The sequence below is a fragment of the Vulcanococcus limneticus LL genome, assembly GCF_943369875.1.
Lineage (GTDB): Bacteria > Cyanobacteriota > Cyanobacteriia > PCC-6307 > Cyanobiaceae > Vulcanococcus > Vulcanococcus limneticus_A.
The window spans coordinates 166,396-270,750 of record NZ_CALROT020000003.1 but is presented as its reverse complement, the minus strand read 5'-3'; the positions used below and the strand labels follow the sequence as shown (position 1 = coordinate 270,750).

Genomic DNA, 104,355 nt, shown 5'->3' with positions numbered 1-104,355 from the left:
AGCACCCGGATCAGGGCCCGGCCCAGGCTGCCGTTGGCGCCGGTGATGGCGATGCGTCGCCCCTGCCAGGGACCGGCCGGCGAACCTGGGAGCGGAGCCACGGATCTGCTGCGGGGGGGTGGTCTTGTGGCCAGCATGCGCCATCCTTGGTCCATGCGTGCTGGGCTGAATGGCAGCGGGCCTCGGTGAACAGCTGGGTCAGGACCAGCCCCAGGATCTGAATCAGGAGCTGGGCGGCCTGGCGGCCCTGGTGGCCCTGTATGCCCCCTACTGCGACGGCGTCAACCGGGCGGCGCGGCTGGAGCAGGCCCTTGAGCTGATGGCCCGCGGCAGGACCAGTGGCCGCCGGGCCCTGCGACCCGGCGGCGGCCACGACTTCGACTTCAGCTGGTCGGCGGCGGGCTCGCCCCAGGAGCTCAGCAGCTGCATCCTGCGCTTCCCGGCCCTGCCGGAGGTGAGCTACACCTTCAGCCTGCCCACCTACCTGCTGGTGCTCTGGCTGATGGATCTGCTGGAGGCCCCGCAGGGTCCCGGCACCCCGCCAGACCTGCCCGAGAGCTTCTGGCGCTGGCTGCTGGTGGGCGCCTTGCCGCCTGCGGCGGCCACCTAGATTCCCTCGACCCGCACCTCCGGCATGGGCCAGGCCAGCCCCTCCGCTCCCGGCGCCGCCCTCCTGGTGGGCTCCTGCGAGCCCTTCAGCGGCAAGTCGGCCCTGGTGCTGGGCCTGGCCCGGCAACTGCTGCAGCGGGGCCTGCCCGTGCGCTTCGGCAAGCCCCTGGCCACCAGCCTTGATGCGGAGGCACCCGCCGCCGGGCCAGATGGCCCCGAGCTGATCGACGACGACGTGCGCTTCGTGGGCCAGATCCTTGGCCTCGCCGACGACCAGCTGCTGCCCTCCGCCCACCTGCTGGAGCCCGCCGCCGCCCAGGCACGGCTGCTGGCCGGTGACCTCGATGCCGGTGCCGGCCTCGACCGCTTCAAGGCCCGCCTGGCCGCCGCCGGCGAGGGCCTCACCCTGCTGGAGGCCGCCGGCAGCCTCTGCGAGGGGCTGCTCTACGGCCTCAGCCTGCCCCAGCTGGCCCGCGACCTGCAGGCCCCCGTGGTGCTGGTGCACCCCTGGAACGACGCCAGCAGCGCCGATGCCCTGCTCCAGGCCCATGGGCTGCTGGGCAGCCTGCTGGCCGGCGTGGTGCTCAATGCCGTGACCCCCGAGGCCGTGCCCCAGCTGCGGGCCGAGGTGGCGCCGGCCCTGGAGCGCCTGGGCATCCCCGTGCTGGGGGTGATGCCCCGCAGCCCGCTGCTGCGCAGCGTGACCGTGGAGGAGCTGGCCCGCCGCCTCGATGCCCGCGTGCTCTGCTGCCGCGAGCGGCTCGACCTGCTGGTGGAGACCCTCTCGATCGGCGCCATGAACGTGAACTCCGCCATGGAGTTCTTCCGCCGCCGCCGCAACATGGCCGTGGTGACCGGCGCCGATCGCACCGACATCCAGCTGGCGGCCCTGGAGGCCTCCACCCAGTGCCTGATCCTCACCGGCGCCGGTGAGCCCCTGTCCCAGCTGATCTCCCGGGCCGAGGAGCTGGAGGTGCCCCTGCTCAAGGTGGAGCACGACACCCTCACCACCGTGGAGGTGATCGAGCGCACCTTCGGCCATGTGCGGCTGCATGAGTCGGTGAAGGCCAGCTACGCCTTCCGCCTGGTGGAGGAACACTGCGATTTCGAGCGCCTCTACCGCCAGCTGCGCCTGCCGGTGGCGGCCTGAGCCGGATGGCGGATCCGGGGTGCCATCAGGGGCGCCGGCAGAGCGATTTCCCTTGCGGCACTGCTAGTTTCGAGCCAACGGTTTTCGGCGTGCAGTGACCCGGTCCCTCGATCTACCGGCACTGGACCGGATTGACACCCTCGCCCAGGAGCTGGCCATGCTCCAGGACCGCAGCAAGCGGCGCATCGCCATCCTCGGCAGCCGCCACGTGCCGGTGGTGTCGGTGCATCTGGTGGAGCTGGTGGCCCGCTCCCTGGCCCAGGAGGGCCACAGCCTGATCACCTCCGGCGCCCAGGGGGTCAACTCCGCCGTGATCCGCAGCGTGCTGGAGGTGGAGCCCTCACGGCTCACGGTGCTGCTGCCCCAGAGCCTGGACCGCCAGCCGCGCGAATCCCGCGACCAGCTGGAGCAGGTGCTGCACCTGGTGGAGAAGCCAGAGCACGACGAGCTGCCGCTGCCGATGGCCAGCAGCCTCTGCAACCAGGAGATCATCAGCCGCTGCGATCAGCTGATCTGCTACGCCTTCCACGACAGCGAGACGCTGCTGGCCAGCTGCCGCAGCGCCGAGGACATGGGCAAGGTGGTCAGCCTGATGTTCTTCGACTGAGCGGGGGGCCATCCAGGGAGGCCTGGGGCAGCACCTGCAGGCGCGTGCCCTCGCGGCCCAGCACCCTGACCAGGCTGCCGGCCGGCAAGGCCCGCTCGGGATCCAGGTTCTGGGCGGCCCAGCTCTGGCCCTGCCAGCGCACCCGGCCCAGGCTGCCGTCGCCCGGGCGCGGGCCGCTGGCCTCGGCGCCGAACCCCTCGATCACCTCCGCCAGCTCCGCCTGGGCGCTCTCCAGCTCGCGGCCGGCGCCGCGCCGCTGGGACCAGCGCCAGATCACGGCGGTGCCCGCCACCGTGAGGCCCACGAACAGGGCCCACTGCAGGCCGGGTGCCAGGGCCAGGCCCGCCAGGCTGGCGAGGATCAGGGCGGCCACCGCCCCCATCAGGAAGCCGCCGAAGCCCGGGGCCGCCAGTTCGATCAGCAGCAGCACGCCGGCGAGGGCCAGCCAGAGCAGGGAGGACATGGCCTGATTCTGGTCCGTCCTGGCGGATCTTCCTAGCCTGAAGGCACCTCCGGGCCGCTATGCCGGCTCAACCCCCGGCGCTCTGGGCGCCCCTGACCCCGGCCCCACCTGTCTCCGATCGCGATGGAAACCCTGTTCTCCCTGCCGGCCCTGGCCCTGCTGGCCTTCCTGGGCTTCGGCAGCGTGCGCGTCACCAGCGGCGGCCAGTCGCGCCTGGTGGAGCGGCTCGGCAAGTACGACCGCCAGCTCAAGCCCGGCCTCTCCTTCGTGCTGCCGGTGGTGGAGAAGGTGGTGAGCCACGAATCGCTCAAGGAGCGGGTGCTCGACATCCCGCCCCAGCAGTGCATCACCCGCGACAACGTGTCGATCGAGGTGGATGCGGTGGTCTATTGGCAGCTGCTGGAGCACGCCCGCGCCTACTACGCCGTCGACAACCTGCAGGCGGCGATGGTGAACCTGGTGCTCACCCAGATCCGCGCCGAGATGGGGAAGCTCGACCTCGACCAGACCTTCACCACCCGCAGCGAGGTGAATGAGGCCCTGCTGCGGGACTTGGACCAGGCCACGGACCCCTGGGGTGTGAAGGTCACCCGGGTGGAGATGCGCGACATCGTGCCCTCCCAGGGGGTGCAGCAGGCGATGGAGCAGCAGATGACCGCCGAGCGCGAGAAGCGCGCCGCGATTCTGCGCTCGGAGGGGGAGCGCGAGTCCCAGGTGAATGCGGCCCGCGGTCGGGCCGAATCACTGCTGCTCGATGCCGAGGCCAAGGCCAAGCAGCAGGCCCTGATGGCCAAGGCCCGGGCCGAGGCGGCCGCCGAGCTGGCCAAGGTGATCGAAGCCCATCCGGCGGCGGCCGAGAGCCTGCGGCTGCTGCTCGCCAAGGACTGGATGGCCATGGGCGAGGAGCTGGCCAAGGCCCCGGGCGGCAGCGTGCTGCTGGTGGATCCCCAGAGCCCCGCCTCGCTGCTCACGGCCCTGCGCAATCTGCAGGAGAAGGGCTGAGGCTCCGCGCTGCGGTGTTCAGCCCGGGCCCCTCAGCCCGCCGCCAGCACCGCCTTGAGCCCCTCCAGATAGAGGAGGCCAGTGCAGGTCAGACCCAGGGCCCAGCACAGGGCCCGCAGCGGCGGCACGTTGGCCACGTAGGCCGGGATGTAGAGCAGGCGCAGCAGCGGGTGCAGCCAGGCCGCGGCGATCGCCAGCGGTGCATCCACGCCGGCCAGCAGGCAGAGCAGGACAGCCGGAGCGTGCAGTGTGAACGCCTCGAAGCTGTTCTGGTGCGCCCAGCTGGCCCGCTTGCCCCAGTCCGGCAGCCGCTCGAACATGGCTCGGGGCGCCGCCAGGTCGGCCACCTCGAAGTTGGCCTGGGAGCGGGCGGCGCCGAGGGGCACCACGCTGGCGATCACCGTGGCGCTGGCCAGCAGCAGTGACCAGGCGAACGGCGCCCCGGCTGCGCTCACCAGGTGGCGCGGCAGGGCGAGGGCGAGGACAGGCAGGGCGGAGGCGCCGCTCAGGGACATCATGGGCATCGTGACCAGGCCTGCGAGGGGAAGCTGGGCCTTGGAACTACCCTTTTCTAGGCTGTGGAGGAGCTGCTCCCCTGTCTCTCACCCCATGGCCGATTCCTACTCCTTCGACGTCGTTTCAGATTTCGACCGCCAGGAGCTCGTGAACGCGGTGGATCAGGTGCGCCGCGACGTGGCCACCCGCTACGACCTCAAGGACTCCAAGACCGAGATCGACCTGGAGGACACCAGCCTCACGATCACCACCGCCAGCGACCTGACCCTGCAGGCCGTGGAGGATGTGCTGCGCCAGAAGGCCACCAAGCGCAACCTCTCGCTCAAGATCTTCGACTTCCAGACCCCCGAACCCGTGGGCGGCAACCGGGTGCAGCAGGTGGTGAAGCTGCGCAAGGGCCTGAGCAAGGAGCTGGCCAAGGACCTCAGCAAGACCGTGCGCGACAACCTCAAGAAGGTGACGGTGGCGATCCAGGGCGAGAGCCTGCGCATCACCGGCAAGAGCAAGGACGACCTGCAGCAGGCCATCCAGCTGCTCAAGGCCCAGGACGTGGAGGTGCCGCTGCAGTTTGAGAACTATCGCTGAGCCTCTGGTTCCCGTAAAAAATCTTGCTCGGTTTGGTTTCTCGCTGATGACAGGTTGGGTAGTTGGTGCCCTTAGCCAGGGTCCAGTGTGAGCTCAACAACCTGCTGAGACGGACTGGTGAGACGGAAAACCTAGTAGCCTTCCAGTGGCTGAGCCGTCGGTGCGCAACGCTCAGAATCTCTGCAAATTGTCGCAATGCTTTTGAAGAGATTGCTTGACGGATGTGGGAGACATGCCTCATTGTCAGGGAAGGCGCGTTTTTGCGATGAGCTTCGGTATTGACGACGAGAGCGGCCGTCTCGGCATTTTCTCTGACAGCAGCGACGACAGCAGCGACGACAGCAGCGACGACAGCAGCGATGATGACTACGTTCTGATCAATGGGGTTCTTGTCAAGGTTCGTGGTGACGGAAGTGTTGATGACGATTCGGCGGATGGCACAAATGACGATGACGACATTCAAGGCAGTATTTTCTCTGAGACCCTGAGGGGGCTCTTTGGGGATGATGTGATCCGCGGGAGATTGGGAGGTGACGATTTATTCGGGAACGAGGGGGATGATGACATTAATGGCGGCGGCGGTGCAGACGACCTTGATGGGGGATCGGGAGACGACGACCTTTACGGAGGCCTCGGTGATGACAATATCTATGGCCGAGAAGGTAGCGATGACATGTTTGGCGATGACGGCGACGACAGTCTCCTCGGTGGCGCCGGTGGGGATAATGCCCATGGGGGCCTAGGCGACGATCGTGTCATCGGGGGCCTCGGCAGCGACAATCTCTATGGAGACGAAAGCGACGATGTTTTGATCGGCGGCGCTGGCAGGGATTACCTGCATGGTGGTGTTGGCAGCGATGAGCTTCGTGGCGGATTCGGCAGTAACACCTTCGTTGGGAGTCGCGACGGTTCTGCTGACATTCTGATCCTCAAAAGTGATCAGTTTCTGGTCAACCCTGGGACGGGTACAAGCGGTAACAACGCTGATGGTCAGCGGACCGACATCATTACAGACCTTGACCAAAGCGATAGGGTGCAGATTGAGGGAGTGACAACAGCGAGCCTCACCTTCCAGCAAACGACAGTGACGATCCAGGGAGTGTCGTACAGCGGTATCGGTATTTTCTCCGGCGGTGTGCTTGAGGCTGTCTACACCGGTGATGACTTGGGCATCCAGGGTATTTCAGCCATTACATCGGGAATCCTGGGGTGACTCATGGATTGATCCAGGAGTTGGAACTTCACTCCGGATTCACTGCCGCTGGGCCTGTTGGTGGGGATTGCTCGAGGAGCGTCGTCATTTGAGGCTGCCGTTGTCCTGCAGGTTTTTGGTCCTGCTCGCAATCTCAGGCCTGTCCTGGCTTGCGCGACGGTGAACCCAGGCCTGCGGGGCAGCCATCGGCCCTGCGCGTCAGCGTTCGTGTTGTCCTTGCTATAGGCCTATCCCCATCGGTGGATCTGGATGTAGGCGAGGTCTGTCTGAGGCCATCTCTCTTGGCCTAGTCGTTGGTTCTGGATGTGAAGCGCCTGGTGCGGATGTGCTCGAGTCCCGGGGTTCCTTAGAACTTGGCGAATCTTTTGGAGATGCGGGTGAGTCTGTTTTGTTCATCACCCTGCGGCACTCGATTCTCTGGGCGTTGAGCAAGGCGACGGCCCGACTCAAGACCCCAATCGCCATTGGCATCTGCTCGTCCATTAGCGCCTCAAAGGCTCAGCAAGCGCACCCTGGGGTATGAAGGTCAGCCATGTGGTGTCGGAGACGGCGACGTGGAGCTGGTCAGCAGGTCTCTCCTGCTTGGACCAATGCAGCGGAGGCAGGGTCTCCAGATTCCGCAGCCCCCCCTGGCCGCGGTGGCATCGCGCGTAGCACCAGGCCAGGGCCGCGGCCTGTGAGTGACCCGATTTGACCCGTGTGAACAGTTTCTGCAGGTCCGCTGTCCGGCTAACACGGGGCGAATCGGTCAGGTCACAGGCCTCTTCAGATCCCTAGCGGCGCAGTGGTCTCGACAGAGCTCCTTGGTTTGAGAACTAGCGCTGAGGCCTGACGACGTTCGCGTTGGTGCTGAGCTCTCGGCTGCCGCCGTTGGCGTTCGCCTCCTGGGTGGCGCCGACCACGCCGGCCACCAGCAGCACGGAGAGCAGCACGAGCCGGCAGAGCCGCTCCAGCAGGGTGTTGGCCATGGGATGTCACAAGGGGCCGGGGTCCAGAGCCTGCCCGCACTGTCCCGGCGGCGGGTGACTCGCCTGCAACCGCTCCGCCCCCAGTTGTGACCGGATGCAACTGGGGCGGCCCAGCTTGAATGGGGCCCTCGTCTCCCTGCGCCGATGCCTGCTGCTCCGCCCGTTGATCGCAGCGGCTGGCGCTTCTGGATCGACCGCGGCGGCACCTTCACCGACCTGGTGGGCTGCGCCCCCACGGGCGAGCTGGTGGTGCGCAAGGTGCTCTCGGTGCAGCCGGATCGCCCCGACGATCCGGCGGTGCGGGCCATCCGTGAGGTGCTGGGGCTGCCGGCGGCCGCTGCCGGCGGCGATCCACTGCCGCCGGGCCTGGTGCAGGAGGTGCGGCTGGGCACCACGGTGGCCACCAATGCGCTGCTGGAGCGCCGCGGCGTGCCCACGCTGCTGCTGGTGAACCGGGGCTTCGCCGATCTGCTGCGCATCGGCGACCAGCACCGGCCCGATCTCTTCGCCCTGCGCATCGAGCGGCCCGATCCCCTGGAGGGCCGGGTGCTGGAGGTGCCCGGCCGGCTGGCGGCCGATGGCCAGGAGCTGGAGCCCCTCGATCTGGCTGGCCTTGCTGGCAAAGACCTGGAGGTGGCGTTGCGCCAAGCCCAGGAGGATGGCTACCGGAGCGTTGCGGTGGCGCTGCTGCATGCCTACCGCCATCCCCGCCACGAGCTGCAGCTGGGGGCCTGGCTCGAGCGGCTGGGGTTCGCTTCAGTGGCGCTGTCCCACCGGGTGAGCCCCCTGCCGCGGCTGGTACCCCGCGCCCAGACCACCGTGCTGGAGGCCTACCTGGGGCCGGTGCTGGACGACTACCTCCGGCAGGTGCGCACCGCCCTCGGGGAGGGGGTGGCGCTGCGGGTGATGCAGTCGAGCGGCGGGCTGATCGGCCCCGAGCAGCTGCGGGCCAAGGACACGATCCTCTCCGGACCCGCCGGGGGGCTGGTGGGGGCGGTGCGCACCTCGGCGGCCGCTGGCTTCAGCACGGTCGTCGGCTTCGACATGGGGGGCACCTCCACCGACGTCTGCTATGCCGATGGCGTGTGGGAGCGGCGGGAGCAGGCCCAGGTGGCCGGCTTCACCCTGCAGGCTCCGATGCTGGAGATCCACACGGTGGCCGCCGGTGGCGGTTCGGTGATCAGCGCCGATGGCCAGCGGCTGCGGGTGGGCCCCGCCTCCGCCGGGGCCGATCCGGGCCCCGCCTGCTACCGCCGCGGTGGGCCGCTGACCCTCACCGACGCCAACCTGCTGCTGGGCCGGCTGCAGCCCGAGGCGTTCCCGGCCCTGTTCGGGCCCGAGGGCGACCAGCCCCTCGACGCGGCGGTGGTGGGCCTGAAATTTGAGGCTCTGGGCCAGGAGCTGGCGGCGGCCACGCAGGTGCCGCCACGCTTGCCCGAGTCGCTGGCGGAGGGTGCCCTGGCGATCGCCGTGGAGCGGATGGCCGAGGCGATCCGACGTATCTCGATCCAGCAGGGGCACGACGTGCGCCACGCCGCCCTCTGCTGCTTCGGCGGCGCCGGCGGTCAGCATGCCTGCGCCCTGGCCGAGGCCCTGGGCATCCGCCAGGTGCTGCTGCACCCCCTGGCCGGGGTGCTCTCCGCCTACGGCATCGGCCTGGCGGAGGAGCGTCGCCTGCTGGAGCGCACGGTGCGCCGACCCCTGACCCCGGAGCTGCTGGAGGAGCTCACGGCGCTGAGGGAGGAGTTGATGGAGTCCCTGGCGGGCGCTCCAGTTCGGGATGGTGTGCAGCGGGATGGTGACCAGCTGGACGCTGAGAAGCAGGACGGTGAGCGCTCGGACCGTGAGCACCCGGACCGTGAGCGTCCGGCCCTTGAGTGCTACGACGTTCAGCTGCAGCTGCGCACCCCCGGCAGCGACAGCGTCATCCCCCTCCCCTGGTCCCCTCTGGATGCGTTGCTGGAGGGCTTTGCCAGTCGCTACGAGCAGCGCTTCGGCTACCGGCCCATGGACCGGGAGGGTCAGCCGCTGCGGCCGGTGGTGGAACGGCTCAGCGTGGAGCGCATTCGCGCGGGTCAGCCCCTGCAGCGCGGTACGGCGGCGGGGCCCGGCTCAAGGCCCGACGACGAAGTAGCGATCCCACCGGACAGGGGTGCTGCACCGAGGGCGGAAACCCGGCAGATCCGGCTCTACGTCGCCGGGGGCTGGTGCGAGGCCCCGTTGCTCCAGCGGGGGGCGCTGGGCGGGGCGGGCCCCTTGCCGGGACCGGCCCTGATCGTGGATCCCACCGGCACGAACCTGCTGCTGCCGGGCTGGAGCGCCGAGCTGCTCGCAGGTGGGGAACTGCTGTTCCGCCACGAGGCTGCACCTTCCGCCGACCTGTCCTCCGTCGAAGGCTCCTCCGTTCCTGGGGCTGCTGAGGTAACCGGGTTGCGTCGCCAGGACGCAGACGGCCCAGAGCTGCGCTGCCAGGAGCCGGACGTGCCCGTGTTGCCCTGCCAGCACCCTGGGGCTCCGGAGGACCCGCCCGCCCCCGACCCCGTGCTGCTGGAGCTGTTCCACAACCGCTTTGCCGCCATCGCCGAGCAGATGGGCACGCGGCTGCAGCTCACCAGTTCGTCGGTGAACATCCGCGAACGGCTCGATTTCTCCTGTGCCGTGTTCGATGGGGCGGGGGCGCTGGTGGCCAATGCGCCCCACATCCCCGTGCACCTGGGCTCGATGGGCGAGAGCGTGGTGGCTCTGCTGGCCGCCGTCCGCCGCGGCGAGCATCCGCCGCTGTCCCCCGGCGATGCGGTGGTGACCAACAACCCCTTCAACGGCGGCACCCACCTGCCGGACATCACCGTGATCACGCCGGTGTTCGCTGAGCTGCCGGATTCACGGGACGTGGCCGGGTTCCCGGCTGCCCCCGTGCTGTTCGTGGCCTCCCGCGGTCACCACGCCGATGTGGGGGGCATCACGCCGGGCTCGATGCCGTCCCACAGCCGCCGCATCGACGAGGAGGGCCTGCTGCTCGACAACGTGCCGCTGCTGCGGGACGGCGTCTTCCAGGAGGGGATCTGGCGAGAACGGCTCGAGGCGGGACCCTGGCCCGTGCGCAATCCCGACCAGCTGCTGGCCGATCTGCAGGCCCAGGTGGCCGCCAACCGCCTGGGGGTGGAGCGGCTCCAGGCGCTGATCCGGCGCGAGGGGTTGCCGCTGGTGCAGACCTATCTGGGCCACGTGCAGCGCCACGCCGCCGAAGCCGTGCGCTGTGTGATTGATCGGCTCCACGACGGAGCCTTCCGCCTGCCCCTCGACGACGGCCTGGAGGTGGCGGTGGCGATCACGGTGGACCGGGCGGCCCGCCGCGCCCGCATCGACTTCAGCGGCACCTCCCCGCAGCAGACGGACGGCAACCTCAATGCCCCCCTGGCCATCACCAAGGCCGTGGTGCTCTACGTGTTCCGCTGCCTGGTGGATCGGCCGATCCCGCTCAACGCCGGCTGTTTCGAGCCCCTGGAGCTGGTGGTGCCGGAGGGTTGCCTGCTGCATCCACGCCCGCCCGCCGCGGTGGTGGCCGGCAACGTGGAGACCTCCCAGGCCGTGGCCAACGCCCTGTTCGGCGCCCTGGGGGTGATGGCCGCCGCCCAGGGCACGATGAACAACCTCAGCTTCGGCAACGCCCGCTGCCAGTACTACGAGACGATCTGCGGCGGCACGGGCGCCGGGCTGGACGCCGCCGGCCGGGGCTTTGCCGGCGCCGATGCGGTGCAGAGCCACATGACCAACTCGCGCCTCACCGATCCCGAGATCCTTGAGGAGCGCTTCCCCGTGCGGCTGGAGCAGTTCGCCATCCGCCGCGGCAGCGGCGGCGGAGGCCACTGGCGCGGCGGCGACGGGGTGGTGCGGCAGCTGCGCTTCCTGGAGCCGATGACGGTGTCGCTGCTGAGTGGCTCGCGCCGGGTGGCGCCCTTCGGCCTGGCCGGCGGCGGCGCGGCGGCCCTGGGCCGTAACCGGCTCCAGCGTGCCGATGGCGCCTGGGAGGAGCTGGGCGGGCGGGCTGAACGGGCGGTGGACCCCGGCGATCGGCTGCGGATCGAGACCCCGGGTGGGGGCGGCTATGGCACCTAGATTCGCGTCCCTCTGCTGGAGGTGCATGGCGCTGCCGCGACTGCGACGCCCCCTGCGTCGTGCCTCCCGACGCCCCTGGATCCGCTCAGGCCTGGCTCTGCCCGTGCTGGCGCTGCTCACGGCCGCTCCGCTGGCCAGCTGCGGCGGTTCCGCTGGTGAGGCTGGGGGCGACCAGCTGCAGAGCGAGCGCCTGCGCCAGGCGCGCCAGCGCGGAACCCTGGTGTGCGGGATCAACGGCCAGCTGCCTGGCTTCAGCAGCCTCGGCGCCGACGGCCGCTACACGGGCTTCGACGTGGAGTTCTGCCGCGCGGTGGCCGCCGCGGTGCTGGGGGATCCCGCCCGCGTGGAGCTGCGCCTGCTCTCCAGCAACGACCGCTTCACCGCCGTGGCCAGCGGCGATGTGGACCTGCTCTCGCGCAACACCACCGTGAACCTGAGCCGGGATGCCCCCGGCGGCAACGGCCTGGCCTTTGCGCCGATCCTCTTCTTCGACGGTGGCGCCGTGCTCGTGCCGGTCGCCAGCGGCATCCGTCGCCTGGCCGATCTGGCCGGCCGGCCTGTGTGTGTGGTGAGCGGTTCCACCAACGAGGGCGTGCTGGCGGATCGCATGGGCAGCCTGGGCCTGCGCTATGTGCCGCTGCGCTACCGCAACGCCGATGAGACATTCGCCGCCTACCTCTCCGGCCGCTGCACCGCCGTGACCAGTGATCGCTCCGGCCTGGCGGCCCGCCGCACCCTGTTCCCCGACCCGGCCGCCCACCGGCTGCTGCCGGAGGCCCTGAGCAAGGAGCCGATGGCGGCCGCCAGCCGCCAGGACGATCCCGTGTGGGCCGATGCGGTGCGCTGGATCGCCTACGCCCTGATCGAGGCGGAGGAGCAGGGGGTGACGCGCGCCAACCTGGCGGCGCTCACGGCCCGGGCCCGCTCCGATCCGCGCCAGGCGCGGCTGCGGCGGTTCCTGGGCCTCGAGGGCGAGCTGGGCCGCTCCCTGGGCCTCCCGGCCGACTTCGCCGCCAGGGCGGTGGCGGCTGTGGGGAACTACGGCGAGCTGTTCGAGCGCAACCTGGGCCAGGGGTCATCCCTGGGGCTGGAGCGTGGCGCCAACCAGCTCTGGAACCGCGGCGGCCTGCTGATCGCGCCGCCCTTCCGCTAGGGCGCCAGGCCATCGCTCAGTCCCTTGGCCCGTGGCCCTCAGCCCCCCAGGTAGGCGGCCTGCAGGGTGGGATCGGCCAGCAGCTCGGCCGCCGGGCCCGCCAGGGTGAGGCGGCCCGCCTCCAGCACCACGCCCCGGTCGGCGATGCCCAGGGCGGCCTGGGCGTTCTGCTCCACCAGCAGGATCGTGAGCCCCTCGCAGTGCAGCTGGGCCAGGGCCGCCATCACCTCGCCCACCAGCTTTGGGGCCAGGCCCAGGCTGGGCTCATCCAGCAGCAGCAGCTCCGGCCGGCCCATCAGCGACCGGGCAATGGCCAGCATCTGCTGCTCGCCGCCCGAGAGGCCCCCGGCCAGCTGGTGGCGCCGCTCCGCCAGGCGGGGGAACAGCCCGTAGCAGCGCTCCAGGTCGGCGTGGATGGCGGCGGTGTCGCGGCGCAGGTAGGCGCCCAGCATCAGGTTGTCGACCACGCTCTGGCGGCTGAGCACCCGCCGGCCCTCGGGGCAGTGGCCGATGCCCAGCTTCAGGAGGCGATGGGCCGGCACCCCCGCCAGGCTGCCGCCGCGCCAGAGGATCTGCCCCGCGGCGGCGGGCACCAGGGCCGAGATGGCCCGCAGGGTGGTGCTCTTGCCGGCGCCGTTGGAGCCCAGCAGCGTCACCAGTTCGCCGGGGTGCACCAGCAGGTCGATACCGGCCAGGGCCTGCACGCTGCCGTAGTGCACGCTCAGCCCCTGGAGCTCGAGCAGGGGGGTGGTCATGACGCAGGGCCTCCGGTGCCGAGGTAGGCCTCGATCACCTGCGGGTCGTGGCGCACCTCCTCGGGCGTGCCCAGGGCGATGCGCACGCCGAAATCCAGCACGGCCATGCGGTCGCACAGGCGCATCAGCAGTGGCACGTGGTGCTCAATGATGACCACCGTGAGCTGGTGGCGCTGGCGCAGCGCGCTGATCAGCTGGCAGAGCTGGTCTTTTTCGGCGGGGTTGAGGCCGGCGGCGGGTTCATCCAGCAGCAGCAGGGAGGGGCCGGTGGCCAGGGCCCGGGCCATTTCCAGCCGGCGCCGATCGCCGTAGGCCAGGGTGCCGGCCTGCCGCTCGGCCAGGGCCGTGAGCCCCAGCTCCTCCAGCAGCTGCCAGGCCGCCTCCAGCCGCTGGCGCTCGGCGCGCCGGTGGCCGGCGCTGTTGAGCAGACCGCCGGCGGCGCTGCTGCGGGGGCGGCGCTGCAGGGCCACCAGCACGTTGTCCAGCACCGAGAGACCCTCGAACAGGCGCAGGTTCTGGAAGGTGCGGGCCAGGCCCAGGCGGTTGAGCCGATGCGGCGGCTGGCCGGTGATCGGCTCGCCGCGCCAGAGCACCGCGCCGCTGCTCGGCGGCGTCACGCCGGAGATCAGGTTGAACAGGGTGGTTTTGCCGGCGCCGTTGGGGCCGATCAGGCCGAAGATCTCGCCGGGCTGCACGGCGAAGCTCACCCGATCCACGGCCAGCAGCCCCCCGAAGCGGCGGCTGAGATCCCGCACCTCCAGCAGGGGCGCGCTCCTGGCTGGGCCTTGGCTCATGGCTGGGCCTCCTCGGCTTTGCGTCTGGCGCCGCTGGCGCTGCCCAGGCCCCAGGCCCCCAGGCGCTCCAGCAGGGCCGGGGTGATCAGCCCCTGGGGCGCCAGTACCGGCCCTAGCAGGATCACCAGGCCGAACAGCACCAGGCGCACATCGCCCACCGGCCGCAGCAGCTCCGGCAGGGCCGTGAGCAGCAGGCCCCCCACCACCGGCCCCAGCCAGGTGCGCGAGCCCCCCAGGATCACGAAGGCCAGGGTGGTGATGCTGGCGTCGAAGGAGCCCTGGCGGGCGTTCCAGGTGTTGAGGAAGTGGGCGGCCAGGGCGCCGGTGCTGCCGGCCAGCACGGCGCTGAGCACGAAGGCGCTCAGCTTCACCCGGGTGGTGTCGATGCCCATGCAGCGGGCGGCCAGGTCGTCGTCGCGGATGGCGGCCATGGCGCGGCCCAGGGGCATCCGCTCCAGCCGCTGGCAGAGCCAGCCGGTCAGGGCCAGCAGCCCCAGGGCCGGCAGCAGGTAGCCGGCGGCGGTGGCGAAGGGCTGGGGGATGGCGAAGATCCCCACCGCTCCGCCGGTGAAGGGCAGATTCAGGATCGCCACCCGCACGATCTCCACCAACGCGATGGTGGCGATGGCCAGGTAGATCCCCTGCAGCCGCAGCACCAGCCGTCCCACCAGCAGGGCCAGCAGCCCGGCCAGCAGACCCCCCAGGGCCATCTCCAGCAGCAGCGAGGGCACGGGGAACCCGCCATCGGCCGTGGCCCCGAGGGCGCTCCAGCGGGTGGAGAGCAGGGCCGCCAGGGTGCCGCCCACCGCGTAGAAGGCCGGCGTGGCCAGCGACAGCTGCCCCGCCGCCAGCGGTAGGTATACCGACAGACCCAGCAGGGCGCCGAGCAGCATCTGCACCAGCAGGCCGTTGTCGATCACGGGGCCACCTCGCCGCGGGGGATGCTCATGGCCTCACACCTTCTCCACCGTGCGCCGGCCCAGCAGGCCCCGGGGGCGCAGCAGCAGCACCACGAACAGGATCGCGAAGGCCAGGGCATCGCGCCAACCGGAGGCCTCGCTGGGCACCAGGGCTTCGGCCAGGCCCATCAGCAGCCCGCCGGCGATGGCGCCGGGCACGCTGCCCAGGCCGCCCAGCACCAGCACCGCCAGCCCCTTGAGGCCGTAGCCGATGCCGAAGTAGGGGCCCGGCAGGCTCACGCTCACGCCGATCAGGCCGCCGCCCAGGCCCGCCAGGGCTCCGCTGAGGAAGAACGCCAGCCGCACCATGGCCTCGCTGTGGATGCCGAGCAGCTGGGCGGTGGTGGCGTCTTCCGCCACGGCCCGCAGGGCCCGGCCGCCCTTGCTGCGCTCCAGCCAGAGGCTGAGGGCGACCACGGCGGCGGCGGAGATCAGCAGCAGCAGCAGCTGGATCGTGCGGATGCGGGCGCCGGCGATCACCAGGGCATCGGGCAGCCCCCCCAGGGCATCGGTGCCGTGGGGGAAGGCGTAGCCCTCAGCCCCCATCAGCAGCTGCAGCAGGTTCACCAGCACCACGCCGGCACCGAGGCTGGTGATCAGGGCCAGCAGCGGCTCGGCGTTGCGGCGCCGCAGCGGCGCGAAGGCCACCCGCTCCACCAGCAGTCCCACCAGGCCGGAGCCGGCCGCCGCCAGCAGCAGGGCCAGCCAGAAGGGCAGCCCGCCCGGCAGCCCCCAGCCCGGCAGGGCGCCGTTGACGCCGATCCTGCCGCCCATCAATAGAAAGGTGAGGTAGCCGCCCACGGAAAAGAGCGCGCCCTGGGCGAAGTTGATCACCCCGAGCACCGAGAACACCAGCGTGTAGCCCAGGGCCACCAGGGCATACACGCCGCCGCTGGCGGCGCCGTTGAGCAGGGTCTGCAGCAGGGTTTCGATCACGGCTTGGCCTCCTGCAGCCGGCGCTCGCGCACCAGGGCGAAGCGTCCGTCGCGGCCGCCGGGGGCCATGCGCACCTCGGCCACGTAGAAGCGATCCTGCAGCACCTCACCCTCGGGGCTGAAGCCGATCGGGCCCAGGGGGGTGTCGTAGGTGCCGCGGAGCAGCTCGGCCATCAGGTTGGCGCGGGCCTGGCCGAGGGTCACACCCGTGAGGCCCCCCTGGCGCTGCAGCCGCTGGATGGCTTCGAACAGCACCTGGTAGGCGGTGAAGGCCTGGGCGGTGATCTGCGGCGGCGGCCGATCGCCGTGGGCCTGGCGGAACAGCTGCTGGAAGCGGCGGTTGATGGGGGTGTCGAGTTCGGGGCTGTAGGCCTGGGCGATCAGGATGCCGTCGCACCAGCGCTGGCAGATCGGATAGATGTTCGGCGTGTTGAGGCCGTTGCCCACCACGATCTGACCGCGGTAGCCCAGCTCACGCAGCTGGCGGATCAGGTTGCCGCCGGCCACCGCCTGCACCGAGAGCACCACCAGCTGGGGCTGGAGCTGCAGGGCGGAGGTGATCGGCGTCTGGAAGTCGTTGTCGGCCAGCTGGGTGCGCTGCACCGTGACGGGGGTGAGCCCGCGGGCGGCGAGGGCCTTCTGGAAGATGGCCACCTCGGCGGTGCTGTAGGCGTCGTCCTGGGCGTAGAACACGGCCACGCGCCGGATCGAGGGATCGCGCTGCAGGGCCTCCGCGATCGAGAGCGGGGCGATCACCGAGCTCTGGGCCGACACGCGGCTGATGAAGTGGCCGATCTCGGGGATGCCCTTGGCCGTGTTGGAGGGGGCCACCACGGGCACCCCCTGGCGCTGGGCGATCGGATCGGCGGCGAAGGCCTGCTGGGAAAGGGTGGGGCCGATCAGGGCGATCACCCCCTGGCGGATCAGCAGGTTGAAGGCGGCGATGGCGCTGGGCTCATCGGAGGCGCCGTCCTCCAGTTGCAGGCGCACCGGCCGGGCAGGGGCTCCCGCTTGCTGGGCCCAGCGTTCGGCCAGGGTCAGGCCCATGCGCTGGTCCTGGCCGTAGAGGTTGGCGTTGCCGGTAAAGGCGATGGCGGCCCCGAGGGTGAGGGGGCCGCTTGCGAGCGGCTTGGCGGCGGGATCACTGCTGCGGCCCAGCCAGGCCAGGGCGCCGATGCCGGCCGCCAGTAGGGCCGCCAGCCTCAGGGCGCCGCGCTGGCGGCGCTCGATCGGGGTGGAGCTCCCCGACCTGTCGTGGCTCACGGCCGTCGCTGGCGGCGGTGCGCTCGTCATCGGCACGGCATCCGCTGGCCGTTCGACTGCTCGCTCCAGGCCCTCAGGCCACCTGGGCGAAGGCGTCGCGGAAGGCCGCGATCGTGGCGTCGATGTCGGCGTCCGAGTGGGCCAGGGAGGTGAAGCCGGCCTCGAAGGCGCTGGGGGCCAGGTAGACGCCGCGCTCGAGCATGGTGCGGTGCAGCTTGCCGAAGCGCACCGTGTCGGCCGCCTTGGCCTCCTCGAAGTTGCGCACCGGGCCCTCGCAGAGGAAGAAGCCGAACATGGCGCTGATCGAGCCGCCGGTGATCGGCAGTCCGGCGCTGCGGGCGGCGTCCTGGATGCCGGCGCTGAGGCGCTTGGTGATGGCGTCGAGGCGCTCGTAGGTGCCGGGCTGCTTGAGCAGCTCCAGGGTCTTGATGCCGGCGGTCATCGCCAGGGGATTGCCGCTGAGGGTGCCCGCCTGATACATCGGGCCCGCCGGGGCCACCAGGCCCATGATGTCGGCCCGGCCGCCGTAGGCGCCCACGGGCAGGCCGCCGCCGATCACCTTGCCCATGGTGGTCAGGTCGGGGGTGACACCGAACTTGGCCTGGGCGCCGCCGTAGCTGATGCGGAAGCCGGTCATCACCTCGTCGAACACCAGCAGGGCGTCGTTCTCCTTGGTGAGTTCGCGGATGCCCTCCAGGAAGCCGGGCTCGGGGGTGATGAAGCCGGCGTTGCCCACCACGGGCTCGAGGATCACGCCGGCGATCTCCCCTGGGTTCTCGGCGAACAGCTGTTTCACCGCCTCCAGGTCGTTGTAGGGGGCGGTGAGGGTGCTGGCGGCGGTGGTGCGCGGCACGCCCGGCGAGTCGGGCAGGCCCAGGGTGGCCACGCCGGAGCCGGCCTTCACCAGGAACATGTCCGCGTGGCCGTGGTAGCAGCCCTCGAACTTGATGATCTTCTCGCGGCCGGTGAAGGCCCGCACCAGGCGCAGCACCGACATGCAGGCCTCGGTGCCGCTGTTGACGAAGCGCACCATCTCCACGCTGGGCACCGCCTCGATCACCAGCTCGGCCAGCTGGTTCTCCAGTTCGCAGGGGGCGCCGAAGCTGGTGCCCTTATCGAGGGCGGCGTGCAGGGCGGCGATCACCTCGGGGTGGGCGTGGCCGCAGATGGCGGGGCCCCAGCTGCCGATGTAATCGATGTAGCGGTTGCCGTCCACGTCCCAGGCGTAGGCCCCCTTGACGCGGTCGAACACGATGGGCTGGCCCCCCACCGAGCGGAAGGCGCGCACCGGTGAACTCACGCCACCGGGCATGAGCTTCTGGGCGGCGGTGAAGATCTCCTGGGACCGGGTGGTGTTGAGCACAGGAGTCGAAACGGGCGCTGTGGGAGAAGCCGACAAGACGGGATCCGCGGACGGGTGGCTGGGACGCACCTTCCATCCTGACCCAGAGCCCCACAGCTGTGGGAGCCAGGTCAGATTTCGTGGAGGAAGCGGCCGGCCGTCGCCGGGGCCGATGGCGGGCGCCTCCTCGTCCTCGTCAGGCCGTGGGCTGACGACCGGACACCTGGTGGGACGATCCAGGCCGGGGAGCCAGGTCGCTGGCGGTGATTAGCCTTGGCCCGGCAGTAGTCCGACGCCCGTACCCCCTGTGACGCCCTCCGCGAGCCCCTCGGCCAGCTCCCCGGACCTTCCGGTCGGGACGAGGGGCAGCGGTGGGGCCTCCCGCGGGCGATCCAGCGCCGACTGGGGCGCGATCGAGCGCCGCCTGCGCGCCCTGCTGCCCGCCAAGGCCGTGGTGGCCAAGCGCCAGGAGCTGCTGGCCTACGACTGCGATGGCCTCACCCTGCACCGCCACCAGCCGCCCCTGGTGGTGCTGCCCGAGACCACCGAGCAGGTGGCCGCGGTGGTGCGCCTCTGCGCCGAGCTGGAGGTGCCCTTCGTGGCCCGCGGCAACGGCACCGGCCTCTCCGGCGGCGCCGTGGCCGAAAGCGAGGCCCTGGTGATCGTCACCAGCCGCATGCGCCGCGTGCTGGCGGTGGACCTCGCCAACCAGCGGGTGACCGTGCAGCCCGGCGTGATCAACAGCTGGGTGACGCGGGCCGTGGCCGGCGACGGCTTCTACTACGCCCCCGATCCCTCCAGCCAGCAGGTGTGCTCGATCGGCGGCAACGTGGCCGAGAACTCCGGCGGCGTGCACTGCCTCAAGTACGGCGTCACCAGCAACCACGTGCTGGAGCTGGAGGTGGTGCTGCCCGACGGCACGGTCACCACCCTCGGGGGAGCGCTGCCCGAGCAGCCGGAGCTGGACCTGCGCGGCCTGTTCATCGGCAGTGAGGGCACCCTCGGCATCGCCACCGCCATTACCCTGCGGTTGCTGCGGGCCCCCGAGAGCGTGGCGGTGCTGCTGGCTGACTTCGCCAGCATGGAGGCCGCCGGCGAGGCGGTGCGGGCCGTGACGGCCGCCGGCGTGCTGCCGGCCGGCATGGAGATCATGGACAACTTCACGGTCAATGCCGTGGACGACCTGTTCGGCCACGACGAGTACCCGCGCGATGCGGCGGCGGTGCTGCTGATCGAGCTCGATGGCCAGGAGCGGGAGGTGGCGGCGGCCGTGGACCTGGCCGGCCAGCTCTGCCGCACCGCCGGCGCCCGCAGCGTCCGCCAGGCCAGCGACGCGGCCGATCGCGCCCTGCTCTGGAAGGGTCGCAAGAGCGCCTTCGCGGCGGTGGGCCGCATCACCCCCACCTATTACGTGCAGGACGGCGTGGTGCCCCGCACCGCCCTGCCGCGGGTGCTGGCGGCGATCGAGCGCCTCAGCCGCCGCTACGGCCTGCCGGTGGCCAACGTGTTCCACGCCGGCGACGGCAACCTGCATCCCCTGATCCTCTACCGGGCCGACGAGCCGGGGGTGGAGCAGCGGGTGAGCGAGCTGGGGGCCGAGATCCTGCGCCTCTGCATCGAGGCCGGCGGCAGCATCACCGGCGAGCACGGCGTGGGCAGCGACAAGCGCTGCTACATGGACTGGATGTTCGCCCCCGAAGACCTGGCCACCATGCAGCTGGTGCGCCGCGCCTTCGATCCCGACGGCCTGGCCAACCCCGGCAAGATCTTCCCCACGCCCCGCAGCTGCGGCGAGTCGGCGCGGCGGGTGGCGGTGCTGCGGGAGCAGGGGGTGGAGCTGCCCGAGCCGGTGGTGGCCTTCTGAGCGGCGGGGCGCCGATGACCGGCCCGCCGGAGCCGGCCCCGAGGGGCGGCCTGCTGCACATCCTGGGGCTGGGCTTTGGCCTGGCCGGGGCGGTGGGGGGCTCGATCGGTGCCGGCATCCTGCGCACCCCCGGCCTGGTGGCGGCCCAGCTGGGCAGTCCGGTGCTGATCCTGGCGGCCTGGCTGGTGGGCGGCCTCTATGCCCTGCTGGGGGCGGTGTGCGTGGCGGAGTTGGGGGCGAGCCTGCCCCGGGCCGGCGGCTGGTACGTGTATGCCCAACGGGCCTTCGGGCCCTGGGCGGGCTTCAGCGTGGGCTGGACCGACTGGTTAGGCCACGTGGTGGGCCTGGCCTGGGTGGCGATCACGGTGGGCGAGTACGTGGAGGCGCTGCTGCCGGCCTTCCCCCTGGGCCCCAGGGCCACGGCCTGCCTGGTGCTGGCCGTGTTCTCGCTGATCCAGCTGCTGGGGGTGCGGGCCGGCAGCGCCAGCCAGCAGCTGCTGAGCCTGGTGAAGGCCGCGGCCTTCCTGGCGCTGGTGCTGGCCTGCTTCCTGCTGGGCGATCCGGCCGGGGGCCAGGCCGCTGGCGCCCTGGGGGCGGCGGCTGAGGCCAGCGCAGGCCCGCTCACCGGCACCGGCCTGAGCACCGGCCTGGTCAGCGGCTCCGGCTTCGCGCTCGCGGCGGTGCTGGCCCTCCAGGCCGTGATCACCACCTACGACGGCTGGGCCAGCCCCATCTACTTCTCCGAGGAGTTCAGCGAGCCCGCCCGCGACCTGCCCCGCTCCCTGCTGGGCGGGGTGGGGGCGGTGCTGGTGATCTACCTGCTGGTGAACGGGGCCCTGCTGCGGGTGCTGCCGCTGGAGCAGCTGGCGGCCTCGGCCCTGCCGGCCGCCGATGCGGCCCGCCGGCTGGTGGGGCCCCTGGGGGGGCACCTGATCTCAGGCCTGGCGCTGCTGTCGCTGCTGGGGCTGGTGAACACCGTGGTGATGGCCGCGCCGCGGATTCTCTTCGGCCTCAGCCGCGATGGTCTGGTGCCGGCCTTCGCCCAGCAGGTGACGGCCGGCGGTACGCCGCTGGCGGCCCTGGCGATCACCAGCGGCGGAGCGGCGGCCCTGGTGCTGAGCGGTTCCTTCGCGCGGCTGCTGGGGATGGCCTCGTTTCTCTACGTGGCCATCTATCTGGCCGGCATCGTGGCGCTGCTGGTGCTGCGCTGGCGGGAGCCGGAGCTGGAGCGGCCCTTCCGGGCCTGGGGCTATCCGGTCACGCCGCTGCTGATCGCGGCCGGCTCCCTGGCCTTCCTGGTGGCCGCCCTCTGGAGCGACACGGCCAACAGCCTGGCGGCCCTGGCCCTCATCGCCCTGGGCTATCCGCTCTACGCCGCCTCGCGCCGCCTGGGCTGGGGCGAGGCCTGAGGCGAAGCGCCCCTCAGCCCCAGTCCCCGTCGTCGTCCTCCGCGTCGTCCGGGGGCGGCCAGGCCAGGTTGATCACCACCGGGGCGTGGTCGCTGGGCTTCTCGAGGCCGCGCTGGTCGCGGTGGATCACGCAGCCGGTGGCCAGCTCCACCAGCTCCTCCGACAGATAGATGTGGTCGATGCGCCAGCCCCGATCCCGGTCCCAGGCGCCGCTGCGGTAATCCCACCAGCTCCAGTGGCCGCTGGCCGGCTCGAACAGGCGGAAGCCATCCTGCAGCCGCTCGCCCAGGCAGGCCGCCAGGGCCGTCCGCTCGGCGTCGCTGGCCATGATGCCGCCGCTCTGGCGCTCGGGATCGGGCAGGTCGCGGGCCTCCGGGCCGATGTTGAAGTCGCCCACCATGCAGAGCGGATCGCCCTGCTGCTCCTGCACCGCCAGGTAGCGCTGCAGGCAGGCCAGCCACTCCAGCTTGTAGGCGTACTTCTCGCTGGTGAGCGAACTGCCGTTGGGCACGTAGAGGTTGAGCACCCGCACCCCCTCGATCAGGGCACTGATCACCCGCTTCTGCTCGCTCAGTCCCGGGGACTCGGGGTCGTCCGGCAGCAGGGCGTCAAAGCCGATCTGCACATCCTCGAGCGGCAGCAGGCTCAGGATCGCCACGCCGTTGTAGGCCTTCTGGCCGCTGATCACCACCTGATAGCCCAGGTCGGTGAAGGCGCTTGTGGGGAACAGGCCGTCCTCCACCTTGGTTTCCTGCAGGCACACCACATCGGGCCGCTCCCGCTCCAGCCAGGCCACCACCTGCTCCAGCCGGGTGCGCACCGAGTTCACGTTCCAGGTGGCGATGCGCATGGGGGCCGGGTCGGGGCGTGGCGGTGGGCCGATGCTTCTAGCATCCCCTTACGACCATTGCGCTGCGAAGGCCATGGGTAGCCGCCTCGCTTCCCCCATCCCAGCCCTGCTGCTCACCACCGGCCTGCTGTCCGCGGGTCTGCTGGCCGCCGCCGCTCCGGCCCGCGCCGACTACGCCGCCGGCCTGTCCAAGCAGGAGCGGGACGTCTACGACTACGGCCCCGGCGGGCCCGGCACCAGCAAGGGGGGCTCGATCCTCGACTCCACCAACCCCCTGGAGCTGATGAACAAGCTCCGCAAGGGCATGGCCCTCGACAACGCCACCAACCCCGGCGACGCGATCGATGCGGCCCTCAAGGACCTGGAGGCCCAGTCGGGGCCGGCGCAGCCTGGGGTTTCGCCGCCGCTGAAGGGGCCCTGAGTTTCGCCAGGCCCCAGCTGGCGGCCACCTCATCCAGGCGCTGGCTGGCCTTCTCGGGCTGGCGTTCGCGGGCCTTGGCCAGGGCCGCCTGGGCCGCTGCGGTGTCGCCCTGCTCCTGCTTGAGCAGGGCCAGGGCCAGCAGCGGCCGGGGATCCTTGGCGAACTCCTGGGCCTGCTGCAGGTAGAGGGCCTCGGCGGCGCCCTTCTGGCCCTGGCGCTGCAGCAGGTCGCCGAGCAGCAGGCCCAGCGGCAGGGCCTGGGGCTGCAGGGTCGGCTTGCTGGCCTTGGCCAGCAGGGCCCGCAGCTGGCGCTCCGCCTCCTGGCCGCGCCCCTGTTCCACCTGCAGCAGCGTCATCAGCTGCAGGGCCTCGATCCGATCGGGGCTGAGGTTGAGCAGCTGGCGCAGCTCCCGCTCGGCCCCGGCCCGGTCGTCGCCGTTGCGGCGCAGTTCGGCCAGCAGCAGCCGCAGCTGCCAGCGCTCCGGCTGCCGGTCGGCCAGGGTCTCCAGCAGCTGGGTGGCCTGCCGCTGCTGGTCGAGGGCCAGCAGCAGCTGCACCAACCGCTCCTGCTCCGCGTCGCTGGCGGAGCCCTGATCCACCTTGCTGCGCAGCTGATCGGCCTGGCGCTCCAGGGCCAGCCGCGAGCGATCGCCGCCGCCGCCCCGCTGGCCGAGCCACCAGCCGCCGGCGCCGGCCAGGCCCATCAGGGCCAGGGCCGCCAGGGCCAGCAGCAGGCCGGAGCGGGAACCAGGACTGGGTCGGGGCGGCATGGCACAGGCGGGGAGTGGCGCCAGTCTGCCGCCGCGGCCTGGCTACATTGGCCTTCGGGCCCTGCTGGTCCCGCGCGCCCAGAGGGTTCCAGCCACAATGCGTCACCATCCCATTTCCCCGGTCACCGAGCCGCTGCAGTACCGGGCCATCGGCGTGGTGCGGGGTGTTTACGAGCCCAGCGATCCGGAGCAGCTCACCCGCGGCCTGATCCGCACCGCCGACGGCAGCGAGCTGGAGGCCGTGGTGCTGGGCCGGGTGCTCACCCTGATGCGCCGCCACCTCGACCTCAGCCAGCCCCACCTGTGGGTGGCCTACCCCCGCTACCGCGAGGCCGACAAGCTGCACCTGCAGCTGGTGGGGGTGTGGGAGCCGAGCACGCTGGCGGCGGCCCAGGCCGCGCTGGAGCGCCCGGAGGGCGAGCCCGCAGCGGAGCCAGCGGTATCCGCCGATGCCACGCTTCAGGACACCCCTGCTGCCGACGAGCCGGCTGTCGAGGCCCCAACAGCCGAGGCCCCAGCCGCTGCGCCCGCGGCCGCCCTCCCCGACGACGCGCTGCCCGAGGGCGACGACTACTTCTCGGTGCGCGGCGAGCTCATCTACACCCGGCCCGAGAGCGGCGAGGTGGTGGTCAAGATCCGCCAGCAGCCCCGCTCCGACGGCAGCCGGCCCACCCCCTTCAAGCTGCAGCTCCAGGGTCAGATCCCCCTGGAGCACCTGCGCCACTTCGTCTCCCTCGACCTGCGCCGCCAGGGGCAGGCCCTGACCCTGGAGGCCTTTGAGGTGATCGCGCCGATTCCCCAGCGCGGCAACCGCGGCGGCAAGGCCAAGGGACGTGGTGGTCGTCCGGGCGGCCCCGGCGGTGCCCCGGGCCGCGGCGGCCGTCCGGCGGCAGCGGTGACGCGGCGCTGATCCGCCATGCCTGCACCCCCTCCCCCCGAGGGACCGTCTGACCAGCCGGGCTCTACCCAGCCCTCACCGCCCCAGCCCGCCCGCCCGCCTTTGCGGCGCCCGGAGGACTCGGCCGGCTCCAGCGAGGCCCTGCGGGTGGGGCTCGCCGTGGCGGCGGTCACCCTGGTGGCCGTGCTCGGGCCGCCGCTGGGCCTCTCGGCCGCCGTCATCGCCCTGGCCGCCGGCGGCGCCCTGGTGGCCCTCAGTGTGGATGCGGCCCGCTTTGGGGGCCGCGGCGGTCACCTGCTGGCCGAGGCCCTGCCCGGCGGGCGGGCCCGGCTGCGGCGCATCGCCATCCATGAGGCCGGCCACGTGCTGGTGGCGGCGGAGGAGACCATGGCCGTGAAGCAGGTGCTGGTGGGCAGCCTGGCCTGCCTGCGCCAGGGCCTGGCCGCCAGCGGCAGCACCGAGCTCGAGCCACCGGCCCACGCCAAGCTGCCGGCCGAGGAGCTGCGCCGCTGGAGCCGGGTGCTGCAGGCCGGCATGGTGGCCGAGACCCTAATCTACGGCAGCTCCCGTGGCGGCGTCGACGACCGGGCCCTGCTGGGCCGGCTCTGGGGCCTCTCCGGCTTTGACGTGGCCACGGCCCAGCGGGAGCAGCGCCGCGCCCGCCGCGAGGTGGACCAGCTGCTGCGCGCCCGCCGCGACCAGCTGGAGCAGCAGGCGGAACAGCTGCTGGACGCGGCACCGCGGCTGTTGAACCCGTCACCCCGGCTGTCTGCCCCGGCTGAGCCGCCGCAGGCCCCGGCAGCACTGCCCCTCGCCCCGCACCCGCTCACCCCGGTGCCACCCGCCGCTGCCCCGAGCCAGCCATGACCACCCCCCTGGCGGTCGTGGACTGCCCCACGGGTCTAGCCGGCAACATGCTGCTGGCCGCCCTGTTCGACCTGGGCCTGCCCCACGCCGCCGTGGATGCGCCCCTGGCGGCCCTGGGTCTGGAGGGCCGCTACCGGCTGGCGCTCGAGGAGCGCCGCAGCGGTGGCCTGCGGGGCCTGCACCTGGCGGTCGAGAGCCTGGAGGCGGAGCCGCCCCATCGCCACTGGAGCGAGCTGCGCGCCCGGATCGCCGCGGCGCCGCTGCAGCCGCCGCTGCGCGAGCGGATCCTGGCGGTGTTCACGGGCCTGGCGGAGGCGGAGGCGGCCGTGCACGGCCACGCGCCCGAGCAGGTGCACTTCCATGAGGTGGGGGCCCTCGATGCCCTGGTGGACGTGGTGGGGGTCTGCGCGGGGCTGGCCCACTTCGGGGTGGAGCGGCTGATCTGCGCCGTGCCGCCCGCCGGCCACGGCACGGTGCGCACCGCCCATGGGGTGCTGCCCCTGCCGGCCCCGGCGGTGCTGGAGCTGGCCCGCCGCGGCGCCATTCCCCTGGCCTCCAGCGCCGGCTTTCCCGCCGGCGAGCTCACCACCCCCACGGGTCTGGCCCTGATGGCGGCCCTGGCCGATGGCTTCGGGCCGGCGCCGGCCCTGGTGCCGCGGGCCGTGGGGGTGGGGCTGGGCAGCCGCAGCCTGGATCGGCCGAACCTGCTGCGGCTGGTGCTGGGGGAGGCCGCCCACGCTGGGTTCGGCGCGTCGGCCGAGGGCCTGGGCGGAGCCGCGCCGGGGACGGATGCGGGCCTGGGCGCCGCGGCCCCCCGGCTGGAGACGGTGCTGGAGCAGCAGGCCCAGATCGATGACGCCAGCCCCGAGGACCTCGCCTTCCTGGCCGACGCCCTGCGGGAGGCCGGCGCCCTGGAGGTGTTCAGCCAGCCGATCCTGATGAAGAAGGGCCGCCCCGGCCTGCTGCTCAGCGTGATCGCCTGGCCGGAGCAGGCCGAGGCCCTGCGGGCGGTGTGGTGGCGCCACGGCAGCAGCCTGGGGGTGCGGGAGCAGTGGCTGCGGCGCTGGGCCCTGCCCCGGTCCAGCCACACCGTTTCCACCGCCTGGGGACCGGTGCGCATCAAGACGGCCCGCCGGCCCGATGGGGGCCTGACCCACAAGCCCGAATATGGGGATCTGGCGGACCTGGCCCGCCGCCACGGCCTGCCCCTGGCCCAGCTGCGCCAGGCGGCGCTGGCGGCCCTGGCGGCCAGCCCTCCCCCCGACCCCAACGCCGACCCCACCCCCTTCTCTCCGTGCCCCACCGAGCCGTGCTGACGCTGCGCCGCTGCCTCGCTGCCGGCGGCGCCCTGGCGGCCCGCCTGGGGGGCTGGCTGCAGCCCGTGGCTGCCCGGTTGGGGGCCCTCGCCGGCCAGCTGCCCGGTGGCGCCCGCCTGTGGGTGGGCCTGGCCAGCTTCGGCTTCGTGCTGGCGGCCCTGGCCGCCAACCTGCGCTCCCTGCTGCAGCTCAGCCTCGATGGCCAGGGCTGGTGGTGGCTGCTGCTGGGGGTGGGGGTGAGTCTGCTCAGCCTGGTGGTCAATGGCCTGGCCTGGGGCGTGGGCCTGCGCTGGCTCGGGCTGCGGCCCCGCTGGGGCGCCACGGTGCTGCTGTTCCTGGGCTCGAACCTGCGCAAGTACCTGCCCGGTGGCGTCTGGCACCTGGTGGCCCGGCTGCGGGTGTTGCAGCGCTCCGGACTGGCCCCGGGCGATGGGGTCAGCGGGCCCGGCCGATCCGCCGCCGATCCCCTGCCGGCCCCCCTGGCCACGGCCCAGGCCCTGGTGGCGGTGCTGCTCGATCCCCTGCTGATGGCGGCCGCGGCCCTGGCCCTGCTGCCCCTGGGCGGCTGGCAGGCGGGCCTGGGACCCCTTGGGCTGCTGCCGCTGCTGGCCCTGGCCCCGCGCTGGCTGGCGCCGCTGCTGGAGCGGCTGGAGCGGCGCCGGGCCGCCCAGCTGCAGCGCCGCGGCCTGCTGGAGCCGAACGAGATCCCCGCCCCCCAGCTGCGGCTGCCCGGCTACCCGCTGCTGCCGCTGCTGGCGGAGCTGGCCTTCGTGCTGCTGCGCTTCGCCGGCTTCGCCTGCTGCGTGCAGGCCTTCGATGTGGCCTTCGCCATCCCCTGGGGCAGCTGGCTGGCCGGCTTCGCCCTCGCCTGGACCGCCGGCCTGGTGGTGCCGGGCGCCCCAGGGGGGCTGGGGGTGTTCGAAGCGGTGCTGCTGCTGCGGCTGGGGGTGTCGGTGCCGGAGGCGCCCCTGCTGGCGGTGGCCCTCAGCTACCGCCTGGTGACCTCCCTGGCCGATCTGATCGCCGCCGGCACTGCCCGGCTGGATGGCGGCCTGCTGGCCCTGGCGGCCGCCACCCCCGACCCGCAGGTTCAGGCCGCGGCCGACGAGCGGGCGTAGTCCTGCAGGTGTGCCGCCAGGGTCTGCACCAGGCGGGCCCGGGCCTGGCGTGAGGTCCAGCCCATGTGGGGCGTGAGGATCAGGTTGGGCACCGCCAGCAGCGGCTCCAGCTCCGGCCCGGGGGGCTCCTGGCTGAGCACATCCAGGGCGGCCCCGGCCAGCCGGCCCTGGCGCAGGGCCTCCACCAGGGCGCCGGTGTCCACCAGGCCGCCGCGGCCCAGGTTCACCAGCAGGGCCGTGGGCTTCATCCAGCCCAGCCGCTCCGCGTTGATCAATCCGGCGCTGGCGGGCGTGAGCGGCGCGTGCAGGCTCACCACGTCGGCGCTGCGCAGGGCGGCCTCCAGCTCGGCGGCGCTGGAGCGGCTGGTGAGGCCCACGGTGTCCATGCCGAAGGCCGCGCCGATGGCCAGCACGCCCCGGCCGATGTCGCCGGCCCCCACCACCACCAGGCGCTGGCCCTGCAGTTCGTCGAATTCCGGCTCCACCAGGGCGAACACCGGGCTGCGCTGCCAGTCGCCGGCGCGTACCCGCTCCCGGCGGGCCTGCAGGCGGGTGGCCAGCTCCAGGATCAGGGTCCAGGTCACCTGCACCACCGAGGCGCGGCTATAGGCGCCGGCATTGCGCACCGCGATGCCCAGCTCCTGGCAGGCGGCCAGGTCGACCTGGTCGGTGCCGGTGCTGGCGGTGCAGATCAGCCGCAGGGCCGGCAGCTGGCGCAGCAGCGCCCCATCCAGGGGGATCTTGTTGGTGATCGCGATCGTCGCGCCGGCCAGCCGCTCCAGCCGCTGCTCCGGGGCCGTCACGGGCCAGGCCTCCAGCTCCGCCCATGGCTCCAGCGGGCTCAGGTCCACCGGCCCCAGGCTGAGGGCATCGAGGAACACGGCCCGGGGCCGCGTGGGGGTTGGGGGCATGGGCGGCGCCGGCGCTGGGGGTGCCGAGCAGTCTGGCAGCCCTTCGCAACAGGCATTACTGTTGAGAAGCACTGCGTGGGTTCCCGGCGCGCCGGCCCCTGCCAGTCCCCTCGCGTCGTCCCCATGGCCGCGGCCCTGCCCCCAGCCCCGGCTCCCCACCCCCAGGCCGACCAACTGCGCACCACGCTGCACGGCCGCGGCCAGCGGCTCACCCCCCAGCGGCAGCGGGTGCTGGCCCTGTTCGAGCGCATCGGCGAGGGCAGCCACCTCAGCGCCGAGGAGGTGCACCAGCGGCTGCTGCGGGCCGAGGAGCGGGTGTCGCTGGCCACCGTGTACCGCACCCTGCGGCTGCTGAGCTCGATGGAACTGCTGCGGGAGCTGGAGCTGCCGGAGGGCGGCCGCCGCTTCGAGCTGGCCACCGGCGACGACCACCGCGACCACCACCACCTCGTGTGTGTGCGCTGCGGCCACACCGAGGAGTTCGAGAGCCAGGCGGTGCTGCAGGCGGGCGAGCAGGCCGCCGAGCTGCACGGCTTCCGGCTGCTGGAGTGCGTGCTGAATGTGCGGGCCCTCTGCCCCCGCTGCGCCGCCGCCGAGCAGGGCTGAGGGCCAGGCCATGGCCCCATCCGCTGCCCCTGGGTCCGCCAGCCCGGACGGCCCCTCCCCCGGGGCCCGCAGCGTGCAGGCCTGGATCGAGGACCTCCCCGCCTGGGACAGCCAGCCGCTCTTCGCCGCTCCGCCCCTCACCGCCACCCAGTGGCAGGTGTGGGCGATGGCCAGCGCCGGCAAGTTCTTCGAGGGGCTGGTGGTGTTCATGGGCGGCATCGCCCTGCCGCTGCAGGCGGCCCAGTTCGGTCTGGGCCCTGCCGCCATGGGCCTGGTGACGGCCGCGGGCCTGCTGGGGATCCTGCTGGGGGCCCTGCTGCTGGGCGGTCTGGCGGATCGCTTCGGCCGCCGGCCCGTGTTCATCGGCGAGATGGCGCTGCTGCTGCTGGCCCTGCTGGCCGCGGCCGCCAGCCCTAGCCCGGCCTGGCTGGTGGCGGCCCTGTTCGCCATGGGTCTGGCCCTCGGCGCCGACTACCCCACCGCCCACCTGGTGATCTCCGAGAGCATCCCGGCGGCGGCCCGGGGCCGGCTGGTGCTGGCGGCCTTCAGCTTCCAGGCCCTCGGCGCCGTGCTGGGAACGGCCGTGGCGGCCCTGCTGCTGGACGCCAGGCCGGAGCTCGACACCTGGCGGCTGTTCTATCTGCTGCCGGCCCTGCCGGTGGCCGCCGTGCTCGCGGGCCGGCTGCTGCTGCCGGAGAGCAGCCACTGGTTGATCAGCCGCGGGCGGCGGCAGCAGGCCGAGGCCGCCCTGGCCCGGCTGCTGCACCGGCCAGGGCTGAACCTGCTGCAGCCCCATGAGGCCCACCCCCACCTGGAGCCCCACCACCTGGCCGACTGGCGCCACCTGTTCCGCCCGCGCCACCAGCGGGCCCTGGTGCTGGCCTGCCTGCCCTGGTTCCTGCAGGACCTGGGCACCTACGGCATCGGCCTGTTCACGCCGCTGATCGTGGCCACGGCCTTCGGCAGCCCAGCGGCCAGCGCGGCGGAGCTGGCCGCGGCCCCGGGGCAGGCGGCCGCCGGTCTGGCCGCCCTGATCGAGGGCGTGATCGTGGGGGCCCGGGGCACGGCCCTGATCGACGTGGGCTTCCTGGTGGGCATCGGCGTGGCGATCCTGCTGGCGGATCGCTGGGGCCGGATCCCCCTGCAGATCCTGGGCTTTCTGGGCTGCGCCGCCGGGCTGCTGATCGCCATGGCCGGCAGCGGGGTCGCGGCCGCCGGCCTGGGCGCCGTCGGCCCCGGGCAGCCGGCTCACCTGGCCCTGATCGTGCTGGGCTTCGTGGTCTTCCAGTTCATGACCAACCTGGGCCCCAACGCCCAGACCTATCTGATCGCCGGCGAGGTGTTCCCGACCCCCCTGCGGGGCCTGGGCTCGGGCCTGGCGGCGGCGGCGGGCAAGGTGGGGGCCGTGCTCACGGCCTTCCTGTTCCCGGCGCTGCTGCAGCACTTCGGCAGCGGGCCGCTGCTGGCGGGCCTGGCGGCCAGTTCGCTGCTGGGGGCCGCCGTCACCTGGTGGTTCCGCATCGAGACCCGCGGCCTCAACCTGGAGCGCCTCTAGCCCGACGGGCCGCGGCGCTCCAGGTTCGGCACCAGGGCCAGGGAGGCCGCCAGCCCCAGCAGCAGGATCAGCAGCGCCGGCACCAGGGCCGCCCCCAGCCGCTCGTCGCTGGCGTACTGGTAGACGCGCACCGAGAGGGTGTCGAAGTCGAAGGGACGCAGGGCGAAGGTGAGCGGCAGCTCCTTCACGGTGTCCACGAACACGAGCAGGGCGCCCACCAGCAACGGCCCCCGCAGCAGCGGCAGGTGCACCCGCTGCAGCACCTCCGGCCAGCGGCAGCCCAGGCCCGTGGCCGCCTCGTCGACGCTGGGGGGGATCCGCTCCAGGGCCGCATCGAGGCCGCCCTTGGCCACCGCCAGGAAGCGGTCGCCATAGCCCCACACCAGCAGCAGCAGCGGCGCCAGGCCCAGGGGACCGCCCACCAGCATCAGGGCCAGGGCCAGCACGGTGCCGGGCACGGCGTAGCCCAGGCCCGCCACGAAGCTGAGGCGCTGCAGCAGCGGCTGGGCGATCCAGCGCCGGGCGATCGCCAGCAGCAGGCCGCAGGCCACGGTGAGGACCGCGGCCACCAGGGCGAGCACGAGGCTGCGGCCGGCCAGGGCCAGCAGGTCCCCCAGGGGCTGGCTCACCAGCTGATCCAGGCTCGTGGTCGCCCACAGCAGCGGCACCCCCAGGCTGAGCAGGGGCGGCAGCAGGCAGCAGAGCTGGGCCGCCAGGGCCCGCGGGCCCGCCAGGGGCCAGGAGTGCTCGGCCTCCCCGCCGTGGCCCAGGTTCCAGCAGCGGCTGCGGCTGCGCAGCTGGCGCTCGGCCGCCACCAGCAGGCCCACGATCACCAGGGCCACCAGGGCCAGGCCCACGGCCCCCTGGGGGTCCCCTTCCGCCTGCCAGCGCTGCAGGATTCCGGCGGAGAGGGTGGGCACCCCGAGCAGCTCCACCGCCCCGAGCTCGTTCACCACTTCCATGCCCGCCAGGGCGATGCCGGCGCCGATGGCGGGCAGGGCCATCGGCAGCGCCACACGCCGGAACCCGCCCCAGGGGCCTACCCCCAGGCTGCGGCAGGCCTCCAGCTGGCGCCGGCCGCTGATTGAGAAGCTCTCGGTGCTCAGCAGGAACACGTAGGGGTAGGTGCTGAGGGTCAGCACCGCCACGGCCCAGACGGGCCCGTGCACCGGCTGGCCCCAGCGGCTGCCCAGGTCCACCAGGGTGGCGGCCAGCAGGTAGGCCGGCGAGGCCATCGGCAGCAGCTGGGCGATCCGCAGCCAGCGGCGGCCGGGAAACCGGCAGCTGGCGGTGAGCCAGCCGTTGGTGGTGCCCAGCAGGGCGCAGCCCAGGCCCACCGCCAGCACCAGGCCCAGGCTGCCGGCCAGCTGCTGCTGGCCCTCGGCCCCCAGCTGGATCAGGTCCAGGCCTCCCGCCAGGGCGAAGCCCCCCAGCCGCAGCAGCGGCAGCAGGGCCAGGCCGCAGAGCACCAGCACCGCCACGGCAAGGCCGCTGCGGTCCTGCAGGAGCTGGCCGGGCCTCGCGGGGAGGGGGGCGGTGGAGGGGGGCGCGGGAGTGTCTGGTGGAGCGGCGACCATGGCGCGGATCGCTGGGCCGCCACCCTAGGCAGGGCCTGGCTGGGGCCCCTTCAGCTACAGGTGCTGGCGGGCTCAAGGCCCCCGCCACCAAGACCGCCGGCACCAAGACTGCCGGCAACAAGGACGCCGCCAACAAGAAAGGCGCCCCTGGGGGCGCCTGCTCACGGCCGGAGGCTGCCGGCCTTGGATTTGATCGGGGGCTGGAGGCCGCGGAATGGATTCCGGGGGGTTCAGCGGGACTGGCGCGCCCGCACCGGCACCAGCACGGGCTGCATCAGGCCGCCGCCACCGTTGTCGTCATCGGAGCCGGCGGTGAGCCAGTAGGCCAGGCCGAACAGCGCCAGGACAGCGGTGAAAAGCACGACATCGGCCATGGAGCTCGGCTCGGGTCGCCCCAACCTAGCCAGGGTTTTTGGGGCGGGTGTGTTCGGTGATGCCGTTGTTGAGGGACGGGTCTCCGCTGCCCATGGCTCAGGCGAAGCCCTTGCCGGCGTGCTTCGCCACGCAGGCCTGCAGCTGCTTGCGCAGCTGGGCGTGGTCCATGTTCTTGCCGATCAGCACCAGCTGGTTGCGGCGCTCGCCCGTCCAGGGGGTGTCGTCGATGGAGAAGCGCTTGCCGGCCAGGTGGAACACGTGCCGCTTGTCGCTCTCGTTGAACCAGAGGATGCCCTTGGCGCGGAACACGCCGGCGGGCAGCTGGTTGTCAAGGAAGTTCTGGAACTTGCGCAGGGCGAAGGGGCCGTCGCTGCTGAAGGAGAGCGAGGTGAAGCCTTCGATCGCGTGCTGATCGGCGGCGTGGGCGTGATCGTGGCTGTGATTGTGCCCGTGGTTGTGATCGTGGTCGTGCCCGTGGTCGTGATGACTGTGGTCATGACCATGGTCGTGGCTGCTGTGGCCGTGGCCATGGCTGCCGTGGTCATGGCCGGCGGCTTCGTGCTCGCAGTGGCCGTGGTCGTGGTCGCAGCCGCTGTGGTCATGGCCATCGGCGGGCTGCTCCTGCAGCGCCACCTTGTCCGATTCGAACAGGCCCACGCTCAGCAGCAGCGGCAGGCTCACCTCGCCCTTCACCGAGCGCAGGATGCGGGCGTCGGTCTTGATCTCCCGCAGGTGCTGTTCCAGCTGCTCCAGCCGCTCCTCGCTCACCAGATCGCACTTGTTGAGCAGCAGGATGTCGCCGTACACCACCTGGGCGCGGGCCACGTCGCCCTCCAGGATCGTGTCGTTGAAGTTCTCGGCGTCGATCAGGGTGATGATCGAGTCGAGCCGGGTCTGCTCACGCAGATCGCTGCCCAGGAAGGTCATCGCCACCGGCAGCGGATCGGCCAGGCCGGTGGTCTCCACCACGAGGTAATCCACCGGGTCGGGCCGATCCAGGATCCGATCCACCGCCTCCAGCAGCTCGCCGTTGATCGAGCAGCAGATGCAGCCGTTGCTCAGCTCCACCATGTCCTCGCCGGTGGCGATGACCAGGTCGTTGTCGATGCCGATCTCGCCGAATTCATTCACCAGCACGGCGGTCTTCACACCCTGCTGATTGCTGAGGATGTGGTTCAGCAGCGTCGTCTTGCCGGCCCCCAGGAAGCCGGTGAGGATCGTCACCGGCAGGGGAGGCCGCAGGGCCTCCGGTTCAGGTCCGCCGGCCGGAGCCGTGGCGGGGCTGGTGCTGGCGGCTGGGGTGGCGGTCATGGTGCGGAGGGAACCGGAGGGGCTGCGGGACGGCATCCCGGACCCCAGTCTGGCGCCCCGCCGGGGTCGCCCAGGGGGGCCGGGTTGTGGGGGTCGGGGATACCGCCCAGGCCCCCGTTCAGAAGTGGAAGGAGGTCTTCACCAGGCCACCCAGCTGGTGGAAGCTCTCGCCGGCCGGAGTGTCCCCTCCCAGGGGACGGCTCAGATAGAAGAGCGCCGGGGTGATGGCGATCCGGTCGGTCACCTGGAACTTGTACCACCCCTCCCAGACCAGGTTGCCGTCGTTCGGGGTGTCTCCCCCCTGGAGGCTGGTGGCGAAGGTGGGCTGCCCCACCGCCAGGCCCAGGGCGTTGCCCTTGAGGAAGGCGTCCTGCCATTGCAGACCCACGCTCCACGACTGGCTGGTGGCCACCAGGCCGTCGCTGCTGAGGCCGTCGCTGCTGACGTCGTCGTTGGCGTGGCTGGCGTAGGTGCTGGTGTTGAGGCCCCAGCCGGCGCTGATCGAGGGGATCCAGCCCGACTGGGAGGGTTGCCAGTAACCGCTGAGGCCGAAGGCGGAGGTGTTGCCGGGATTGGCGTAGCTGTTCAGGGTGAAGTTGGTGCCGTAGGTGATCAGATCGTTGGCGTTCTGGATGTAGGAGTAGATGGCGGCGAGGCCCCATTGCTCCGTGGTGTAGCCGATCTGAACGGTTCCCGTGCCGCCGGCCCCGGCTGTCGCCAGTCCGCCCGTGTCGGGGTTGCCCACGTCACCGTTGGCGGCCACGTAGTTGGCGCTGATGGCGAATCCGTTCTTCTGCCACCACACGCCGGCCCCGGACCCCTGGTTCTTGTTGTAGGCGGCCGGTGCGCCGCCGAGGGTCAGCACGTCCAGCACCGTGTCCGCGGGATAGACGCTGGGCCAGATCGCCAGCATGTCGTCCTGCCCCACAACACCCCCAACGGTGATGGTGAAATCCCCCACGGGAAACTGATAGAAGAGGCGATCGATGGCCACCACATCGCCGCAGTCGCTGCCGGTGCCGCAGTCCTCCTGGAAGGCCACCTCCAGCTGCGAGAGGCTGCTGGGGCCTGCGCCACCGAAGCTGTTGCTCGGGATGTCGAAGTTGCCCGCCCGCAGATTGGTGCGCAGTAGATCCTTGCCGCTGAAGCTGGTGTCGAAGGTGAGCTGCAGGTCGTAATTGAACGTGGCGGCGCCGAAGTCGCGCCGGCTGCCCGTCACCAGATCCGAGGCGGAGCCGCCGAAGCCGTTGGCCCCCACCACGAACGTGGCCTGGCCGCTGAGCTTGGTGGTGGTGGAGAACCGGGTGGCCTCCAGCTCACCCACCTTGGCCTCCAGGTCATCCATGCGGCCCTTCAGCACGGCGAGTTCCTTCTCAAACTCCTTCATCAGGCGCTTCAGCTCGTCGGTCACCTCGGTGATCCGGTCGAGGCAGGCGTTCAGCAGGGCGGCCGCCTCGTAGCGGGTCATCGCCTGCTGGCCCTTGACGGTGCCGTTGGGGTAGCCGGCCACGCAGCCGTAGCGCTCGATCAGGTTGCTCAGCGCCTGGTAGGCCCAGTCGGTGGGCTGCACGTCCGAGAACTGGGTGATCGAGGTCACCTGCTCGTTGGAGCTGGCGTACGGGTTGACGCCGGCGATGTTGAGATCAGCGGCGGACGCGGCCACCGGAGCCATCAGGCCCAGGGAGGCAGGTACCAGCAGCAGATTCTTGAAGAGTTTCATGCTCCTCAGAGCGATCGGGATGTCCGGATTGCTGCGGGCCTCCGGAGGGTGGCCAGACCGTAGGTCGTGTTGCGGCGGATGGGCGGAGGCCTGAGGCGCTCGGCCGTGCCTTTGCTCACATCCGCGGGTTCTGCCGTCGACAGGACCGGTGCCCGAGCCGTTGGGCTCCAGAAGCTGCAGCACATCAGGGCCGGAACCCCGGCGGTGGCGGCGGATCGCTTCAGGCATCACCGGATGGCCTCCCACTGGCGGATCAGCTGGCGTTGGCCCTTCCGGTCGCACTGGCCCCCGAGGCCCTCGGCGATCGCGCAGGTGTTCCCCGTCAGGGTGAGCAGCAGGTTGCCGTCGCCGTCGCTGCCTGCGGCCAGGCCATCGGCCAGGAGGGGCTGGGCAGCCAGGGGCACGCCGCTCAGGCTGCTGATGCGCTCCAGGTTGCGGGGGGCAGGCTGCTGTTCGGCAAACAGGATCGGCACCCGCTCCTGCTTCAGCTGACGGACCACGGCTTCGAAGGCCTGGGGCCGCAGGCTGTTGCTGCTGCTGCTGCCATCCACGATGGCCAGTTCCCGCAGCCCGTAGCGCCGGGCGAGGCTGGTGAAGGCCCGATGGCCGCTGGCCAGCGGTGGTGCCTGGCCGTTGGCGTCGCGGGGGATGGTGGCCAGCTGGCGGCGGTTCCACTGGTCCAGGGCCGCGAGCAGGGTGGTCATCGTGCTGGCGCGGCGCCGGATCGCCGGTGCGGCCGTGGGTGCGAGCTGGGCCAGCCGCTCGCTGACAAGACGGACCATGGCGCTGGCCTGGCGCGGGTCGTGCCAGACGTGGGGATCCTGGCTGCCATGGTCGTGGTGGTCATGGTCATGGCCCCCGGCGGTGGGCGGCAGGGGCTGGGCAGCCCCCGGCAGCTGCGGGCTCTCCGGCACCGCCAGTTCGGCGACGGGGACGGCCCCCGGCAGGCCGGCGACGGAGGGGGTGAGGCCGTAGCCGTTGATCAGCACCAGGGCGGCGCCGGCCAGGTCCCGCTTCTGGGCTGGGGTGAGCCGGAACTGGTGGGGGTCGTCGCCGGGGGCCAGCAGGCAGCGCACGCGCAGGTCGGGGCCCGCCAGCCGGGTGGTGAGGTCGCAGAGCACCCCGTCGGCGGCCACCACCATGGGAGCCGTGCTGCCCCCCGTTGGCTCCCGCGGGCTGGGGCCGCAGGCCGAGAGCCCCAGGGCGAGGCCGAGAAGGGGCGGAGCCAGGCCGGCAGCCAGGGCAGGGCGGAGCGCGGGCACGGCAGGCACGGGGACTGGGCGAATGATAACGGTTCTCATGCCTGTGGTCCGACTAGGTTTGGTTCGGCTGCTTCTGCTGGTCTCCTGGCGCTTGAAGTTCGCGATCTCTGTGTGCGTCGCGGCACCGGCCTGGCCCTGGAGAACGTGGGGTTCCGGCTGGAGCCCGGCAGTCTCACGGCGCTGGTCGGTCCCAATGGCGCCGGCAAGAGCACCCTGCTGCAGGCCATTGAGGGGCAGCTCACCCCCGTCGCCGGTTCGATCCGGCTCGACGGCCACCCCCTCAGCCCTGCCCTGGCACGGCAAGGGCTGGCCCTGATGCCCCAGCGGAGCGAGATCGCCTGGCACTTCCCGATCACGGTGCGGGAGCTGGTGTCCCTCGGCCGACTCTCCGCCACTCGCCCCGGCTGCTGCGATGTGGAGGCGGCGCTGCAGCGGGTCGGCATCGCCGATCTGGCCGGCCGCCGCCTCGATCAGCTCTCCGGCGGTCAGCAGCAGCGCGCCCTGCTGGCCCGCACCCTGGTGCAGTCCGCCCGGGTGCTGCTGCTGGATGAACCCTGCGCCGCCATCGATCCGCCCTCCCGCACCCAGCTGCTCGGGGTGATGGGCCAGCTGCGCGACGCCGGCTTCACCCTGCTGGTCAGCAGCCACGACTGGGGTCTGGACCTGGACAGCTACGACCGGGTGCTGGTGCTGGACCGTTGCCTGCTCGCCGACGGCACCCCCGCCCAGGTGCGCCAGTCCCTCGGGGAGCTGCGGGTCGGCAACCACTGCTGCGGCTGAGACGGCTGCGCTTGCGGTCGCCCCTAGGGCTGGGCCTGCCGTTGCTGGCAGGCTTCGCAGAGGCCGAAGAATTCCAGGGTGTGGAACAGCAGCCGGAAGCCTCCGGTCTGCGGGCCGTGCAGGTGGACGTCATGCATCGGGCAGTGCTCCAGCACCACGCTGAGGCCGCAGTCCACGCAGGTGAGGTGGTGTTCGTCCCGGTCCGTGGGGGCGAACAGGGCCTCACCGCTGGGCAGGTGGCGGCAGCGCACCAGCCCCCGCTGCTGCAGCTGGCGCAGGTGCCGGTACACCGTGGCCAGGCCCATGGTCTGGGGGCCCTGGCGCAGCAGGGCGTGCAGGTCCTGGCCGGAGAGCTCCCGGTCGGCCCGGCGCAGCTGCTCCAACAACTGCTGCTGCCGTTCGCTGGGCGCGGCAACCTGGAGGGGCATGGCCGGGGGATGGGGGCGGCTGGCCCCGATCCTATGGAGGGCTCCGGTCGCCGTTCTCCCTGCTGCCATCCCCCCTGCGTCCTGTGCTGCCTGTTTCCCCGCGATGAGTGACGTCTGGTGGGGTCTGCCCCTGGTCCTGGCCCTGCTGATCGGGGCCCTCTGCCCGCTCACCGGCACCCTGCTGCTGGTGCAGCGGCGGCTGTTCCAGGCCAACCTCATCTCCCACGCCGTGCTGCCGGGCCTGGCCCTGGCGGTGGCCCTGCGCCTGGATCCCGGTGTCGGCGGCGTGGTGACTGGGGTGGCGGGGGCGCTGCTGGCCGAGCGGCTCAGCCGCGCGGAGCGGGCCGATCCGGGTGGCGATGAGGCGGTGCTCAACACCGTGCTGGCCGGCTTCCTGGGCCTCGGTGTGCTGCTGATCCCCCTGCTGCACATCCGGGTGGATCTGGAGGCGGTGCTGTTCGGCGACCTGCTGGCCGCCGGTCCGGTCGATCTGCTGCGCACCCTCCTGGCCCTGGCGGCCCTGGGCCTGCTGCTGGCCCTGCGCTACCGCCAGCTCGTCTATCTCGGCGTGGATCCCACGGGCGCCGCCAGCGCTGGGCTGCCGGTGCGGCGCCTGCGGCTGCTGCTCACCCTGGTCACGGCCTTCACCGTGGTGAGTGCCATGACGGCGGTGGGGGTGGTGCTGGTGATCGCCCTGATGGGCGCGCCGGCCCTGGTGGCCCTGGTCGGCGCCACAAGCCTGCGCCAGGCCCTGCTGCGGGCCGCCCTGGTGGGGTTGGCCCTCAGCGCGGGAGGCTTCCTGCTGGCGATCCAGCCGGCGGTCAACCTGCCGCCGGGGCCCCTGATCGGGGTGCTGTGCATGGGGCTGCTGCCCCTGGCGGCCCTGCGGCGGGCCTGAAGGGGCGGCCGGCAGCGCCTCCGTTGCCCCTCAGCCGGCCGTGAGCCACTGCACCTGGCGCACCGGCCTGTCCAGCAGCCTGAGCTTGAGGCTGCCCGCCTCGATCAGGGCCGGCCGGGCGGCGTCGGCCACCCCCGGACTGTTGGCGCCCTGGCGGCGCAGGGCCAGCAGCAGCTGGCGGCGGGTGGCATCGAACTGCAGCCCCGTGCCCGGCTCCAGTTCCCAGCCCGCCAGCGATCGGCGTGCCACCAGCCGGCCACGCCGATCGAGGACCAGCAGCTCGAGCCTGGGCCGTTCCAGCCCCGCACTCACCAGGGCCCAGACCCGCTCGCCGCCCCGCTCACAGGCGACGGCGAGCAGGGCTTCGCTCCCCAGCCACAGCTGCCGCGGCGCCTGGCCCGGCTCCACCAGCTCCAGGGAGCGGCGGAAGTCGGGCCAGTGCCGCCGCAGCAGGGCCCGGCCGCCCACGGGGCAGAAGCCGAGCAGGTCGCGGCTGCCGGGTAGCAGCTGCCGCCGGGGGGGCTGCCCCGGCAGGGCCTGCAGGCTCAGGCCCTCCAGCTGCGGCACCACCACCCCACTGCCCTCCGGCAGCAGCTGCATCGGCCCGCTGCTGGTCTGGGGCAGGGCCAGGCGGCGGCCATCCCGGCGCCGCAGGGTCGTGCTGGTGCCGGCCAGGACCTGGCTCCCCGCCTGCACCAGCAGATCGCCGCGGCGGTTGCTGCTCAGGTGGGCGAACACCAGCGGCTGCTCCGACAGCCGCTCCAGGCGGCCGATCTCCGGTTCCCGCAGCGGCGCGGCGGCCCCATCGCGCCCAGCGCCGCTGAGGTTGTGCTGGCGCAGCGGCAGGCGCCAGACGCTCTGGCGGCCGGCGCCGTCGGTGGCGGCGAAGGCGAGGGCGGAGCCGTCGCCGAGGGGCGTGAGGGTGGGGATCGCCGGCCAGATCGGCGAGAGCGGTCTCCAGCGGCCGTCGTGGCCCAGCAGCTGGACCTGCTCGCCGCCGGCCAGGGCCACCACCGCCAGCAGGCGCGGCCGCGGGTCCCAGCGCCAGCGCTGGGGCGCCAGGGCCAGGCCGCGGCGGTCCTGGCCGGCCACCTCCAGCTGCAGCGGTTCCGCCACGGTCTGACCGCTGCCGAGCAGCAGCCGCAGCGGCGTGCCGTCGCCCAGCCACTGGTGCGGCAGCGGCGGCGTCAGCCGGCTGTCCCTGGCCACGCTGGCGTTCTGCATCGGCCGGCTGAAGCGCAGGTCCAGGGCGGCCGGCCCCGAACTGGCGGGGGCCGCCGCCAGGGACTCCAGCCGCGGCGGCCGCCTCAGCAGCAGCTGTTGCTGCAGCAGGGCCAGCAGCACCCCCCCCGCCAGCACCAGGGCGCCCGTCCGGGTGCTCATGGCTCCAGGGGCCGGGCCGGCCGGCGGATCGGGGTGATCCGGCGCGGGATCACCACGTTGCGCAGCTGGTCTCCGTGGCGCTCCACGGCCATCACGCCCTGGAGTTCCAGCCACTGGTCCGCCCGGGGCTGGCGGCCCGGCGGCCAGCGCACCGCCAGGCCCACGGGCGTGGCGTCGGCCAGGCAGCAGCGCACCAGCAGCCGCGACAGCTGGGGACGGTCGCCGGGCTGGGGCAGCACGAAGCCGCTGATGCGCACGGGATCCCCGTCGTGCAGGGCGGGATCGGGCTGGCTGCGCAGCAGGCGCACCCAGTCGGTGAGGCTGCGCTCCGCCGGGGGCAGCACGAAGTTCAGCTCCGGCTCCTCCAGCTGTTCGGAGGGGCGGTTGGCCGCCAGGTTCGCGAAGGAGGGATTGGGGGGCAGCGCCAGCACCGCCAGGGCGGCGCCGGCCGCCAGCAGCCACACCAGCTGGCGGCGGCGCTCCCCCGCCAACGGCCGCCCGCTCCGGGCCCGGCGCCCGTGGAGGGTCAGCCCCAGATCCAGCAGTGCCAGGCCCAGCAGCAGCACGCCGCTCCCCCACACCAGCGGATGGAAGTCGGCCCTCAGCAGCAGATCCAGCCGTCCGGCGAGGCTGCTCTGCAGCAGCACGGCCCCCCAGAGGGCCAGCCCAAGCGCGCGCAGGCCGGTCTCCATCACAGCCGCAGCAGGTTGACCCATTGGCCGATCAGCAGCACCGCCAGGCTGGCGCCCGCCACCGTGAGGGCAATGGCCCGGGGCCGCAGCAGCACCCCGAACAGCCCCACGAGCTTCAGATCCACCACCGGCCCCAGCACCAGAAACGCCAGCAGGGCGCCGGGGGTCACCTGGGCGGCGAAGCCCAGGGCCAGGAAGGCATCCACGCTGGAGCACACCGACACCACCACCGCCAGGGCCATCAGGCTGAGGATCGAGAGGGTGGGGGCCCTGCCCACCGCCAGCAGCCAGCTGCGCGGCAGCAGGGTCTGCACCAGGGCGGCGATGGCGCAGCCCAGCACCAGCAGGGCCGCCAGGTCGAGAAACTCGCGGCCGCCGTGCTCCAGCACCTCGGCCAGCGGGGGTCTGGCGGCGGAGCCGCCAGTGGCTGCCGGGGCCGGGGGCGCCAGGCCTGCCGGAGCCGCCGGCAGCCCCACCAGCCCGCTGCGCCGCTCCAGCAGCCCCACGGCGCTCAGGGGCTGGCTGAGCCGCCGCTCCGCCAGCACCTCGGGCACCAGCAGCTCCGCCTCCGGCAGCAGCCGTAGCAGGCTGGCCAGCACCAGGGCCACCGCCAGGGCGCCCAGGGGCCGGGCGGCCAGCAGCCAGGGCTGGTTCGGGAAGGCCGCCCAGGTGCTGGCCAGCACGATCGGGTTCAGCACCGGAGCGGCGAACAGGAAGCCAAGGGCGGTGCCCAGGGGGGCACCGCCCGCCAGCAGCCGCCGGGCCACCGGCACGTTGCCGCACTCGCAGGCCGGCAGGGCGAAGCCCAGGGCGGCGCCGGTGAGGGGGCCGAGCAGGGGATGGCGGGGCAGCCGCTGCAGCCATTGCCCGCCCGGCGCCAGCCAGCGGGCCAGGGCGGCGATGCTGACCCCCAGCAGCAGGAAGGGCAGCGCCTCCAGCAGCAGGCCCTGAAACACGGCCCAGGCGGTGACCAGCCGCGCCGGAATGCTCAGCGCCGGTGCGCTCAGCTCAAGCAGCAGGGCCGGGAGCACCATCGCGGCGGACTCAGCCCTTGAACCAGTCCGGCAGCCGCTCGAAGCAGGCCGCGTTCCTGGCGTTCTCGCGGGCCTCCACCTTCCAGCAGCAGCTGCGGCCCTGCTCGCGGCCCTGCAGCAGCGCGTTGGCCCAGCCCCACACCAGCTCGGCGCTGGCCTCCATGCCCACATTCGCCATCACCCGCAGGTCCAGGGCGCCCTGCTCATGCAGGGCCTGCCACTGGGCCAGCAGCGGATCGTCGGCATTCACCAGGAAGGTGTGGTCGAACTGGGCGGTCAGCTGCGCCTCCAGCTCCTTGAGGCTCGAGAAGTCCACCACAAAGCCGTGCACATCCAGCTCGCGGGCCCGGAACCAGAAGGTGAAGCTGCGGCTGTAGCCGTGCACAAAGCGGCAGTGGCCCGGATGCCGCCACTGGCGGTGGCTGCAGGGAAAGCCACTGAAGGTCTTGCTGCAGGTGAAGGCCCCGGCCATGGCGCGCGCTTGCTGCTGTCATCTTCAACGAACGGGTGGGTCAGCTGACGGACGGGGGCGGATCGGGCGCTGGGGGAAGATCGAGCCAACCGGTTTCCCTGCCCGTGGCGGCCAGCCCCCAGCCCAGCGATCTCGGCACGACCCGCGCCGGTGACAGCGCCACCGGTCACGCCACGGACCCCGCCAGGGATGGCGCCACGGATGCCGCCCAAGCGTCCGGCTGGGATGCCGCGGCCATCGAGCAGCTGCTGGCCGGGCTGCGCTTCAACGACGCGGGCCTGATCCCGGCGGTGGCCCAGGACTGGCTCGACGGCGCCGTGCTGATGGTGGCCTGGATGAACCGGGAGGCGATCACCCGCACCCTGGCGAGCGGGGAGGTGCACTACTGGAGCCGCTCGCGCCAGGAGCTCTGGCACAAGGGCGCCACCAGCGGCCACCTCCAGACCCTCAAGGGCCTCCGCTACGACTGCGACGCCGACGTGCTGCTGCTCACGATCGAGCAGCGCGGCGACGTGGCCTGCCACACCGGCTCCCGCAGCTGCTTCTACGACGACGGCCTCGAGCCCACGGCCGGTGGCCCGGCCGCGGCGCCACCCCCGGCCGACGTGTGCACCGAGCTCATGCGGGTGATCGAGGGGCGCCGCGACCAGCCTGAGCCCGGCAGCTACACCAACAAGCTGCTGGAGGGCGGCGACAACCGCATCCTCAAGAAGATCGGCGAGGAGAGCGCCGAGTTCGTGATGGCCTGCAAGGACGACAACGCCGAGGAGATCGCCGGCGAGGCGGCCGATATCGTCTTCCACCTGCAGGTGGCCCTGGCCCACCACGGCGTCAGCTGGCGCCGGGTGCAGGAGGTGCTGGCCCGGCGGCGGGGGGCGCCGCGCCGCGGCTGACCGGATCAGGGGCGGCGATCAGCGCCGGCGGCCGGGCTAGTGCCGAGGGGCTGGCCGAACGGGGTGGGGTGCCGCCGCAGCCAGTCCAGGGTGGCCCGGTCCCGGGCCGTGAGCTGCAGCACGGGACGGCCGCCGGGCACCGCCGCCATCGCATCGCCAGGATCGGGGCTATGGCCCCACAGCCCGAAGCCGTGGCCCAGCTCATGCAGGGCCGTGGCCTGGATCGCCTCCTGGCGTTGATCCGGGCTGATCAGCACCCGCAGGCTCGGCTCCAGCCGCCAGCCTCCCTGGCGCTGCACCTCCAGCACGGTCAGCTCAGCGCGGCCGTGGCTGGCCCGCAGCCGGCCGCTGGCGTCGCTGCGGCGCGGTGGCCGGCGGCGCAGCAGCTGCAGATGGGCCCGCTCGGGCTCGTCCACGCGGGTGATCGGTAGCAGTGCCGTCCAGCTGGCCAGGGCCTGCTCCACGGCGCTGAGCCAGCGGCTCTCCAGCCAGGCCTGGGGCCCGGTGCCGCTGGCGGGCTCGATCCACACGCACCAGTGGGGCAGCAGCGGCGGCCCCCAGGGGGTGAAGCGGATGGCCTGGCGGTAGTCGGCGGCACCGCCGCCGGGGGCCGCCGGACCAGCTGCGCCGGGGACCGGAGCTGGGGATGTCAGCGCTGAGGGGACTGGGGCCAGGGCTGCTGGCGGTGGCGGGGCAGGCCGAACCGCCTGCTGCCTCGGGCATGGGGACGGTGCCCCGGCGTCGGTGGGTTCGGGCTGGGCCGCCATGGCGACGGGGGTTGAGCTCGCGGCCAGGACGGCCAGCAGGCCCAGGCTTCTGGCCAGACCCAGGCCTGGCCCCAGCCGCGGCCCCGGGACCCGCTCCGCCATCAGGCCGCGCCGGGCAGCCCCACGCCACGGGCCATCAGCGTGGCCAGCAGCGGAACGGCGGCGAAGCCCACCAGTTCGATGTTGAGGATCCAGCCCAGGCGGTTGGCGAGGGCCTCGCTCACCTGGGGCAGCTCGCCCTTGCGCAGCGGAATCGCCCAGAGGATGTAGGTGATCGTGGGATAGAGCGACAGGCCCCCCACCGCCAGGTAGGTGCCCACCTTCCACCAGAACAGGGGGTTTTCGGTGTAGAAGGCGCTGCCCTGGCCGAAGTAGAGCACCCGCAGGATGCCGCTGCCCAGCAGGGCGAGGGCCGCCAGGCCGTAGACGATGTCGGTGATCACCATCAAGGTGGCGTCCCGCTTGTTCGGGTTGGGCTGGATCAGGCGCCGCTCCAACACCAGGGCGCCGAAGCACACCATGAAGCTCAGGTAGTGCACGTAGGCCACTCCGGCGCGGGAGAGCACGTCGGGGGGGATCGCCGCGAGGCCGGCCATGGGGCACTGAGCATGGGAGGGCCCGACCGTAGCGAGCCGGCCCCTGGCCTGCGCACTCCACGCTGCGCTGCGATTGTCCTCCTGAGGGGGCGTGGTTGGTGGTGATTGACCGGAAAGTCTCCGGATTTGTGTTGCAAGTCAGGGACTCATTGTCTGCGGTTGTGAAGAACTAACACTGGATCTCTGGGGGCGGGCGGTGGCTGCAGCCGCTGGCTGGCTGGCGCTCCACTGCGCAGGCCAGAAAGGAAGCGGCTTGTGGGCGTCAATCCGAAGGAAATAGGTGGCCATTCGAGAAGTTGGAAGTCTTTCGGGTGGTTTCGCGGGGCCCAGTGAAACCCCCTAGGTTCAATTCAGTGACGACGGCAGACCATGGCGAGTTCGCTCAGTGCCTTCCTCGGTGAAATCGGTCGCCATCAGTTGTTGACTCCTGAACAGGAGCTCACCCTGGGCCGCAAAGTGCAGGCGATGGTGGCGCTGCACGAGCGCTGCAGTCTGGCCGGGGGCACCGGTGAAGCCTGCACCTATAGCGAGGTGGAACGACGTTCCATTCGTCTGGGGGAGCGGGCCAAGGATCAGATGATTACTGCCAATCTGCGCCTGGTGGTGAATCTGGCCAAGCGCTACCAGGGCAAGGGTCTGGATCTGCTGGATCTGATCCAGGAGGGCACCCTCGGTCTCACCCGCGCCGTGGAGAAGTACGACCCCACCCGCGGTCATCGCTTCAGCACCTATGCCTACTGGTGGATTCGTCAGGGATTGAACCGGGCCCTCTCCACCCAGAGCCGCACGATTCGCATCCCGGTGAATGTGAATGAGAAGCTCACCCGCCTGCGGGCCGCCAAGGCCCGGCTGCTGCAGGCCACGGGCCAGGCGCCCGGCCCCCGCGAGCTGGCCCGCGCCCTGGATCTGCCCCTCGTGGAGGTGGAAGACCTGCTCGGCTGCGAACTGCGCAGCGTCACCGTGAGCCTGCAGGGGGTGGTGAAGTCGAAGTCGGATCCCACCGAGCTGGTGGATGTGCTCCCCAGTGACGAGATGCCGCCGATGGAGCGGGCCGAGCTGGCGGAGCGCAGTGCCTCGGTGTGGAAGCTGCTGGACCAGTCGAACCTCACCCCCAAGGAGCGCACGGTGGTGATGCTCCGCTTCGGCCTCGACGGTGGCCACGAGTGGCGCACCCTGGCCGAGGTGGCACGCCAGCTGGGCTGCAGCCGCGAATACTGCCGCCAGGTGGTGCAGCGGGCCCTGCGCAAGCTGCGCAAGGCGGGCATCCAGAGCGGCCTGGTGGAGGCCGACTGAGGGGGCGGGCGGCTCCCGCCGGATAGCCGCCATCGATTGCCGCGCCAACCGCCCTGGGATTTCAGCGACAGCGCGCCCACACTGGACTCGTTCTTCGACAGCGGGGACCAGCCATGGCCTCGTCCCAATCGTCCTCCGGCGGTTCCGCCGGCGGCCCGTTTGCCAGCTCCGCCGCCCAGGCCGCCAGCGGCTTCGACGTGGAGGCCGAGGTGCTGGGCAGCAGTGAGGTGGATGAGGGGGCCCTGCGCCGCCTGCTGCGTCGGGCCGGCCGCACCCTGGCCCGCCCGGCCCTGGAGTGCCTGGAGCTGCTGCTCGATGGCAACACCCCGCCCCAGGTGCGGATCACCATGCTGGCGGCCCTCACCTACCTGCTGGTGCCCCTCGACCTGATCCCGGATTTCATCCCCGCCGCCGGCTTCAGCGACGACCTGGTGGCCCTGACGGCCCTGCTCGGTCTGTGCACCACCCACCTCAACGACGACATCCGGGCCCGGGCGCAGCGCAAACTGGATCGCTGGTTCCCCCCAGCGCGCTGATGGCCCCGCTGACGGCCGACGATCTCGACGATCTTCAGGCCTTCCTCAAGGACTGGTTGCGCCACAGCGGCCGCACCCAGTCCGACCTGCGCCGCGCCCTGCGGGCCAGTTCGATCCGCATGCCCGTGCTCCTGGAGGAGCTCATGGGCATCCATGGCCGCGAGGGCCTGGTGGGGCTGGCCGAGCGGCTCTGCGCCATCGAGTGCCTCTGGCAGGGCGAAGACCAGGGCGGCCAGGCGGATCTGGCCCCGGAACTGGAGGATTCCCTGGGCCAGCTGGATCTGCTGCTGCAGGAAATCCGGCTGGAGAGCGGCGAGAGCTGAGTTGGGCCGCCCGCCCAAGCCGTAGGTGACCTGCACCTTCCCAGCACCGTCCTGGCCGGCAGAGTGGGTGGAGACACCCCGCACCCCATGACGGCCTTTTCTGCCCATCCGATTCCAGTCCCGGGCCTGGGCCGCTGGCTGGGGACCCTGGCCGCCACCGCCGCTGCCCTGCTGCTGGGGGATCCGGTTCAGGCCCAGAGCGAGCGCTACCTGCTCGGCCCCGGCAGCACCGTGGGCCCCGCCACCCAGGTGGAGCCCAAGAACTGCGTCACCGCCGCCGATGGCGCCGTCACCTGCGACACCAAGCTGGTGAACCCCGTGGGTGACACGCCCGCCAAGCCCCAGTTCGATCCCTTCAAGAATTGAGCTCGCCCCTGCGTTTCCGCGGTCGGATCGGGCCCTGGGTGGAGGACGCGGGTTTCCTGCGCTTCATCCACGGCTTCGAGCGGATGATCGCCAAGGTGCTCTCCCTGGGGCTGGTGTTCGTGGTGCTGGTCGCCACGGCCCAGCTGCTCTGGTTCCTGGGCGCGGATCTGGCCGACCTGCGCGTCCAGTGGATCGGGGAGCCCCTGATCCATCTGCTGGATCAGATCCTGGTGATCCTGATCGCCCTGGAGGTGCTGCAGAACCTCACGGCCTACCTGCGCGAGCACGTGGTGCAGATCGAACTCGTGCTGATCACGGCCCTCACCGCCCTGGCGCGGAAGGTGATCGTGATGCCTCCCGGCATCCAGAAGGATCCGTCCGAACTGGTGGGGCTGGGGGCGGCGGTGCTGGCCCTGGCGGCGGCCTACTGGCTGGTGCGCCAGTCGCACATCACGCGGATGCCGACCAGAAGAGCGCTAACCACAGGGTCCCTGGAGTCGGATCCGTCGCCACCACCCGGTGGCGGCGGCCCGCCCTGATCAGCAGGCTGTCGCCCACGCACAGATCCCGGGGCTCCGGCTCGTCCTCGAACTGCAGCCGGGCACTGCCCCGCAGCACTAGCACCCACTCCGATTCGTCCTGCTGATACCAGAAGCCGGCGGGGCTGGCGGCGGCATTGGAGTGGATCCGCTCCAGCCGCAACCCGGGCGTCTGCAGCAGCACCTCCACCCGCTCCTGCCCCGGCTCCGGGGGTAGGCCCTCCAGCAGGTTGGGCTGGTCGGCGGGCCCGGGGGAGCGGCGGGCCGGCTGGTCGCCCCAGCGGCGGCCGATGTCGAAGCCGAAGCCGGCGGCCAGGGCCACCACTTCGTGGTGCGAGCTGCAGTCCCGCAGGGCCTGGCGCAGGGCCGGATCGGCCTCGCTCAGGGCCACGAAGGCGTTGAGCTGGGCGATCTTGGCGAGGAACTGCTGCAGCTGGGCTTCGGCCATCGGCCCAGTATCGGCAACGCTCAGGGGCCAGCCCCGGGCTCCCTGCTGGGGGGCGTCAGGTCCAGGGCCATGCGGAAGCGGCGGAAGCCGATGCCGCCGATGCGCAGCTCCTCGAGCCAGCTCACCCGCCAGCCCCGCCGCGCAAACAGCGGCCGCGACAGCACGCTGGCCTCCGTGCGCAGGGTCGCCACCCCCTGGCGCCTGGCCTGCTGCTCCAGGGCCTCCAGCAGGGCGGCGGCCCGTCCCTGGCGGGCGACGTCGGGGTGGCAGTAGAGCAGCGCCACCCGATCCGGCGGGTCCAGCACGGCGAAGGCCTGGGGCTGGCCGTCGTCGTCGCAGCTCACCAGGCCCCAGCCGCGATCGAGGCAGCGACACAGCGCGGGGGCGTCCGCCTCGGCCTGCCGGGCCCAGGCCTGCACCTGGGCCGGGTCGTAGCGCCCGGGGGCCAGGCCGCGGACGGCCGCGCGGTAGATCGCCAGCACCTGCGGCTGATCCCGGCTCTGCAGTCGGCGCAGGGTGACCATCGCCAGACCGTAGAAGCCGAAAGGGGCTGGTGGCCAGGCACCGTCCAGAGGGAGTCCGCCAGACGGCGTGCTCCAGAGATGTCAGCCCAGCTGGATCAGCCGGATGGCTTCCTCCGGCTCCTCCCAGTCCGGATCGGCCTGCAGCAGCGCGTCCTCGCCATAGGCCGCCGGATCGCAGGAGAGCAGCACGATCTGCACGCCGTGCTCGATGGCCAGCCGCAGCATGCGCCGCAGTCCTGGCAGCCGCTGCGGATCGCTGTTGGTGAAGGCGTCGTCGAACACCAGCGGCAGGCAGCCGTCGTAGGCGGGCTGCAGCACCTCGGCCAGGGCGAGCCGCAGGGCCCCCGCCAGCTGCTCGCGCATGCCCCCGCTCAGCTTCTCGAAGTCGTAGGCCTCGCTGCCCTGGCGCAGCTGCAGATCCTGGAAGCCCCGCTCGGGGTCAAAGCGGAGCAGCGGCGCCCGCGGGTCGCGGCCCAGGGCCGCCAGGTAGGGGGCGATGGCCTCCCCCAGGGGCTCGCTGTAGCGGTTGGCCAGGTCGGTCTGGGCGGCGTGGAAGCGGGCCTGCAGCAGCTGCAGGGCCTGGCCCTGGCCCTCGATCGCGTCGCACTCGGCCCGGGCGGCCTCCCACTCGGCCTGGCGGCGCTCCAGTTCCGCCACCGGGTTCTCGGCCCCGAGGCCGGCGCAGCGCTGCTCCGCCTGCCCCAGCTGGGTGAGCAGGCTCTCCCGCTCCTGCTCCAGGCGCTCCACGGCGGCCCCGAGCGCTGCGGCGGGATCGGGGGCGGCCGCGGTGGCTGGATCAGCAGCGGCAGCGCTGCCCAGATTCGCGCCGTCGGGCGCGGACGCGGCCACCTCGAGGGCTGCCAGGGCGGCCTCGACCGCCGCGATCTGAGCCTGGCGCTCGCGCCACTGCCCCTCCAGCTCCGCCAGGGCCGCGGCGGCCCCGTCGCCTCCCGCCTCAGCCTCCGCGGCCGCCAGCCGTTCGGCCAGGGCCCCGAGCGATCCGGCCAGCTGCTCAAGCCGCCCTCGGCTGGCCACCAGCTGGCGGCCCTGCTCCCGCTCCCGCTCCTCGGCCTGCTGCAGCTGCTGGACGGTCTGCTCCAGCTGGCGCACCAGCACGGTGGTGGTCTGCCGCAGCCGCTGCAGCCCCTCCTCCAGGCCCTGGCGGTCGAGCCCGTCCAGGGCCGGAGACTCCGGATCGGCGGCCAGGGCCCGGCGCACGGGATCCAGGGCAGCCAGCCCCAGCTCCAGGCGCTGGCGCCGGGGTTCCAGGGCCGTGATCCGCTCCTGCAGCCCCGACCAGGGAATGGCACTCGCAGCCTTGCGCAGGTTGGCCAGCTCGCTCTCCAGGCCCCGCCGCTGGCGTTCGATCGCCTCCGCCGTCTCGCTGTCCGCCACCCCCAGACCCTCCCGCAGGTCCGTGAGGGCGACCTGACTGCGTTCCAGTTCGGCCCTGGCCTGGGGCAGGGCCTGTCCGCCGCCGGGGCTGAGGCGCAGGCGCACCCCCGCCCCCACCTCCAGCTCGCTGCTGGCGCTGAGCCGCTGGGGTTGGCCGATCTCCAGGGCCACCCCATCGAGGCGCACCGGCAGGTCGGCGCTGAGCAGCTCCAGGCTGGCGGCCATGGCCTGGCAGCGGGCCCTGGCCTCGGCCAGGGCCCCCTCCGCCCGCCGCAGCTCGCGCACCTGCTCGGGGCCGATGGCGGGCAGGGCCGCCAGCTGCTGCTTCAGCCCCTCCGCCTCCGCCTGCAGCCGCCCCAGCTGCTCCTGGTGCTCGCGCAGCTGGCGCTCCTCGGCCTCCAGCTGGAGCTGGTCGAGCCGCAGCTGCAGCAGCTCCTGGCGCTCCAGCAGCTGCTGGCGCTGGTCCTCCAGCCGCTGCCGCTGCTGGGTGCCCTGCCCACAGGCGGCGCGGCTCTCCGCCAGCTCCGCCTCCAGCCGCTGCACCGCGGCGGCCTGTCGGGCCTGGTCCTCCAGCTGCTGCGCCTGCTGGCCCAGCAACTCCTGCCGCTGGCGCTGCTGGCGCCGCCGCCGTTCCAGGGCCTCGGCCAGGGGATCCCGCTCGGCAATGGCCAGGCGCCGCCGCTGCTCCAGCTGCTCCCGCTGCCGCTGCCGTTCCGCCTGCTGCCGCTGGCGGGCCAGCAGGGCCGGCCGCTCCTGGTCGTCGATGGCGCCCAGGCGCTCCTGGATGGCGCGCAGCTGCTCCATGGCCGCCTCCAGTTCGCTGAGCCGCTCGCGGGCCAGGCCCAGCTGGCTGGCCGCCTCGGCCTCGCGCCGCTGCACCTCCGCCAGGCGCGAGCCGGCCCGCACCTTGCCCGTGCTGGTGAACAGCTCCGCCAGCCGCTCCTGCAGCAGCTCCAGCACCCGCCGGTCCAGGGGCGATTCCAGGGCGCCGCTGCTGCCGCGCTGCTGGAGCTGATCCACCAGCCGGCTGAAGTCGTAGCTCTCCTGCTTGGCCTGGAGCGGGTTGCGCGCCGCCTCGCCCTGGCGCACCCACAGGTGGGCCCAGCGCTCCGGCAGCTGGCGGATCTGGGTGCCGGCCACGGGACCCTCCACCCCCAGCAGCGCCGCCAGCTGCTCCTCGGCGGCGGCCCCCGAGAGGGCCACGCCGGCGCCGTTGCTGAGCTGGCAGGTGCCGCTGGCGCCGGCGAAGCGCTTGCGCAGCTGCCAAGGCTGGCCGCCGGCCTCAAAGCCGATCTCCACCTCCGGCAGGCCCGGATGCAGGCGCGAGCGCAGCTCCTCCACGCCCCGGCCGGTGGCGGTGGCCCGCAGGAACAGCCCCTTGTGCAGGGCCTCCACCAGGGTGGACTTGCCGGTTTCGTTGGCGCCGCCGATCAGGGTGAAGCGGCGGCCGAAGCGCAGTTCCAGGTCGCGGTGCTGGCGCACCTGGCGCAGGCGGCAGTGCAGGAGACGCATCGCTTCCTCCTCAGCCCCGCTCCGCTGCCTGCAGGCAGCGGTGCAGTTCGCCCAGGGCCCGGCGGATCAGGGTGGGCGGGTCGCCCGGCCCATCGCTGGCCGCTGTCCCGTTGGCCACGGCAGCGCTCGCTGCGGCCGCCAGCAGATCGGCCTGCAGGCCGGCGGCCACCCGGGCGATCAGCGGATCCCCGGGCCGGCCGGTGAGCTCCGCCAGCTCGCTCTCCCCTGGTGCCTCCTCGCAGCGGCCGCGGCGCTTCAGCCGCAGCAGCTGGGCTTCCAGCCGCTCCAGCAGGGCTTCGTAGCGCCGATGGCCCTCCAGGCTGAGGCTGCCGCTCTCCTCCAGCAGCAGCAGGTCCTGGCCGAGGGCATCACCCAGCAGCTGCTCGAGCTGCGCCTCGAAGCGCGCCAGATCATCGTCATCGCCGAAGTGGACCCGCAGCGGCAGCCAGCGCAGCTGGCCGGTGGGCAGGGGCTCGACCCGCGGCGGCGCGCCCCGCTCGGCCTGCACCAGCAGCACCTGGCCGCCCTGGTAGTCGGGGCTGCGCGGAAAGCGGTCGGGTTCGGGGGTGCCGGCATACCAGCCCTTGGCATGGACCTGCTTGAGGCCGTGCCAGTCGCCCAGGGCGACGTAGTCGACCTGCTCCAGCAGGCCGGCCTCCAGCTGCAGGCGATTGACGGCGGCGGCTGGATTCTCCTCATCCGCATCCAGGTCGGCGCCGCCGAAGCCGTGCACCGAGCCGTGGGCCAGCAGGATGCGGGCCTTGCCGGCCGGCAGGGCGGCCCAGTCGAGCTGGCGCAGCCAGCCGCAGGGATCCTCCGCGTCCGTGCGGCGCAGCAGCGGGCAGGGCAGCAGCACCGCCTGCTCCAGCTCCAGGGGCCGGCGCTCCAGCAGCAGCTGCAGGTTGGGGGCCCGCCGCTGCCGCTCGGCCTGGAAGAACGCCCCGTGCCAGACGCTGCCGGGGGCGCCGTGGTCGTGGTTGCCGGGGATCACCAGCACGGGGATCTCCAGCCGACCGATGGCCTGGCAGACGGCACTCACGTCGCTGCTGCTGGGGGTGGGGGAGTCGAACAGGTCGCCCGCCACCACCAGGAAGCCGGCGCCATGGGTCCGGGCGGCGGCACCGATCCGATCGATGGCGTCCAGGCGCACCTGGCGCAGGCGGGCCCGCTTGTCGGGATCGTGGACCCGGGCGTAGGGCTTGCCGATCTGCCAGTCGGCGCTGTGCAGAAACAACGGCATGGTGCGGCCCGATCCAGCGGATGCCCATTCCAGCGCCTGGTGGGCGTTGCGGGGCGTCCGGCGCGCCCGGGCTCACCGACAGACTGGAGCGGTGTCGCTCCGTGCCGATGGCCGCTGTCCTGCCTGGCTCCGCTGAAACCGCTGCCGGCCGGCCGGGTGGACTCCTCGTGCGCTGGTGGCTGCGGCTGCTGGTGCTGGCGGCCCTGTTCCTGCTCGTGGTCTGGCCCCGGCCCGCCTGGGGGCTGTCCGAGGCCAGGGGCGCCCAGCTGTTTGAGCAGCACTGCGCCGGCTGCCACGTGAATGGCGGCAACATCCTGCGCCGGGGCAAGACCCTCAAGCTGGCGGCCCTGGAGCGCTACGGCCGCGCCGATCCCGCGGTGATCGCCACCATCGCCGCCGCCGGTGTGGGCCAGATGGGCGGCTATGCCGCAGTGCTCGGGGAGGGCGGCCCCGAGGCGGTGGCCGACTGGGTGTGGCAGCAGGCCCAGGCCGGCTGGCCCCGGGGCTGAGGGCAGAGGCTCGCCGCAGCTCCCTGTGCCAGGAATCAATCCGGGCGCGGTGCCATCCCGGTGTCTGTGGCGATGACTACAGAGAAGGGAGATCGTTAGGAACCCCCCATGGCCAACGCCCGTTTTGCTGCCCTGCTGCTGGGCGCCGGTGCCGTGCTCGGCGCTTCGGGCTTCGGTGCCGCTCCGGTCCGGGCCGCTGAGGACCCCCTGGGCCAGGAGCCGCCGGCCCAGGTGGCGGCGGCCGTGGCCCAGGGCAAGGCCGCTGAGAGCCAGATCGCCCAGGCTCCCCAGGCCGGGCCGCAGCTGGCCCAGGCCAACGTGCAGGTCGCCCAGGGCTACGTGCCGGAACCCGTGCCCTACGAGCAGGGCAAGGGCTTCTACGCCACCATCGGCCTGGGCGCCCAGTGGCCCCAGCACCGCAGCTTCGACGTCAACAACACCGGCATCGACGGCGATGTGAACAGCGGCGGCGGCTTTTCGGGTGATATCGGCCTCGGCTACGACTTCGGCGCCATCCGCACCGAGCTGACCTACGGCTACAGCCGCTCCAGCGTCAACGACATCAGCATCAGCACCAACCGCTTCGGCAGTGGCAGCGTGGATGCCTCCGGCAATGTGGACAAGAACGATGTGCTGCTGAGCGCCTACTGGGATATCCCCACGGGCTCGCGCTGGTCGCCCTATGTGGGCGGCGGCATCGGCTACTCCAACATCGGCACGCCCAACATCAGGGTGGGCAACATCAACACGGGCGGTGGCAACTACGGTGCCTTCGGCTATCAGGCCAAGCTGGGTGTGAGCTACATCGCCAGCTACAACACCGACATCTTCCTGGAGGGCGTCTACCAGGGCGCCACGGGCCACACCGTCAACGACGTGGATTTCGGCTCCTTCAACAGCTGGGGCGCCAAGCTGGGCTTCCGCTATCGCTTCGCCCAGCGTCCCGCAGCCGAGCCGGTGGCGACTCCCGCCCCCGCGCCCCGCTACTCGGCCCCGGCCCCGGCTCCCGAGCCGGCTCCCGCCCCTGCGCCCATCCGCGGCCTGTGGTGAGAGGGGCTGCGGCCGCCGGGGCCTGAGCCCCGGCGGCTCGGCCAGCTGCGATCAGAAGGCCTGGATCCAGGGGTACACCTGGAGGTCGGTCCAGATGCCATGGCGCCAGTAGACGTCGCCATGGAGCAGCCCTTCCACCTGCTCTCGGCTCTCGGCCTCATAGATGCCGAACACGTGGCTGCTGTCCTCGGTGGGGCCTAGCGTCACCAGCAGGCCGGCCTCCTTCTGGCGCTGCAGCCCCGCCAGGTGCTCCTCCCGGTAGGGGGTGCGCCTGGTGAGGGCGTCGTCGCAGTAGGTGCCCCAGAGCACGAAACGCATGGCGGCTGGCGGGTGAAAGGCCCCGACCCTAGGCGCCGGCTGGCCGAGGGCCCCGCCGCGCCTCGGCTCCTTCCCGGGGTCCGCGCTCTCGGGCCGTGGGTCCAGCGCCGCCCGGGGCTTCCGCTGACGGCCTGCCGGCAGCAGCATCGGTCAGGCCCTGCCCGGCGGACAGCCCATGGACTCCCTGCCCACCCCACTACCGCCGCAGAAGCCAGGCCCGTCCCCGGCGGGTGGTCCGGCCCTGCGGCTGCTCACCCTGTGGATCGCCTGGTTTCTGGCGATGCTGTTCCACACCGACCTCGGCCTGATGCCCCTGTTCCACGGGCTGTCGCCGGAGATCGAGAGCCATGTGGATCCGGCGCAGCTGCCGGCGGTGTTCGGGGCGATGCTCGGCTATTTCCTGGTGCCCCTGGCGGCCCTGGTGCTGATCGCCTATGCGGATACCAGCGCCAGCGGTTGGCGGCGCTGGCGCTGGTTTCACCTGGGGCTGGGGCTGCTGTATTCCGTCACCAACATCGCCCACATGGTGGTCGACATCCTGATCCCCGATTCCCGGCTCGATCAGGTGCTGCTGATGGGGGTGATGGTGCTGATCGGGCTGCTGATCAACCTGGAGAGCTGGCGCTGGTGCCGCGCTCCCCGGGTCGTGCGTTGAGGGCCCGGCCGCGGCGCGCCCATGGGCCGGCTCAGCTGATGCTGAGGCCGATGCCCAGCAGGGTGATCATCGCCGCGATCACGGCCACGGCCCAGAAGGCGTGCTGGTTGGCGTCGGCCCGGGTCTCGCCGGCGACCATCGCCACCTCGTCGGCGTAGAGGTTGTCGTGGTTTTCCATGTCGTGGGTGTGCATGGCCGGCTCCCGTGGTACCCGAACCGTAGAAACGGGATGGGGGCTTGTCAGCCGATCCGGCCCCAGCGGCCCATGAACGGCCAGCGCACCAGCAGGGGCGCGGCCCCCTGCTGCGGCCAATGGCCGGCCAGCTCCCGGCCCAGCTCCGCCAGCGGCTCCACCCCCTGCTCCCGCGCCGCCTGCACGGCGGACCAGGTGCCCAGGTAGCCCAGCAGCTGGGTCAGATCCCAGTGGCGCTCGATCCAGAGCTCCCGGGGAAAGGGCCACTCCCGGCCGGGGAACTCCAGATCGGCGTAGGCCCGATCCACCAGCTGCCGCTGGGGCGGCCACCAGGGGGCCAGATCCGCGTCGTAGAAGCGATCGAGCCGTGCCTGCAGCGCTGCGCTCTCCAGCCGCAGCGGCAGGTAGCCGATCCAGGCCATGGCGGCTCCCGGCCGGGCCACCCGCCGCACCTCCGCGGTGAAGTCGGGGCCGGCGAACCAGTGGATGGCGGCGGCCACCAGCACCCCGTCCACGCTGGCGCCGGCCAGGCCGCTGGCCTGGGCCGGCGCCTGGCGGTAGCGGATGAGGGGGTGGCGCACGGCCTGGGCCAGCTGGGCCCCGCTGGCGTCGCTGGCCTCCACCCGGGCGAACTGGGCAGCCAGATCAAGGGCGGCCTGGCCGCTGCCGCAGCCGCAGTCCCACACCACGTTGTGGGCGGCGCAGCGGCGGGCGAAGGCGGCGAAGAAGGCCGGCGGGTAGGTGGGCCGAAAGGCGGCATAGTCCGCCGCCACCGCCTCGAACAGGGCCGCCGGCCGTGACGGTGGCGGCGCGTCCGGGCGGTTCAGGCGTCCAGGGCGGCGCGCAGCTCGCCGCAGAAGCGGCTGGCGGCGGCGGCCACGTCCTGGCCGTTGGCACCGGCCTCGGCCATCGCCTTCACCAGGGCGCTGCCCACGATGGCGCCGTCGGCGCCCCAGTCGCGCACCTGGCGGGCCTGCTCGGGGCCTGAGATCCCGAAGCCCACCGCCACCGGCGTGGGGCCCAGGGCCTTGAGCTGCCGCACCAGATCGGCCACCCGCGATTCGATCGTGGTGCGCACGCCCGTCACCCCGGTGACGCTCACCAGGTAGGTGAAGCCGCGGCTGCTGGCGGCGATGCGGGCCATGCGCTCGGGCGGGGTGGTGGGGGCCACCAGCAGCACCAGATCCAGGCCGTGGCCGGCGGCGATGGTGGAGAGGGTCTCGGCCTCCTCCAGGGGCAGATCGGGCACCACCAGGCCGGCGGCGCCGGCGGCGGCGGCCTCCCGGCAGAACGCCTCCATGCCGCGGTTGAGCAGCGGGTTGCTGTAGGTGAACAGGATCACCGGGATCGTGAGCTCGCCCTGGAGGCTGCGGAGCATCTCCAGCACCCGGCCGGGCGTGGTGGCGGCGGCCAGGGCGCGGCTGGCGGCCGCCTGGATCACCGGGCCGTCGGCCAGGGGGTCGCTGTAGGGGATGCCGAGCTCGATCAGGTCCGCGCCGGCGGCCTCGAGGGCCAGCAGGGCGGAGCGGGTGATCGCCAGCTCCGGGTCTCCCGCCATCAGGAAGGGCATCAGGGCGCAGCGCCCCTGGTCGTGCAGCTGGGCGAAGCGCTGCTGGATCGGGGAGGCGTTGGTCACGGCAGCGTGGATCACGTCGGCAGTCGTCGCGGCAGCAGTCGTCACGGCAGCGCCAGATGGGCCGGTGGACGCGGTGCCAGTGAGCCTATGGGGTCGGGGGTCGGGCCCTTGAAATCCGTGGTCGGGCTTCAGCGATCCGCGGTCGGGATTCTGAGATCAGCGGGCGCGCCTCAGAGATCCGCGGTGTCCTCCAGCTGGCCCAGCTCGCGCAGCAGTTGCTCCTGCTCGGCGGGGCTGAGGGCATCGAAGCGCTGCTGCAGGGCATCGTCCGTGGCCGCGTCGTAGACGTCGCGGTAGCGGCGGCGCTGCTCCATGTAGGTCATGTTGCCGGTCACGACCCGCAGCAGGTAGGAGCCGGTCCAGCCGAGCACGATCACCACCAGCACCGCCTGGGCGGCGATGCCGGCCGAAAAGCCCTCGAAGCCCGCGGCCTGGAAGCCCCAGTAGCCGAGGCCGCCGATCGCAAAGACCGCCAGGCCGGCCAGGAGGGCCGTGCCGCGGCTGATGCCGGAGGGAGCGGGCATCAGAGGTCGCCCTGGCCCGCCATGCGCAGGTTGAGGAAGGGGGCGAACAGGATCAGGCCGGGGAAGAACAGGAACACCAGCCCGTAGACGGCCGTGCGCTCCAGCTTGCCCATCACCGTCCAGCGGCGGTTCATCCACCAGAACAGGGCCAGCGGCACCACCACCAGATAGGCCCCGGCCAGGGCGACGTAGGCGGCCAGCACGAGCAGCGACTCCGTTCCCAGCTGGTCCACCAGGGCGCCGAGGGAGGGCAGGGCGGCCAGGGGGCTCAGGATCCCAGGCAGGGGCACGGGGCTGGCGGCGTAGTTCTGAGGGTGAATTTAGGATGGCCGGGCCGGCCGCTGGGCGCGCCTGGCCGGGGGCATGGCGGAAGTGGTAGACGCAACCGACTTAAAATCGGTAGACGGTGACGTTGTGGGGGTTCAAGTCCCCCTGCCCCCATTGCCTCAGGGCCGCCGCAGGGCCCGTTCCAGTTGCCCCAGGCAGAGGCCGCCGTGGGAGCAGAGGGCCACGTAGTGGCCGTTCACATAGGTGCCGGGGCCGGCGCTGGGCGGTCCGCCAGCCGTTGCCCCGCTGTCCCTCGACGGGGAGGAGCCCTCCGGACTCCCGCCAGCCGGCCCGCCGGCCGAGGAGCCGCCCGACGGGCTGAAGCTGCTGGGGCCCATGGCCTGGGAGCCCTGGCTCTGGGATTTGCCCAGGCTGTTCTTCACCTGTTGCAGCGTGTTGCCGTACTGGGGCGAGGCGGTGTTGTTGAGGGTGCCCTGGATGGCGCTGGCGCCGGTGGCATCCAGCAGGGTCTGGGCCTGGGCGGCGGGGCCCAGCGCCAGCAGCGCACCGGCCAGCAGCGTGGCCGTCAGTGGGCCAGGGCCCTGGGGGGTGTGTGACCGGGTCATGGCGGGCCGGGATGGTCCTGGGGCCAGGGTAGGCAGGGACGGGGCTCCGGTTGAGGGGCGTTTCACGGAAGGGCGCTCACCGTGCGCACAGCCGAGGGGCGCTCAGCGGCGGCCCAGCAGGTCCTCCCAGCTGGGGGGCGTCGCCGGGAGGGGCTGGGCCGGGCGGTGCGGCTGGCGCGCGCCGCTGCGCACGGGGGTCGGGCTGCCGTGGGCAGGCCTGGGGGTCTGTCGTGTCATGGAGATCTCCCCGGAGGTGGGGATGGGATGTGGATATGGATGTCGCACCGAGACCCGCTCTCCAGACGCTTGGGTGCTCTGGGGGAAGGGATCTCAGGCCAGCTGTGGAGCTGGGGGGTCGGCCCGGGTCGCGGGGGCCGTGTCTGTCTCGAAACTCGACGCGTCCCACGGGGAAGCGCGTCCGGTCTGTCAAGCGGTGCTGGGTTCCGGCGCTGGCTTGTTGGTTCTCGCCGGGTGGGCCCCTGAGGGCTCGCCGCGACCGCCGGATCCCTACACCATAGGCCCTGGTGCCAGCTGCGTCTGCGCGCTAACACCGGGCCACTCGCCAGCCGGCCGTGGACCGTTCCCCGATTGCACGGCGTCCGCCGCTGCCGCTGCTGGCGGCCCTGCTGCTGGCCGCGCCTGCCCTCCCCCCGCCGGCCCTGGCCGAGCCGCTCCCCGCGGCCAGCTCCGGGCAGATCAGCCTCAGCCGCACCGAGCGGCATCTGGAGGCCACGGGCGATCCCGTCTGGGAGCTGGCCCTGCTGATCCCCGGCCAGCCCCCGCGCCGCTTTGACGCCCTGGTGGGGCGAGCGGCCCGTCAGGCGGCTGATCGCCACCAGCTCGGCAGCCAGGCGCCCCTGCCCAAGGGCCGCTACCGGATCAGCGAGCTGAGTGAGATCCCGAGCGGCGACAATCCGGAGCTGGGTCGGCTCCATTGGATCGGCCTGGAGCCGCTGTTCGCCACGGCCCGCCGCGGCCTGGGCATCCACCACGATCCCAGTGCCGGCCTGGGCCGCCGCAGCGGCACCGATGGCTGCATCGGCCTGATCCAGGGCAACGACCTGGTGACCCTGGTGGATCTGGTGCGGCGCAGCGGCATGCGCGAGCTGGACGTGCGCGACTGAGCCCCATGGCTGACCAGCCCGGGTGGGGCGCCGCCCTGTAGCAATCGTCACGTTGACCTGCGCCATCGGTGCGGCGGGCTGGAGCCAGGCGGTTTTTAGGGTCCCCTCAGGTGTTCCGATCCGACCTGACGACCCCACCATGTCCCCTTCTGAGTCCCGTTCTCCGTTGCACGACACCCCGTCCAGGCCCGCCGCGCCTGCAGGCCTGCGGGCGGCCTTCACGCCCGTGCGGCTCGCGGGGGCGGCCCTGCTGGCCATCAGCTTCAGTGCGGCGATGCTGGCGGCCAGGGCCCAGCAGGCCGGTGGCGGTGCCGCCGGCGCCAAGGAGATCGGCGTCTATTCCGGCCGCCACTACAACACCGACCAGGAGCTCTACCGCCGCTTCACGGCCCGCACCGGCATCAAGGTGAAGCTGCTGGAGGCCAAGGACGACGCCCTGATCGAGCGCCTGCGCAGCGAGGGCAAGAACAGCCCCGCCGACGTGCTGGTGCTGGTGGACGCGGCTCGGCTCGACAAGGCCGCCGACCTGGGCCTGTTCCGGCCGACGCGGTCGGCCGCGCTGCTGCGGGATGTGCCGCTCGACCTGCGCGATTCCAAGGGGCGCTGGTACGGCCTGACCCGCCGCGTGCGCATGGTGGTGGTGAACCCGAAGCTGGTGAATCCCGCCAGCATCCGCACCTACGCCGACCTGGCCAAGCCGGCCCTCAAGGGCAAGCTCTGCCTGCGGGATCGCAAGAGCGTCTACAACCAGTCGCTGGTGGCGGACCAGATGATCCTGCGGGGCGAAGCCGCGGCCACGGCCTGGGTCAAGGCGATGACCGCCAACGTGGGCCAGCCCTACTTCACCTCCGACACGCCCCTGGCCCGGGCGGTGGCCAACGGCCAGTGCGGCGCCGGGCTGGTGAACACCTATTACGTGGCCCGCATGCTCTCGGGCGAGAGCGGGGCCGCCGATCAGGCCCTGGCCCGCCGCCTGCGGCCGGTGTTTCCCAGGCCGGCCCACGTGAACCTCAGCGGCGCCGGTGTGACGGCCCACTCGCGGAATCCCCAGGCGGCCCTGAAGCTGATCGAATTCCTGGCCTCCCCCAGCGGCGGCAAGGGCTACGCCGAGGCCAACCACGAGTACCCGCTCAAGGGCTACGGCGACAACGCGATCCTCAAGAGCTTCGGGGCCTTCACGCCCGACCGGGTCTCGGCGGAGCAGATGGGCGCCAAGAACCGGGCGGCGGTGCGGCTGATGGAGGCCAGCGGCTGGAAGTGAGCCCCTGGGGCCCGGACGAACCGGGCCCCGGCCTCGCAACATCCAGTTGTTACTGAGAATCGCTTGCAAAAGGCCGCGGGGTTGTTTATCTTGCGAGTCATTCGCAATAGGTCGCCGCGCGGCCGCTCCCCGTCCATGGCTCTCCGCCTCCCCTCCGCTGCTGTCGCCCCCGCCGCCTCCCCCGTCTCCCTGCCCGTGCGCGTGCCCGTTGGCCAGAGCGTGCTGCTCGATCCCGGCCTGCGCGGCGAACGCAGCTGCATCGCGGTGCTGGAGGGGGTGGCCCGCGTCTACTGCCCCTGCGAGGAGACCGCCGGCATGACCCTCGCCTTCCTCCAGAAGGGCGATCAGCTGCGCACCGACCGCCTCTGCAGCGAGGGCATCTGCGTGGAGGCCCTCACGCCGCTCCAGTTCCGCTGTGATGGGGAGCCGGGCCTCGGCGACGGTTTCGATCCGGTGAACGAGTGGACCCTGCAGCTGCTGCGCATCCGCCACCTCGGCAGCGCCGAGCAGCGTCTGCATGCCCTGTTGGCCCTGCTGGTGCGGCGCCTGGGTCGCCGCTGCGGCCCCTGGTGCGACCTGCCCTTCCGCCTCACCCATGAGCGCATCGGTGAGCTGATCGGCGCCACCCGCGTCACCACCACCCGGCTGCTCTCGCGCATCCGCCAGGCTGAGCTGCTGGTGGTGCCGGCTGGCCAGGGCGGCCTGCGCCTGGCCCCGGAGCTGGTGGAGTCGGCGCCGCTGGCGGCCAGCTGAGGCCAGTGCGCCTGGCCTGATCACGGCGGGCCGCCACGGCCCGGATCCCCCATCCCTGCGGCAACCTTGGAGCCGCTTCCACCCCTTCCCACCCATGCGGCGCCGCGCCCTGCTCCAGCTGGTTCCTGCCCTGGTGGCGGGCGCGGTGGCGTCAGGGCTGCTGCTGCCGGGCCTGCGGCAGGTCCGGGCCCAGGGGGCCCAGCGCCCCCTGCGCTTCCTGGCCGTGGCCGACACCGGCAGCGGCGATGCCAACCAGCGCGCCGTGGGGCGCCAGATGGCGGCGGTGCACCGCCAGCGGCCGGTGGATCTGGTGGTGCTCGGTGGCGACAACATCTACCCGTCGGGAGACATGGCCCTGATCGAGGCCACCTTCCGCCGCCCCTATGCCGAGCTGCTGGCGGCCGGCGTGCCCTTCCACGCCGTGCTGGGCAACCACGACATCCGCACCGCCAACGGCGAGCCCCAGATCGCCTACAAGCCCTTCGGCATGGCGGGCCGCTGGTACAACCTGCGCCGCGGGCCGGTGGAGTTCTTCTTTCTGGATACCAATGGCAACACCGACCGCCAGCGCCAGCTGAGCTGGCTGCGCACCGTGCTGGCGGCCAGCACCGCCCCCTGGAAGGTGGTGGTGGGCCACCATCCGATTTTCTCCTCAGGCTTCTACGGCAACGATCCTGGGGCCCAGGCGCGGCTGGTGCCGCTGATGCGCCGCTACGGCGTGGCGCTCTACATCAACGGCCACGAGCACAACTACGAGCGCACCCGTCCGATCGACGGCATCACCTACCTGATCGTGGGCGGCGGCGGTGCCAGCCTGCGCCGGGTGGTTCCCGGGCCCCAGAGCGCCCGGGCCCTGAGCACCTTCAGCTTCGCGGAACTGGAGGCCAGCCCCGAGCGCCTCAGCCTCAGGGCCTGGGACAGCCAGGGCAAGGAGATCGACCGGGCGGTGCTGGCGGAGCGGCCCCGGCCCTGAGCCTGGGGCGGATCCGGGCTGACCTCCCTCCGCCGCCCCGAGGTTGGGCGCCATTGGCCAATCCGAGCAGAATGCCGCTACCGGGCCGGGCGATGGCAATTCCCATGGTGTCCACGCGTGACCAGCCGCACCGCACGCCCTCGCTGCGCCAGCTGGCCGCCACGGGCCTGCTGGCGGCGCTGCCCCTCTCCTGGGCCGCCGTCTGGTGGCACTGGGGCGACCTGCCGGTGTTCTTCAGCTCGGCCGTGGCGATCCTGCCCCTGGCGATCTGGCTGAGCACCGCCACCGAGGAGCTGTCCCTGGCCCTGGGGCCCTCGATCGGGGCCCTGCTCAATGCCCTGTTCGGCAACGCCACCGAGCTGATCATCGCCCTGGTGGCGCTGCGGGCCGGCCTGGTGGACATCGTCAAGGCCAGCATCACCGGCACGGTGATGGCCAACCTGCTGCTGGCCCTGGGACTCTCGATGGCCCTGGGGGGCCTGGGGCGCCAGGAGCAGCGCTTCCAGCCGGTGGTGGCGCGGGTCAACGGCTCGGCCATGACCCTGGCGGTGCTGGCGATCCTGATCCCGAGCCTGTCCCTGGCCTCCGGCCGCGATGTGGCGGCCGGCAACCTCGCCTTCTCTGGCTTCGTGGCCTGGGTGCTGCTGGCGGTCTACGCGCTGACGCTCGTCTTCTCGCTGCGCACCCACCGCGCCCTCTACGCCGTGGCCGAGGCGGATCTGGGCGAGGCCCCGGAGGAAGCTTCGCTGGAGGCCGGTCAGCCCCAGCACCGCCCACCGCTGCTGCCCTGGCTGCTGGTGCTGCTGGCGGCCACCGCCGGTGTGGCCGTGGAGTCGGAGCTGTTCGTGGGCGTGGTGGAGACCGTGACCGAGGGCTTCGGCCTCTCGGCCCTGTTCACGGGCGTGGTGCTGCTGCCGCTGCTGGGGGGCACCGCCGAATACCTCACCGCCGTGACGATGGCCCGCAAGGACAAGATGGACCTGGCGGTGTCCGTGGCCCTGGGCTCCACCCTGCTGGTGGCCCTGCTGGTGGTGCCGGTGCTGGTGCTGGTGGGCCCGCTGCTGGGCCATCCGCTGGATCTGAGCTTCGATGTCTACGAACTGGTCGCCGTGGCCACCGCCGTGCTGGTGAGCAATCTGGTGAGCCTCGATGGTCGCTCCGACTGGCTGGAGGGGGTGCTGCTGCTCGCCGCCTACCTGATCCTGGCGGCGGGCTTCTACTTCCAGGGGGCCTGAGCCGGTGGCCGCCTCCCTCGACGATCGTCCGGTGCAGCCGTTCCGCAGCCATGCCCTGTGGGTGCGCCTGCGCCAGCAGCCCGCCCTGCAGTTGCTGCTGGCATCCGGCCTCACCCTGGCCGGCCTGCTGCTGGGCTGGCCGCCCCTGGCCTGGGCCGCGGCCCTGCTCACCCTGGCGCTGGCCCTGCTGCAGCTGCTGCCGCCCCTGTGGCTCGCCCTGAAGCTGCGGCTGGAGGAGCCCGCCACCCTGCAGACCCTGGCCCTGCTGGCCGCGTGCCTGGCCCTGCTCAGCATCTCGCTGCTCCTGGGCTGGTGGGAGCCGCTGCTGGCCATCTACACCAGCGGCAACTGGGAGGCGATCGGCGCCCTGGGGGAGGGGGTGATCGGCGCCTTCGGCCAGATCCTGGTGGCCTTCGTGGCCCTGGTGATCGCCTGGCGCCAGTTCCAGGTGGATCAGCGACTCACCACCCAGCAGAACCGCATCACCCAGGCCCAGACCGTCGACAGCTTCATCCAGGGCATCACCGACCTGATCGCCGACGAGGAGGGCATGCTTGAGGACTGGCCCCTGGAGCGGATGCTGGCCGAGGGCCGGCTGGCGGCGGTGCTGGGCAGCATCGACGCCGACGGCAAGGCCAAGGTGCTGCGCTTCCTCTCCCATGCCCGTCTGCTCACCCCCCTGCGGCGCGACAACCGCCTGGGGCGCGCCATCCTCGATGGCAACGGCTCCTACGAGGAGGACCGGCTCGATGGCCTGCCGGTAATCCGCCTGCATCAGGTGCTGCGCGGCGCCAACCTCGCCGGCACCGACCTGCGCGGCATCGACTTCAACGGGGCCGACCTGCGTGCCGCCGATCTCCAGGACACCGACCTGAGCGAGGCCAACCTGGCCGGCGCCAACCTCTCGGGCGCCAACCTCAACGGCGCCCGCCTGGAGGGCACCCGCTTCTTCTGGGGTTCCGTCGACGAGGCCAGCCCGGCCGGGGCGGAGCGGCCCTGGGACGGCACCAGCGGCGCCGGCAGCGGGGCCGTGGTGGAGAACGCCAACCTGGCCGACCTGCGGGGACTGGGGGCCGAGGCCCGCCTCTACCTCGCCTCCTGGAGCGGAGCCCGCTCCCGCCAGACCCTGGCGGGGGCGGTCAAGGGGATTCCCAGCAAGCTGGAGCGCTAACGGCGCCGCCCCAGGGCATCAGCCCAGCAGCCAGCGCAGGCGCCGCCGCAGCCGCTGGCGCAGCCCGAGGCGGGGGCTGCCGCCGTCCTCGTCCTCCAGGCCGGCCTGGATGGCGGGCGGCCGCAGGTTGTGGCGCCGCAGCTCCACGATCGCCTCATCCAGGGGCAGGGGGCGGCCGAACAGGTAGCCCTGGCTGGTGCGGAAGCCGCTCTGCAGCAGCCACTGGCGCTGGGCTTCGGTCTCCACCCCCTCGACGGTGGAGCTGAGGCTGAGGTCCGAGGCCAGGGCGCCCATGGTCAGCAGCAGCTTCTTGCTGGAGGCCTCGGTGTCGTCGATCTTGTCGACGAAGCTCTTGTCGATCTTGAAGCTGTCGATTGGCAGGCTGTGGAGCCGGGCCAGGGAGGAATAGCCGGTGCCGAAGTCGTCGATGGCGATCGTCACCTTCAGCTCACTCAGCCGCGCCAGGAAGGTGTCGAAGGCGGAGCTGGTGTCCTGCAGGGCCTCCTCAATCAGCTCCACCTGCAGCCACCAGCCCGGGGGCAGGGGCGATTCCACGATCAGCTCCAGCAGCCGCTCCCGCAGGCCGCTGTCCTCCAGCAGATTCGCCGACACATTGACGCTGAGCAGCATCGAGCGCCAGGGCACCTCCCGGGCCAGTTCGGCCACGGCGATCAGCGCCTTCTCGATGATCTGCAGATCCAGCTCCCCGGTGAGGGCGGTCTCCCGGGCGATCGGCAGGAAGCGATCCGGCGTCACGAAGCTGCCGTCCGGGCGGGGCCAGCGCGCCAGCACCTCGTAGCCCACCGGCTCGCCGGTGCGCAGCTCCGCGATCGGCTGGAAGAAGGGCTGGAGGAGGCCCTGCTGCAGGGCCTCGCGGAAGTCCGCCTCCAGCTCGTAGCTGCGGCGGGCCTGGTTGCGGGTCTCCAGGTCGATGAAGCGGTACTGGCTCTGGTTGTGGCGACCGGCGATCCGCTGGGCCATGCTCGCGTCCGAGAGGATCGCCTCCAGATCCTCGTAGTTGCCGCGGCTGATCACGATGCCGATCGCCACGTTCAACGGCAGCCGCTGCTCATCGAAGCGGTAGGGCACGGCGCACAGATCGATCAGGCGCTGGGCGAACGCGGAGATCCTCGGCGGCTCGATCAGCCCCGGCAGCACCGAGATCAGGTCGGAGTCCGAGAGGCGGGCGGCCGAGGCCGAGCGCGGAATCGTGTTGAGCAGGCGCCGGGCCCCCTCGTCGATCAGGGCCTCGGCGGCCTTGCCGCCGAGGGTGGCGCTCACCCGCTCGTATTCCTTGAAGCGGCAGCGCAGCACCGCGAAGTGCCCTTCCGCCTCCGGGCCCACCAGATCGGCGAGCTGCTGGGTGAAGCGGCTGCGGCTCAGCAGGAGATCCAGGGAACTGCGGCCGGGCTGATGGCCGGGGTTGGGGCGATCGCCCGCCCGCCGCTGCGGCGGGTTCACACCGGAGCCGGGCCAGGGTCCCCGCAGGGCGAGGGGGTCGGCGTCGTCGACAGGGGCGGGATCGGCCCCAGCCCCTGGGGTTCCCGTCGGCAGCTCCTGGTCCGGGCTGGGCCGCCCGGATCCGTCCTCAGGGTGTGGTGCGGGGATCACGGGTGCGGCCTCGGGGGCTCTGGCGCAGTTATGGGGGAGGGAGCGGCGCCACGGCCGTCTCCGGGGACCGGATTGCCAGCTGGACCGGGGTCGCGGTCCGGCCTGCCGCCCTGAAACGTCTGGCGCCAGGTCTCCCCGGGGGACCAGCCCTCCCGCGTCAGCGGCTCCCGCCTGGCGCTGGCCCAGCGCACCCGATTGCGCCCCTCCCGCTTGGCGCGGAACAGGGCGCTGTCGGCGGCGGAATAGAGGTAGTCGAGGTTGTAGCCGAGCTGTTCGGTGCTGGCGGCACCGAGGCTCACCGTGATCCGCAGGGGCCGGCCCTCGAAGCTCAGCCGGCTGACCTCCACCTGGGTGCGCAGCCGCTCCATCAGCGTTTCGCCCCGGGCCGTCGTGCACTGCAGCAGCACGGCGAATTCCTCGCCTCCGAGTCGGGTCACCAGGTCGTCGTCGCGCAGGCTGCCCTCCAGCACCCGCGCCAGCTTCTGCAGCACCTCGTCGCCGCAGACGTGGCCATAGCCGTCATTGATCGCCTTGAAGTGGTCGATGTCGATCACGCTGAGCACGTAGGGCAGGCCCTGGCGCTGCCCCTGGGCCAGCCGCTGGACCGCCAGGTCCATGAAGGCCGAGCGGTTCATCAGGCCGGTCAGCCCATCGGTCTCGGCGAACTGGCGCAGATTCGGCAGCAGGCCGCGCTGCAGCTGCTGGCCCAGCAGCGCCACCACGGCGGCCACCGCCAGGGTGGAGGCCAGCACCGCCAGGCCCAGCTGCACCGTGAGCCTGGCGGTGTAGGCCCCCGGATCGAAGCTCACCACCAGCAGGTAGTCGCGTGGTTGGAGGCCCAGCCGCCGGTCGTAGATGCGGAAGGGGCTGGCCAGGGTGAGGGTCTCGCTCCAGGGCAGGTAGAGGTCCTTGCTGGCGACGAAGCAGGCGCTCCGATCAGGGGCCCGGCGGGCCAGGCAGTCGGCGATGCCGCGCAGCCGGGGGTTGCGGGCCGCGGCGGGAGGCAGCAGCGAGGGCTCCAGGGGGCGGCCCAGCCAGCTGGGGCGATTGCTCAGGGCGATGCGGCCCGCGTCATCGATCAGCAGCAGCGAGAGCATCCCCTCGCCATCGTCCTCAAAGCGGCTGTTCTGGAAGCTGAGCAGGATGCGCTGGCGATCCTCCAGGCTGGCGTTGGATTCCACCAGCGCCGAGGCCAGGGAGCGGAATTCCTCGTTCTGGTGGCGGGCATCGGCATTGGCCGCGGCCACCCCGAGTCCCGCTGCCACCAGGGTCAGCAGCCCCACGCAGGCCAGGCCCCACAGGATCAGCACCTCGACCACCCGCTGGTTGGAGTCGCGCGCCAGGTCGGTGCGCGGCTCACGGCCCAGCAGGCGGGGCGGCCGGATCACGGCTGGCGCTCCTCCGGGCCGGGGGTGGCGCCCTCCCTGGGCCGCAGCTCGGAGCGGAGCTGCTGGATCGCGCCCCGGTTGGCCTCCAGTTGGGCCTGGAGCTCCTCCAGGCTGCGGCGCTCGGCGGCGAAGAACGATGCCATCGTGTCGCTGAGCAGCTCGCGGTTCTGCAGCGAGGCCTGCAGGGCGGCGTGGTGGGCGAGCAGCTCCTCCAGGCTGGTCAGGGCGGCGGCGGTGGGATCGCTCAGCTGGATCAGCTGGTCCAGGTCGCGCTGCTGGGCGCTGTGCAGGGCCGTCACATCCATCTGGTTGCCCACGTAGAAGTCGGGTCGGCCCGTGGTGCCGCCCACCGGATAGAGGGTCAGGCGGTTCCAGAAGCGGGTTCCGTCCATCCGGTAGTTGACCAGTTCGCCGTGGAAGGGACGACCCTCGCGGATGGCCGCGGCGATCGCCTCCACCATCTCCGGGTCGGTGTCGGGACCGCGCAGGAAGCGGCAATTGAAGCCGGAGGCCTTCTCGCGCGGATAGCCGGTGATGCGACTGAAGGCCTCGTTGACGTAGATCAGCGGGTAGTCGTCCTGGCGCATGTCGGCGATCGACACGCCGAAGGTGGCGTGCTCGGCCACGGCGCTCAGCAGCCGCAGTTCCTCCACCTGGGAGCGGAGCTGGTCGCCCATCTCGCTCTCGCGGTCGTTGGAATCCTGCAGGCGGCTGTTGATCCGCTCCAGGGCACTGGCCTGGCGCTGGAAGGCGGCCGCGGCCCCCACCGACACCAGGCCCACCAGGCCCATGTAGGCCATCAGGTAGCCGAAGCGGCCCAGCCCCTTGATGTCCAGCCCCCGCACCGTCACCTCCTGGATGCCGCGCACATCGCCGACCTTCCAGTCGCGCTTGGGGGAATCGGGGTGGGTGTTGTGGCAGCTGACGCAGGCCTGGCGCATCAGCACCGGGGTGGCCACCCGGAAGGAGGGCTGGCCGAGCCAGCTCTGCTTGAGCCGGGTGTAGCGATCGAGGCTGGGGTTGGCGCGGAACGCCTGGATCGCCTCGATCTCGAAGCCGTCGAGCGGCTGGCTCACCCGCTTGGCGAAGGGAAAGTCTGAGATGAAGCCGTAGGAGATGCGGCGATCGGCGTTGGCGCTGTCGAACAGGTCACCCAGCTCGATGGCCAGGGTGGCCGGGATGGGAATGCCGCCGTGGATCTGGCGGTAGTTCTCGGAGAACACCGCCTCTCCTCCCGAGGCCTGCAGCCGGGAGACGATGTTGTCGGCGTAGTAGCTGCGGATGCTGCTGGCCAGGGTTGAGATCTCGTCGGCCTGCACCTCCATCTGGGCCGCCATGGCCCCCGAGAGGGTGGAGGCCATGGCGAAGGGCAGGGCCAGCAGGCTGACGATGAGCAGGCCGAGTACCGCCGCCGGCTGGGTGATCCGCCGCCACAGGCCGCGCAGCAGGCGGAACGGACCGGCCGCCTGGCCCCCGCGGGGTGAGCCCGGTGCGGCCGTCGATCGGGCGGCGGCGCCTCGCGGGGGGGTGGCCATCAGCGGCCGCGCTGTCGGTCCGGGCCGGATGCCCGTCGGTTCCGATCGGGGGACCGGAGCTGACGCGGGGAGCCTGGACGCACCACCGGGGCTAAAGAGCAGTATCAGCCGTTTTTACCGGAGTCGGCAGTGGCGGGCAATGGGAGCCGCTCCTGTCCTGCATCATCGGGGTTGCGACCTGCCCCGACTCCGTTGAGTTCCGCCCCCTGCGACTGCGACCTGGTGGTGATCGGCAGTGGCCTCGGCGGCCTCTGCTGCGGCGCCCTGGCCGCCCGCCATGGCCTCGATGTGCTGGTGCTGGAGGCCCACGACCGGCCCGGCGGCGCGGCCCACGGCTTCGAGCGCCGCGGCTTTCAGTTCGAGTCGGGCCCCTCGCTGTGGAGCGGCCTGGGCCGCTGGCCCAGCACCAACCCCCTGGCCCAGGTGCTGCGGGCCGTGGGTGAGAGCGTGCCGGTGGTTCCCTACAGCGACTGGGGGTTGCTGTTGCCGGAGGGACGGCTCACCGTGGGCGTGGGCGCCGAACCCTTCCGGGAGCTGGTGCGCCAGCTGCGCGGGCCGGCGGTGGCCCAGGAGTGGGATGCCTTCCTGGTGGCCCTGGAGCCCTACTGCCGCGCCACCGCCGCCCTGCCGCTGCTGGCCCTGCGGCCCGGCCTGGGCATGGCGGGGGTGCTGGGGGTGCGGGGCACCGGCGCCCTGCTGCGCCATGCTCCCCGCCTCGCAGCCCTCGGCGGCGCCTTCGGGCCCCTGGCCCGGCGCCACCTGCGCGATCCCTTCCTGCTCCACTGGGTGGAGATGCTGAGCTTCCTGATCTCGGGGCTGCCCCTGGATCAGACCAGCGCCGCGGCCATGGCCACCCTGTTCGGGGAGTGGTTCGAGCCCGAGGCCTGCCTCGACTACCCCCTGGGCGGCTCCCCCGCCGTGGTGGCGGCCCTGGTGCGGGGCCTGGAGCGCCACGGCGGCCAGCTGCACTGCCGCAGCGCCGTGGCCGAGATCCTGGTGGAGGGCGGCCGGGCCAGCGGTGTGCGCCTGGAGGATGGCCGCCTGCTGCGGGCGCGCCGCGGCGTGGTGAGCAACGCCAGCCCCTGGGACACCCTGGAGCTGCTGGATGCCCAGGCCCTGCCCCCGCGCTGGCGCCAGCAGCGGGCCGAGACCCCCGCCTGCGCCAGCTTCCTGCACTGGCATGTGGGCCTGCGCGGCGAGGGGCTCGACCACCTGCCGATCCACCACGTGTGGGTGGGGGACTGGCAGCGCGGCATCACGGCCGAACGCAACATGGTGGTGTTGTCGATGCCGTCGCGGCTCGATCCCTCCCTGGCGCCGGCGGGCCACCAGGTGCTGCACGGTTACACCCCCGCCAATGAGCCCTGGGAGCTGTGGCGGGACCTGGAGCCCGGCACGGCGGCCTACGCGGCCCTGAAGGCCGAGCGCTGCGGGATCTTCCGCCAGGTGATGGAGCAGCTGGTGCCGGATCTGGCCGATCGGGTGGTGCTCGAACTCCACGGCACCCCCCGGACCCACCAGCGCTATCTGCGGGTGCAGCGGGGCAGCTACGGCCCGGCCCTCGGGGCCGACCAGGGACCGTTCCCCGCCGGCACCACGCCGATCGAGGGCCTGGTGCTGTGCGGCGCCTGCACCTTCCCGGGCATCGGCGTGCCGCCGGTGGCGGTGAGCGGCGCCGCCGCCGCCCACAGCTTCGTGCCGGCGGCGGCCCAGCGGGCCCTGCTGGAGGAGCTGGGGCTGGCGGCGGGTCCGCTCAGCCCGGTCGCCTGAAGAAGCGGGCGATCTGCCCGGGCCAGTGGCCGGGCCGATCGTTGGCCCGTGCCTGGAGGCTCGCCATCGAGCGGGCCAGCGGCAGGCCGCCCCGGCGGAGAACGCCGGAGACGTGCCAGAGCACCGCGGCGCCGATCAGCAGCCAGGCCAGCAGGTGGAGGCCGTACGTCGCCTCCTGGAGCTCGCCCTGCCGCAGCCAGTCTTCGCTCATCAGCTTGCCGCTGCCCACGGCCAGGGCCAGGCCCAGCAGGGCGGCGCCGTTCTCCGGTTGGCGCAGGCGGGCCCGGCCCAGCGTCAGGGCATAGAGGCCGAAGGCGATGGCCAGGGGCCAGAGCAGCACGCCGAAGCTGCCATGGATGTCGATCCAGTCGCCGCCAGGGTGCCAGGGCAGGCGGCCCCAGCGGCCATCGTGCAGGGAGTAGACGACCAGGCCGCTGATCCAGGCCGCCGGCACCAGCACCGCCACGGCGCCGTGCAGGATCCGCAGCAGGGAGGGCTGGTAGGGACGAGCCATGGCGATCCGTCTCAGCCCATGGCCTGGTGCAGGGCGACCAGGCCAAAGGCGATGAACAGGCCGCCGCTGAGGCGGTAGAGCAGCTGCTCGCTGAGGCGCGTGCCGATCCACTGGCCCGCGCCCACGGCGAGGGCGGTGACGAAGGCATGGCCGGCGAGGGAGCCGGCCAGCAGCCCGGCGAAGCTGAACGCGGGGGCCGTGGCCAGGAAGATGGTGGTGAACTGGGTGCGATCGCCCAGCTCGGCGATGAACACCAGCACGAACGCCTCCCAGATCACGGCGGTGGTGGCGTTGATCGGGCCGTGGCTCTCGGCCTGGTTGATGGCCTCCTCCGCCTCCTTCTCCTCCTCCTGGGCTTCGCCGTCGGCCATGCCCTGGGCATCGACGATCAGCTTGAGGCCAAAGCCCAGAAACAGGGCGGCCGCCAGCCAGGGCACCACCGTGGCCGGCAGCAGTTCACGCAGGCCGTAGCCCAGCCCCAGGGAGATCAGCGTGACCGCCGCCAGGGCCGCGAAGGCGCCGATGAACACGTCCCGACCCCGGTGGCGCGCCGCCAGGATCAGGGCCATGAAGAAGGTCTTGTCACCCAGCTCGGCCAGGGTGATCGCCGTGAGGCTTGAGCCGAAGGCCGCCAGGCCCGGATCGGCGGTCAGGGGAGTGGGCATGGAGGGAGTGTGCGCCGGAGCTCATGAAAAAGTCATGAGATTGGAGCGGGCGGTGGGCAGCTCCACGAGCAGCACACACCGACCCGGTTGACTCTCTCCCAGCCGCAGCTCGCCGCCGTGGCGCCGGGCGATGGAGCGGGCGATCGCCAGCCCTAGCCCGCTGTGCCCACCCTGGTCGCTGCCCCGCCAGTAGCGCTCGAACACCCGCTCCCGCTCTCCGGCCGCGATCCCGGGCCCCGCATCCACCACGGCGATCTGCAGGCGCTGGGGCGATGGGCTCACCTCCACGGACACGGTGCCGCCCTCGGGGCTGTGGCGGATGGCGTTGAGCAGCAGGTTGGTGAACAGCCGCTGCAGCTGCTCGGGGTGGGCGCTGATCGGCAGGTGGCAGCCGGCGGGATCCGGACGGAGGTCCAGCCGGATGCCGCGCTGCGCTGCCTGGGGCCCATAGCGGTCGAGCAGGTCCTCCAGCAGCTCCAGGAGATCGAACGACCGGGGTGCTTCGCCCTGCTCCTGGCGGGCGAGCAGCAGCAGGTCATCGAGCTGTTCGCCCATGGCGCGGCTGAGCCGGTCGAGCTCCTGCCAGGGGAAGGGGGGGCGGTGGCGCTCGGGTTCCGGCACGGCAGCGAGCAGGGTGCGCATGGCGGTGAGGGGATGGCGCAGCTCGTGGGAGGCATCGGCCGTGAACCGCTGCAGGGCCTCCAGCTGGTGCTGTAGGGGGGCAAAGGCGGAGCGCAGCATGCGGCGGCCCACCAGCAGCGCCGCCAGCACGGTCACCACCCAGCCCAGCAGGACGCCCTTCTGCAACCGTTGCAGATCGCGCCGGCTGGCCTGGTCCGAGTGGGCCACCCGCACGTAGCCGCTCAGGGACGCGCCGGTGGACCGGCCGCTGGGATCCCGGCTCAGCACCGGTTGCCACAGGCTCAGCCCACCGGGCCAGCGCTGCCACTGGGCCTGGGAGCGCCACGCCTGGCCCTGCCGGCGCAGGGGCGGCAGGGCCAGCTGTCCCTGCTCGCCCTGGAGGCGCCCCGCCCGGTCGAACCACTGCAGTCGCTGCTGCTCCAGCCCCGCGATGGCCACGCTGGCGGGCGCACCGCGAAACTTGAGCGGACTCTCCACCTCCCTGGCCTCGTGCAGCACCAGGGGCAGCTGGGCGGCGGCCCCCGCGGCGATCTGCCTGAGCTCGGCGCGCTGGTCCTGCTCCCGCTGCTGGACGATCCCCCAGTAGAGCGACCCGGAGAAGGCGGTCAGCAGCAGCAGCGCGAAGCCGCCGCCCTGGAGCAGCAGCCGCTGCTTGAGCCGCAGCGGATCAGGTGGCAGGGGCGATGGCGAGCCGGTAGCCGAGGCCATAGACCGTTTCAATCAGCCCGGGGGCACAGCCGGCTGCCGTGAGTTTGCAGCGGAGGCTGCGGATGTGGGCCCGCAGGCTGTCCTCCCCCACCGCGCGGCGGCCATCGCCGCTGCCATGCAGCAGCTGGGCCTTGTGGCAGCAGGCTCCCTGGGCCCGCAGCAGGACTTCCAGCAGCAGCGCCTCCTTGCGGGTGAGCTCCAGCGGTTGGCCCGCCACCTGCAGGGTGGTCTGCCCCGGCTGCAGCAGCAGCGGCCCCCAGCTCAGTTGGTGCTGCAGCGGCCGGGCGGCGCGGCGCAGCAGGGCGCCGAGGCGGGCCCGCAGCAGGTCGGGATCGAAGGGTTTGACCACATAGTCATCGGCCCCACCCGCGAAGCCCTGCAACGCATCGCCACGGCCGTCGCGGGCCGTGAGCATCAGCACCAGGGGCTGATGGTGGCAGCCCTGGCGCAGCTGGCGGCAGACCGCCTGGCCATCGGTGTCGGGCAGGCCGAGATCGAGCAGCACCAGATCGAAGACCTCCCGATCCAGCCAGGCCAGGGCCTCCCAGCCGCTCGCCGCCGCCTCGGTGGCATAGCCCCACTGGCCCAGCAGGCGCAGCAGCGCCGCCTGCAGGGTCGTGTCGTCCTCCACCACCAGCAGCTTCATCGGCGCTAGAGGCACCAGCCCCTGGGCTGGCGCCAGTCTGACTTTTACATGGGCTGGAGCCAGGCTGGGGGCGATGGCCGCTGGGTTCGGGATGGTCGATCGCCCTGGGGTCCGGCGGCACCACGCCGTGGCGTGCCTGGCGTGGCCGCGACAGCGGACCCTCGGCCTGCTGCCGTTGCTGCTGGTCGCCCAGGGCCTGGGGGGCGCTCCCGCCTGCCCGGCCCTGCGGGAGCAGCGCGATCAGCTCGCCACCCAGGCGATGCGGGCCGAGATCGCCCTGGTGCAGACGATCCGCCGCCGCCTCTGCCCGCGCGAGGAGGCCCTGGCGGAGCAGGCCAACCCGAGCGGCACGGCCAGCGGCGATCCCAGCAGCCAGGCCGCTCCCCTTGATTTCGGGGCCTACATCCGCTGCCGGCACCAGGCGGAAGGCCTGCTGGGGCGCACCCATGCGGTGCTGTACACGAACCGCCAGCAGTTTCTCTTCTATTCCGCCGAGGGGGCACGCCTGGCCCGCGCGGCCGATGCGCTGCTGCCCGAGCTCAAGGCGGCCTGCCCGTCACCGCAGGCCGGACCATCCCCCTGACCCCCGCCCCGCCGGTGGGGGTTCGGGACTCCCGCACCCGGCCCGTGCTGCAGGCCCCATAGGCTCAGGGCCCCTGCCTCCTCCCCGTGCCCGACGAGTCGTTTCAGTACGAGCCGCTGGAGCGGTTTGGTGAGGGCCTCACCACCCGCCGGCCCTGGAACACGGCCGCGCTGGCCGCTGTGGAGCGGCTCAATGGCCGCGTCGCCATGCTCGGTTTCGCCGCCGCCCTGATCGGCGAGTGGATCACTGGCCATGGGCCGGCCGGCCAGCTGCTGGCGCTGCTGCGCTGGTACCTGCGTTGAGGAGCAGGCCAGCCCTCTCGCCATGAGCGCCCCCTCGCCTGCCATCGCCGTCCTCGGCTACCTGGCCGCCAGCCTCACCACCGTGAGCTTCATCCCCCAGGTGGTGAAGACCCTGCGCACCGGCGACACCAGCGGCATCTCGCTGCGCATGTATGCCCTGTTCACCGGCGGCATTGCCCTCTGGGGGCTCTACGGCCTGCTCACCGGCGATGGCCCGCTGATCGTCGCCAACGCGATCACCCTGGTGAGCGCGGGGCTGATCCTGGATCGCAAGTGGCGGGCCTACTGCGCCGAACGCCGGCGCCGGGTCACACCAGGAGCCTGAGCCCAGGCGTCCGCCAGGCTGGGGGCTCTGCCGGGAGGTGGCCGTGACCAGCGCTGCGGAGGCGGAGCCAGGGGCGGTGCTGCACTTCTGGTTCGAGGAGACCAGACCGCGCCAGTGGTTTGCCAAGGATCCCGGCTTCGACCAGCGGGTGCGCCAGCGCTTCGGCGCGCTGACCCGCGCGGCGATCGCCGCCGAGCTGTCGGCCTGGGGGGCGGACGCGCCGCGCGCCCTGGCGCTGGTGCTGCTGCTGGATCAGTTCCCGCGCCAGATCTGGCGCGACACGCCCCTGGCCTTTGCCGGCGATGGCCAGGCCCTGGGCCTGAGTCTGCGGGCGGCGCAGCGGGGCTGGCTGGCGGCGGAGCCCGATCCGGCGCACCGCCAGTTCTGGCTGATGCCGCGGATGCACGCGGAGGATCTGGCGATTCAGGACGCTGCCCTGCCGCTGTTCGAGCAGTTCACCGATCCGCGCACCCTCGCGTTCGCCAGGCGTCACCGCGATGTGATCGCCCGCTTCGGCCGCTTCCCCCACCGCAATGCCGCCCTGGGCCGCTGCAGCACCGCCGAGGAACTGGCCTTCCTGCAGACCCCGGGCTCGCGCTTCTGAGCGGCGACCCTCCCCATCGCCCTGCGCAGGCGTTCAGCGACCCCGGCCATCCTGGTCTGGATCCCGTTCGCCCTCGCCATGGTTCCGGCTGATCCAGCGATTCTGATCCCCGAGGACCCTGCCCGGCAACGCCAGGCGCTGCTCGAGCTGCTCCGCCTGGAGCCGCGCGGTGCCGCCAAGCGGCAGGAGCCCCGGCTCAGGGCCCTGATCGACGCCCTGGAGCGGTCCCTGCCGGCCGATCTCGCGGCAGCGGGGGCCCTGGAGCAGCTGGAGGGGGTCTGGGAGCTGCGCTGGAGCAGTGGCCGCCAGCCCTACCTGGCGGTGGGGCCCTGGCTGGAGAACCTGCAGCTGCTGGCGCCGTCGCAGGGGCGGGGCATGAACCTGCTGCGCCTGCCCGGGCCCCTGGGGCCCCTGGCCGCCATTGCCGTGGAGGCCTCCATCGCGGTGGAGGCCGCCGGGCCAGCGCCGCGGCAGCGGGTTGAGGTGCGCTTCCGGCGCGGCGGCTGGCTGGGCCCAGCCCTGGGGCCGGGTCGGCTGCAGCTGCTGCGCTCGGTGCAGCAGTCCTTTCCGGCCTGGCTGGACATCACCGTGCTCGATGCCGAGCTGCGGATCTGCCGCGGCAATGCCGGCACCGTGTTCGCCCTGCTCCGCCGTCCCGACCTGTCCCTGGCGGAGCTGCTGCTGCCAGCCGAGCTGGCCCAGCTCCGGTGACGGCCGCCGCCACCATGCTGGGACGACCCCTGCGGCCATCGGGCCGATGCCCTTGTCCCCGTTCCCACCCGAGTCCGATCGCCCGATTCCAGCGCCAGCAGCGCCGGCCGCCACGGCTGTGCCGGATGGGCCGGCGCTGCTGGCGCTCGAGCAGTGCGCCCGGCGCCTGGGCAGCGGGCTCACGATCGAACAGCTGCAGGGCACGTGGCGCCTGGAGCAGGTGTGGCCGAAGGGCCGCTCTGAACCCCAGCGGTTCAGTGGGGTGCTGCTGCGCGGCCTGGGGGCGCAGCTGGCGATCGCGCCCGCGCCCGCAGCCGGAGGCGAGGCGGCCCCGCTGCGGATCGAGAACAGCGTGCGCCTCGGCGCGCTGGAGCTGCGCTTCACGGGGGCCGGGCGCCTGCGGGGGGCCCGGCCGCTGCTGGAGTTCTGGTTTGAGCGGCTGGAGCTGCGGCTCGGCTCGGCCCTGCTGCTGGCGCGACCGCTGGCGCCGATGGCGCCCCGCCGGCTGCCGTTCTTTGCCCTGATCGGAGCCTCCCGCTCCGAAGCGTCGCCCGGCCTGGCCCCGGATCCGGGTGCTGATCCCGCCTGGTTGGCGGCCCGGGGGCGGGGTGGTGGTCTGGCCCTCTGGCGGCTGGCCAGGCCCTGACGCGGCTCTGACCGCGCTGGACGGGGCCGCCGCTAGACGTCAGCCCTCAACCGGGCAGAGCAGCGGGCAGAGCAGCTGGTGCGGCAGGCGCACGGTGCGCCAGTCGCCGCTGGCGGTGCAGACCTCCACCCCGATCTCCCGCAGCAGGGGGTCGATCCCATGCTCCTGGCACCAGGCGATGGCATCGGCGATGGCCTCCTCCAGGGAGCTGTAGAGCGCATCGAGGTGCCCATGGGGCTCGCACCAGGCGTTGATCAGCCGGTAGACGCGCCGGCGGCGGCCGCCCGGCGATCCCGACAGCAGCGCCGCCAGCCCTGGAGTCCCCAGTCGCATCTCAGCCCCCGCATCGACGTCCAGCCTGCGCCGGATCCGCGCCGTTTCGTGTCCGCTTGAACATTCTTAAGGGAGGGGCGCTGGGGCCTACGCGAGGGGCGCTGGGGTCTGGCGTTCAGCGCCTGGGGATCAGGGCCTGGCGATCACGGCGAAGAAGGGATCCCCCTGGCCGCCGATCCAGCCCAGGGGCCCCTCGGCCCGGGTGCCCTCGGCGATCAGGGGCTCCACGCGCCAGCCCTGGCCCAGCAGCACCCGCGCCACGTAGGCCAGATGGTCGCGGTCGGAACCCTCCAGCCAGATGCGCGGGGCCTTGCTGGAGAACATGCGGTTGCTGAAGGCCACGATCAGCTGGCCCTCAGGACGCAGCACCCGGCGCAGCTCCGCCGCCACGGCCTCCGGCTGCTGCAGATACTGCCAGCCGGCCACGATCAGGGCGGCATCCACGCTGCGGTCCGCCAGGGGCAGCTGGGGGTCGCGGTTGAGGTTCTGGACCCAGTGGCGATCCAGGCGCGGATTGGCGGCCAGCTCCTCGGCGTTGAGGCCATGGCCGATCACTTCGGCGTAGGCCACGTCGTCCGGCAGGTGGCTCACCCAGCTGCTCATCAGATCCAGCACCACGGAGCCCGGCTGCAGCTTCTCGCGGTAGAGCCGGGTGAGGCGGCTGCGGAAGGCGCCGTCCAGGTGCTGCACGAAGCGGGGCTGGGCGTAGAAGAGGGCGTCGTCGCTCTCGTCGAGCTTGCGGCGCTGCTCCTCGCTCAGCAGGCGCAGGGGGGAGGGTGGCTGGGCCATGGCGGGTGCTGGCGCGGCGGAGCGCCCATGCTGGAGGGCCGCTGCGGCCACCGCGCCGATGCCCGCCTGCCGCCCCGAGGCCCAGGGCCCGGCCACTCCGCCCGCGGCGAACTGGTTTCTGGCCCTGCCCCTGCCCGCGGGCTGCGGCTGGGAGCGTGCGGCCGCCAGCGCGCCGCCGGAGCTGCGCCGCTTCGATCCGCTCGATCTGCATCTCACCGTGGCCTTCCTCGGGCCCTGCGGCGAGGCGGCGGCCCTGGCGGCCTGGGGGGCCGTGGCACCGCTGCGGCAGGGGGCGATCCAGGCGACGGCCGGGGGCTGGCGGGCCATGGGGCCGGCCGCGGCCCCCTCCGCCTATGCCCTGGGCCTGGATCGGGGCGCGCCTGAGCTGGCGGGATTGCTCGCCGTCTGGGGTCCGCCGGCCCTGGCGGCGGCGGGCCGGCCGGCGGAGCGGCGTGCGCCCCTGCCCCACGTGACCCTGCTGCGGCCCCGCCGCCGCGATGGCCAGCGGCTGCGGGAGCCGATGGCCCGCTGGATGGCGGTGGCGCCCCCGCCCAGCGCCCCCGTCATCTTCAGCGAGATCGCCCTCTACACCTGGAATCCCGACCGCCGCGAGCGCCTGTTCCGCATCCAGGCCCGCCGCCTCCTGGCGGGCTGAGGGGGCCAGGATGGCCACTCCCTTTGGGCGTCGTTCCCCATGGCCTGTCCGAACTGCGGCAGCTGGTCGGTGAAGGCCGACCGCAGCCTGGGCGGGCGCATGGTGTGCGGCCGCTGCGGGTTGCCCCTGGGCACCCGGCCGCCGGGGGGCTCGCGCTCGCGGGGTGGACGCCGCTCCCTGAGCCTGCCGCGACTAGGTGCCTGGCGTCCGCGCCGGCCCCTGGGCTGGCTGCTGGTGCTACTGGGCCTCGGGGCGGCCCTGGCGGCGCTGGAGCCGGGGAATCAGCCTCGGCCCCCGGTCCCAGCCGGACCGCCGGGTGGCTGGTCCCAGCCCCCGGGCGGGCTGCCGCGGATCTGAGGCGGGCCAGGCTCTGTCCAGGGCCCAGCCGGCCAGCCTCGTCTGTTCACGCCGGATCTCCTTCGCTTGCCGCCATGGCCCCGTCTTCCCTCGTCCCCCCGGCCCGGGAGCCCCAGCCGGCCCGGCCGCTCACACCGCCGGTGGCCCTCACCATCGGCGGCAGTGATTCGGGGGGCGGTGCCGGCATCCAGGCCGACCTCAAGACCTTTGCGGCCCTGCAGGTGCACGGCTGCTCGGCGATCACCTGCGTGACGGCCCAGAACACCCGCGGCGTGGAGCGGGTCGATGCCCTGGCGCCGGAGGCCGTGGCGGCCCAGGTGGCGGCGGTGCTGAGCGATCTGCCGGTGGCGGCCCTCAAGACGGGGATGCTGCTCAACCGGTCGTTGATCGTCGCCACCGCCGAAGCCCTGGCCCAGCTGCCGGCCGCGGTGCCGCGGCTGATCGATCCGGTGATGGTGTCGCGGGCCGGAGCGGTGCTGCTGGAGCCCGAGGCGGTGGCGGCCTACGCCGAGCTGCTGCTGCCCGGCGCCGACCTGCTCACCCCCAACATCCATGAGGCCCGTCTGCTCACCGGCCTGCCGGTGGCCGACGCGGCCGGCCTGGAGGCGGCGGTTCTGGCCCTGGCCGCCCTGGGGCCGCGGGCGGTGCTGCTCAAGGGCGGCGGCCTGCCGGGGTTCCAGGGCGTCGATCTGCTCTGGGACGGCAGCGCGCTGCACTGGTTGCGGGGCGCCTGGATCGACACCCCCCACAGCCACGGCAGCGGCTGCACCCTGGGGGCGGCGATCACGGCGGAGCGGGCCCGGGGCCTGCCCCTGCTGGAGGCGGTGCGCGCCGCCAAGTCCTACGTGGAGCGGAGCCTGGTGCACGCCCTGGCGATCGGCGGCGGCCAGGGGCCCCTGTGCCACTGGAGCCGGCAGCTGGAGCCGGGAGCTCCGGCGAGCTGAGGGGCGCCCGGCGCAGCCGGCCAGCGGCTCCGCTCAGTTGTATTCGCCGGGGATGTCGTTCTTGGTCACGGTCACGCGGCCGATCCGCTGGCCGGAGGCCCGCAGCAGTTCGTCCCCGGAGAATTCGAAGCCCAGGGCCAGGGCCAGCTGGGCCACGTCGTCGGCGGTGGCGGCCGCCTGCACCTGCTGGCGCAGGGCGGGATCGTCCTGCACCCGGGCCAGGAAGCCGTGGAGCTGCTCGCGGGACATGGGCAGAGGCGGCGAACGACGGGGCGATGCGCCAGTCTCCCAGCTATCCACCGCCGGGGCCTGGCGCTGCGGTATCGCAAGATTCCGCAACCTTGCTTCAGGACTCGTTACAATCCGGATGTCCACAAGTTTTCGCCACCCATGGCTTCCTCCGATTCCCGCTTCGGCTTCGTGGCCTTCGCCGAGACCTGGAATGGCCGTCTGGCCATGCTCGGCTTTGTGATCGGCCTTGGCACCGAGCTGCTCACCGGCCAGGGCATCCTGTCCCAGATCGGCCTCGGCTGAGTCCGCGCCCCCTGGGGCCGCGGTCCCGCCTGAAACCACTCGCCGCCTCCGCCTGGCCTTCCGTTGCCGGCAGGGGCGGCTTTGTTCTGTGCAGCCTTCCCGCACTCCGATGATTCCGTTGCGCCGCCTTCTGTTGTCGCTGGCCCTGGCCTGGCTGGTGCTCGTCGCCGCGCCGGTCCCCGCCCGGGCGTCCCTGCTGCACCTGGAGGGGCCCGTTCCCGAGGACCTCGGCGTCCGCGGGGGATCCCTCGCCGCCTGCCCGAGCCCGGCCCACTGCGCCCGCGCCACCTGGTCCAGCGCCGATCCCGCCGCGGACCTCGCCCGGTTGGCGGAGGCCGCCGCGGCGCTGGAGGGCACCTCCGTCGTGGAGCGCACGCCCACCTATCTCCATGCCACCGCCACCAGCCGCCTGTTCGGCTTCGTGGACGACCTGGAGCTCTATGCCGATGCCGCCGCGGGTCAGATCCAGGCCCGCTCGGTCTCCCGGCTCGGCGATTCCGATCTGGGGGTGAATGCCCACCGGCTCGAGGAGCTGCGCCTCGCCCTCAGGGATTGAGGGCCTGCTCGGCCCACCCCTCGGAGGCCCGCCAGCGCCGGCGCCGGTGGGGATGCCCCACAAGCTCCAGCAGGTCCACCTGCTCCAGCTCGAAGCGCAGCAGTTCGAAGCTGGCCGGCAGCGGCGTGTCGTCGTCCAGTTCCGCTGGGAAGGCGGCGCCGGCCTCCAGGGGTTGCCCCGGCGCCGGCCAGCCCCACAGGGCCCGGCCGCTGGGCTGCAGCTGCTGCCAGTGCTGCCGGCGGGCGGCTTCCAGGGGCTCCGCCTCCAGCTCCAGGCGCCGGCCCCGCAGCCGGAACTGACTGCGGGCCTTCGGCAGCAGCCAGCACAGCTCCACCCGGGGATCGGCCTGCAATTGCGCGGCCTTGCTGCTGCGCCCATCGGTGAGCAGATCGAGGCGGGCCGGGCCCCCCCAGCCGCGGAACACCAGGGTGCGCACCCTGGGGCTGCCATCACCGGCCACCGTGGCGAGTTGCAGCCAACGCGCCTGGGGCGCACGCCCCTCCCGCTGGCGGGCGGCCCGCAGCAGCGGCCGCCAGGGGGGCAGATCCGGCGGTCGCTCCGGCTGGCTCATGGCTCCCGGTCGCAGGCGTAGCGGCTGATGCCGCCGCGGCGCTGCCTGAACTCCGGGTGCTCCGGATCGGCCGGGCTCCACCACCAGCGCCCATCGCTGTAGCTCGGCGGGCCGGCGTTGTTGGTGCGCGGCAGCGCCAGGGTCTGATCCCGCCACTGCAGCACCACCACGGCCCCCGGCACGGTGCCGGCGCTGGTGTTGGGGATGCCGCCGGCATCCACCGCGCCGTTGTCGTAGAGGGCCACCAGCGGCTCACCGTCGCAGCGGTAGGAGCCGCCCTCGGGTGCCGGCAGGGCCGCCAGGGGCATCGCCGCCTGGGCCGCCAGGGGCGTCAGCCCCAGCAGCAGGGCGGTGATCAGGGCCAGCAGAGCTGCCATGGCAGTCACAAGAGAAAGCCGCCGGCAGGCCCTGGTGAGGGCTGCCGGCGGACGGGGAGGAACGGAACCGGGCGATCAGCCCAGCGATCAGGCGACGGCGGCGGCGGCGCGGTCGAAGTAGGTGCCCACTTCGCTCATCAGGGCCGAGCAGTCGCCGGGGGTGATGCCGTTGCGGTCGCCGGCGATGGCCAGGGCGGTCTCCTTCATCTTGCGGATGCCCTCGGCCACGGAGGCGCCGGGCACGCCCAGGGCCAGGTAGGTCTCGCGCAGGCCGTTGAGGCAGCGGTCCTCCAGCACGGAGGCATCACCCACGAAGATCGCGTAGCTGATGTAGCGCAGCACGATCTCCATGTCGCGCAGGCAGGCGGCCATGCGGCGGTGGGTGTAGGCGTTGCCGCCGGGGGCGATCAGGGAGGGCTGCTGGTCGAACAGGTCGCGGGCGGCGCCGGTGACGATCTTCGAGGCGTTGGAGGTGATGCGGTTCACCGTGTCCATCCGCTTGTTGCCATCGGCCACCAGGGCGGCCAGGGCGTCGAGCTGGCCGGCGTTGAGGAACTCGCCGCGGGCATCGGCCTGGGCCACGACCTTGGTGAAGGCGTCGAACATGGAGAACTGTGTAGGCGTCCTCAGGAATCTAGGGGTGGCCCCGGGGGCGGCGCGAGAGGCGCCGGGGGCTGCGCGAGCGGCTCCACGGCGGCCAGAGCTTCCAGCAGCAGGGCCGCGGTGGCGGCCCCATCGCCGTCGCCGGCCGCCGTGGTGGGCACCCGCAGGGCCCAGCTCCGCTCCTCCCCCTCCAGAGGCTCCCACTCCAGGAGCTGCTGCTCCAGCACCGCCAGGTCCGCATCGGAGGGATCGAGCCCCCGCCGCTGCCGCGCCTGGATGCGGGCGCGCGCCAGCTCAAGCGGCGTCTGCAGTTCCAGGATCAGCAGCGGCACCCCCAGCTCCCGGGCCAGCGCCTCCATCGGCCGCCGGGCCCGGCGCAGGCCGAAGGTGGCATCCACCACGGTGAGGCAGCCCGCCGTCAGCAGCTGGCGGGCCAGGGCCGGCAGCCGCTCGGCGAACAGCTCCTCGCTCACGGCCGGCGCGTAGGGATCCCCCTGGCGCTCGGCGTGCGCCGGAATCCCCCACAGGCCGAAGGGCCGCTTGCGCTCCACGTCCGAGCGCAGCCGGATTGCCCCCAGCCGCTCCACCAGCTCCTGGCTCAGCCACGACTTGCCCGACCCCGAGGGGCCATGGGTGAGCACCAGCGCCACCGGGCCCGCTCGCGTGCTGTCGAGGGCCAGCTGGAGGTAGGCCGCCAGGTCGGCCAGCTGGGCCATCCGCTCGGCCGATCCCAGCCCCGGCTGGGCTCCGCGCAGGCCCGCCACCTTGGCCCGCACCGTGGCCCGGTACACCGTGTACCAGGGCCACAGCGCCAGGCCCTGGCGATCGCCCGTGAGCTCCAGCAGGCGATCCCGCAGCCGGTGGGCCAGGTCCGGCCGGCCCCGCTCCGCCAGGTCCATGGCCAGGAAGGCCAGTTCGCTGATGGTGTCGATCCAGCGCAGCTGGGGGCTGAACTCCAGGCAGTCGAAGGCGGCGATGCGGCCTTCGCGCAGCAGCAGGTTGCCCAGGTGCAGATCCCCGTGGCCCTCGCGGATCCAGCCCTGCTGCAGGCGCTGCTCCAGCAGCGGCCGCAGCCGCTCAAACTCCGCGTCCACCCAGGGCCCCAGCTGGGCCAGGGCCGGCTGGGCCTCGGGCACGGCCGCCAGGGCCCGCAGGTTGGCGTCCACGGGGGCCCGCACCGCCTCCGGCGTGCCGAAGCCGCTGCCTGGCCGGGCCACGGCGGCGCTGGCCTGGAAGCGGGCCAGGTCCTCGGCATAGGCGTCGAACGCGGCCGTCCCCACGGCCCCCCGGGCCAGGGCGGCGGGCAGGAGATCACGCTGGGGGAACTGGCGCATGCGCACCGCGTGCTCGATCACGGGCCCATCGCCCTGGAAGCTGGCCCGCTCGGCGGGACCATGCACCGGCGCCAGGCCCAGGTAGAGGTCCGGCGAGAGCCGCCGGTTGAGGCGCAGCTCCTCGCGGCAGCAGTGCAGCCGCTGCTCGGGGCTGGAGAAGTCGAGGAAGCCGAAGTTCACCGGCTTCTTGAGCTTGTAGGCGTAGGCGCCCGCGAGGATCACCCAGGAGGCGTGGGTCTCCAGGAGCTCTAGGGCCTCCACCGGATGGCCGTAGGCCTCGGGCCGCAGCAGGGCCGCGATCATCGGGTCCATGGCGGGCGCTCCAGGCGGGGGCGGCTAGCCCCCACTGTGGGATGCCCGTTACGAGGCAGCCCGGGCCAGCAGCGCCCGCTGGGAGGGAATCCGCAGCCTGGAGGCCAGGCCCAGCCCCTGCAGCAGCCGGATGAAGCGGTAGGTGGGGTCCGGCAGCAGCCGCAGGCTTCCGCCCTCCACGGTGATGCCCTGGCGCACCGAGCCCTGGAAGGCGTGGTGCAGGTTGTGCCAGCCCTCGCCCAGGGTGATCAGGGCCACCCAGCCGTTGTTGCGGCTGGCGTCACCCGTGGCGAACGGCTGATCCCCGAGCAGGTGGGCCACCGAGTTGACACTCGCCACCCCGTGGAACAGCAGCGTGGTGCTCAGGCAGAAGGCGCCGAGCCAGGCCAGGCCGCCCAGCTGCCAGGAGAGGGCCGCCAGGGCCAGAACCGGCAGGAAGTGCAGGCGGTCGATGGCGCGCAGCACCGGATCGGCCTCCACATCGGCCGGCAGGCTTTCGGGGTAGAAGCTGGGCGCCAGCAGCCAGCCGGCCTGGGAGCGCCAGAGGCCTCGCCAGCCGCCCACTGGTGCCAGGGGGGTGTGGGGATCCCGGGCGGTCTCCACGTGGCGGTGGTGCTGCTGGTGGTGGGCCTTCCACCAGCTCGGCCCCATCTGGCCGGCCGAGGCCCCCACCAGGGAGCCCAGCCACCACACCAGCCGCGGTGCCTGGTAGCTGCCGTGGGTGATCAGCCGGTGGTAGATGGCCGTGGTGGCCAGCATGCGCACCAGGTAGAGCCCCAGGGCCCAGAGGGCGGCACCGAGGGGCAGGCCGGTGCGCAGCAGGATCAGGCAGCCCAGGTGGCTGAGGATGATCAGAACGGGCCCGAGGGCGTAGAGACAGCGGCGAAGGACGGGCAGGGTCCGCTCCATTGCGAACTATGAAGCTAATCGGGCGGCGGTCGGGTGCCGGCCGGTTAGCCGCCCGATCGGCCCTCGGGTTTAGCGGCCAGTCTCGGGGGGCAGCCGCAGCTGGCCGGCATAGGCGCCCCGGGCCGTCACGCAGGCGGCGCCGCAATGGCAGCCGAGGCTGAGGCTGTCCGCCAGGTCCCAGCCGGCGGCAAGCCCGGCGGTCACGCCGGCCGCGAAGGAGTCGCCGGCGCCGTAGGCATCGAGGGCCGGCGTGGTCAGCGCCGGGGCCAGGAAGCGCCCGCCCGGTTCCACCAGCCCGCCGGCGGCGCCCGCGGTGGCGATGCGCAGGGCCGGCGCCACCGCCAGGTCCTCGGGCTCCACCCGCTCCGCCGGATCGAGGCCGCTGCCGATCAGGGCATCCAGGCGCACGCCGGAGTCGCGCAGCACGGGCAGGCGCACCCGCGGCGTGGCCGCCAGTCGCCGCGCCCGCCGGGCCAGGCGCAGGCCCTCGGCATCGCTGGCGGTCACGAAGACCCCATCGCAGTCCGCCAGCTGCTGCCAGGGCAGCGGATCGGCTGCCGCCGGCGCCAGCCGTTCGCCGATCACGGTGATCGTGCGCTCCCCCGCCCCATCCACGAAGCTCACGCCCCGCCGCGTGGGGGCCTCGCGCCAGGCCACGTGCAGCTCCAGCCCCAGCGCCTCCAGCTCGGCGGCGGCCCGCTCGCCCAGGGCGTCGCGCCCCAGGGCGGTGAAGAAGGACACCCGCTGGCCGGTGAGCCTGGCCATCTGGGCCGCCACCACGGCCCCGCCGCCGGCCGCCTGCTCCAGAAACCAGCTGGCCCGCTGGATCTCGCCCGCCGCCGGCAGCGCGGGAACGCCCACGAAGCTCACCACCTCCACATGTCCCACCACCGCCAGCCGCAGCGGCGGCAGGGCCGGCAGTTCCGCCAGGGGCCGGCAGGGCGGCGGTCCGGGTTCCCGGCGCTGGCCATCGCCGCGCGGGGAGGTGGGTTGGTCTGGAGTCGGTGGCATCGGCTCAGGCCTCATGAACCACCTGCTGGGGGTAGGGGATCTCGATGCCCTGCTCGGTGAAGGTGTGCCACACGGCGGCATTCACGTCGCTGCAGATCGAGACGTTGTCCATCGGGTTGGCGATCCAGAAGCGCAGCGCATACTCCACCGCCGAATCGCCGTAGGCCAGCAGCAGCGCCTTCGGGGCCGGCTCGGCCAGCACCCGCGGCGTGGCCAGGGCCGTGGCCTCCAGCAGCGCCATCACCTGCCGGGGGTCGTGGCGGTAGGAGGCGCCCACGCTGATCTGGCTGCGGCGCAGCCGGTCGCTGCCGGTATAGGTGGTGGTGGTGGCGGTGAAGAAGGTCTGGTTGGGGATCACCAGCTCGGCGTTGTCACGGTCGCGCCAGAGCACGGCGGCCCGCAGGCCCAGGCTGCGCACCTCACAGGGATCGCCGTCGATGAAGAGCACCTCGCCCGGCCGCACCGAGCCCTCGAACAGCAGCCACAGGCCGCTGATGAAGTTGGAGAACACCTCCTTGATGCCGAAGCCCAGGCCCACCGACAGGCCGCCCGCCACCGCCAGGATCGCCGTGGTGTTGAAGCCGATGTGATCGAGGGCCCAGAGGATGCCCAGGCCGATCACCACGTAGCGGAGCATCAGCTGCAGGGCGCGGCGGCTGCCGTCCGTGAGGCCCACGCCCTTCTGCACCAGCCAGGCCGCCCCCGCCGCCGGCGGCCCCGATCCCATCACCAGCACGTAGACGATCAGCAGGGCACCACCCAGATCCCCCAGGTTCACCTCGGCCCCGAACCAGCGACCCACGGGGGTCACCCCCAGGTCGGCGAGGTTGTCGATCTTCTCGATCAGGGCCAGCCCCGCCACCAGAAGGAACCCCGGTCGGATCAGGCGGCTCTCCAGCAGCTGCAGCGCCTTCGGTTCGATCACCCGTCCCAGCAGCCGGTGCAGCCAGCCCAGGGCCTGCCAGCCGGCCACCAGCTCCGCCAGGAACAGCGCCAGGCCCACCGGCTGGCGGGCCAGGGCCAGGGCGCCGATGCCCAGGCCGATCACCGCCAGCGGCAGCAGGGCAGACCAGCGGCCCCGGGGCCGGCGCAGCCGGGCGCCCACCAGCAGCGGCAGGACCACCACCAGCAGCTGCAGCAGCACCGGCCCCCGCTGCAGGTAGCCGAACCAGCCCAGAATCCGATCCAGCAGCTCGATCATGGCGACGGCCTCATCAGGGCGATCAGCGCGTCGGTGGCCTGCTCGGGGGTGGTCTCGCCGAACACCAGCCGCACCAGTTCCCGCAGCAGTTGCGGAAAGCGGGAATCACTGGCCGGCAGCTCGTGGGCGATCCGGTTGCTGACTTCCCCCTGGCGCTGGGCCGCCACCAGGGCAGCGAGCACCGCCGAACTGGCCACCGGTGCGGGCACGTAGCGGTTCACGGGCAACACCTCCTGGGTGGAGACCGTGAGTTCGCGCTGGATCAGGGGGTTGATGCTGAAGCGGGCCAGGGCGTCGGCGAGGCGGCGCTGCGCGGGGCTCGAATCCACCCCGAAGGCCAGCATCCGCAGGCGGTTGATCGGGGTGGGTTCGCCGCCGGGACCGCCGGGCAGGGATGCCACCCCCAGCTGGTCGCCCAGGCTGTGGCGTAGCCGCGACAGGCTGGCGCTGCGGCAGGGGATCCAGTCGAGCCGCCCGGCGACCATCCCCCGGATCAGGGCCTCATCGTCGGGGAAGTAGTTGACCCGCTCCTGCAGGTTGGCCGCCTGCAGCCAGCGCAGCCAGCCGAGGATGGCCCGGTGATCACCGCTGCTGAGCCGCTGGCCCTCGGCGGCCCGCTGGATGGCCGGGGCGGCGCCGAGGCTGCCGGCGGTCCAGAACAGCTCCCCGGGGGTCAGGGCCAGGCCCACCTCCACGTCCTGGCCGCTGGCCCGCAGCAGTCCGGCCAGATCGCTGGGGCTGCTTGGAAGCCGGCGGCGGTTGAAGCAGGCCAGCTGGGGCTGCTGGAACACCGGCATGCCCACCAGGGATCCATCCGGCAGCTGGGCCCGCCGCAGCACCGACGGGGTCAGCTGGCGCGTCACCGGGTTCGGGAAGCGCCTGGGACGCGCCAGGCCCAGGCGTTCCAGGTTGTGGGCTGTGCTGCCATTCACCAGCATCAGATCGGGCCCGAAGCCGGCGGCGTGGCGCGCGCCCAGTTCCCGATCCAGCTGGTCCTCCCGGTACACGGCCACCGAGACCGTGACGCCGGGATGGAGCTGGCGGAACGCCCGAACCAGCGCCGTGCTCTGGCGCTTCTGCTCCTCCAGCATCGCGCTGGTCAGGCCCTGGGTGGTGTGGATGCCGATGGCCAGAAACAACGTGCCGCGCAGCTCGTCCTGGGGAGCGGTGGAGCCCGCCGGATCCGAGCCCGGGGACTGGGCGGTGTGCGGTTTGGCTGGCTGCCCGGGGGTCTGTGCCAGCGGGTTTCCCGGGGCCCTGAAGCGCGCCAGGCCCGCGGCCAGCAGGCCCACCAGGACCACGGCGCCGGCCAGGAGCGGCAGCGACGGTGACGGCCGATCGGGGAACTTCACCGCCGCAGGCTAGGGACCTCCAGGCCTGCCAGCCAACGGGGAGCCGCGCGGGGAGGCTGGTGCCCTGGGTCGCGGCACGATGGGGGTACCAGGCCTCCCACCCCTGCCATGCCCGCGAGCAGCGATCCCCCCGACCGGCGCCGGCGGCGGCGCCTGGCCGAGCGCCATGCCGAGCGCCACAACAGCCACCGGATCGGCTGGCTGCGGGCCGCGGTGCTCGGCGCCAACGACGGCACCATTTCGGTGTCGAGCCTGGTGGTGGGCATCGCCGCCTCCGGGGCGAGCCGCGAGGCGGTGCTGCTCTCGGCCATCGCCGCCACGGCCGCCGGGGCCCTGTCGATGGCGGCGGGGGAATACGTGTCGGTGCAGACCCAGGCCGACACGGAGGGGGCCGATCTGGCCAAGGAACGGCATGAGCTCGCCACCGACCCGGCGGGGGAACTGGCGGAGCTGGTGGAGATCTACGAGGCCCGCGGCCTCGACCACGACCTGGCGCTGGCGGTGGCGGAGCAGCTCACCCAGCGCGATGCCCTCGGCGCCCATGCCCGCGATGAACTGGGCCTCAACGAGATTCTCCGGGCCCGACCCGTGCAGGCGGCCCTGGCCTCGGCCGCCAGCTTCACGGTGGGGGCCTGCGTGCCCCTGGCCACGCTGCTGGTGGCCGGTTCCCAGCACCTGGCCCGCAGCACCACCGTGAGCGGGCTGCTGGCCCTGGCGCTGTTCGGTGCGGTCTCGGCCCGGGCCGGTGGGGCCTCGGCGCTGCGGGCCTCGCTGCGGCTGCTGATCTGGGGCGCCCTGGCCATGGGGGTCACCGCGGCGGTGGGCCGGCTGTTCGGGGCCGTGGTGTGAGCGGTGAGCCGACCGGCTCCGCCACCACCCACAGCACCAGGGCCGAGAGCAGCGCGGCGAAGTAGCACCACACCGAGGTGAAGGCGTAGAGGTAGGCGAGCTGGGCGAGGGCGAAGGCCAGCAGCAGCAGCACGCCGCAGACCCGCAGTCGCGGCGAGGGTCCCAGCAGTAGGGGCAGGCTCACGAGCAGGGCGTAAAGGCTGGTGCCCAGGCCATGGCTGATCACGCCGCTGGCCAGGAGGGTGGGGGCGTAATGGATCGATCCATTCACCACCAGCAGTTCGAGGCGATCGGGATCGATCGCCAGGGGCAACCAGAGCCCCAGGCCGAGCAGCAGGCCCAGCAGGCCCAGCCCCTTGAACACCTGGCGCCTCCAGGGCTCCAGGCGGGAATCCAGGAAGCGCAGGGCCACCCAGGGCATCCAGGCCGGCCAGAGCCCATAGGCAAAGAACAGAAACAGCAGCGCTGCGGCCCGGGTGAGGGCGCCAGCGCCGCTGTCAGTGGCGGCGCTGAGGGCGGGGTTCTCCAGGCGCAGCCAGAGAACCCCCTCGCTGGCCTGCTGAACGGCGAACAGCAAGGGCGTGAGGGCCAGGGGCAGGCTCCCCTCCTGGCCGCTGCGCCGGGCCTGGCGGACGGCCAGCAGGCCGAGGGGCCCAAGGACCACCGCCGCCGTGAAGCTGGCGGTGCTGGAGAAGCACATGGCGGTGGTCCTGGGGGAGCGCCGGAGGTGCCGACGGGCTCAGCCCCCAGTCTGGTGGCCGGGCGGGTGGGGGTAGCGCCCGCCGCGGCGGCGGATCACTCCTCCTCGTCTTCGGTGCTGCCGGCGGGGATCAGGCGGATCTGCTTGCGGCCCAGCTTGATTTCGAATTCATCGCCGGGCTTGAGATCCAGCAGGGCGGTGTAGGCCTTGCCGATCAGCAGGTTGCCGTTGCCCTGCACCGTGGCCACGTAGCTGAGCTTGCGACCGCCCTTGCCGCGGCTGGCGCCATCGCCGCCGAGGCTGAGGCCCTTGGCCTCCAGCAGAGCTTCATAGAAGGCCGTGAAGTTCAGCCGTTCGCTGCCGTCTTTCTTGGTGGACACGTAGCCGCAGCTGCGCACGAGCTCGCTTTTGCCGGCATCGCCTAAATCCTTCACCTTGGCGAGCAGATCGGAGCCTGTGAGCATGGATCGCAGTGGAATGACTGACCGGCAGAGCCTATCGAATCGCCCTCAATTGCGGAGGATCTGGCGCACTGCAAGCGTCAACCATGGGGAGCTGGCCGTCGCCCTGATTCGAGGGCTGCTCTGTAGTTCAGGATCGCCCCCTGGGCTATCGCCGGGGATGGGGATGGCCGCCGCTGGGTCTCACCGCAGCGCCAGCAGTACCGCCCCCACCGCCATCAACGCCACCCCCAGCCAGTGGCGGGGATCCAGGGATTCGCCCAGCAGCAGCACCCCCAGCACCGCCACGATCACCACGCTGAGCTTGTCGATCGGGGCCACCCGCGACACGGGGCCCAACGCCAGGGCCCGGAAGTAGCAGAGCCACGAGATGCCCGTGGCCAGGCCCGAGAGCAGCAGAAACACCAGGCTGCGCTGCGGTAACGCCGCCAGGGGCTGCCACTCCCCCCGCACCGCCACGATGCCGGCCAGCAGCGCCAGCACCACCACGGTGCGCAGCAGGGTGGCCAGGTTGCTGGGGATGCCCTCCACCCCCAGCTTGGCCAGCAGGGCGGTGACGGCCGCGAACAGGGCTGCCAGCACGGCCCAGATCGGCCAGCTGGACCAGAGGTTGGGCATCGGCGCAGGGGCGCGGGGCCGCAGGGAGTCCCTGCCATCGTGATTGCCCCGCTCGGCCATGGGAGAGGCTGGGGGGATGACCGCGGCCCCGAAGTGATGCCCCAGACCCTCCAGCACCGCCCCCTGGACCGACCCGTTGACCTGGCCGCCGAGCGGGTGGCGAGCCTGGTGGCGCCGCCGGCTGCCGCCCACTCCCGCCGCCAGGCGGAGGCCGCCGAATCCGCCAGCCGCGGCTTCGGCAAGGCCACCGGCAAGGGCTCTGGCAAGGGCCGCAAGCGCCGCGGCACGGGCCTGACGGCCGCCGATCGCGGGCCCCTGGGCCGCAGCCCCGACCTGGAGGCGATCCAGGCCCGCCACCGGCTGGGGCTGGCCCTGGCCGGCCGGCTCAGCCCGCTGGCGGTGAACCGGGCCTTCAAGCAGGCGGCGGCCGAGCACCACCCCGACCGCGGCGGTCACCACGGCACCATGCAGGCCATCAACGCCGCCCGCGACCTGCTGCTGGCGGGCGAGCGGGCGGCCTGAAGGAGGAGCCTCAGCCCCGCTGCCAGTCGTCGGCGGGGGCGGGCTTGTCCGTGTCTGCCAGGGAGGGGAAGGTGCTGCGGGTGAGCTCCAGCACCGCCTGCCGCACCTTGGCGCGGAAGGCCTCGGCCGCGGCGCCCTCGAGCACCGGATAGCTGGTGTCCTCCGGGGCCGACTCGCGCAGGGGCTTCCAGTTGCTGGTCTCCTTGGCCTTGTGCTGCTCCAGAACGGCGGCGAAGTCGAAGGCGAGGGTGCGGCCCTGGGCCGCGGCCTCCTGGATCCAGGCCTCGCGGGTGGGGCCGAAGGTCTTGGCCTTGAGGGTGTCGGGCAGGCCCAGCACCGGCTCGTAGTAGTCGAGGGCGCGCAGCTCCTCCTCCAGCAGGAGGCGCCAGGCGCCGATCTCGCCGTCCGCCAGCTCCGCCTCGGGCCCGGCGACCATGGCGTCCAGGAACAGCTGCAGCCAGCGGTAGTACGACTTGTCCTGGGTGCTCTTGCGGGCGGCGGCCTTGCCGCTGAGGCGCTTGGGCAGGGCGGCTTCCGCCTTGCGCAGGAACAGCCGGTCCTCCCGCTCCAGGTTGATGGCGCCCCAGCGTTGGCGGTATTCCCAGAGCTCTTCGTAGCGGCGCACGTCCTCGGCGGACCAGCCCAGGCCCTTCAGTTCCTCTGCTCTGCTGGATTCGTCGTTCGCCACAGGGCTGCCGCTTGCGTCGGGGGGCAGCGTACGGGGTGGGGCTCAGATCCGCAGCAGGAAGCCGGCCCGGTCGTGGAAGTCCGCCTCGGGGCCCGGATGGCCCAGGGCCCAGTAAGAAAGGGGCCCCGCGTCGGTGCCGCCAGCCGGGGCGTGCGTCTCCAGCACCGCCGTGACGGCCACCTGCATCGGCTGATCGTCCGCCACCAGGGGCGCCAGCTCGAACGCCAGCTCCAGCTCCAGGCCATCCCCGCGGCGCGCCACCGCAAAGGGCAGGGCCACAACGGTCGGCTCCGGCGCCAGCCCCTGGCGGTAGCCCCTGAGCCGGTAGACGTTCCAGTCGCCGGAGGGGGAGAGGTTGAACTCCCAGTAGGCCGCTTCGCCGGGCACCGCCAGAAACAGCTCCAGGCAGGTGCGGCTCCAGAGCCCGTCGCGGCGGGCGGGGGTGGGGTCCGCTGAGGGAATCCGGATGGCGCCGCTGGGATCCGCCAGGCGGTAGCGCAGGTGCAGGCGGTTGTCGGTTCGCTGCAGCTCCCCCTCCAGCTGCACCCCGGCCGGCGCGGCGGCGGGATCAAAGGGCACCAGGCGGAAGCTCCGGGGAGTCCCTGGTGCTGGAGGCGTCGTCCCGGATGTCCCGCTCATGGCGCCACCTCGGCCTGCAGCCGCTCCACGATCGCCCGGATCGCCGGCAGCTGGGTTTCGATGCTGTGGGTGAGCTGGAACTGCACCAGGGCCCGCTCGAGGTTGTGGCCCGGATGGCTCACCTTGAAATACACGTCGCCGGCCAGGTGGTCGGTGAGGAAGCGCAGGCCCAGCTCAAAGGGGATCAGGCGGATCGCGTCGGCGATGTGGGCGAAGTCGTCGGAGGTGAGGAAGGCCCGGGCCTGGCCGAGGTAGCCCTCCAGCAGGGCCTCGGCCAGCTCCAGGTCGAACTGCACGGCCTGCCAGTCGCGGGTCTCCTCGCCGAGGCGGTTGCAGGCAGAGCGCAGGCAGTCGCCGATGTCGTAGTGCACCAGGCCGGGCTTGACCGTGTCGAGATCCACCAGGGCGATGGCCTGGCCGCTGCCGCTGGCCATCAGCAGGTTGTTGATCTTGGGGTCGCCGTGGATCGGCCGCAGCTGCAGCCGTCCGGCGGCGCGGGCCTCTTCCAGCACCGGGGCCAGGCCTTGGCGCTGCTGCACGAAGGCGATGCAGTGCTCCGCCTCGGCGCTGCGCTCCGCCGTGCTCGCCGCCGTGTTCTCCGCCAGCACCCGCTGGTAGTCGGCCAGATAGGCGGGGGTGATGTGAAAGCCCTCCAGGGTGTCGGCCAGCTCGGCGGCGGGCAGGTCGCTGATCAGGCTGTGGAAGCGGCCCAGGCCGTAGCCGATCTCGCGGGCGTGCTCCAGATCCGTGATCGTCTCGTGGCTGCGGCTGTCCTCGATGAAGCTGAGGGTGCGCCAGAACGCCTCGTCCCGCACCAGCCAGGGCGTGGTGCCGCCGCGGGCCGGCACCACCTGGGGCACCTGCCAGGGGAGCCGTCCCGGCTGGGACGGTTCCTGGCCCAGGCGCCGCTGCACGTGGCGGGCCACGGCGCTGATGTTGCCCATCACCAGCTCGGGCCGGCGGAACACCCGCGTGTTCAGCCGCTGCAGCACGAAGCGCGGCTGGCCCTCGCCCCGCAGGCTCACCAGGTAGGTGTCGTTGACGTTGCCCTGGCCCAGGGGCTCCACCGCGGCCACCGGGGCCGGCAGGGCGAATCCCTCGGCGATGGCCACCAGGTCGCTGGCCGCGCCGCCGGGGGCCTCCGGGGCGGTGGGGGCAGCGGACTCGCTCACGGGGCTGCGGCAGGGGCCTGCATGTTGGCAGTGGTTCAGGCGCCCGGTGGGTTGGGCCGGGTGAAGCGGCCGTACAGCCACCAGCCGAAGCCGCCCCAGGCCAGGGTCCAGGCGGCGAAGGTGGTGGCCGTGCCCAGCTGGCCCGTTTCCAAGCTGTACACGCCGGCCTGGATCAGGCCCGCATCGATCAGGGAGCCCCCGATGCCCCAGCCCAGCACCCAGCTGACCATGAAGCCGATGGCAGCGAGGTTTCCGGTCATGGCGGCGGTGGCAGGGGGGCGTGGGGTGGCGCGGCGGCCCCAGGGCCGCGTGGGTCGCCCCAGGATGGCGCGCGGCGTTGGACACTGGACCCCCGCCCCCCCATCGCCCCCCGCCCATGGCCGCCAAGGCCCGCCGCAAGAAGGTTCGGCATCGCTCGCCTGGCGAGCCTGGTTCTGCCACGGGATCCGCTGCGGCGGGCGGCGCCGATCCGGACTCGGGACTGCGGCTGCGGCTGCAGATCCTGGCGGCCGTGTTCCTGCCCGGGGCCCTGGTGCTGGCGTGGCTCAACAGCCGGGGCTTCTTCCAGGGCCCCTGAGGTCGGCCCGGCCGGCGGTGCTCAGTCCCAGCGCAGATCCACCAGGGGCTGGCCGAGGCTGCGCACCTCCTCCGCCACGGCGGCCACGATCGTCTCGCTGGCGTCGGGATGGGCACGGATGCCGGCTACCAGCTGGCGGATGTCGTCGCCGTGGAGGCCACCGGCCAGGACCTTCTGGTGCAGCGTCTGGCGGAACTCCTCAAACACCACCTGCTCCTCCGGAGTCAGGGGCCTGGCACTGGGGCGGTTGATCTCCATCGGTGCGGCCGGGCTCGCTGCCTGGACGCTAGGCAGGGTTTCGGGCCCTGGCTCCTGGTCCGCGGTGCCGCAGCCGGCGAGCGCCGGCGGCTTCCCCCACGGGCAGGGGATGCTGGGAACTGTGCCCTCAGCGCCGCGCCCGCCCGTGCCCCAGACCCCCTTGGAGCCGATCGTGGTGGCCCGCGGCCTCGGCAAGACCTACCGGGTGGCCGACAAGCAGCCGGGCCTTGGCGGCACCCTGCGCCATTTCCTGCGGCGTCGCCACCGCGATGTGCCCGCGGTGACCGACGTGAGCTTCACGATCCAGCCCGGCGAGATCGTGGGCTTCCTCGGGCCCAATGGAGCCGGCAAGACCACCACCCTCAAGATGCTCACCGGCCTGATCCACCCCACGGCCGGATCGGCCACGGTGGCGGGCTACACGCCCCACCGGCGCCAGCGCGGCTTCCTCACGGCGATCACCCTGGTGATGGGGCAGAAGCAGCAGCTGATCTGGGATCTGCCCCCCCTCGACTCCCTTCGGGTCAACGCCGCCGTCTACGGCCTGGACGACGCCGAGGCCAGGCGCCGGATTGACGAACTGGCCGAGATGCTGGAGCTGGGCGAGGAGCTCACCCGGCCGGTGCGCAAGCTGTCGCTGGGCCAGCGGATGAAGGCCGAGCTGATGGCGGCCCTGCTGCACCGGCCGGCGGTCCTGTTCCTCGACGAACCCAGCCTGGGTCTGGATGTGAACGCCCAGGCCCGGGTGCGCCAGTTCCTGGTCGACTACAACCGCCGCACCGGCGCTACCGTGCTGCTCACCAGCCACTACATGGCCGACATCACGGCCCTGTGCCCGCGGGTGCTGCTGATCCACGGGGGCCGGCTCTTCTACGACGGGCGGCTGGCCGGGCTGAGCGAGCAGTTGGCTCCCTGGCGCCAGGTGCGGCTGGAGCTGGCCCAGCCCCTGCCCGCTGAGACGTTCCTCCCCTATGGCGAGCTGGAGAGCCTGGACGGCGCCGCGGTGCGGTTGCTGATTCCGCGGCAACGGCTCACCGAGGCCGTGGCCCGCCTGCTCAACGAGCTGCCCGTGCTGGATCTGGAGGTGAGCGATCCGCCGATCGAGGAGCTGATCGGCCGGCTGTTCCGCCAGGGGGTGGTGGCGTGAACAGGCGCTGGCCCAGGGGCCTGGCCCCTGAACTGGCCCGAGGCCTGCGCATCGCCCGGGCGCTGCTGGTGACGCAATACGCCTACATGCTCGAGTACCGCGCCGAGATCGCCCTGTGGGCGCTGTCGGGGGTGCTGCCCTTCATCATGCTGGGGGTCTGGAGCGCGGCCCTGGCGGGGGCTGGCGGCGCCGCCGGCCTGGGGCTGGGCCTGAGCCAGGCCGAGCTGGCCCGCTACTTCCTGGGGGCCTTCATCGCCCGTCAGTTCACCGTGGTGTGGGTGGTGTGGGCCTTTGAGGAGGACAGCGTGGCGGGACGCCTCTCCCCCTACCTGCTGCAGCCGCTCCAGCCCCTGTGGCGCTACGTGGCCGCCCACCTCGCCGAGCAGGCCACGCGCCTGCCGTTCGTGGCGGTGATCGCGGGCCTGTTCTTCCTGCTGCAGCCCGCCGCCTTCGCCCTGCCCGCGCCGGGACGCCTCCTGCTGGCGCTGCCGGCGATCTGGATGGCCTTTGCGATCCACTTCCTGCTGCAGAGCCTGATCGCGATCCTCTGCTTCTGGAGTGAGCGGGCCCAGGCCCTCGAACGGCTGCTGTTCATCCCCTACCTGTTTCTCTCGGGCCTGGTGGCCCCCCTGGCCGCGTTCCCGCCGGGCGTGCGCCAGGCAGCCTCTCTCACGCCGTTCCCCTACATGATCGGCTTCCCGGCCCAGCTGCTGGCGGGCCTCGACGTGCCGATCGCCTCCAGCTTCGTCGCCATGGCGGGCTGGATCGCGCTGCTGCTGCCGCTCACGGCCCTGGCCTGGCGCGCCGGCGTGCGCCGCTACACGGCGATGGGGGCCTGATGGCGAGCGACTGGCGCCGTTACGCCCGCACCCTGCGCCGGTTCTGGGGCACGGCCCTGGCCGGTCAGCTGGAGTATCAGCTCAACCTGCTGATCGAACTGCTGGCCATGGCCGGCAACCTGGCCGGCAGCCTGTTCGTGCTGTCGCTCTTCTACGGCAACGCCAGCGGTGGCGCCGGCACGGGCCTGGGGGGCTGGAGCTGGCCGGAGGCCATGGTGGTGCTGGGGGTCTACACCCTGCTGGATGGGGTCTCCAGCACCCTGCTGCGGCCCAACCTCAGCCGCATCGTGACCCACGTGCAGGAGGGCGCCCTCGATTTCGTGCTGCTCAAGCCGATCGACAGCCAGTTCTGGCTCTCGGCCCGCACCGTGTCGCCGGCCGGCCTGCCCGAGATCGCTGTGGGACTGGCGCTGATGCTCGGGGCGGGGCTGAAGGCCGGTGCGCGCCTGGATGGGGCGACGCTGGCGCTGGTGGCCGTGCTGGTGCTCTCCAGCACGGTGATCCTCTACGCCCTCTGGTTTCTGCTGGCCACCACCAGCATCTGGTTCGTCAAGACCTGGAACGCCACGGAGGTGCTGCGGGCCGCCCTGGCGGCGGGGCGTTACCCGATCACGGCCTATCCGGCGGGGCTGCGCACCCTGTTCACCCTGGTGCTGCCGGTGGCGTTCCTCACCACGGTGCCGGCCGAGGCGGTGCTGGGCCGCGTCAGCGGCCCCTGGGCCCTGGCCAGCCTCGGGGTGGCGGTGGGTTTCCTGCTGCTCAGCCGGGCCTTCTGGCGCTTTGCCCTGCGCTTCTACACCTCGGCCTCGAGCTGATCAGCCCGCCACTGATGTGCCAGCCAGTGATCAGCCAGCAACCGTGGGCATGACCAGCAGCACGATCAGCCAGATGCCGCCGATCACGGGCACCAGGCCGATGAAGATCCAGGGCCATTCCTTGCCGGCATCGCGCAGGCGCCGCACGGTCACGGGCAGGTGCGGCACGATCTGGGCCACGGTGTAGAGCGTGACCAGGGGCTGGATCGCCTCCACCTTGCCCGCGATCACGGCCAGCACCACGATCACGATGATGTTCACCAGCTCGAACAGCCAGTAGTCGGGGCGGCTGCTGCGGCCCGTGTAGTCGAAGGAGCGCTTCCAGGCCTCGATGTAGGCGTTCTTGGTGGAATCCCCGTGGGGGCAAGGGCGACACCGCACTGTTGCCAGGGCCCCTGGGCTTGTCATCCCAGCTGGCGTGCTTTGTCATCGGGGTGCCGCTCCGCTGGCCGGGGCCTGGCTGGGGGATCGGGCGCGGTCAGCGGCGCTGGCCTGGGGCAGCAGGCTGCGGGCAAACCAGTCCTCCGGTGGGATCGGCTGCAGCAGCCGTCGCAGCACCGCCAGCAGGGCCAGGGGCTCGAACGGAGCCCGGCGCCGGGGCCACAGCCCGGGCTGCCGATAGAGCTGGCGCTCCAGCTGGGTCCGCTGCTCGGCGCTGAGCTCGCCCCAGACGGCCCCGAGGCGTTCGCCCCGCATGGCCGCCAGCCGCAGGGGCAGGGGGGCGGTCTGGCCCGGCAGTGTGATCGCCAGCGGTGCGGTGAGCGGACTGGCCTGGAAGCCCTCGGGTCCAGAACCCTTTGCGGATGGCTGCCGTCCCTGGACCACCGCGACCAGCTCCAGCTCCACCCCCGCGGCGCTGATCGCCCGCACCCGCACCGGCCGCTCGGGCTCTCCCGCCGCGGCCTGCAGCGCGCCGGGCCGGTCCACGGCGAACCAGGGGGTGCCGTCGCCGCCGCCGCGGTCCCAGCAGGTGCGGATCGCCAGCAGCAGCAGCAGCCCGTTGCAGCCGGCCCCCACCAGGGCCAGGGCCAGGGTGGCCGTGGAGATCGGTGCCAGCGCCAGGCCGCTCCGGGGCAGCAGGTTCAGCAGGCCCACCACCTGCAGGCTGAGCATCGCCAGCAGGGGCAGCAGCAGCCGCGGCTCGGCGCCGAGCCGGCGGCCGGCGGTCGGGGCCTTGGGGGTGACCCGGAAGCGCTGGGGCCTGCCCAGCAGCGTGGCCAGCACCGCGGCGGCCAGGGGCACCAGGAACACCCAGCGGTAGAGCTCCGGCAGCAGGGCCGTGCGGGCCTGGCCGCTGAACCAGCGGGCCAGCAGCAGCTGGGCTCCGTAGAAAGGCAGCGCGTAGAGCAGCAGGCCCTCACCGCTCACCCGCAGCGGGGCCACCCCCAGCACGCCGATGCTCAGGGGCAGTAGCAGCAACAGCAGCTGGGCCAGCACGTTGCACCAGTGCAGGATTCCCTCCAGGAAGGCCAGGCGCTGCAGCGGGCTCAGGCCGGGAATCGTGAACGGACTCGCGCCGGTGCGCAGGGTCTGCAGGGTGCCGCTGGCCCAGCGGCAGCGCTGCCGCGCCATCGCCGCCAGGGTGAAGGGGGCCAGCCCCGCGCTGAGTTTTTCGCCCACGAACAGGTTGCGGTAGCCGGCGGCCGCGAGGCGGATGCCGGTGGCTAGGTCCTCCGAGGGGGTGCCGGTCTCGAAGCCCCCCACCTGCAGCAGGGCCGAGCGGCGCATCACGAAGGAGGTGCCGGCGCACACCACCGCATTCAGCCCCTGGCGCACCGGTTCCACCCAGCGGTAGAAGGTCTCCTCGTCGGGCATCAGCCAGCGCTCGAGCCGCAGGTTGCGGATCACCGGATCGGCGTTCATGTAGCTCTGGGGCGTCTGCACGAAGCCCACGGCCGGGTCGGCGAACAGCCCGGCGGTGCGGGCCAGGAAGTTGCTCTGGGGCACCACGTCGGCGTCGAACACCGCCAGCAGGTCGCCCTGGAGCTGGGGCAGGGCGTGGTTGAGGTTGCCGGCCTTGGCGTGCTGGCGCTGCTCGCGGCCCAGGTAGCGGCAGCCTAGGGCGGTGCAGAGCTGCTCCAGCTCGGGCCGGCCGCTGTCATCCAGCAGCCACACGACGTGGTTGGGGTAGTCGATGGCCAGGCAACCGCGCAGGCAGCGGCCGATCAGCTCCCGCGGTTCGCCGTAGCTGGGCACGAGCACATCCACCGCCGGCAGCGTGGAGGGATCCCGGCGTCGGCGTTGCTCCAGGGCGGTGGCGGCCCGCTCGGTGAGGGCGGCGATGCCCGGATCGGGCGCCAGGGTGAACCAGAGCTGCAGGAAGGCCGTGGCCAGCAGCGCCAGCTCCGCCAGCAGCATGGTCAGGCTCAGGGCCGCGGCCAGGGGGCCGTCGAGGTTGAGGGTGCTGCCCAGGCGCCAGCCCAGGTAGCGGCCCCCCAGCAGGGTGAGCAACAGCACCGCCCACGGCAACCGCATCGGCGTCGGCGGGCGGCGAGCGCCCTGGCTGGCAGCTCTTCGACACTAGAAGGATTTTCAGCGCCATTGGTCGCTCACCCGCGGGTCCGCTGGCGGGCGGAGGGCGCGGGGGCCGGTCGCGCCAGGGGGCCTGCAGAGGCTTCGCCACCCTCACGTGGATGTCCTGACAGGCGGAGCCGATGGGTAACGGTTCGCACGCCTGCCGCTGGATTTCGTCGCGAATGTTCACCCACTTGTCACGGATGCCATGGCCCGCCCCCGTCGGGTTGAGATCGTGCCGCTGGAGCGCTCCAGGTCGGGCCATGCCCTGTTTTCGGCCCCCCGCCCCAGCGACGAGACCCTGATCGCCGAAATCTCGCCGGACCGCTCCTGTGAGCTGTTCTGCCACCGCCGCCAGACCGATCAATTGATGGTGCTGCGCGGCGCCATCGACCTGGTGGTGCTGGAGGACCGCCAGCTGCGCCGCATCCGCCTGCGGGAGGACGAGGCCACCTGGGTGTGCATCCCCCCGGGCGTGCCCCATGGCGCCATCAACCTTGGCCGCACAGCGGCGGTGGTGGTGAATGCGGTGCTGCGTCACGGCCCCAGCGACCCGCGCGACTACCGGCCCCGCCGGGTGCCGGGTGCCCTGCTGCCGGCCTGGCGGGCCCTCGCCGCCTGAGGGGCTGCAGCCGCGTCAGCCCCGCCGGGCGGTGCGCCGCTGCTGCCATCCGGTTGGACATCTACCATCCGCGCTCCATCCCGTCCGCCCCGCGCCGCCGCGCGGGCGAGCCGCCATGCCCCACGACCCCTCGTCGCCCCTGACCCTGGGCCGCCGCGAGCTGTTGTTCGGTGGCCTCGGTGCTGGCTTCGCCCTGGCGGCGCGGCCCATCGCCGCCGCCACGATCACCACGCCGGCGCAGGGCCTCACGGCCGGCTTCGTGGCGATCCCGGTGGGGGATCGCTCCATTCCCGCCTACCGGGCCCGGCCGGCCGGCAACGCCACGGTCCCCGTGGTGCTGGTGGTGCAGGAGATCTTTGGCGTCCACGCCCACATCCAGGATGTCTGCCGCCGTCTGGCCCGCGCCGGCTACCTGGCCATCGCCCCCAGCCTGTTCGAGCGCCAGGGCGACGTGAGCGCCCTCCCCAGCATCGAGGCGATCATGCCGTTGGTGGTCCAGGTGCCCGATGCCCAGGTGCTCCAGGATCTCGATGCCAGCGTGGCCTGGGCCGGCCGCCAGGGGGGCGGCGACACCAGTCGGCTCGGCATCACGGGCTTCTGCTGGGGCGGGCGGATCACCTGGCTCTACGCGGCCCACAACCCCAGGCTCAAGGCCGGGGTGGCCTGGTATGGGCGGCTGGTGGGCACCACCTCAGCCCTGCGGCCCAGCGATCCCCTCGATCTGGCGGCCCGCCTCCAGGCTCCGGTGCTGGGTCTCTACGGCGGCCAGGACGACGGCATCCCCTTGGAGTCGGTGACGCGCATGCAGCAGGCCCTCAAGGCCGCTGGCAGCCGCAGCGCGATCGTGGTGTTCCCCGACGCGCCCCACGGCTTCCACGCCGACTACCGCCCCAGCTTCCGCGCCAGGGAGGCCGCCGAGGGCTGGCAGCGGCTGCTGGCCTGGTTCCGCGCCAACGGGGTGGCCTGATCCCCGCCGCGGCGGGCGCCGTCCGGGGGCACCACCAGATCCTCAGGGCCGGGATGGGCGATCCGGAAGGCCCGGTCTTCGGCGGCGCGGCGGCTGGTGTGGCGGAACGGGGCCAGGCCGATGCCGAAGCTGGCCTCGAACAGCCGATCGGTGCGGGCCAGCGCCGGCAGGCCGCACTGGCGCACCTGGGTCGCCAGGGAGTCGGTGGGGTGCTCCCGCACCCGCTGGAACAGCTGGCCCAGCCGGAAGCTCTCCAGGGCCTCGAAGGGCGTGCGGCGCCGGCACTGATCGAAGCTGCTGGCCAGGCAGCCCTCGGAAATGCCCAGGTGCCGGGCCACGTCGCCGGTGGCGATCGGCTCGCCGTAGTGGGCCTCGAAATAGCGGGTGGCCGCCTCCACGATCTCCTGGCTGCCGCGGCGGCTGGGCTGGCCGCCGCTGGCGTCGACGTCCAGGTCGAGGCCGCGGCCATGGCCGCCGCTGCTGCGCTCGCCGTTGGAGCGCGTGCCGCTGGCGCGGTTGCCGTTGGCCGGCGCGCCGCCGGCGGGCATGCCGCCGGCCCGGGGACTGCTCGCCAGGGAACCGCTGGAGCGGTTGCTGGTAGGGCCTGGTGCCATGGCGCATCTCCCGTGGCCCGCCGGGGGTGGCTGGGCTCTCCACTGCCTGGATAGCCAGGCCCCACCGGCGGGGAATGCCCCTGTCACGGAGCCATACCAGTCGTTGCATTGCCCCATGAAGCTGGGTCAATGGCGCACCGGGGCTCCCCGACGGTTAGCCAGGCCGCGACGGCCGGCGTGGCCCCGTTGCTC

Annotated in this window: 119 protein-coding genes, 1 tRNA gene and 1 pseudogene (1 of these 121 only partly in view); 55 read left to right on the top strand and 66 right to left on the bottom strand. The window is 72.7% G+C overall.

Features of this window, described 5'->3' with window-relative positions; translation table 11 throughout:
• Positions 1-101, bottom strand: the start of a protein-coding gene (locus ACLV7J_RS05775) for an NAD-dependent epimerase/dehydratase family protein (RefSeq protein WP_411868159.1). Its footprint begins 676 nt before the window's first position; 101 of the gene's 777 nt are visible here — the first part of the coding sequence; it begins with the start codon at positions 99-101; its stop codon lies off the left edge, out of view.
• A 68-nt stretch (positions 102-169) separates the two neighbouring features.
• Here ACLV7J_RS05775 and ebsA point away from each other — a divergent pair, with 68 nt between their 5' ends.
• The 3 genes from ebsA (at position 170) to ACLV7J_RS05760 (ending at position 2,366) form a co-directional block, all read left to right on the top strand.
• Positions 170-610 (top strand): type IV pilus biogenesis protein EbsA, encoded by a 441-nt coding sequence (ebsA, locus tag ACLV7J_RS05770; protein ID WP_411868158.1) that lies wholly within the window; start codon positions 170-172, stop codon positions 608-610.
• A gap of 24 nt (positions 611-634) precedes the next feature.
• Positions 635-1,759 carry a phosphotransacetylase family protein gene (locus tag ACLV7J_RS05765; RefSeq protein WP_411868157.1) on the top strand — a complete coding sequence of 375 codons (1,125 nt, stop codon included), beginning with the start codon at positions 635-637 and terminating at the stop codon, positions 1,757-1,759.
• Between the two features lie 94 nt (positions 1,760-1,853).
• Complete coding sequence (locus ACLV7J_RS05760; RefSeq protein ID WP_411868156.1) at positions 1,854-2,366, top strand: DNA recombination-mediator protein A; 513 nt, start codon at positions 1,854-1,856, stop codon at positions 2,364-2,366.
• Here ACLV7J_RS05760 and ACLV7J_RS05755 read toward each other — a convergent pair.
• Positions 2,344-2,829 (bottom strand): NfeD family protein, encoded by a 486-nt coding sequence (locus tag ACLV7J_RS05755; RefSeq protein ID WP_411868155.1) that lies wholly within the window; start codon positions 2,827-2,829, stop codon positions 2,344-2,346. The two genes, ACLV7J_RS05760 and ACLV7J_RS05755, sit on opposite strands and share 23 nt — an antisense overlap.
• 123 nt (positions 2,830-2,952) lie before the next feature.
• Between ACLV7J_RS05755 and ACLV7J_RS05750 the strand changes: the two genes are divergently transcribed.
• A complete protein-coding gene (locus tag ACLV7J_RS05750; protein ID WP_411868154.1) occupies positions 2,953-3,831 on the top strand; it encodes an SPFH domain-containing protein in 879 nt (292 codons plus the stop codon).
• 32 nt (positions 3,832-3,863) lie between these two features.
• Here the strand turns inward: ACLV7J_RS05750 and ACLV7J_RS05745 are convergent, their stop codons facing one another.
• Positions 3,864-4,346 carry an MAPEG family protein gene (locus ACLV7J_RS05745; protein ID WP_411868181.1) on the bottom strand — a complete coding sequence of 161 codons (483 nt, stop codon included), beginning with the start codon at positions 4,344-4,346 and terminating at the stop codon, positions 3,864-3,866.
• A gap of 94 nt (positions 4,347-4,440) precedes the next feature.
• On the opposite strand from ACLV7J_RS05745, the gene ACLV7J_RS05740 reads away from it, so the two are divergent.
• On the top strand, positions 4,441-4,932 hold the full coding sequence (locus ACLV7J_RS05740; RefSeq protein WP_411868153.1) for a YajQ family cyclic di-GMP-binding protein: 492 nt from the start codon (positions 4,441-4,443) through the stop codon (positions 4,930-4,932).
• A gap of 265 nt (positions 4,933-5,197) precedes the next feature.
• A complete protein-coding gene (locus ACLV7J_RS05735; protein WP_411868152.1) occupies positions 5,198-6,145 on the top strand; it encodes a calcium-binding protein in 948 nt (315 codons plus the stop codon).
• Positions 6,146-6,960: 815 nt separating this feature from the next.
• Here the strand turns inward: ACLV7J_RS05735 and ACLV7J_RS05730 are convergent.
• Positions 6,961-7,113, bottom strand: a complete 153-nt coding sequence (locus tag ACLV7J_RS05730; RefSeq protein WP_411868151.1) for a hypothetical protein — start codon at positions 7,111-7,113, stop codon at positions 6,961-6,963.
• A 144-nt stretch (positions 7,114-7,257) separates the two neighbouring features.
• Here ACLV7J_RS05730 and ACLV7J_RS05725 point away from each other — a divergent pair, with 144 nt between their 5' ends.
• Positions 7,258-11,229 carry a hydantoinase B/oxoprolinase family protein gene (locus tag ACLV7J_RS05725; protein ID WP_411868150.1) on the top strand — a complete coding sequence of 1,324 codons (3,972 nt, stop codon included), beginning with the start codon at positions 7,258-7,260 and terminating at the stop codon, positions 11,227-11,229.
• Between the two features lie 25 nt (positions 11,230-11,254).
• Positions 11,255-12,382, top strand: a complete 1,128-nt coding sequence (locus tag ACLV7J_RS05720) for an amino acid ABC transporter substrate-binding protein (protein ID WP_411868149.1) — start codon at positions 11,255-11,257, stop codon at positions 12,380-12,382.
• A 38-nt stretch (positions 12,383-12,420) separates the two neighbouring features.
• Here the strand turns inward: ACLV7J_RS05720 and ACLV7J_RS05715 are convergent, their stop codons facing one another.
• From ACLV7J_RS05715 to hemL, 6 genes are read right to left on the bottom strand one after another with little or no spacing between them, the layout of a single operon-like run.
• Positions 12,421-13,137 (bottom strand): ABC transporter ATP-binding protein, encoded by a 717-nt coding sequence (locus ACLV7J_RS05715; RefSeq protein WP_411868148.1) that lies wholly within the window; start codon positions 13,135-13,137, stop codon positions 12,421-12,423.
• Positions 13,134-13,931: an ABC transporter ATP-binding protein gene (locus tag ACLV7J_RS05710; RefSeq protein WP_411868147.1), complete on the bottom strand. Its 798-nt coding sequence runs from the start codon at positions 13,929-13,931 to the stop codon at positions 13,134-13,136. The genes ACLV7J_RS05715 and ACLV7J_RS05710 overlap by 4 nt, the downstream gene beginning before the upstream one ends.
• Positions 13,928-14,851, bottom strand: coding sequence for a branched-chain amino acid ABC transporter permease (locus tag ACLV7J_RS05705; protein WP_411868146.1), 924 nt, complete (start codon positions 14,849-14,851; stop codon positions 13,928-13,930). The genes ACLV7J_RS05710 and ACLV7J_RS05705 overlap by 4 nt, the downstream gene beginning before the upstream one ends.
• A 33-nt stretch (positions 14,852-14,884) precedes the next feature.
• Positions 14,885-15,826: a branched-chain amino acid ABC transporter permease gene (locus ACLV7J_RS05700; RefSeq protein ID WP_411868145.1), complete on the bottom strand. Its 942-nt coding sequence runs from the start codon at positions 15,824-15,826 to the stop codon at positions 14,885-14,887.
• Positions 15,823-17,118 carry an ABC transporter substrate-binding protein gene (locus ACLV7J_RS05695; RefSeq protein WP_411868180.1) on the bottom strand — a complete coding sequence of 432 codons (1,296 nt, stop codon included), beginning with the start codon at positions 17,116-17,118 and terminating at the stop codon, positions 15,823-15,825. Before ACLV7J_RS05695 ends, ACLV7J_RS05700 begins: the two co-directional genes overlap by 4 nt.
• Positions 17,119-17,161: 43 nt before the next feature.
• The gene (gene hemL / locus ACLV7J_RS05690; RefSeq protein WP_411868144.1) at positions 17,162-18,487 is read right to left on the bottom strand and encodes a glutamate-1-semialdehyde 2,1-aminomutase; all 1,326 of its coding nucleotides are present in this window, start codon (positions 18,485-18,487) and stop codon (positions 17,162-17,164) included.
• A gap of 367 nt (positions 18,488-18,854) precedes the next feature.
• Between hemL and ACLV7J_RS05685 the strand changes: the two genes are divergently transcribed.
• The gene (locus ACLV7J_RS05685) at positions 18,855-20,294 is read left to right on the top strand and encodes an FAD-linked oxidase C-terminal domain-containing protein (protein ID WP_411868179.1); all 1,440 of its coding nucleotides are present in this window, start codon (positions 18,855-18,857) and stop codon (positions 20,292-20,294) included.
• Between the two features lie 14 nt (positions 20,295-20,308).
• Positions 20,309-21,703, top strand: coding sequence for an APC family permease (locus ACLV7J_RS05680; protein WP_411868143.1), 1,395 nt, complete (start codon positions 20,309-20,311; stop codon positions 21,701-21,703).
• Positions 21,704-21,716: 13 nt separating this feature from the next.
• Here ACLV7J_RS05680 and xth read toward each other — a convergent pair whose 3' ends face one another.
• Positions 21,717-22,553 (bottom strand): exodeoxyribonuclease III, encoded by an 837-nt coding sequence (gene xth / locus ACLV7J_RS05675; RefSeq protein WP_411868142.1) that lies wholly within the window; start codon positions 22,551-22,553, stop codon positions 21,717-21,719.
• A 73-nt stretch (positions 22,554-22,626) separates the two neighbouring features.
• Here xth and ACLV7J_RS05670 point away from each other — a divergent pair, with 73 nt between their 5' ends.
• Positions 22,627-22,974 carry a hypothetical protein gene (locus ACLV7J_RS05670; RefSeq protein WP_411868141.1) on the top strand — a complete coding sequence of 116 codons (348 nt, stop codon included), beginning with the start codon at positions 22,627-22,629 and terminating at the stop codon, positions 22,972-22,974.
• Here ACLV7J_RS05670 and ACLV7J_RS05665 read toward each other — a convergent pair.
• Positions 22,907-23,743: a hypothetical protein gene (locus tag ACLV7J_RS05665; protein WP_411868140.1), complete on the bottom strand. Its 837-nt coding sequence runs from the start codon at positions 23,741-23,743 to the stop codon at positions 22,907-22,909. The genes ACLV7J_RS05670 and ACLV7J_RS05665 overlap by 68 nt on opposite strands.
• Positions 23,744-23,840: 97 nt before the next feature.
• Here ACLV7J_RS05665 and ACLV7J_RS05660 point away from each other — a divergent pair, with 97 nt between their 5' ends.
• The 4 genes and pseudogenes from ACLV7J_RS05660 to ACLV7J_RS05645 all read left to right on the top strand — a co-directional run bounded on the left by ACLV7J_RS05660 (position 23,841) and on the right by ACLV7J_RS05645 (position 27,942).
• Positions 23,841-24,653 carry a hypothetical protein gene (locus tag ACLV7J_RS05660; protein WP_411868139.1) on the top strand — a complete coding sequence of 271 codons (813 nt, stop codon included), beginning with the start codon at positions 23,841-23,843 and terminating at the stop codon, positions 24,651-24,653.
• A gap of 90 nt (positions 24,654-24,743) precedes the next feature.
• Positions 24,744-25,388, top strand: a pseudogene (locus ACLV7J_RS05655) (hypothetical protein); the annotation flags it as partial.
• A gap of 116 nt (positions 25,389-25,504) precedes the next feature.
• A complete protein-coding gene (larC, locus tag ACLV7J_RS05650) occupies positions 25,505-26,824 on the top strand; it encodes a nickel pincer cofactor biosynthesis protein LarC (protein ID WP_411868138.1) in 1,320 nt (439 codons plus the stop codon).
• A gap of 65 nt (positions 26,825-26,889) precedes the next feature.
• Positions 26,890-27,942, top strand: coding sequence for a lysylphosphatidylglycerol synthase domain-containing protein (locus ACLV7J_RS05645; RefSeq protein WP_411868178.1), 1,053 nt, complete (start codon positions 26,890-26,892; stop codon positions 27,940-27,942).
• Here ACLV7J_RS05645 and ACLV7J_RS05640 read toward each other — a convergent pair.
• Positions 27,915-28,853 (bottom strand): NAD(P)-dependent oxidoreductase, encoded by a 939-nt coding sequence (locus tag ACLV7J_RS05640; RefSeq protein WP_411868137.1) that lies wholly within the window; start codon positions 28,851-28,853, stop codon positions 27,915-27,917. The two genes, ACLV7J_RS05645 and ACLV7J_RS05640, sit on opposite strands and share 28 nt — an antisense overlap.
• A 123-nt stretch (positions 28,854-28,976) precedes the next feature.
• Between ACLV7J_RS05640 and ACLV7J_RS05635 the strand changes: the two genes are divergently transcribed.
• Both ACLV7J_RS05635 and ACLV7J_RS05630 read left to right on the top strand, forming a co-directional pair.
• Positions 28,977-29,459, top strand: coding sequence for a Fur family transcriptional regulator (locus ACLV7J_RS05635; RefSeq protein WP_411868136.1), 483 nt, complete (start codon positions 28,977-28,979; stop codon positions 29,457-29,459).
• A gap of 10 nt (positions 29,460-29,469) precedes the next feature.
• Positions 29,470-31,014 (top strand): MFS transporter, encoded by a 1,545-nt coding sequence (locus ACLV7J_RS05630; RefSeq protein WP_411868135.1) that lies wholly within the window; start codon positions 29,470-29,472, stop codon positions 31,012-31,014.
• On the opposite strand, the gene ACLV7J_RS05625 is transcribed toward ACLV7J_RS05630, so the two are convergent.
• From ACLV7J_RS05625 to ACLV7J_RS05605, 5 genes are all read right to left on the bottom strand, one after another.
• Entirely contained in the window at positions 31,011-32,591 is a 1,581-nt protein-coding gene (locus ACLV7J_RS05625) for an ABC transporter permease (RefSeq protein ID WP_411868134.1), read from the bottom strand. The genes ACLV7J_RS05630 and ACLV7J_RS05625 overlap by 4 nt on opposite strands.
• A 230-nt stretch (positions 32,592-32,821) precedes the next feature.
• Positions 32,822-32,965, bottom strand: a complete 144-nt coding sequence (locus ACLV7J_RS05620) for a hypothetical protein (protein ID WP_255128755.1) — start codon at positions 32,963-32,965, stop codon at positions 32,822-32,824.
• A gap of 97 nt (positions 32,966-33,062) precedes the next feature.
• Complete coding sequence (locus ACLV7J_RS05615) at positions 33,063-34,277, bottom strand: CobW family GTP-binding protein (RefSeq protein WP_411868133.1); 1,215 nt, start codon at positions 34,275-34,277, stop codon at positions 33,063-33,065.
• 118 nt (positions 34,278-34,395) lie between these two features.
• Positions 34,396-35,997, bottom strand: coding sequence for an iron uptake porin (locus tag ACLV7J_RS05610; protein ID WP_411868132.1), 1,602 nt, complete (start codon positions 35,995-35,997; stop codon positions 34,396-34,398).
• Positions 35,998-36,224: 227 nt separating this feature from the next.
• Positions 36,225-37,259, bottom strand: a complete 1,035-nt coding sequence (locus tag ACLV7J_RS05605) for a metal ABC transporter substrate-binding protein (RefSeq protein ID WP_411868131.1) — start codon at positions 37,257-37,259, stop codon at positions 36,225-36,227.
• Positions 37,260-37,370: 111 nt separating this feature from the next.
• On the opposite strand from ACLV7J_RS05605, the gene ACLV7J_RS05600 reads away from it, so the two are divergent.
• The gene (locus ACLV7J_RS05600; RefSeq protein WP_411868130.1) at positions 37,371-38,039 is read left to right on the top strand and encodes a metal ABC transporter ATP-binding protein; all 669 of its coding nucleotides are present in this window, start codon (positions 37,371-37,373) and stop codon (positions 38,037-38,039) included.
• Positions 38,040-38,062: 23 nt separating this feature from the next.
• On the opposite strand, the gene ACLV7J_RS05595 is transcribed toward ACLV7J_RS05600, so the two are convergent.
• Positions 38,063-38,467: a Fur family transcriptional regulator gene (locus ACLV7J_RS05595; RefSeq protein ID WP_411868129.1), complete on the bottom strand. Its 405-nt coding sequence runs from the start codon at positions 38,465-38,467 to the stop codon at positions 38,063-38,065.
• A gap of 103 nt (positions 38,468-38,570) precedes the next feature.
• Between ACLV7J_RS05595 and ACLV7J_RS05590 the strand changes: the two genes are divergently transcribed.
• Positions 38,571-39,365, top strand: coding sequence for a metal ABC transporter permease (locus ACLV7J_RS05590; protein ID WP_411868128.1), 795 nt, complete (start codon positions 38,571-38,573; stop codon positions 39,363-39,365).
• Positions 39,366-39,395: 30 nt separating this feature from the next.
• On the opposite strand, the gene ACLV7J_RS05585 is transcribed toward ACLV7J_RS05590, so the two are convergent.
• The 4 genes from ACLV7J_RS05585 to ACLV7J_RS05570 are packed head-to-tail and all read right to left on the bottom strand — an operon-like array spanning position 39,396 to position 42,946.
• Entirely contained in the window at positions 39,396-40,748 is a 1,353-nt protein-coding gene (locus ACLV7J_RS05585) for a hypothetical protein (RefSeq protein ID WP_411868127.1), read from the bottom strand.
• Complete coding sequence (locus tag ACLV7J_RS05580; RefSeq protein WP_411868126.1) at positions 40,745-41,440, bottom strand: TIGR03943 family putative permease subunit; 696 nt, start codon at positions 41,438-41,440, stop codon at positions 40,745-40,747. Before ACLV7J_RS05580 ends, ACLV7J_RS05585 begins: the two co-directional genes overlap by 4 nt.
• Positions 41,440-42,474 carry a permease gene (locus tag ACLV7J_RS05575; protein ID WP_411868125.1) on the bottom strand — a complete coding sequence of 345 codons (1,035 nt, stop codon included), beginning with the start codon at positions 42,472-42,474 and terminating at the stop codon, positions 41,440-41,442. The genes ACLV7J_RS05580 and ACLV7J_RS05575 overlap by 1 nt, the downstream gene beginning before the upstream one ends.
• A gap of 10 nt (positions 42,475-42,484) precedes the next feature.
• Positions 42,485-42,946 carry a 6-carboxytetrahydropterin synthase gene (locus tag ACLV7J_RS05570; protein ID WP_411868124.1) on the bottom strand — a complete coding sequence of 154 codons (462 nt, stop codon included), beginning with the start codon at positions 42,944-42,946 and terminating at the stop codon, positions 42,485-42,487.
• A 236-nt stretch (positions 42,947-43,182) separates the two neighbouring features.
• Between ACLV7J_RS05570 and hisIE the strand changes: the two genes are divergently transcribed.
• Positions 43,183-43,839 carry a bifunctional phosphoribosyl-AMP cyclohydrolase/phosphoribosyl-ATP diphosphatase HisIE gene (gene hisIE, locus ACLV7J_RS05565; RefSeq protein WP_411868177.1) on the top strand — a complete coding sequence of 219 codons (657 nt, stop codon included), beginning with the start codon at positions 43,183-43,185 and terminating at the stop codon, positions 43,837-43,839.
• Between the two features lie 5 nt (positions 43,840-43,844).
• Here hisIE and ACLV7J_RS05560 read toward each other — a convergent pair whose 3' ends face one another.
• Both ACLV7J_RS05560 and ACLV7J_RS05555 read right to left on the bottom strand, forming a co-directional pair.
• Complete coding sequence (locus tag ACLV7J_RS05560; protein ID WP_411868123.1) at positions 43,845-44,708, bottom strand: peptidase; 864 nt, start codon at positions 44,706-44,708, stop codon at positions 43,845-43,847.
• Positions 44,708-45,202 carry a DUF2214 family protein gene (locus ACLV7J_RS05555; protein ID WP_411868122.1) on the bottom strand — a complete coding sequence of 165 codons (495 nt, stop codon included), beginning with the start codon at positions 45,200-45,202 and terminating at the stop codon, positions 44,708-44,710. The genes ACLV7J_RS05560 and ACLV7J_RS05555 overlap by 1 nt, the downstream gene beginning before the upstream one ends.
• Before the next feature lie 369 nt (positions 45,203-45,571).
• On the opposite strand from ACLV7J_RS05555, the gene ACLV7J_RS05550 reads away from it, so the two are divergent.
• The 5 genes from ACLV7J_RS05550 to ACLV7J_RS05530 all read left to right on the top strand — a co-directional run bounded on the left by ACLV7J_RS05550 (position 45,572) and on the right by ACLV7J_RS05530 (position 48,259).
• Positions 45,572-46,495, top strand: coding sequence for a sigma-70 family RNA polymerase sigma factor (locus ACLV7J_RS05550; RefSeq protein ID WP_411868121.1), 924 nt, complete (start codon positions 45,572-45,574; stop codon positions 46,493-46,495).
• Positions 46,496-46,608: 113 nt separating this feature from the next.
• The gene (locus tag ACLV7J_RS05545) at positions 46,609-47,031 is read left to right on the top strand and encodes a YkvA family protein (protein WP_411868120.1); all 423 of its coding nucleotides are present in this window, start codon (positions 46,609-46,611) and stop codon (positions 47,029-47,031) included.
• Positions 47,031-47,354 (top strand): hypothetical protein, encoded by a 324-nt coding sequence (locus ACLV7J_RS05540; protein ID WP_411868119.1) that lies wholly within the window; start codon positions 47,031-47,033, stop codon positions 47,352-47,354. Before ACLV7J_RS05545 ends, ACLV7J_RS05540 begins: the two co-directional genes overlap by 1 nt.
• Before the next feature lie 87 nt (positions 47,355-47,441).
• Entirely contained in the window at positions 47,442-47,720 is a 279-nt protein-coding gene (locus ACLV7J_RS05535; RefSeq protein ID WP_411868118.1) for a hypothetical protein, read from the top strand.
• Positions 47,717-48,259 carry a phosphate-starvation-inducible PsiE family protein gene (locus ACLV7J_RS05530; RefSeq protein WP_411868117.1) on the top strand — a complete coding sequence of 181 codons (543 nt, stop codon included), beginning with the start codon at positions 47,717-47,719 and terminating at the stop codon, positions 48,257-48,259. The genes ACLV7J_RS05535 and ACLV7J_RS05530 overlap by 4 nt, the downstream gene beginning before the upstream one ends.
• Here the strand turns inward: ACLV7J_RS05530 and ACLV7J_RS05525 are convergent.
• From ACLV7J_RS05525 to ACLV7J_RS05510, 4 genes are all read right to left on the bottom strand, one after another.
• A complete protein-coding gene (locus ACLV7J_RS05525; protein WP_411868116.1) occupies positions 48,171-48,707 on the bottom strand; it encodes a Nif11 domain/cupin domain-containing protein in 537 nt (178 codons plus the stop codon). The genes ACLV7J_RS05530 and ACLV7J_RS05525 overlap by 89 nt on opposite strands.
• Positions 48,708-48,727: 20 nt before the next feature.
• Entirely contained in the window at positions 48,728-49,231 is a 504-nt protein-coding gene (locus tag ACLV7J_RS05520) for an N-acetyltransferase family protein (RefSeq protein ID WP_411868115.1), read from the bottom strand.
• Between the two features lie 81 nt (positions 49,232-49,312).
• On the bottom strand, positions 49,313-52,138 hold the full coding sequence (locus tag ACLV7J_RS05515) for an AAA family ATPase (RefSeq protein ID WP_411868114.1): 2,826 nt from the start codon (positions 52,136-52,138) through the stop codon (positions 49,313-49,315).
• Between the two features lie 10 nt (positions 52,139-52,148).
• Complete coding sequence (locus ACLV7J_RS05510; protein WP_411868113.1) at positions 52,149-53,378, bottom strand: metallophosphoesterase family protein; 1,230 nt, start codon at positions 53,376-53,378, stop codon at positions 52,149-52,151.
• A gap of 107 nt (positions 53,379-53,485) precedes the next feature.
• Here ACLV7J_RS05510 and ACLV7J_RS05505 point away from each other — a divergent pair, with 107 nt between their 5' ends.
• Complete coding sequence (locus ACLV7J_RS05505) at positions 53,486-53,887, top strand: c-type cytochrome (RefSeq protein WP_411868112.1); 402 nt, start codon at positions 53,486-53,488, stop codon at positions 53,885-53,887.
• A 108-nt stretch (positions 53,888-53,995) separates the two neighbouring features.
• Positions 53,996-54,937: an outer membrane protein gene (locus tag ACLV7J_RS05500; protein WP_411868111.1), complete on the top strand. Its 942-nt coding sequence runs from the start codon at positions 53,996-53,998 to the stop codon at positions 54,935-54,937.
• A gap of 51 nt (positions 54,938-54,988) precedes the next feature.
• Here the strand turns inward: ACLV7J_RS05500 and ACLV7J_RS05495 are convergent, their stop codons facing one another.
• Entirely contained in the window at positions 54,989-55,255 is a 267-nt protein-coding gene (locus ACLV7J_RS05495) for a YciI family protein (protein ID WP_411868110.1), read from the bottom strand.
• A gap of 175 nt (positions 55,256-55,430) precedes the next feature.
• Here ACLV7J_RS05495 and ACLV7J_RS05490 point away from each other — a divergent pair, with 175 nt between their 5' ends.
• The gene (locus tag ACLV7J_RS05490; protein ID WP_411868109.1) at positions 55,431-55,910 is read left to right on the top strand and encodes a hypothetical protein; all 480 of its coding nucleotides are present in this window, start codon (positions 55,431-55,433) and stop codon (positions 55,908-55,910) included.
• A gap of 31 nt (positions 55,911-55,941) precedes the next feature.
• Here ACLV7J_RS05490 and ACLV7J_RS05485 read toward each other — a convergent pair whose 3' ends face one another.
• From ACLV7J_RS05485 to ACLV7J_RS05465, 5 genes are all read right to left on the bottom strand, one after another.
• Entirely contained in the window at positions 55,942-56,103 is a 162-nt protein-coding gene (locus ACLV7J_RS05485) for a hypothetical protein (protein ID WP_411868108.1), read from the bottom strand.
• Between the two features lie 47 nt (positions 56,104-56,150).
• Positions 56,151-56,876, bottom strand: a complete 726-nt coding sequence (locus tag ACLV7J_RS05480) for a class I SAM-dependent methyltransferase (protein ID WP_411868107.1) — start codon at positions 56,874-56,876, stop codon at positions 56,151-56,153.
• 50 nt (positions 56,877-56,926) lie between these two features.
• Positions 56,927-57,739 (bottom strand): tryptophan synthase subunit alpha, encoded by an 813-nt coding sequence (gene trpA / locus ACLV7J_RS05475; protein ID WP_411868176.1) that lies wholly within the window; start codon positions 57,737-57,739, stop codon positions 56,927-56,929.
• A gap of 170 nt (positions 57,740-57,909) precedes the next feature.
• Complete coding sequence (locus tag ACLV7J_RS05470; RefSeq protein WP_411868175.1) at positions 57,910-58,245, bottom strand: DUF3007 family protein; 336 nt, start codon at positions 58,243-58,245, stop codon at positions 57,910-57,912.
• Positions 58,246-58,262: 17 nt separating this feature from the next.
• Positions 58,263-58,499, bottom strand: coding sequence for an NAD(P)H-quinone oxidoreductase subunit L (locus ACLV7J_RS05465; RefSeq protein ID WP_411868174.1), 237 nt, complete (start codon positions 58,497-58,499; stop codon positions 58,263-58,265).
• Between the two features lie 121 nt (positions 58,500-58,620).
• Here ACLV7J_RS05465 and ACLV7J_RS05460 point away from each other — a divergent pair.
• Positions 58,621-58,704: transfer RNA gene (locus tag ACLV7J_RS05460), tRNA-Leu, on the top strand.
• A 5-nt stretch (positions 58,705-58,709) separates the two neighbouring features.
• On the opposite strand, the gene ACLV7J_RS05455 is transcribed toward ACLV7J_RS05460, so the two are convergent.
• The gene (locus tag ACLV7J_RS05455) at positions 58,710-59,156 is read right to left on the bottom strand and encodes a hypothetical protein (protein ID WP_411868106.1); all 447 of its coding nucleotides are present in this window, start codon (positions 59,154-59,156) and stop codon (positions 58,710-58,712) included.
• 102 nt (positions 59,157-59,258) lie between these two features.
• A complete protein-coding gene (locus tag ACLV7J_RS05450; RefSeq protein WP_411868105.1) occupies positions 59,259-59,393 on the bottom strand; it encodes a hypothetical protein in 135 nt (44 codons plus the stop codon).
• Between the two features lie 335 nt (positions 59,394-59,728).
• Here ACLV7J_RS05450 and ACLV7J_RS05445 point away from each other — a divergent pair, with 335 nt between their 5' ends.
• From ACLV7J_RS05445 to ACLV7J_RS05420, 6 genes are all read left to right on the top strand, one after another.
• Positions 59,729-60,280, top strand: coding sequence for a L,D-transpeptidase (locus ACLV7J_RS05445; protein WP_411868104.1), 552 nt, complete (start codon positions 59,729-59,731; stop codon positions 60,278-60,280).
• A 274-nt stretch (positions 60,281-60,554) separates the two neighbouring features.
• Positions 60,555-61,541: an extracellular solute-binding protein gene (locus ACLV7J_RS05440; RefSeq protein ID WP_411868173.1), complete on the top strand. Its 987-nt coding sequence runs from the start codon at positions 60,555-60,557 to the stop codon at positions 61,539-61,541.
• A 135-nt stretch (positions 61,542-61,676) separates the two neighbouring features.
• A complete protein-coding gene (locus ACLV7J_RS05435) occupies positions 61,677-62,294 on the top strand; it encodes a helix-turn-helix domain-containing protein (RefSeq protein ID WP_411868103.1) in 618 nt (205 codons plus the stop codon).
• 94 nt (positions 62,295-62,388) lie between these two features.
• Positions 62,389-63,267, top strand: a complete 879-nt coding sequence (locus ACLV7J_RS05430) for a metallophosphoesterase (RefSeq protein WP_411868102.1) — start codon at positions 62,389-62,391, stop codon at positions 63,265-63,267.
• Positions 63,268-63,371: 104 nt separating this feature from the next.
• Positions 63,372-64,502: a calcium/proton exchanger gene (cax, locus tag ACLV7J_RS05425; RefSeq protein ID WP_411868101.1), complete on the top strand. Its 1,131-nt coding sequence runs from the start codon at positions 63,372-63,374 to the stop codon at positions 64,500-64,502.
• A gap of 4 nt (positions 64,503-64,506) precedes the next feature.
• Positions 64,507-65,673: a pentapeptide repeat-containing protein gene (locus tag ACLV7J_RS05420; protein WP_411868100.1), complete on the top strand. Its 1,167-nt coding sequence runs from the start codon at positions 64,507-64,509 to the stop codon at positions 65,671-65,673.
• Between the two features lie 18 nt (positions 65,674-65,691).
• Here ACLV7J_RS05420 and ACLV7J_RS05415 read toward each other — a convergent pair whose 3' ends face one another.
• From ACLV7J_RS05415 to ACLV7J_RS05405, 3 genes are read right to left on the bottom strand one after another with little or no spacing between them, the layout of a single operon-like run.
• A complete protein-coding gene (locus tag ACLV7J_RS05415) occupies positions 65,692-67,284 on the bottom strand; it encodes an EAL domain-containing protein (protein ID WP_411868099.1) in 1,593 nt (530 codons plus the stop codon).
• Positions 67,281-68,672, bottom strand: a complete 1,392-nt coding sequence (locus ACLV7J_RS05410; RefSeq protein ID WP_411868098.1) for a GGDEF domain-containing protein — start codon at positions 68,670-68,672, stop codon at positions 67,281-67,283. Before ACLV7J_RS05410 ends, ACLV7J_RS05415 begins: the two co-directional genes overlap by 4 nt.
• A complete protein-coding gene (locus ACLV7J_RS05405; RefSeq protein WP_411868097.1) occupies positions 68,669-70,207 on the bottom strand; it encodes a DUF3365 domain-containing protein in 1,539 nt (512 codons plus the stop codon). Before ACLV7J_RS05405 ends, ACLV7J_RS05410 begins: the two co-directional genes overlap by 4 nt.
• A gap of 192 nt (positions 70,208-70,399) precedes the next feature.
• On the opposite strand from ACLV7J_RS05405, the gene ACLV7J_RS05400 reads away from it, so the two are divergent.
• Positions 70,400-71,977: a phytoene desaturase family protein gene (locus ACLV7J_RS05400; protein WP_411868096.1), complete on the top strand. Its 1,578-nt coding sequence runs from the start codon at positions 70,400-70,402 to the stop codon at positions 71,975-71,977.
• Here the strand turns inward: ACLV7J_RS05400 and ACLV7J_RS05395 are convergent.
• From ACLV7J_RS05395 to ACLV7J_RS05380, 4 genes are read right to left on the bottom strand one after another with little or no spacing between them, the layout of a single operon-like run.
• Positions 71,961-72,491, bottom strand: a complete 531-nt coding sequence (locus tag ACLV7J_RS05395; RefSeq protein ID WP_411868095.1) for a cytochrome b/b6 domain-containing protein — start codon at positions 72,489-72,491, stop codon at positions 71,961-71,963. The two genes, ACLV7J_RS05400 and ACLV7J_RS05395, sit on opposite strands and share 17 nt — an antisense overlap.
• Before the next feature lie 11 nt (positions 72,492-72,502).
• Positions 72,503-73,156 carry a TMEM165/GDT1 family protein gene (locus ACLV7J_RS05390; protein WP_411868094.1) on the bottom strand — a complete coding sequence of 218 codons (654 nt, stop codon included), beginning with the start codon at positions 73,154-73,156 and terminating at the stop codon, positions 72,503-72,505.
• A 21-nt stretch (positions 73,157-73,177) separates the two neighbouring features.
• Complete coding sequence (locus ACLV7J_RS05385) at positions 73,178-74,506, bottom strand: sensor histidine kinase (protein ID WP_411868093.1); 1,329 nt, start codon at positions 74,504-74,506, stop codon at positions 73,178-73,180.
• Entirely contained in the window at positions 74,466-75,152 is a 687-nt protein-coding gene (locus ACLV7J_RS05380; RefSeq protein WP_411868092.1) for a response regulator transcription factor, read from the bottom strand. Before ACLV7J_RS05380 ends, ACLV7J_RS05385 begins: the two co-directional genes overlap by 41 nt.
• A gap of 127 nt (positions 75,153-75,279) precedes the next feature.
• Between ACLV7J_RS05380 and ACLV7J_RS05375 the strand changes: the two genes are divergently transcribed.
• From ACLV7J_RS05375 to ACLV7J_RS05350, 6 genes are all read left to right on the top strand, one after another.
• On the top strand, positions 75,280-75,735 hold the full coding sequence (locus ACLV7J_RS05375) for a hypothetical protein (RefSeq protein ID WP_411868091.1): 456 nt from the start codon (positions 75,280-75,282) through the stop codon (positions 75,733-75,735).
• An 86-nt stretch (positions 75,736-75,821) separates the two neighbouring features.
• Positions 75,822-76,037, top strand: coding sequence for a chlorophyll a/b-binding protein (locus tag ACLV7J_RS05370; RefSeq protein WP_411868090.1), 216 nt, complete (start codon positions 75,822-75,824; stop codon positions 76,035-76,037).
• Between the two features lie 22 nt (positions 76,038-76,059).
• A complete protein-coding gene (locus ACLV7J_RS05365) occupies positions 76,060-76,362 on the top strand; it encodes a SemiSWEET family sugar transporter (RefSeq protein ID WP_411868089.1) in 303 nt (100 codons plus the stop codon).
• A gap of 43 nt (positions 76,363-76,405) precedes the next feature.
• A complete protein-coding gene (locus ACLV7J_RS05360) occupies positions 76,406-76,966 on the top strand; it encodes a DUF924 family protein (protein WP_411868088.1) in 561 nt (186 codons plus the stop codon).
• A gap of 78 nt (positions 76,967-77,044) precedes the next feature.
• Positions 77,045-77,677, top strand: a complete 633-nt coding sequence (locus tag ACLV7J_RS05355) for a PAP/fibrillin family protein (RefSeq protein WP_411868087.1) — start codon at positions 77,045-77,047, stop codon at positions 77,675-77,677.
• A 52-nt stretch (positions 77,678-77,729) separates the two neighbouring features.
• The gene (locus ACLV7J_RS05350) at positions 77,730-78,323 is read left to right on the top strand and encodes a hypothetical protein (protein WP_411868086.1); all 594 of its coding nucleotides are present in this window, start codon (positions 77,730-77,732) and stop codon (positions 78,321-78,323) included.
• A gap of 39 nt (positions 78,324-78,362) precedes the next feature.
• On the opposite strand, the gene ACLV7J_RS05345 is transcribed toward ACLV7J_RS05350, so the two are convergent.
• Together ACLV7J_RS05345 and ACLV7J_RS05340 are read right to left on the bottom strand one after the other, a co-directional pair.
• Positions 78,363-78,656 carry a hypothetical protein gene (locus ACLV7J_RS05345; RefSeq protein WP_411868085.1) on the bottom strand — a complete coding sequence of 98 codons (294 nt, stop codon included), beginning with the start codon at positions 78,654-78,656 and terminating at the stop codon, positions 78,363-78,365.
• Positions 78,657-78,785: 129 nt separating this feature from the next.
• Positions 78,786-79,445, bottom strand: a complete 660-nt coding sequence (locus ACLV7J_RS05340) for a class I SAM-dependent methyltransferase (RefSeq protein ID WP_411868084.1) — start codon at positions 79,443-79,445, stop codon at positions 78,786-78,788.
• Between the two features lie 58 nt (positions 79,446-79,503).
• On the opposite strand from ACLV7J_RS05340, the gene ACLV7J_RS05335 reads away from it, so the two are divergent.
• The 3 genes from ACLV7J_RS05335 to thiD all read left to right on the top strand — a co-directional run bounded on the left by ACLV7J_RS05335 (position 79,504) and on the right by thiD (position 81,401).
• Positions 79,504-80,100, top strand: a complete 597-nt coding sequence (locus ACLV7J_RS05335) for a 2'-5' RNA ligase family protein (protein ID WP_411868083.1) — start codon at positions 79,504-79,506, stop codon at positions 80,098-80,100.
• Positions 80,101-80,139: 39 nt separating this feature from the next.
• On the top strand, positions 80,140-80,457 hold the full coding sequence (locus tag ACLV7J_RS05330) for a hypothetical protein (RefSeq protein ID WP_411868082.1): 318 nt from the start codon (positions 80,140-80,142) through the stop codon (positions 80,455-80,457).
• Between the two features lie 74 nt (positions 80,458-80,531).
• The gene (thiD, locus tag ACLV7J_RS05325; RefSeq protein WP_411868081.1) at positions 80,532-81,401 is read left to right on the top strand and encodes a bifunctional hydroxymethylpyrimidine kinase/phosphomethylpyrimidine kinase; all 870 of its coding nucleotides are present in this window, start codon (positions 80,532-80,534) and stop codon (positions 81,399-81,401) included.
• Positions 81,402-81,434: 33 nt separating this feature from the next.
• On the opposite strand, the gene ACLV7J_RS05320 is transcribed toward thiD, so the two are convergent.
• The gene (locus tag ACLV7J_RS05320) at positions 81,435-81,650 is read right to left on the bottom strand and encodes a Nif11-like leader peptide family natural product precursor (protein WP_255126122.1); all 216 of its coding nucleotides are present in this window, start codon (positions 81,648-81,650) and stop codon (positions 81,435-81,437) included.
• Positions 81,651-81,791: 141 nt separating this feature from the next.
• On the opposite strand from ACLV7J_RS05320, the gene ACLV7J_RS05315 reads away from it, so the two are divergent.
• Both ACLV7J_RS05315 and ACLV7J_RS05310 read left to right on the top strand, forming a co-directional pair.
• Positions 81,792-81,935, top strand: coding sequence for a chlorophyll a/b-binding protein (locus ACLV7J_RS05315; RefSeq protein WP_411868080.1), 144 nt, complete (start codon positions 81,792-81,794; stop codon positions 81,933-81,935).
• Positions 81,936-82,044: 109 nt separating this feature from the next.
• On the top strand, positions 82,045-82,491 hold the full coding sequence (locus ACLV7J_RS05310) for a DUF1499 domain-containing protein (RefSeq protein WP_411868079.1): 447 nt from the start codon (positions 82,045-82,047) through the stop codon (positions 82,489-82,491).
• Here ACLV7J_RS05310 and ACLV7J_RS05305 read toward each other — a convergent pair.
• From ACLV7J_RS05305 to ACLV7J_RS05270, 8 genes are all read right to left on the bottom strand, one after another.
• Positions 82,481-83,062, bottom strand: coding sequence for a pyridoxamine 5'-phosphate oxidase family protein (locus ACLV7J_RS05305; RefSeq protein WP_411868078.1), 582 nt, complete (start codon positions 83,060-83,062; stop codon positions 82,481-82,483). The two genes, ACLV7J_RS05310 and ACLV7J_RS05305, sit on opposite strands and share 11 nt — an antisense overlap.
• Positions 83,059-83,439, bottom strand: a complete 381-nt coding sequence (locus tag ACLV7J_RS05300) for a hypothetical protein (protein WP_411868077.1) — start codon at positions 83,437-83,439, stop codon at positions 83,059-83,061. Before ACLV7J_RS05300 ends, ACLV7J_RS05305 begins: the two co-directional genes overlap by 4 nt.
• Positions 83,440-83,526: 87 nt before the next feature.
• A complete protein-coding gene (locus ACLV7J_RS05295; RefSeq protein WP_411868076.1) occupies positions 83,527-84,045 on the bottom strand; it encodes a phycocyanin subunit beta in 519 nt (172 codons plus the stop codon).
• 20 nt (positions 84,046-84,065) lie between these two features.
• On the bottom strand, positions 84,066-85,688 hold the full coding sequence (locus ACLV7J_RS05290; RefSeq protein WP_411868075.1) for an AAA family ATPase: 1,623 nt from the start codon (positions 85,686-85,688) through the stop codon (positions 84,066-84,068).
• A 48-nt stretch (positions 85,689-85,736) separates the two neighbouring features.
• Entirely contained in the window at positions 85,737-86,597 is an 861-nt protein-coding gene (locus ACLV7J_RS05285) for an acyl-CoA desaturase (RefSeq protein ID WP_411868074.1), read from the bottom strand.
• Positions 86,598-86,666: 69 nt separating this feature from the next.
• Positions 86,667-87,608: a PfkB family carbohydrate kinase gene (locus tag ACLV7J_RS05280; protein WP_411868073.1), complete on the bottom strand. Its 942-nt coding sequence runs from the start codon at positions 87,606-87,608 to the stop codon at positions 86,667-86,669.
• A 4-nt stretch (positions 87,609-87,612) separates the two neighbouring features.
• Positions 87,613-88,809 (bottom strand): mechanosensitive ion channel family protein, encoded by a 1,197-nt coding sequence (locus ACLV7J_RS05275; RefSeq protein WP_411868072.1) that lies wholly within the window; start codon positions 88,807-88,809, stop codon positions 87,613-87,615.
• On the bottom strand, positions 88,806-90,161 hold the full coding sequence (locus tag ACLV7J_RS05270; protein ID WP_411868071.1) for an extracellular solute-binding protein: 1,356 nt from the start codon (positions 90,159-90,161) through the stop codon (positions 88,806-88,808). The genes ACLV7J_RS05275 and ACLV7J_RS05270 overlap by 4 nt, the downstream gene beginning before the upstream one ends.
• Before the next feature lie 108 nt (positions 90,162-90,269).
• Between ACLV7J_RS05270 and ACLV7J_RS05265 the strand changes: the two genes are divergently transcribed.
• Positions 90,270-91,010: a VIT family protein gene (locus ACLV7J_RS05265; RefSeq protein WP_411868070.1), complete on the top strand. Its 741-nt coding sequence runs from the start codon at positions 90,270-90,272 to the stop codon at positions 91,008-91,010.
• Here ACLV7J_RS05265 and ACLV7J_RS05260 read toward each other — a convergent pair.
• From ACLV7J_RS05260 to ACLV7J_RS05250, 3 genes are all read right to left on the bottom strand, one after another.
• Positions 90,970-91,710: a hypothetical protein gene (locus tag ACLV7J_RS05260; protein WP_411868069.1), complete on the bottom strand. Its 741-nt coding sequence runs from the start codon at positions 91,708-91,710 to the stop codon at positions 90,970-90,972. The genes ACLV7J_RS05265 and ACLV7J_RS05260 overlap by 41 nt on opposite strands.
• 95 nt (positions 91,711-91,805) lie before the next feature.
• The gene (locus ACLV7J_RS05255; RefSeq protein WP_411868068.1) at positions 91,806-92,174 is read right to left on the bottom strand and encodes an AbrB family transcriptional regulator; all 369 of its coding nucleotides are present in this window, start codon (positions 92,172-92,174) and stop codon (positions 91,806-91,808) included.
• A gap of 180 nt (positions 92,175-92,354) precedes the next feature.
• Complete coding sequence (locus tag ACLV7J_RS05250; protein ID WP_411868067.1) at positions 92,355-92,789, bottom strand: EamA family transporter; 435 nt, start codon at positions 92,787-92,789, stop codon at positions 92,355-92,357.
• A gap of 96 nt (positions 92,790-92,885) precedes the next feature.
• On the opposite strand from ACLV7J_RS05250, the gene ACLV7J_RS05245 reads away from it, so the two are divergent.
• A complete protein-coding gene (locus ACLV7J_RS05245; protein ID WP_411868066.1) occupies positions 92,886-93,311 on the top strand; it encodes a molecular chaperone DnaJ in 426 nt (141 codons plus the stop codon).
• Between the two features lie 10 nt (positions 93,312-93,321).
• Here ACLV7J_RS05245 and ACLV7J_RS05240 read toward each other — a convergent pair whose 3' ends face one another.
• From ACLV7J_RS05240 to ACLV7J_RS05225, 4 genes are read right to left on the bottom strand one after another with little or no spacing between them, the layout of a single operon-like run.
• Positions 93,322-93,999, bottom strand: a complete 678-nt coding sequence (locus ACLV7J_RS05240; protein ID WP_411868065.1) for a hypothetical protein — start codon at positions 93,997-93,999, stop codon at positions 93,322-93,324.
• A 42-nt stretch (positions 94,000-94,041) separates the two neighbouring features.
• Positions 94,042-94,578: a DOMON-like domain-containing protein gene (locus tag ACLV7J_RS05235; protein ID WP_411868064.1), complete on the bottom strand. Its 537-nt coding sequence runs from the start codon at positions 94,576-94,578 to the stop codon at positions 94,042-94,044.
• Between the two features lie 56 nt (positions 94,579-94,634).
• Entirely contained in the window at positions 94,635-95,810 is a 1,176-nt protein-coding gene (locus ACLV7J_RS05230; RefSeq protein WP_411868063.1) for a phosphotransferase enzyme family protein, read from the bottom strand.
• 35 nt (positions 95,811-95,845) lie between these two features.
• The gene (locus ACLV7J_RS05225) at positions 95,846-96,070 is read right to left on the bottom strand and encodes a hypothetical protein (protein WP_411868062.1); all 225 of its coding nucleotides are present in this window, start codon (positions 96,068-96,070) and stop codon (positions 95,846-95,848) included.
• A 116-nt stretch (positions 96,071-96,186) separates the two neighbouring features.
• Between ACLV7J_RS05225 and ACLV7J_RS05220 the strand changes: the two genes are divergently transcribed.
• Positions 96,187-96,387, top strand: coding sequence for a hypothetical protein (locus ACLV7J_RS05220; protein WP_411868061.1), 201 nt, complete (start codon positions 96,187-96,189; stop codon positions 96,385-96,387).
• Between the two features lie 21 nt (positions 96,388-96,408).
• Here ACLV7J_RS05220 and ACLV7J_RS05215 read toward each other — a convergent pair whose 3' ends face one another.
• On the bottom strand, positions 96,409-96,645 hold the full coding sequence (locus ACLV7J_RS05215) for a hypothetical protein (RefSeq protein WP_411868060.1): 237 nt from the start codon (positions 96,643-96,645) through the stop codon (positions 96,409-96,411).
• A gap of 109 nt (positions 96,646-96,754) precedes the next feature.
• Here ACLV7J_RS05215 and ACLV7J_RS05210 point away from each other — a divergent pair, with 109 nt between their 5' ends.
• The 3 genes from ACLV7J_RS05210 to ACLV7J_RS05200 all read left to right on the top strand — a co-directional run bounded on the left by ACLV7J_RS05210 (position 96,755) and on the right by ACLV7J_RS05200 (position 99,446).
• On the top strand, positions 96,755-97,792 hold the full coding sequence (locus ACLV7J_RS05210; RefSeq protein ID WP_411868059.1) for an ATP-binding cassette domain-containing protein: 1,038 nt from the start codon (positions 96,755-96,757) through the stop codon (positions 97,790-97,792).
• 86 nt (positions 97,793-97,878) lie between these two features.
• Positions 97,879-98,631: an ABC transporter permease gene (locus ACLV7J_RS05205; protein ID WP_411868172.1), complete on the top strand. Its 753-nt coding sequence runs from the start codon at positions 97,879-97,881 to the stop codon at positions 98,629-98,631.
• Positions 98,631-99,446: an ABC transporter permease gene (locus ACLV7J_RS05200; protein WP_411868058.1), complete on the top strand. Its 816-nt coding sequence runs from the start codon at positions 98,631-98,633 to the stop codon at positions 99,444-99,446. The genes ACLV7J_RS05205 and ACLV7J_RS05200 overlap by 1 nt, the downstream gene beginning before the upstream one ends.
• A gap of 30 nt (positions 99,447-99,476) precedes the next feature.
• Here the strand turns inward: ACLV7J_RS05200 and ACLV7J_RS05195 are convergent, their stop codons facing one another.
• The gene (locus ACLV7J_RS05195) at positions 99,477-99,827 is read right to left on the bottom strand and encodes a DUF805 domain-containing protein (RefSeq protein WP_411868057.1); all 351 of its coding nucleotides are present in this window, start codon (positions 99,825-99,827) and stop codon (positions 99,477-99,479) included.
• Between the two features lie 45 nt (positions 99,828-99,872).
• A complete protein-coding gene (locus ACLV7J_RS05190) occupies positions 99,873-101,921 on the bottom strand; it encodes a glycosyltransferase (protein WP_411868056.1) in 2,049 nt (682 codons plus the stop codon).
• A 247-nt stretch (positions 101,922-102,168) separates the two neighbouring features.
• Between ACLV7J_RS05190 and ACLV7J_RS05185 the strand changes: the two genes are divergently transcribed.
• Entirely contained in the window at positions 102,169-102,582 is a 414-nt protein-coding gene (locus ACLV7J_RS05185) for a cupin domain-containing protein (RefSeq protein WP_411868055.1), read from the top strand.
• Between the two features lie 115 nt (positions 102,583-102,697).
• On the top strand, positions 102,698-103,549 hold the full coding sequence (locus ACLV7J_RS05180; protein WP_411868054.1) for a dienelactone hydrolase family protein: 852 nt from the start codon (positions 102,698-102,700) through the stop codon (positions 103,547-103,549).
• On the opposite strand, the gene ACLV7J_RS05175 is transcribed toward ACLV7J_RS05180, so the two are convergent.
• Positions 103,465-104,163, bottom strand: coding sequence for a hypothetical protein (locus tag ACLV7J_RS05175; RefSeq protein ID WP_411868053.1), 699 nt, complete (start codon positions 104,161-104,163; stop codon positions 103,465-103,467). The genes ACLV7J_RS05180 and ACLV7J_RS05175 overlap by 85 nt on opposite strands.
• Between the last annotated feature and the right edge of the window lie 192 nt (positions 104,164-104,355).

What these genes read in the sequence shown, in the direction of transcription:
- ACLV7J_RS05540 (WP_411868119.1), top strand. Translation starts at nt 47,031, where the DNA reads ATGGCCCCGCTGACGGCCGACGATCTCGACGATCTTCAGGCCTTCCTC.
- ACLV7J_RS05635 (WP_411868136.1), top strand. Translation starts at nt 28,977, where the DNA reads ATGGCCGCGGCCCTGCCCCCAGCCCCGGCTCCCCACCCCCAGGCCGAC.
- ACLV7J_RS05495 (WP_411868110.1), bottom strand. Translation starts at nt 55,255, where the DNA reads ATGCGTTTCGTGCTCTGGGGCACCTACTGCGACGACGCCCTCACCAGG.
- ACLV7J_RS05535 (WP_411868118.1), top strand. Translation starts at nt 47,442, where the DNA reads ATGACGGCCTTTTCTGCCCATCCGATTCCAGTCCCGGGCCTGGGCCGC.
- ACLV7J_RS05615 (WP_411868133.1), bottom strand. Translation starts at nt 34,277, where the DNA reads ATGACCGCCACCCCAGCCGCCAGCACCAGCCCCGCCACGGCTCCGGCC.
- ACLV7J_RS05755 (WP_411868155.1), bottom strand. Translation starts at nt 2,829, where the DNA reads ATGTCCTCCCTGCTCTGGCTGGCCCTCGCCGGCGTGCTGCTGCTGATC.
- ACLV7J_RS05180 (WP_411868054.1), top strand. Translation starts at nt 102,698, where the DNA reads ATGCCCCACGACCCCTCGTCGCCCCTGACCCTGGGCCGCCGCGAGCTG.
- ACLV7J_RS05510 (WP_411868113.1), bottom strand. Translation starts at nt 53,378, where the DNA reads ATGCCGTTGTTTCTGCACAGCGCCGACTGGCAGATCGGCAAGCCCTAC.
- ACLV7J_RS05750 (WP_411868154.1), top strand. Translation starts at nt 2,953, where the DNA reads ATGGAAACCCTGTTCTCCCTGCCGGCCCTGGCCCTGCTGGCCTTCCTG.
- thiD (WP_411868081.1), top strand. Translation starts at nt 80,532, where the DNA reads ATGGCCCCGTCTTCCCTCGTCCCCCCGGCCCGGGAGCCCCAGCCGGCC.
- ACLV7J_RS05210 (WP_411868059.1), top strand. Translation starts at nt 96,755, where the DNA reads ATGCTGGGAACTGTGCCCTCAGCGCCGCGCCCGCCCGTGCCCCAGACC.
- ACLV7J_RS05300 (WP_411868077.1), bottom strand. Translation starts at nt 83,439, where the DNA reads ATGGCAGCTCTGCTGGCCCTGATCACCGCCCTGCTGCTGGGGCTGACG.
- ACLV7J_RS05380 (WP_411868092.1), bottom strand. Translation starts at nt 75,152, where the DNA reads ATGAAGCTGCTGGTGGTGGAGGACGACACGACCCTGCAGGCGGCGCTG.
- ACLV7J_RS05455 (WP_411868106.1), bottom strand. Translation starts at nt 59,156, where the DNA reads ATGACCCGGTCACACACCCCCCAGGGCCCTGGCCCACTGACGGCCACG.
- ACLV7J_RS05595 (WP_411868129.1), bottom strand. Translation starts at nt 38,467, where the DNA reads ATGCCCCTCCAGGTTGCCGCGCCCAGCGAACGGCAGCAGCAGTTGTTG.
- ACLV7J_RS05450 (WP_411868105.1), bottom strand. Translation starts at nt 59,393, where the DNA reads ATGACACGACAGACCCCCAGGCCTGCCCACGGCAGCCCGACCCCCGTG.
- ACLV7J_RS05225 (WP_411868062.1), bottom strand. Translation starts at nt 96,070, where the DNA reads ATGACCGGAAACCTCGCTGCCATCGGCTTCATGGTCAGCTGGGTGCTG.
- ACLV7J_RS05505 (WP_411868112.1), top strand. Translation starts at nt 53,486, where the DNA reads ATGGCCGCTGTCCTGCCTGGCTCCGCTGAAACCGCTGCCGGCCGGCCG.
- ACLV7J_RS05260 (WP_411868069.1), bottom strand. Translation starts at nt 91,710, where the DNA reads ATGTGCTTCTCCAGCACCGCCAGCTTCACGGCGGCGGTGGTCCTTGGG.
- ACLV7J_RS05665 (WP_411868140.1), bottom strand. Translation starts at nt 23,743, where the DNA reads ATGCCGCCCCGACCCAGTCCTGGTTCCCGCTCCGGCCTGCTGCTGGCC.
- ACLV7J_RS05575 (WP_411868125.1), bottom strand. Translation starts at nt 42,474, where the DNA reads ATGGTGCTCCCGGCCCTGCTGCTTGAGCTGAGCGCACCGGCGCTGAGC.
- cax (WP_411868101.1), top strand. Translation starts at nt 63,372, where the DNA reads ATGGTGTCCACGCGTGACCAGCCGCACCGCACGCCCTCGCTGCGCCAG.
- ACLV7J_RS05680 (WP_411868143.1), top strand. Translation starts at nt 20,309, where the DNA reads ATGACCGGCCCGCCGGAGCCGGCCCCGAGGGGCGGCCTGCTGCACATC.
- ACLV7J_RS05725 (WP_411868150.1), top strand. Translation starts at nt 7,258, where the DNA reads ATGCCTGCTGCTCCGCCCGTTGATCGCAGCGGCTGGCGCTTCTGGATC.
- ACLV7J_RS05245 (WP_411868066.1), top strand. Translation starts at nt 92,886, where the DNA reads ATGCCCCAGACCCTCCAGCACCGCCCCCTGGACCGACCCGTTGACCTG.
- ACLV7J_RS05175 (WP_411868053.1), bottom strand. Translation starts at nt 104,163, where the DNA reads ATGGCACCAGGCCCTACCAGCAACCGCTCCAGCGGTTCCCTGGCGAGC.
- ACLV7J_RS05215 (WP_411868060.1), bottom strand. Translation starts at nt 96,645, where the DNA reads ATGGAGATCAACCGCCCCAGTGCCAGGCCCCTGACTCCGGAGGAGCAG.
- ACLV7J_RS05590 (WP_411868128.1), top strand. Translation starts at nt 38,571, where the DNA reads ATGAGTGACGTCTGGTGGGGTCTGCCCCTGGTCCTGGCCCTGCTGATC.
- ACLV7J_RS05610 (WP_411868132.1), bottom strand. Translation starts at nt 35,997, where the DNA reads ATGAAACTCTTCAAGAATCTGCTGCTGGTACCTGCCTCCCTGGGCCTG.
- ACLV7J_RS05570 (WP_411868124.1), bottom strand. Translation starts at nt 42,946, where the DNA reads ATGGCCGGGGCCTTCACCTGCAGCAAGACCTTCAGTGGCTTTCCCTGC.
- ACLV7J_RS05205 (WP_411868172.1), top strand. Translation starts at nt 97,879, where the DNA reads ATGCTCGAGTACCGCGCCGAGATCGCCCTGTGGGCGCTGTCGGGGGTG.
- ACLV7J_RS05560 (WP_411868123.1), bottom strand. Translation starts at nt 44,708, where the DNA reads ATGGCGGAGCGGGTCCCGGGGCCGCGGCTGGGGCCAGGCCTGGGTCTG.
- ACLV7J_RS05435 (WP_411868103.1), top strand. Translation starts at nt 61,677, where the DNA reads ATGGCTCTCCGCCTCCCCTCCGCTGCTGTCGCCCCCGCCGCCTCCCCC.
- ACLV7J_RS05580 (WP_411868126.1), bottom strand. Translation starts at nt 41,440, where the DNA reads ATGGAGACCGGCCTGCGCGCGCTTGGGCTGGCCCTCTGGGGGGCCGTG.
- ACLV7J_RS05630 (WP_411868135.1), top strand. Translation starts at nt 29,470, where the DNA reads ATGGCCCCATCCGCTGCCCCTGGGTCCGCCAGCCCGGACGGCCCCTCC.
- ACLV7J_RS05715 (WP_411868148.1), bottom strand. Translation starts at nt 13,137, where the DNA reads ATGACCACCCCCCTGCTCGAGCTCCAGGGGCTGAGCGTGCACTACGGC.
- ACLV7J_RS05335 (WP_411868083.1), top strand. Translation starts at nt 79,504, where the DNA reads ATGCCCGCCTGCCGCCCCGAGGCCCAGGGCCCGGCCACTCCGCCCGCG.
- ACLV7J_RS05265 (WP_411868070.1), top strand. Translation starts at nt 90,270, where the DNA reads ATGCCCGCGAGCAGCGATCCCCCCGACCGGCGCCGGCGGCGGCGCCTG.
- ACLV7J_RS05640 (WP_411868137.1), bottom strand. Translation starts at nt 28,853, where the DNA reads ATGCCCCCAACCCCCACGCGGCCCCGGGCCGTGTTCCTCGATGCCCTC.
- ACLV7J_RS05200 (WP_411868058.1), top strand. Translation starts at nt 98,631, where the DNA reads ATGGCGAGCGACTGGCGCCGTTACGCCCGCACCCTGCGCCGGTTCTGG.
- ACLV7J_RS05295 (WP_411868076.1), bottom strand. Translation starts at nt 84,045, where the DNA reads ATGTTCGACGCCTTCACCAAGGTCGTGGCCCAGGCCGATGCCCGCGGC.
- ACLV7J_RS05765 (WP_411868157.1), top strand. Translation starts at nt 635, where the DNA reads ATGGGCCAGGCCAGCCCCTCCGCTCCCGGCGCCGCCCTCCTGGTGGGC.
- ACLV7J_RS05390 (WP_411868094.1), bottom strand. Translation starts at nt 73,156, where the DNA reads ATGCCCACTCCCCTGACCGCCGATCCGGGCCTGGCGGCCTTCGGCTCA.
- ACLV7J_RS05320 (WP_255126122.1), bottom strand. Translation starts at nt 81,650, where the DNA reads ATGTCCCGCGAGCAGCTCCACGGCTTCCTGGCCCGGGTGCAGGACGAT.
- ACLV7J_RS05585 (WP_411868127.1), bottom strand. Translation starts at nt 40,748, where the DNA reads ATGAGCACCCGGACGGGCGCCCTGGTGCTGGCGGGGGGGGTGCTGCTG.
- ACLV7J_RS05555 (WP_411868122.1), bottom strand. Translation starts at nt 45,202, where the DNA reads ATGGCCGGCCTCGCGGCGATCCCCCCCGACGTGCTCTCCCGCGCCGGA.
- ACLV7J_RS05340 (WP_411868084.1), bottom strand. Translation starts at nt 79,445, where the DNA reads ATGGCCCAGCCACCCTCCCCCCTGCGCCTGCTGAGCGAGGAGCAGCGC.
- ACLV7J_RS05660 (WP_411868139.1), top strand. Translation starts at nt 23,841, where the DNA reads ATGCGTCACCATCCCATTTCCCCGGTCACCGAGCCGCTGCAGTACCGG.
- ACLV7J_RS05305 (WP_411868078.1), bottom strand. Translation starts at nt 83,062, where the DNA reads ATGAGCCAGCCGGAGCGACCGCCGGATCTGCCCCCCTGGCGGCCGCTG.
- ACLV7J_RS05745 (WP_411868181.1), bottom strand. Translation starts at nt 4,346, where the DNA reads ATGTCCCTGAGCGGCGCCTCCGCCCTGCCTGTCCTCGCCCTCGCCCTG.
- ACLV7J_RS05695 (WP_411868180.1), bottom strand. Translation starts at nt 17,118, where the DNA reads ATGACGAGCGCACCGCCGCCAGCGACGGCCGTGAGCCACGACAGGTCG.
- ACLV7J_RS05525 (WP_411868116.1), bottom strand. Translation starts at nt 48,707, where the DNA reads ATGGCCGAAGCCCAGCTGCAGCAGTTCCTCGCCAAGATCGCCCAGCTC.
- ACLV7J_RS05720 (WP_411868149.1), top strand. Translation starts at nt 11,255, where the DNA reads ATGGCGCTGCCGCGACTGCGACGCCCCCTGCGTCGTGCCTCCCGACGC.
- ACLV7J_RS05355 (WP_411868087.1), top strand. Translation starts at nt 77,045, where the DNA reads ATGGTTCCGGCTGATCCAGCGATTCTGATCCCCGAGGACCCTGCCCGG.
- ACLV7J_RS05730 (WP_411868151.1), bottom strand. Translation starts at nt 7,113, where the DNA reads ATGGCCAACACCCTGCTGGAGCGGCTCTGCCGGCTCGTGCTGCTCTCC.
- ACLV7J_RS05740 (WP_411868153.1), top strand. Translation starts at nt 4,441, where the DNA reads ATGGCCGATTCCTACTCCTTCGACGTCGTTTCAGATTTCGACCGCCAG.
- ACLV7J_RS05520 (WP_411868115.1), bottom strand. Translation starts at nt 49,231, where the DNA reads ATGGTCACCCTGCGCCGACTGCAGAGCCGGGATCAGCCGCAGGTGCTG.
- ACLV7J_RS05315 (WP_411868080.1), top strand. Translation starts at nt 81,792, where the DNA reads ATGGCTTCCTCCGATTCCCGCTTCGGCTTCGTGGCCTTCGCCGAGACC.
- larC (WP_411868138.1), top strand. Translation starts at nt 25,505, where the DNA reads ATGACCACCCCCCTGGCGGTCGTGGACTGCCCCACGGGTCTAGCCGGC.
- ACLV7J_RS05440 (WP_411868173.1), top strand. Translation starts at nt 60,555, where the DNA reads ATGCTGGCGGCCAGGGCCCAGCAGGCCGGTGGCGGTGCCGCCGGCGCC.
- ACLV7J_RS05190 (WP_411868056.1), bottom strand. Translation starts at nt 101,921, where the DNA reads ATGCGGTTGCCGTGGGCGGTGCTGTTGCTCACCCTGCTGGGGGGCCGC.
- ACLV7J_RS05405 (WP_411868097.1), bottom strand. Translation starts at nt 70,207, where the DNA reads ATGGCCACCCCCCCGCGAGGCGCCGCCGCCCGATCGACGGCCGCACCG.
- ACLV7J_RS05670 (WP_411868141.1), top strand. Translation starts at nt 22,627, where the DNA reads ATGGGTAGCCGCCTCGCTTCCCCCATCCCAGCCCTGCTGCTCACCACC.
- ACLV7J_RS05280 (WP_411868073.1), bottom strand. Translation starts at nt 87,608, where the DNA reads ATGCCACCGACTCCAGACCAACCCACCTCCCCGCGCGGCGATGGCCAG.
- ACLV7J_RS05430 (WP_411868102.1), top strand. Translation starts at nt 62,389, where the DNA reads ATGCGGCGCCGCGCCCTGCTCCAGCTGGTTCCTGCCCTGGTGGCGGGC.
- ACLV7J_RS05545 (WP_411868120.1), top strand. Translation starts at nt 46,609, where the DNA reads ATGGCCTCGTCCCAATCGTCCTCCGGCGGTTCCGCCGGCGGCCCGTTT.
- ACLV7J_RS05255 (WP_411868068.1), bottom strand. Translation starts at nt 92,174, where the DNA reads ATGCTCACAGGCTCCGATCTGCTCGCCAAGGTGAAGGATTTAGGCGAT.
- ACLV7J_RS05290 (WP_411868075.1), bottom strand. Translation starts at nt 85,688, where the DNA reads ATGGACCCGATGATCGCGGCCCTGCTGCGGCCCGAGGCCTACGGCCAT.
- xth (WP_411868142.1), bottom strand. Translation starts at nt 22,553, where the DNA reads ATGCGCATCGCCACCTGGAACGTGAACTCGGTGCGCACCCGGCTGGAG.
- ACLV7J_RS05515 (WP_411868114.1), bottom strand. Translation starts at nt 52,138, where the DNA reads ATGCGTCTCCTGCACTGCCGCCTGCGCCAGGTGCGCCAGCACCGCGAC.
- ACLV7J_RS05250 (WP_411868067.1), bottom strand. Translation starts at nt 92,789, where the DNA reads ATGCCCAACCTCTGGTCCAGCTGGCCGATCTGGGCCGTGCTGGCAGCC.
- ACLV7J_RS05220 (WP_411868061.1), top strand. Translation starts at nt 96,187, where the DNA reads ATGGCCGCCAAGGCCCGCCGCAAGAAGGTTCGGCATCGCTCGCCTGGC.
- ACLV7J_RS05365 (WP_411868089.1), top strand. Translation starts at nt 76,060, where the DNA reads ATGAGCGCCCCCTCGCCTGCCATCGCCGTCCTCGGCTACCTGGCCGCC.
- ACLV7J_RS05710 (WP_411868147.1), bottom strand. Translation starts at nt 13,931, where the DNA reads ATGAGCCAAGGCCCAGCCAGGAGCGCGCCCCTGCTGGAGGTGCGGGAT.
- ACLV7J_RS05550 (WP_411868121.1), top strand. Translation starts at nt 45,572, where the DNA reads ATGGCGAGTTCGCTCAGTGCCTTCCTCGGTGAAATCGGTCGCCATCAG.
- ACLV7J_RS05385 (WP_411868093.1), bottom strand. Translation starts at nt 74,506, where the DNA reads ATGGCCTCGGCTACCGGCTCGCCATCGCCCCTGCCACCTGATCCGCTG.
- ACLV7J_RS05275 (WP_411868072.1), bottom strand. Translation starts at nt 88,809, where the DNA reads ATGATCGAGCTGCTGGATCGGATTCTGGGCTGGTTCGGCTACCTGCAG.
- ACLV7J_RS05185 (WP_411868055.1), top strand. Translation starts at nt 102,169, where the DNA reads ATGGCCCGCCCCCGTCGGGTTGAGATCGTGCCGCTGGAGCGCTCCAGG.
- ACLV7J_RS05395 (WP_411868095.1), bottom strand. Translation starts at nt 72,491, where the DNA reads ATGGCTCGTCCCTACCAGCCCTCCCTGCTGCGGATCCTGCACGGCGCC.
- ACLV7J_RS05485 (WP_411868108.1), bottom strand. Translation starts at nt 56,103, where the DNA reads ATGCACACCCACGACATGGAAAACCACGACAACCTCTACGCCGACGAG.
- ACLV7J_RS05620 (WP_255128755.1), bottom strand. Translation starts at nt 32,965, where the DNA reads ATGGCCGATGTCGTGCTTTTCACCGCTGTCCTGGCGCTGTTCGGCCTG.
- ACLV7J_RS05625 (WP_411868134.1), bottom strand. Translation starts at nt 32,591, where the DNA reads ATGGTCGCCGCTCCACCAGACACTCCCGCGCCCCCCTCCACCGCCCCC.
- ACLV7J_RS05330 (WP_411868082.1), top strand. Translation starts at nt 80,140, where the DNA reads ATGGCCTGTCCGAACTGCGGCAGCTGGTCGGTGAAGGCCGACCGCAGC.
- ACLV7J_RS05735 (WP_411868152.1), top strand. Translation starts at nt 5,198, where the DNA reads ATGAGCTTCGGTATTGACGACGAGAGCGGCCGTCTCGGCATTTTCTCT.
- ACLV7J_RS05490 (WP_411868109.1), top strand. Translation starts at nt 55,431, where the DNA reads ATGGACTCCCTGCCCACCCCACTACCGCCGCAGAAGCCAGGCCCGTCC.
- ACLV7J_RS05310 (WP_411868079.1), top strand. Translation starts at nt 82,045, where the DNA reads ATGATTCCGTTGCGCCGCCTTCTGTTGTCGCTGGCCCTGGCCTGGCTG.
- ACLV7J_RS05345 (WP_411868085.1), bottom strand. Translation starts at nt 78,656, where the DNA reads ATGCGACTGGGGACTCCAGGGCTGGCGGCGCTGCTGTCGGGATCGCCG.
- ACLV7J_RS05285 (WP_411868074.1), bottom strand. Translation starts at nt 86,597, where the DNA reads ATGGAGCGGACCCTGCCCGTCCTTCGCCGCTGTCTCTACGCCCTCGGG.
- ebsA (WP_411868158.1), top strand. Translation starts at nt 170, where the DNA reads ATGGCAGCGGGCCTCGGTGAACAGCTGGGTCAGGACCAGCCCCAGGAT.
- ACLV7J_RS05500 (WP_411868111.1), top strand. Translation starts at nt 53,996, where the DNA reads ATGGCCAACGCCCGTTTTGCTGCCCTGCTGCTGGGCGCCGGTGCCGTG.